Source organism: Streptomyces sp. NPDC127108 (genome assembly GCF_042677545.1).
GTDB lineage: Bacteria > Actinomycetota > Actinomycetes > Streptomycetales > Streptomycetaceae > Streptomyces.
On record NZ_JBHXTE010000032.1, the window covers coordinates 1 to 110339 of the forward strand.

Here is a 110339-nt window from a genome sequence, read left to right on the forward strand (position 1 = left end):
GCCGTGGGGTCCGGGCGGTCGGCCGTCGTGTCCGCGGCCCCGCCGGGCGGGCGTCAGACGTTGACGCCGAAGTCCGACGCGATGCCGCGCAGGCCGCTGGCGTAGCCCTGGCCGACGGCGCGGAACTTCCACTCGGCGCCGTGGCGGTAGAGCTCGCCGAAGACCATCGCGGTCTCCGTGGAGGCGTCCTCGGAGAGGTCGTAGCGGGCGATCTCCTGGTTGTCCGCCTGGTTCACCACGCGGATGAACGCGTTGCGGACCTGGCCGAAGCTCTGGCCGCGGTTCTCCGCGTCGTGGATCGACACCGGGAACACGATCTTCGTGATCTGCGCGGGCACCCCGGCGAGGTTGACCTTCACGGCCTCGTCGTCGCCCTCGCCCTCACCGGTGAGGTTGTCGCCCGTGTGCTCCACGGAGCCGTCGGGGCTCGTGAGGTTGTTGTAGAAGATGAAGTGCTGGTCGGAGACGACCTTTCCGGAGTCGTCGCAGAGCAGCGCGCTGGCGTCGAGGTCGTAGTCCGTGCCGGTGGTGGTCCGCACGTCCCAGCCCAGGCCGATCAGCACGGCCGTGAGGCCGGGCGCCTCCTTGCTCAGCGAGACATTGCCGCCCTTGGAGAGGGAAACTCCCACGTGTCCTCCTGTGGTCCGCTACCGAGATTCGCTCCCGGTCGTGGTCGGGACCGGGACTTAGAATCTACATGAGTGTAGAAGCGTCCGAAGGGGGTACAGCCCCTTCCGGCCGTTACGATGTGGCGCTCCCTATGAGACGTACGCGACATACGTGAGGTATGTGATCTGGGGGAGCGCGAGACTCGCGGAAGCACGGGCGGCGGCAGGCGCGGCGTACCGCGACGGAAGGCGAGGACACGGCATGGCACAGCACGCAGACGGGCCACAGGAGCCGCGTCCGCGCAGGCGCGGGCAGGGCGAGCTGGAGGCCCAGGTGCTCACGGCGCTGCACGGTGCGCACGGGCCGGTGAGCGCGGCCTGGGTACAGGAGCGCATCGGCGGCGACCTCGCGTACACGACGGTCATGACGATCCTCACGCGACTGCTCGCCAAGAAGGTGGTGACACGTGAACGCGCGGGCCGCTCCTTCGTGTGGCGTTCCACCGCCGACGAGGCCGGGCTCGCCGCGCTGCGCATGCGCAAGGTCCTCGACGGCGAGAGCGACCGGGAGGCGGTGCTCGCCAGCTTCGTCACCACCCTGTCCGCCGACGACGAGCGGCTGCTGCGCGACCTGCTCGGCGAGGCGGGCGGCGCCGCCACCCCGGAGGACTGACCGCTCGCATGGGGCTCTTCGTCTTCCTGCCGCTCGTGCTGCCGCTGACCGCCTGGCCGGTCGCCCGGCTCGCCGCCCAGCATCTGCACCCGCGCACCGCGACCCGCCTGCTGACCGCGCTGGCCGCCGTGATGGCGCTGTGCAGCACGCTCTGCCTGGCCCTGCTCATGGTCGTCGGCACCGCCCAACTCCCCGGCAACCCGCTGCCCGACGGCTGGTCGGACCCGGAGGTTCGCGCGGCCCTGCCCTACGACGAGGTCGCGGGCAGGGCCGCGATCCCGGCCCTGACGATCGTCTGCGCGGCGCTCGCGCGCACGCTGTGGCGGCACGCGACGGTACGGCGCCGGGGGTGGCGGGCGCTCGCGGGGCTGCCCGGAACGTCGGTGGCCGTGCTGCCGGACGCGACCGAGGCGTACGCCTACGCGCTGCCCGGGAAGGAGCGGCGGGCCGGGGGCCGTTCGTCGCGTGGGCGGAGTGCGCCGCACGGGCGCGTCGTCGTCAGCCGCGCGCTGCTCGACCGGCTCCAACCCGCCGAACGGCGCGCCCTGTTCGCCCACGAGCGGGCCCATCTCGCCGCCCGCCACCACCGGTTCCTGCTGGTGACGCAGTTGGCGGCGCGCGCCAACCCGTTCCTGCGGCCGCTGCGCACAGCCACCGCGTACACCGCCGAGCGGTGGGCCGACGAGGAGGCCGCGGCGGTCGTACGGGACCGGCGCGTGGTGGCGCGCGCCATCGGCAAGGCCGCGCTCGCGCGCCCGCGAACGCCGGGGCCCGCGTTCGCGGGGCTCGCGGCGGCGGGCCCGGTGCCGCGCCGCGTCGCCGCCCTGCTCGGCCCGGCGCCCGCGGCCCGCACCCGGCCCTCGCTGTTCACGGCGATGGGACTCGCGCTCTGGGGCGCGGCGTGCGGCACCGTCGTGTCGGCGATGTCCTCGGCGAACGCGGCGGTGACGATGGTGCTCGTCCTGCGGGCGGCCACGCCGCTGTGACGCGTCAGAGGTCGAACTCGTGCGGCGGCAGGTCGAGGGCGAAGCACGCCTCGCGCACCACGGCCTGCTCGTCCTTGTCGAAGTCGCCGTCGGCGCCGCCGATGACGATGCCGATCTGGATGACGGCACGCGCCTCGGCGGGCTTCTTCTTGGCCTTCGCGACCTCCTGCAACACGCTCACCTTGCCGAACGCGAAGTCGGCCGTCAGCTTGTCCACGTACGCGTCGAAGCGGCGCCGCAGGTCGTCCGCGGCGAAGTTCTGCAGCACCTCGTTGGTGGCGATCAGCTGCGCGACGCGCTGGCGCTCGGCGGCGTCCACGGTGCCGTCGGCGGCGGCGACCAGCGCGCACATCGCCATGCTGGAGTCGCGGAAGGCCCCGCTCGTGAGGTCGTTCTTCTTCGCCGTCAACTGCGCCTGCATCGTCGACGCGGATTCCTTCAAGCGGTCCCACAGGGCCATGGAAAAACTCCATCGGTTGGTGCCGGCAGTTGTCGCCAGCCAATTTCTACAGCACTGTAGAAGTTAGCATCCGAGGCACCCGTACCGAAAAGTGCCACTGGTCGGGTGAGTCGCATAAGTCACCTGTGTTTCATGGGTTCCGTAAGTTCCGCACGCAAGTTCCGTACGCACGGAAAGGCCGACCGATGACATCGACGCCCCGCGAGCGGCTCAGCAGCACGGCCCGCGAACTCCTGGACAGCGCAACGGCGGAGCTCGCCCCCAAGCACGCGAATCCGCTGGTCCCCCTCGTCGCGGACGGCGGCGCCGACCGGCGCGCGCTCGCCGCGCTCGCCCTGGAGCAGTGCCGGATCATCCCGGCCGACCGCCGGTCCTTCCTGCACCTGGCCGCCCGCTCCGCCGACGCGGGCCTGCCCGCGTGCGCGGCCTTCTTCGCGGCCCTCGCCGAGGGGGAGGACGTGGCCCTCGACCGGCTCGGCCCGCTGCTCACCGCCTGCGGGGTGGACGCGGAGCAGGCGGCGGCGTACGTCCCGACGGCGGGCTGCCAGGCCTATCCCGCGTACGTGGCCTGGCTCGCCCTGAACGCCGAACCGGCCGACGCCGTCCTCGCCCTGACCGCCAACTTCGCGGCGTGGGGCGGCTACTGCGGCGCGCTCGCGCGGGCGCTGCGCGAGCACTACGGCTTCGCCGACGAGGCCTGCGGCTTCTTCGACTTCTTCGCCGGACCCGCGCCGGACCTCGACCGCGCGACCCTCGCCGCGCTCCAGGAGGGCATCGACCTGGAGCGCCTCACGCCCACGACGGCGCTGCGGCAGGGGCGGCTGCTCCAGGACTACGAGGAGATGTTCTGGGGGACGCTGGCGGGGCTCGCCTGAGCGTGCCCCGGCGCGCGGCGGCGCGGGGCGGACGTACCGAGCCCTAGCCCGCCTGCTCCGCCCGCATCACGATGGCCGTCACGACGACCCCGTCTCGCACCAGCCACGTCCCGGAGAACCCCGTCAGGCGTGCGCCCGCGACCACCGGCCCCTCCACCAGGAGCTCGGCGGTGAACGTGCCGTCCGCGCGGATGTCCAGGTGTGCGTCCTCGAAGCCGAGCCAGCGCCCGGCGAGCGGGAACCACGCCTTGTAGACCGACTCCTTGGCGCTGAACAGCAGCCGGTCCCACGGCACTGCGGGCTCCGTGACGGCGAGCGCGGCCAGCGCGGCGCGCTCCTTCTCGTCGCTGACCAGCTCAAGGACACCCGGGTCCGACAACGGCTCGGCCGGTTCGGCGTCGACGCCGACCGAGGTGACGGCACCGGCGCGGGCGACGACCGCGGCGCGGTAGCCCAGGCAGTGCGTCATGCTGCCGACGACGCCGTCGGGCCACACCGGTGCGCCCTTGTCGCCGCGCAGGATGGGTCCGGGCGGCACGTCGATGCGGGCGAGCGCGGTGCGGGCGCAGTGCCGCGCGGTGGTGAACTCGCGCTGCCGCTTCGGCACGGCCTTCGCCACGTAGGCGACCTCTTCGGGGAACAGGACCGCGTCGGCCGGGTCCTCGCGGGTCTCGACCACGACGACGGGCTCCGCGGCCAGGAGGGCGCCCAATATGCCGGTCTCGTCGGACACTTCGCCGGTGGACTTCGAGGGTGACGTCACAGTCGATCACTGTACCGGCGGCCCGCGCGGCGTGGTCCTGGATTCCCGCGCCCGGTCCGGCGACCGGCGCGCGGGGCCCCGCGGGGCGAGCGCATAGGGTGGCCTGATGCAGGACGAGTACCGCACCGTGGCCCGCGAGGGCGTGCACGAGACCGAGATCAACCGCTCGCGCTTCCTGTGCGCGCTCGCACCCGCCGCCACCGAGCGGGAGGCCCAGGACTTCGTCGCCCGCGTCCGCAAGGAACACCCCACGGCCACGCACAACTGCTTCGCGTACGTCATCGGCGCCGACGCCTCCGTACAGAAGGCGAGCGACGACGGCGAACCGGGCGGCACCGCGGGCGTCCCCATGCTCCAGATGCTGCTGCGCCGCGACATGCGGTACGTCGTCGCCGTCGTGACCCGCTACTACGGAGGCGTCAAGCTCGGCGCGGGCGGTCTGATCCGCGCCTATGGCGGGGCCGTCGGCGAGGCGCTCGACGCGGTCGGCACGCTGACCCGCAGGCGCTTCAGGCTCGCCACCGTCACGGTCGACCACCAGCGCGCGGGCAAGATCCAGAACGATCTGCGGTCGGCGGGGCGCGAGGTGCGCGACGTGCGGTACGGGGACGCGGTGACCCTGGAGATCGGCCTTCCCGACGCCGACGTCGAGGCCTTCAAGGCGTGGCTCGCGGACGCCACGGCGGGCAGCGCGGCGTTCGAGCTCGGGGGCGAGGCGTACGGGGACGCCTGACGGCCGACGGGACCGACCCCAGGCGTGAACGTGTGCGAATAGGTAGAATTCGGGCATGGGGAAGCGGCCCGTGACGCCGACTGCGCCCGAACTCGTCCTCGAGACCGACACCGGCTCCACGGTGATGAGTCCGAGCCGGGACTATCACGTCGGCCGCGACCCGCTGAGCGACGTCGTCATCGACGACGCCCGCGTCTCCTGGCACCACGCGGTCCTGCACGCCGAGCTGGACCACTGGACGATCGCCGACGAGCACAGCACGAACGGCACCTACGCCGACGGGCGGCGCGTCCACGAGTGCGGCGTCGGACCCGGCAGCGTCCTGCGCTTCGGCAACGTCACCGACGGCCCGCGCGCGGTGCTCGTCGGCCGTGAGCCGCCCGCGCCGGCCTCGCCCGCCGCCCCCGAGCGCCCCTCCGCCGTCCGCACGCCCTCGGCCACCGGCACCTTCCGGCAGCCGACGACCGTGCGCCCCCTGCCCACCCGCACCGTCCGCATCGGCCGCGCCGCCGACAACGACCTGGTCATCGACGACCTGGTGGTCTCCCGCCGGCACGCGGAGCTGCGGTTCCTCGCCGACGGCACGTACGAGATCGTGGACCTCGGCAGCCACAACGGCACCTATCTCAACGGTCAGCCGGTCGCCCGCGCCCGGGTCATGCCCGGGGACATCGTCGGTGTCGGCCACCGCGCGTACTGCCTGGTCGGGGACCAGCTCCAGGAGTACGTCGACACCGGCGAGGTGTCGCTCGACGTGCAGGAGCTGACGGTCGCCGTCGACCGGGGCCGCAAGACGCTCCTCGACCGGATCTCCTTCCCCGTCGGCGAGAAGTGCCTGCTCGCCGTCGTCGGCCCCAGCGGCGCGGGGAAGTCCACCCTCCTCAACGCCCTCACCGGCCAGCGCCCCGCCGACGGCGGCACCGTCCTCTACGACGGCCGCGACCTCTACCGCGACTACGCCGAACTCCGCCGGCGCATCGGCCTCGTACCGCAGGACGACATCCTGCACACGCAGCTCACCGTGCGCAGAGCCCTCGGATACGCCGCCGAACTGCGCTTCCCGCAGGACACCGAGAAGGCCGAACGCCGGGCCAGGGTCGACGAGGTCATCCGCGAGCTCGGCCTGGAGCAGCGCGCCGACCAGCCCATCCACAGCCTCTCCGGCGGCCAGCGCAAGCGCGTGAGCGTCGCCCTCGAACTGCTCACGAAGCCGTCGCTGCTCTTCCTCGACGAGCCGACGTCCGGGCTCGACCCCGGCATGGACCGGTCGGTGATGCACATGCTGCGCGGCCTCGCCGACGACGGCCGGACCGTCATCGTCGTCACGCACAGCGTGCTCAGCCTCGACGTGTGCGACCGGCTCCTCGTGCTCGCGGCGGGCGGCAGGATCGCCTACTACGGCCCGCCGCAGGACGCGCTCCCGTTCTTCGGCTTCACGCAGTGGCCCGAGGCGTTCGAAGCCTTCGAGGGCGACCGCGACCGGGACTGGGCCGGGGGCTACCGTCAGTCGCCGTTCCATCAGCAGTACATCGTCAACTCCTCGGCGCAGCCCTACCTCCTGCCGCAGGGCGGCGCGGGCATCCCGGCGGGTGGCCCGGACCGGGACGCCGCCTTCGCGCCGCCGCCGAAGGCACAGAGCTGGGGGTCCCAACTGCGCACCCTGGTGCGGCGGTACGCGGCCGCCCTCGGCGCCGACCGGACGTTCCTCGCCATCATGGTCGCCCTGCCCTTCGTGATGGGTGCCATGGCCCGCGCCCTCGCCGGGAGCAGGCTGACCCAGGAGACGGCGATGAACGCGCTGCTCATCCTGTGCGTCGGCGGCGTCCTGACCGGCGCGGCCAACGCCGTGCGGGAACTGGTCAAGGAGCGCGTCATCTACCAGCGCGAACGGGCCGTGGGGCTCTCCAGATCGGCGTACCTGATGTCCAAGGTCGTCGTGCTCGGCACCGTCACCGTGCTGCAGGCCGTCGTGCTGACCCTGGTGGCCCTGCTCGGCGTCGACCTCAACGCGCCCGCCGGTGAGGGAGTGCTGCTTCCGCCCCTGGCCGAGATCACCGTGGCGGTGGCCCTGCTGGCCTTCACGGCCATGATGCTCGGCCTGCTCGTCTCGGCCCTGGTCCGCAAGGAAGAGGTGACGATGCCGCTGCTCGTGCTCCTCGCCATCGTCCAGGTGGTGTTCTGCGGCGCGCTCCTGAAGCTCCACGGGGTGCCCGGCGTCGAGCAGTTGGCGTGGCTGGTGCCCTCGCGGTGGGCGCTGGGCGCGATGGCGGGGACCATCGGGCTCGGCCGGATCGTCCCGGGCGAGCTGACGGCCGACCCGCTGTTCCGGCACTCCGCGGGAGTCTGGCTGCTGAATATGGGCGCCCTGTTGGCCCTCTCGGTCGTCTTCGGGTACGCGGTCGCCAGGCTGCTGCGGCGGCACGAACCCGCGATCATGCGGAAGTAGCGAGCGGCGAGCAGGAGTGGATGAGATGACCACCGCGGACTTCCGCCCCACCCACGTCGTCCCCCAGGACGGGCTGCCCGCCTGGGAGGCGCCGGACGCGAACCGGCCGACGACGCCGCTCGACGCGCTGCTGCCCGTGCAACTCGTCGACCGGCTCGGCGACTGGGGCCGGATCGTCTGCGCCAACGGCTGGTCGGCCTGGGTCGACGGCCGCCTCCTGGTCGCCGTGCCGCACGATCCACCGGCCGCGGGCCACCCGCTCGCCCGCACCGCGGACCCGCGCCCGCTCCTGGCCCGCTCCGAGGACGCGCTGACCCGCTACCGCCGCGCGGCGGAGGAACTGGCGGGCGGCACGGCGGACGGCGAGTCCTTCCGCGGCCGGACCCGCGGACTGCGCGTGGGCGTGGTCGTGGACGGCGAGTCGGTGTGGCTCTACGACGCCGAGCACGAGCGGTGGGTGTACTGCGACGGGGCCCGGCTCAGCACGTACGCGGCGGGGGAGGCGCCGAGCGTCCACGGCGACGGTCCGGCTCCGGGGCCGGAGCCGACGCAGGTGGTCGAGGCCGTGCCGGATCCCGGTCCGGCGCACGCTCCGTACGGCGGAGGGGCCGCCCCGGACCCGTACGGCGAAAGCGCGTCTCCGGAGCCGTACGGAGACAAGGCCGCCCCGGATCCGCACGGCCAAGGCGCCGACCCCGACCCGTACGGAGAAGACCCCACCCGTCGCATCCCGCCCGTCACGCTCGACCCCGACCCGCCCGCCCGGCCCGGTGACGCCTGATGGGGAGCGCGCCGCGCGAAGCGCCGTCGAGCGGCGGCCCGCACTCCGGGCGCCCCTCCGACCTGGTCGGGAGGCAGATCGCGGGCTACCGGGTCGAGAGCGAGATCGGGCGTGGCGGGATGGCCGTCGTCTACCGCGCCAAGGACCTGCGCCTCGACCGGACCGTCGCCCTGAAGCTGCTCGCCCCCGAGCTGGCGCGCAACGACACGTTCCGGCAGCGCTTCACGCACGAGTCGCGCGTGGCCGCCGCGATCGAGCACCCGCACATCGTGCCGGTCTTCGAGGCGGGCGAGACCGACGGCGTGCTCTACATCGCCATGCGCTACGTCCCCGGCCTCGACCTGCGCCACCTGCTCGACCGCTCCGGCCCGCTCCCCGTCGGGACGGCCCTGCGCATCGCCGCGCAGGTCGCGTCCGCGCTGGACGCGGCCCACGACCACGGACTCGTCCACCGGGACGTCAAACCCGGCAACATCCTGGTGGCCAAGGGCACGGACAGCGACCACCCTGAGCACGTCTACCTCACCGACTTCGGCCTGACGAAGAAGTCGCTCTCGCTCACCGGGTTCACGTCCGTGGGCCAGTTCGTGGGGACGCTCGACTACGTGGCGCCGGAGCAGATCTCGGGGCGCCCCGTGGACGGCAGGTGCGACGTCTACAGCCTCGCCTGCGTCGTCCACGAGAGCCTGGCCGGGGGGCCGCCCTTCCAGCGCGACGACGACATGGCGCTGCTCTGGGCCCATCAGTACGACCAGCCGCCCCGGCTGACCGAGAAGCGCCCCGGCAGCCCCGGCGCCCTCGACGGCGTCCTCGCGAAGGCGCTGGCCAAGCGCCCCGACGAGAGGTACGGCTCCTGCCTGGAGTTCGTGGCCGCGCTGCGCGCCGCGGTCACGGGCGGCACCCAGGGGCACCCGCCCACCCAGGTGGACCTCCAGGTCGTGGCGGCACCGGCTGATCCGGGGGCGCCGCCGGAGCCGCCGGACTGGGCCCGACCGGTCTTCCGGCGGCTGCCCGGCTAGGCCCCGTCGGCACCTGCCCGTATCTGGTCGGCCCGTCGGCCCGTCGGCCCGTCAGCGCTCGTCGGCGCTCTTCCGCCCCACCTCGCCGCGCCGGTGGACCGGCCGCGCGAGCAGGCCGCCGACGAACCCGGCGACGAGCCCCCAGGCCACGGCGATCACCAGCGCCGTCCCCAGGTGCGGCCGCAGCTTCACCAGACCGGACAGACCGCCGCCGAGGTCCCCGATGCCCAGGAGCGACAGTCCGGCGTGGGCGGAGATCTCGGCCAGCAGACAGACGGTGAGCACCGTGAGGGCCAGCGCCACCGCCATGTGCACGGCGTGCTGCCAGGCCCGCATCCGGGCGGGGGAACGAGCCGCCGTCAGGAACGCGGCCCCCAGCACCATGACCGCCGCGACGACCAGCAGCCACCACACCCCGTCGTCGTGTTCGGAGAGCGTCCGCAGGTTCAGCGTGGAGTCGGTCGGCTTCCGCAGGACCTGGTCGAGGACGCGCGGCATGGGCAACCCGAACGGCCCGTCCACCCTGCCCTCCCAGGACACTCCGAGCCCGAGGGTGAAGGCGAGCCAGAGGAGGTTGGGGAGCCCGAGCAGCAGCACCGCGAGGGTCTCGGCGGCGTGTCCCCGCGTCGCCGCCACGACCAGGCCGACGAGAAGGCCCAGGACGACGTACGCGAGCAGCAGGACCAGCATGGCGTGGGCCGCGGGACGCACCGACTCCTGGAACCGCACCAGGCGGGCGGGGAGCGGAGCCCCGCGCGAGACCAACAGCGCCATGGCGAACACGCCCGCAAGCCAGAGCAGGCCGAACACGAGGGTCGGCGGCACATCCGTCTCGAACCCGACCTTGGGCGAGGCGCCGAGGAGATCGCCGATGTCGGCCGCGGTCCCCTCCCCGAGCTTGATCGTGAACCGGTGGCTGGCCACCAGGGCGAGGCCCACGAGGAGCAGGACCCACAGCAGCGCGATCCGGGCGGCCCAGCCGACCAGCTCCTTGGTGTCGGCGACGGCCCGGTGCCGCAGCGGCCTGAGGAACCCGGCGGCGATCACCAGCGCGCCGACGAGGGTGACCGAGAGGGGCACCACGGAAAGACCCGCGTCCGTCTCGGCGAAACCACCGGCCCCGCCGGACAGCCCGACCGACCCGCCGACCGCCATGACGACGACCGCGGCGACGACGGCGGGGAACGCCCCACCGGGCAGGTCCCCGGCCCCGGCGGCCCACAGTCCGAGCGCGGCGACGACGGCCATGGCCACCAGCGCGGCGAGCACGGCGACGAAGGCGTGCGGCCAGCCGTGGGGGTCCCGTCGGCTCTGCGGCGCGCGCTGTGCGCCCGCCCGGCCGGGCGGTGTCTGGTGACTCACGTTGTCACGCTAAGCAGCCCCGCGTCGGCGCGCCCCTCGGGAGGGCCGACCGCGTCGGCTTGCGGCTCCCCACGAACCGGGACACACAATAGGCGCGTAATGGAATGGAACGTGCGGATCGGTTGAAATCATGGCCAAGACCGTGCGTCGCAGGCCCTCTACGTCGACCTGTACGCAGTGCCGTACGTGGTCCCGTACCAGCCCTTACGCAGCCCCCTACACAGGGAAGAAGCCTTCGTGAGCGTCGAACCGCCCTCGTCAGGTCGCCCCACAGGACCCCCCTCCGGCCCGCTCTCGGGCCCCTCGCAGCCGGGCGCCACCCAGCAGAGCGGCACCCCGGGCGCGGGCCCGCCCGGTTCGACGCCGCCGCCCGGCGGAGACCGGCCGTCGGGTCCGCCGAGCGGCCAGGGGCCGGGCGACGGCGGCAGCGGGGGATCCGGCGAGCGGCCCGAGGGGCCCGGCGGAAGCCCGGAGCCGGACCGGCCCTGGTGGAAGTCGGCGCCGCGTGTGGCGATGATCGGCCTCGCCGTCGTGGCCGCCGTGGTGCTGACCGTCGTCCTCACCCGACCCGAAGGCACCAAGGAGTCCCGGGGCGAGGTCCTCCTCCAGGCCGCGGGGAAGTCGGGCCCCGACCCCTTCACCGAGTCGACGGCCAGGGACGACGACACCCCGCCGTCCCCGACGCCCGTGGCCAGTACCTCGGCGTCGGCCAACGTGACGCGCGGCGTCGACGGCGCCGCCCCCGGCCTCTACGGCGGGACGCGCAAGGTCGGAGCCTGCGACGTGGAGAAGCAGGTCGACGTCCTCGGGAAGCACCCGGCGAAGAACAAGGCGTTCGCCTCGGTCCTCGGCATCGACGCGGCAGCCGTCCCGGCGTACCTGCGGGCGCTCACACCCGCGCAGCTGCGCATGGACACGCGCGTCACCAACCACGGCTACCGCGACGGCGCCCCCACCGCCTACCAGGCGGTCCTCCAGGCCGGCACCGCCGTGCTCGTCGACGACCGGGGCGTGCCGCGCGTGCGCTGCGCCTGCGGAAACCCGCTGTTGCCCCCCGTCGCGCAGCAGGGCACGCCGAAGCGGACGGGCGACGCGTGGCCCGGGTACCGCTCGTCGGACGTCGTGTTCGTCGCACCCGCCGCCCACGTCGTGAACGTGTTCGTCATGTACGACCCGAAGAGCGGCAAGTGGTTCGAGCGGGACAAGGGCGACACGGGCGCCGGCGACAAGGAGACGCAGCCGCCGGCGGACCGGCCCTCCCCGTCCCCGTCCCTGTCCATGTCCTCCTCGGCCTCCTCGTCCCCGTCGCCCTCGTCCCCCTCGCCCTCCGCCTCCCCGTCCTCCGGTGAGCCGTCCTCGCCGACGCCCTCCGCGGAGGAGGAGCAGCCGCCCGAGTACCGGTCCCCGGAAACGCCGCCGTCGCCAGGGGCATATTGAGGTCCGTGATCGAGCAGGTGCCGGCAGGCGCTAGCGTGGTGGGTGCTGTCGGCGGGGCCCGTGCTGGGGCGGTCCTCGATCCGGGGCACAGGAGGGGAGAGCGAGCATGCGGTCCGGAGCGGCGTCTTGAGAATTCTGCACACGTCCGACTGGCATCTGGGCCGGGCGTTCCACCGCGTGAACATGCTCGGCGCCCAGGCCGAGTTCATCGGACACCTCGTCGCCACCGCGCGTGCGCGCGAGGTGGACGCCGTCGTCGTGTCGGGAGACGTGTACGACAGGGCGGTGCCGCCGCTCGCCGCCGTCGAGCTGTTCGACGATGCCCTGCACCGGCTCGCCGACCTCGGCGTACCCACGGTGATGATCTCCGGGAACCACGACTCCGCGCGCCGCCTCGGCGTCGGCGCCGGGCTCATCGGCCGCGCGGGCATCCACCTGCGGACGGACCCTGCGGGCTGCGGGCAGCCCGTGGTGCTCGCCGACACCCACGGGGACGTGGCGTTCTACGGCCTGCCCTACCTCGAACCGGCCCTGGTCAAGGACGAGTTCGGGGTCCGCAGGGCGGGCCACGAGGCGGTGCTCGGCGCCGCCATGGAGCGGGTGCGCGCCGATCTGGCCGCCCGGACCCCGGGCACCCGCTCCGTCGTCCTCGCGCACGCCTTCGTGACCGGTGGCGAGGCCAGCGACAGCGAGCGGGACATCACGGTCGGCGGCGTGGCCGCCGTGCCCTCCGGGGTCTTCGACGGCGTCGACTATGTGGCGCTCGGCCATCTGCACGGCAGCCAGGCCATCAGCGACCGCGTGCGCTACAGCGGCTCCCCGCTGCCGTACTCCTTCTCGGAGTCCGCCCACCGCAAGACCATGTGGCTCGTCGACCTCGGAGCGGCGGGGGAGATCGAGGCCGAGCGGATCGACTGCCCCGTGCCGAGGCCCCTCGCCCGGATCAGGGGAGACATCGGGACGCTGCTCGCCGCCCCGGAGCTGGCCCGCCACGAGGAGGCCTGGGTCGAGGCGACGCTCACCGACCCGGTGCGCCCCGACGACCCCATGGCCCGCCTCTGCGAGCGCTTCCCGCACACCCTCAGCCTCGCCTTCGACCCGGACCGCGCCCCCGAGGACCCCGACGTGTCCTACGCCCAGCGGCTCAAGGGCCGCGACGACCAGGAGATCGCGGAGGACTTCGTGGCCCATGTGCGGGGCGCGGGCCCCGACGAGCGCGAGCGGGACGTGCTGAGGGACGCCTTCGACGCCGTCCGCGCCGACGACGTGCTGCGCGAGGTGGCCCGATGAGGCTGCACCGGCTGCGGATCACCGCCTTCGGTCCTTTCGGCGCCACCCAGGACATCGACTTCGACGAACTGTCGGCCGCCGGTCTCTTCCTCCTTCACGGTCCGACGGGCGCCGGAAAGACCTCCGTCCTGGACGCCGTGTGCTACGCCCTGTACGGCTCCGTCCCAGGACCGCGCCAGGGCGGCGGCCAGGGCGCGACGCTGCGCAGCGACCACGCGAGCCCGGACACCCGCACCGAGGTGCGCCTCGAACTGACCGTCGCCGGACGCCGGTTGGAGATCACCCGGCAGCCGCCCTGGGAGCGCCCGAAGAAGCGCGGCACGGGCACGACGACGGACAAGGCGCAGAGCTGGCTGCGGGAGTACGGGGGCGGGGGCGACCCGGTATCCGGGGCGGGCGCCGACGGGATCGCCGCCGGAGTGGGCCCCGCCATCGAGCCGGGCCCCTCCACCGAGCCTGGCGGCTCCGCGGAACCGGTCGCCTCCGCCGGTTCCGGCGGCGCTGACGGCTGGAAGGACCTCAGCCGCTCCCACCAGGAGATCGGCGAGGAGATCAGCCAGCTGCTCGGCATGAGCAAGGAGCAGTTCTGCCAGGTCGTGCTGTTGCCGCAGGGCGACTTCTCCCGCTTCCTGCGCGCGGACGCCGAGGCCCGCGGCAAGCTCCTCGGCAGGCTCTTCGACACCCGCCGGTTCGCCGCCGTCGAGGCGCGGCTCGCCGAGCAGCGGCGTGCGGCGGAGGCCCGGGTGAGGGAGGGCGACGCGGAACTGCTCGCGGACGCGCACCGCATGCAGCAGGCGGCGGAGGCAGGGGGCGAGGGCGCCGAGCTGCCGCTGCCGGACGCCGCCCCCGGCGACCCGGGGCTCGCGGACGCCGTGCTCGCCTGGGCCGCCGTGGCCCGCGCGGGCGCCCGCGAGCGCTTCGACGTCGCCCGCAGCGCCCTCGCCCACGCCGAGTCCGCGCACGCGGCGGCGGCCACGGAGCTGGACGACGTCCGCGAACTGGCGCGCCTCCAACGGCGGTTCGCCGACGCCACGGAGCGCGCGGCCCGGCTCGACGCGCGCGCCGACGACCACCGGCAGCTCACCGCCCGCATGGAGCGGGCCCGCAAGGCCGAGACCGTCGCCCCGGCCCTCGCCCTGCGCGCCGAGGCCGACGAGGAGCACCACCGCGCCACGGCCGAGGAGGCACGCGCGCGTGCGCACCTCCCCGCCACGTACGCCGACGAGGGCGCCGCGGGCCTCGCGGGCGCCGCGCGCCGGGCCAGCGAGGAGCTCGGCGGCCTCGCCTCCGCCCGCCGCGCCGAGCCGCGCCTCGCCGAACTGACCGCCCAGCGAGCCGACCTGGACCAGCAGGAGCGGGCCGACGACGAACTCCTCGCCGAGGCGGGGGGCTGGCTCGCCGACTGGGACACCCGCCGGACCCGGCTGCGTGACGCGGTCGAGGACGCCCAGGACGCCACCGCCCGCACCGAGCACCTGGCGGGACAACTCCAGCCCGCGCAGGAGAAGCTCGACGCCGCCCGCAGCCGCGACCGCCTCGCCCAGGAGGCCGACGCGGCCCAGGAGCGCGCCCTCACCGCCCGCGAGCGCGCCGGATCGGCCCGCGAGCACTGGCTCGGCCTCAAGGAGCAGCGCCTCGCGGACATCGCCGCCGAGCTAGCCGCGCACCTGGAGCCCGGCGCCCCCTGCGCCGTCTGCGGCGGCACCGAACACCCCGCCCCCGCGCGGAAGTCCGCGGGCCACGTCGACCGCGCAGCCGAGGAGGCCGCCCTCGCCGCCCACCAGCGCGCGGACGAGGCGCGCGGCACGGCCGAGCGGGACCTCGCCGCCGTACGGGAGTCGCTCGCGGCCGCCACCGCGGCCGCCTCCGGCACGCCGGTCACCGAACTCACCGCGGCCGTCGAGGAGTTGCGGGGCGCGCACACCGAGGCCCGCGACCGCGCGTCGCGGCTGCACGCGGCCCGCGAGGAGCTTGCCCAGGCCGAGCGTGAGCACGAACGGCGCGTCACCGCACAGCAGGAGGCCGCCCGCCGCGTCGACTCACGTGCCGCGCTGCGGGACGCCATCGCCGCCGAACAGGAGGGCCTGGAGGAGGAGCTGGCCCGTGCGCGCGGCACCGCCGCGAGCGTCGCCCAGCGGGCCGCGCAACTGGAGCGCCAGGCCGCCCTCCTCACCGCCGCCGCCGATGCCGCCCGCGCCGCCGACGAGTCCGCCCAGCGCCTCAAGGACGCCGACGCCCGGCTCGCCGACGCCGCCTACCGCGGTGGGTTCGACACCCCGGCCGCCGCGTCGGCGGCCCTCCTCGACGACTCCGGCCACCGCGAGCTCCAGCACCGCATCGACGCCTGGCAGCACGAACAGGCCGCCGTCCGCGCGCTGCTCGCCGAGCCCGACACGGCCGCCGCGGCGCAGCGGGCCCCCGCGCGGGTCGCCGCCGCCGAGTCCGCAGCCGAGGCGGCCGCCGCCCGCGTCCGCACCGTCGCCTCCGCCTGCGACGTCGCCGCCCGCCGCCGCTCCGAGCTCGACCGGCTCTCCGCCCGCTCGGCCGCCGCCGCCCGGCGGCTCGCCCCGCTGCGCGAGACGCACGACCGTGTGGCGCGCCTCGCCACGCTGGCCGCGGGCACCTCCGCCGACAACGAACGCCGGATGCGCCTGGAGTCGTACGTCCTCGCGGCCCGCCTGGAGCAGGTCGCCGCCGCGGCGACGGCACGCCTGCACCGCATGTCGTCGGGCCGCTACACCCTCGTCCACTCCGACGACCGCACCGGCCGCGGCCGCTCGGGCCTCGGCCTGCACGTCGTCGACGCGTGGACGGGCCGCGAGCGCGACGCGTCCACCCTCTCCGGCGGCGAGACGTTCTTCGCCTCCCTCGCCCTCGCCCTCGGCCTCGCGGACGTCGTCACGGACGAGGCGGGCGGCGTGCGCCTGGACACCCTCTTCGTCGACGAGGGCTTCGGCTCCCTGGACGACCAGACGCTCGACGAGGTCCTCGACGTCCTGGACGCCCTGCGCGAGCGGGACCGCAGCGTGGGCATCGTCAGCCACGTCGCGGACCTGCGGCGCCGGGTGCACGCGCAGCTGGAGGTCGTGAAGGGCAGGGCGGGGTCGGTGGTGCGGCAGCGGAGCGAGGGCTGAGGGGCGGCCGTCTCCGCCAGGGGGTGCCCGCCGCGGCGCCTCACTGGCCCAGGGGCCGCCTGGTCAGCGGGGAGGAGTAGACGACGCTCGTCGTCACCGAGCCGAGGGCGCCGATCTTGCCGGAGACCTCCTCCAGGTGCCGCATCGAGCGCGCGGTGACCTTGATCACGAAGCAGTCGTCACCGGTGACGTGGTGCGCCTCGAGGATCTCCGGCGTCGCGTCGACCAGGTCGTGGAACGGCTTGTAGTTCCCGTTCGGGTACCGCAGGCGTACGAACGCGAGCACCGGCATGCCGAGCCGCTCCGGGTCGACCACGGCCGCGTAGCCCTGGATCACACCGGCCTCCTCGAGGCGCCGCACGCGCTCGGTGACCGCGCTCGGGGACATGGAGACGGCGCGCGCCAGCTCGGCGTAACTGGCCCGGCCCTGCCGTTGGAGGACGTCGAGGATGCGCCAGTCGGTGGCGTCCGTGGAATAAGCGGTCATGCCCGAGAGGAAACAGGGAAAACCCCGGCTGATCAAGAGGTTGACAGGGAATCGCCCCTTCAGGACCGTGGCCCTTGGCCATAGATTTTTGGCCATGACCCAGACGACTTCCGTACCCCTCACGCACGCCGCGACCAGCACGAACGGTGCGAACTCCGACGCGGCCAACGCCGTCCTGCGCGTCCCGCCGGCCGCCCCCGCCGCGGCCGCCGCCTACTTCGCCGCGAGCCTCGCCTTCCACGCGGACGTGTCCGACGTCGCCGCCGCGCTCGCCGCCGACGGCGACCCCGGCTTCGTCGTCCTCGACTCCCGCTCCACCGCCTCCTGGGACCAGGGCCACGTCCCCGGCGCCGTCCACCTGCCCACCGCGCTCATCCCGACCCAGGCCGAACAGATCCTGGACAAGTCGGTGCCGGTCGTCACGTACTGCTGGGGCCCCGGCTGCAACGGCGCGACCCGCGCCGCCCTCGCCCTGGCCCAGCTGGGCTTCCAGGTCAAGGAGATGCTCGGCGGCTTCGAGTACTGGGCCCGCGAGGGCTTCGCGTACGAGACCTGGGAGGGCCCCGAGCGGCGCGCCGCGGACCCGCTGACGGCTCCCGCCGACGGGGCGGACTGCGGCTGCTGAGCCGGGCGGGGCGCTGTCTCACATCGGCTGCACGAAGTCCGCCCGCCACTGGGGCGAAGGGTCGGACCCGACCGCGCTCCAGTACTCGCGGCCCGCCACGATCCGCCCGTCCCACACCGTCCAGAAGGAGGCCACGCGGTGTGTCCCCATGGTCTCGTGGGGCACCTCCACCTCGGAGACCACCGTGTCGCCGTCCGCGACGATCCGCAGCAGACGGATCGACCAGCCCTCCGCATACTCCGCGTTCACACGCAGGTAGTTGTCCCTGCCCACGATCCGCTCGGCGCTGACCGGCCACTCGACGACGACGTCCTCGGCCAGCAGCGCCCCCACCCCCGCCCAGTCCCGTGCCCGCATGCGGTCCCACAACGCCGTGACGATCTCCGTAGGTGTCATGGCGGGCATCGTGGCAGCAGCCACTGACAACGGGCGCTCGCCCCGCACCCGGCCGAGTTCGGCCACCTTGGGCCGATCCAGCCCGCCCTGTGGTTAATCGGGTGCGCCCGCGAGCCGCGAGCCCCCATCATGATCTGTCATGCCTCAGCTTCCCCAGCCCACCGCAGCCGAACTCCGCCGCGACCCGCTGCCGTTGCGCGGGCGCACCGCCCTCGTCACCGGCGCGAGCCGTCGCGGGGGCATCGGCTACGCCGTCGCCCGCCGACTCGCCGCGTACGGGGCGAGCGTCTATCTGCACCACCACGTGCCGCACGACGCCGAGATGCCCTGGGGCGCCGACCGGCCGGAGGACGTCGCCGCCTCCGTGCGCGAGGCGCGGGCCGACCCGGACGCCCTCGTCCTGCACGGTCCCGCCGACCTCGCCGACGCCGACGCGCCCGCCGCCCTCGTCGCCACGGCGGCCGAGGCGCTCGGCGGGCGCCTGGACATCCTCGTCGCCAACCACGCCCGCAGCGGCATGGACGGCACCCTCGAAGAGATCGACGCGTCCATGCTCGACGTGCACTGGGCGGTCGACACCCGCTCGGTGATCCTGCTCGTGCAGGCGTACGCGCGGCTGCGCGCCGGGCTCGCGCCGCGCACGCCCGGCGGCCGCGTCATGATGATGACGTCCGGCCAGGACAACGCGGGCGGCATGCCGGGCGAGATCGCGTACGGCCTGCAGAAGGGCGCGCTGGCCTCGACGACGCGGTCGCTCGCGACGACGCTCGCCGAACTCGCCGTCACGGTGAACACCGTCAACCCGGGCCCCGTGGACACGGACTACATGACGGGCGACGCCTACGACGACATCGCCGCCCTCTTCCCGGCGGGCCGCTGGGGCATGCCCGACGACCCGGCCCGTCTCATCGCGTGGCTCGCGACGGACGAGGCCGAGTGGATCACGGGGCAGGTCATCGACTCCGAGGGCGGCATCCGGCAGTGACGGCGGGCTCCGAGCCGGAGCCGGGCCCGGAGCCGGGGAGTGGGACGGGGCGGGAGCCGCGAAGGCACCGCCCCGCCCGCCTCACAGCGCCGAGAGCTCGTCCACCAGATCGTCGAGCCCGAGCGAGCCCTGCGACAGCGCCGCCATGTGCCACGCCTTCGCGTCGAACGCGTCCCCGTGCCGCCGCCGCGCGTTCTCGCGGCCGAGCAGCCAGGCGCGCTCACCGAGCTTGTAGCCGATGGCCTGGCCGGGGATCGTCAGATAGCGCGTCATCTCGCTCTCGACGAAGTCCGCGGGCCGGCTGCAGTGCGACCCGTAGAACTCCTGGGCCAGCTCGGGGGTCCAGCGCTCACCGGGGTGGAACGGGGAGTCCGCGGGGATCTCCAGCTCCAGGTGCATGCCGATGTCGACGATGACCCGCAGCGCGCGCATCATCTGCGCGTCCAGGTAGCCGAGGCGCCGCTCGGGGTCGGTGAGGAAGCCCAGCTCGTCCATCAGCCGCTCCGCGTACAGCGCCCAGCCCTCCGCGTTGGCGCTGACGATGCCCACGGTCGCCTGGTAGCGGGACAGGTCCTCGGCGACGTGCGCCCACTGCGCGAGCTGCAGATGGTGGCCGGGCACGCCCTCGTGGTACCAGGTGGACACCAAGTCGTACACGGGGAAGCGGGTCTCGCCCATGGTGGGCAGCCAGGTCCGGCCGGGGCGCGAGAAGTCCTCCGAGGGCCCGGTGTAGTACGGGGCGGCGGCGCCGCCGGGCGGGGCGATCCGCGACTCCACCTTCCGCACCCGCTCGGCGAGTTCGAAGTGCGTGCCGTCCAGCGCCTCGATCGCCTCGTCCATCAGGTCCTGCAGCCACTGCCGAACCTCGTCGACACCGTCGATGTGCGCGCCGTGCTCGTCGACGTGCGCGAGCGCCGCCCACGGCGTGGCCGCGCCCGGCAGGATCTTCTCGGCCTCGGTCCGCATCTCGCCGAGCAGCCGGTGGTACTCGGCCCAGCCGTACGCGTACGCCTCGTCCAGATCCAGGTCCGTGCCGTTGAAGTGGCGCGAGAGGCGGGCGTAGCGCTCGCGGCCCACGACCTCGGGAGCGCCCTCGATCGCGGGCGCGTACACGTCCCGCATCCAGTCGCGCAGCGCCACGACCGCGCCGGTCGCCGCCTTCGCCGCCGTGTCGAGCTCGGACCGCAGCGCCTGCGGTCCGTCCGCCGCGAACTCCTCGTACCAGCCGGGGCCGTCCTCGGTCCCCGCCCACTGCGTCAGCTGCTCGATGAACGTCGCCGTCGGCCGGGGCGCGGCGAAGAGCCCCCGCTCCAGGCCGAGTTCGAGGGAGGCCCGATACCCCTCGTACGCGCCGGGAACCGCCCGCAGCCGCTCGGCGATCGCCGCCCAGTCCTCGTCCGTGTCCATCGGCGTCACCGTGAAGATCTCCCGGACCGCGTGCGGCGCGGTGTGCAGGTTGCCGACGGCACGCAGGCCCTCGTCGGCCTCGTGCACGGCGAGCTCCGCCGTGAGCCGCTCGCGCAGCAGCCGCGCGCAGCGCCGCTCCACGTCGCTGTCGGCGCCCGGGCGTGCCTCCGCCTCGTCGAGCCGCGCCAGCGTCGTGCGCGCGAGCGCCGCGAGGGCGTCCAGGCCCGCGGGGGAGAGGTCGGGGAGTCTGCTGTTGCTCTCCTTGACGCCGAGAAAGGTGCCGGTGACGGGGTCCAGGGCGATGAGCTCGTCGACGTAGGTGTCGGCGACCTCGCGGGGCAGCGGCCCTGAGCCCGCGGCCGTGGGGGTGATGTTCGTGTCTGACATGCGGACATCCTGGTACGGGACAGGGCCGCACGTCACTGGCGCGTGGGCGCCGCACGGGGCGCGGCGGCGATCATCCGTCCTTTATTTGACCGATCGTTCCAGCCGGGGTTAGCGTCTGCCGTATGGCGAGGACCAAGGAATTCGATCCCGACGCCGCGCTCGGGGCCGCGCTCGACCTGTTCTGGAGCCGTGGCTACGAGGCGACGTCCATGGCGGACCTCGTGGAGCATCTCGGCATCGGTCGCGCCAGCATCTACGCGACCTTCGGCAACAAGCGCGAGCTGTATCTGAAGGCCATGGACCGCTATGCGGAACTGAACGATCCGATGCTGCTCGACGAGCTCTCCCGGCCCGGCCCCGCGCTGCCCGGAGTGCGCGCCCTGCTCGACCGGTTCGTGGCCGAGTCGTCCGCGCCTGACACCCGGCTCGCCGGCTGCTTCGTCACCAACACGGCGGCGGAGCTGGCCCCGCACGACCCCGCGGCCGACCGCAGGGTGGAGCTGAACTGGGAGCAGATCGAAACCCTGCTGCACGCGGCGCTCACTCGCGCGCGGGCCCAGGGGGAGATCCCCGAGGACCGCGATCCGCGCGCCCTCGCTCGCATGCTGCTCGTGCTCCTGCAGGGCATGCGGGTGGTCGGCAAGGTCTCCGGCGGCGAGGCCCGCGTGCGGGCGGCGGCACAACAGGCGCTGTCGCTGCTGGCGTAGGCGGTCACCGGCCCCGACTCTCCCCGCCCCGACGCGACTTGTCCCGACGTGACTTGTCCCGGGCGGCGGATTCCCACGCCTCAATAATGGAACGATCGGTCAATTATGACAGTCTCTTCGAGGAGGACGCACATGGCGCAGAACAAGGTCGCCGTACTCGGCACCGGGATCATCGGCGCACCCGTGGCGCGCCATCTGCGGGCGCACTTCGATGTACGCGTCTGGAACAGGACCCAGGCCAGGGCGGAGCCCCTCGCCGCGTACGAGGGCATCGAGGTGTGCGGCACCCCGGCCGAGGCGGTCGCGGGCGCCGATGTCGTGGTCACCGTCCTCAAGGACGGACCGGCCGTGCGCGAGGCCCTCGCGGCGGCCGCGCCCGCGCTGGCCGAGGGCGCGGTGTGGGTTCAGCTGAGCACGGTCGGCGCCGAGGAGATCGACGGCCTCGCACGGCTCGCGGACGAGCACGGGCTCGTGCTGTACGACGCGCCGGTGCAGGGCACCAGGCAGCCCGCGGAGAACGGTGCGCTGGTGGTCCTCGCCTCGGGGCCGCGAGTCGCCGGGGAGCCGCTGGAGCTCGCGCGGCTGGTGTTCGACGCGATCGGCGCGCGCACGGTCTGGGTCTCCGACGAGCCCGGCGCGGCCAGCCGCCTCAAGCTCGCCCTGAACAGCCTCGTGTTCGCCCTCACCCACGGCACCGCCGAAAGCCTCGCCCTGGCCGAGGCGTTGGGCGTGGACCCGGCGCTCGTCGTCGAAGCGGTCGCGGGCGGCCCCCTGGACAGCCCGTTCTTCCAGGCCAAGGCCGCGGCGATCCGCGCGGGCGACTACGCGGCCAGCTTCTCCGTGAGCAACTCCGTCAAGGACGCGGAACTCGTCGTGGCGGCGGCGGAGTCGGCCGGGGTGGCCGCCGATGTCGGCGCCGCGGGACTCGCCCGGTTCCGGCGCGCGGCCGACGCCGGACACGGCGACAAGGACATGGCCGCCTCGTACCTCGTGGCCCGGACCGGCGGCGTGGGGCGGGACCTGGGCGCGGGGGCCTGAAGGGCGCCGTACGGCGGACGCCCGCACCTGATCGCGCGAGGCGGGGTGCGGGCGTCTTGTCGCTCCTGGATTCCGGTGGCGGCCGCGGACGCTACTGGTGGCTGTCGTACGGCAGTTGCGAGCGCACCGGCGTGGCGTCGAGGCGGGCGGTGATGACGAGCGTGCCCTCCTCGATCTGGAAGTCCAGCGGGAGGTTCAGGCCGCGCATCGCCGCGACCATCCCGGTATTGGACGACTGCGTGACCGCGTACACGCTCTCGCAGCCCGCCTCGATCGCCATCGAGACCAGGCGGCCGAGCAGTTCGCCGCCGATGCCGCGACGCTGCCAGTCGTCCTCGACGAGCAGCGCGATCTCCGTCTCGTCGCCGTCCCACAGCAGATGGCCGAGGCCGACGACGCGGCCGGACGCGCTGCGTGCGGCGAGCGTGCGGCCGAAGCGCGGGCTCAGGAGGTGGTTGAGATAGCGGTCGGCGTCGTTGACCGGGCCGTGGTAGCGCATGCCGAGGGTGCGCTTCGAGCAGCGCTCGTGCATGTCCTTGGCGGCCCGGAGGTCGCCCGTGTCGGCGCGGCTCACCGTGATGTCGCTGCCCTCGGGGAGGGTCAGGACGTCCTGGCCGCGCGGGATGCGCGGGCCGAGCCGGGTGTCCAGCTCCACGAGCGCCCGCGCGCGGGCGAACTCCGTGGGGGTGAACGGGAGATAGGGGCGCTCGACCGTGATCACTCCGCCTTCGGGGGCCCGGAGCCGCAGCACGGTCCCGTCGAGCGCGCCCTCGACGGGCGCCGCTTCCTCCAGCGCGCGCTCCGTCTGCCCCGGCTTCGCGGGCAGGGAGCGGATGGTGCACCGGCCCAGCAACTGGCGCAGCGCGAGCGGCAGTTCCGCCGCGTCCAGGGCCGTGCGCGTGGCCAGGCCCAGGATCCGGGTCGGCGCGTCCACCAGGTCGTGGGCGTCGGCCCGCTCGATCCAGGTGCTCGATCCGCCCGCGCGGGAGACCGTGCGGGTGAGGTCGGCCGCGGGCAGCGCCGCGGGGGCCCGCAGCAGGAACTCGTCGACCGTGCCGTCGGCCAGCGGGTGGGTCTGCAGGCTCAGGATGTCGACGCTGTCCCGCGCGAGGGCCGTGCACAGCACGGCGAGGGAGCCGGGGGCGTCGCGCACGGTCGTGCGCATGCGCCACAGCGTCGTCGGTTCGGGCCGCGGACCGGCCGTCGCGTCGGTGGTCGTGGTGTCGGTGGTGTCCCCGGTCCGGTCCTGGGCCGGGAGCGGCGGGGTGCCCGTATCGGGGCCGCCGTCCGCGCCTGGCGGCGCGTGCGTGTGGCGCCGTGCCCACCATGTGTGGAACCCGGCCGTGGCCACCAGGATCACGGCCGAGACGAGGAGCAGTTCGGGCCCGTCCGGGCCGTGCCCCACGAGATTGGCCACCGCGTCCGCCACGGCCACGGCCGTGAACAGCGCGGCGAGTTCGACGACATCCCGGCGCCAGTGGTGCACCGGCCTGCCGTGCCTCTTGCGCGTCACATCAGACATGTCAGCACTCATGCAGTCACTCTGGCCGAAGGGTGTTGCGTGATCACGAACGGTTTGTGACTGATGGGTTAAGAGCGGTTCTGTCCGTTTCATTACTTTTTGCTCACCCCGGTTGTCCGTTGCTGTCCCCCGTATGCCCGCAACGGTCCACGCGGGTGCGGACCGGACGTGGGCCGGCCCGCACCCGCGCGGGTCGTCACTGGCCCACGCGTCCCGGCTGCAGCACCTTGGTGAAGAGCACGCCTCCGCCCTGCTGCCGCAGTCGCACCGTCAACTCGCCACTGTCGCCGTCGATGTCCACCTCTCCGTAGTAGGGCGGTGTCTCCGCCGGCGATGTGTTGGCACGGTCCGGCGCCTTGACGAACGTCTGGTCCGGGCCGAAGGTTCCATCGAGTTTCACAGCCGGGAAACCGCCCGCGGCGAGCGGCCCGGACACGAATTCCCAGAACGGCGCGAAGTCCTTGAAGGCGGCGCGCGAGGGGTCGTAGTGCTGCGCCGAGGTGTAGTGCACGTCGGCCGTCAGCCACACCGTGCCCGTGATCCGGCGGTGCTTGATGTGCCGAAGGAGTTCGGCGATCTGCAGCTCACGGCCGAGCGGCGCGCCCGGGTCGCCCTGCGCGACGGCCTCGAAGTTCGTCTGGCCGTCCCCGACCACCAGGCCCAGCGGCATGTCGGAGGCGATGACCTTCCACACCGCGCGCGAGCGGGACAGCTCCCGCTTCAGCCAGGCGAGCTGTTCGGCGCCCAGGATGCCGGTGGCGTCCTCGGGCTGCCGGTTCGGCGAGTTGGCGTTGCGGTACGTGCGCATGTCGAGCACGAACACGTCCAGGAGCGGGCCGTGCCTGAGCACCCGGTACACCCGTCCCTCGCGGGCCCCGGGGCGCTGCGTGGAGATCGGGTAGTACTCGCTGAACGCCCGCAGCGAACGCCCCGCGAGGACGTCCACGTCCTTCTCCGTGTAGCGCGCGTCCTCCAGGATCTGCCCCGGGTACCAGTTGTTGCGCACCTCGTGGTCGTCCCACTGCACGATGGACGGCACCTGGGCATTGAACCGGCGCAGGTGCTCGTCGAGCAGGTTGTACCGGAAGTTGCCGCGGAACTCCGCGAGGGTCTCGGCGACCTTCGACTTCTCCGGAGTGGTGATGTTCTTCCACACCCGGCCGTCGGGCAGCTTGACGCTCGCCTGGATGGGGCCGTCGGCATAGATGTTGTCGCCGCTGCACAGGAAGAAGTCGGGGTTGCGGCCGCGCATCTCCTCGTACACCCGCCAGCCGCCGAGCTCCGGGTTGATGCCCCAGCCCTGGCCCGCGATGTCCCCCGACCACAGGAAGCGCACGTCGTCCCGGCGTCTGAGCGAGGTCGTGCGGAACGTGCCGGTCACCGGTTTTCCGGTACGGCGCGGGTCGTCGGGGTCGGCCAGGAGCACGCGGTAGTGGATCTGCTCGCCGGAGGGCAGCCCGCGCAGCCGCGTGGTGCCGGTGAAGTCGGTGCGGGGGCCGAGCAGCGGGCCGTGCCAGCGGGTCGGCCGCCGGAACGACTCCGTGGCGGACGTCTCCACGATCATGCGGGCGGGCCGGTCGGAGCGCACCCACACGAGCCCCGAGTGTGCGCCCACGTCACCGGCCTGCACCCCCCAGTCGGCGCTCGGACGCCCGCGCAGGGCCAGCGCCGGGGCCGCGCCGGACAGCGAGGGCACGGCGAGCGCCGCGGGCACGACGAGCGAACCGCGCAGCAGGCTGCGGCGGCGCGGGGACGGGCTCGACGGACGGTGTGACATGAAGACGCCTCCAGGGACGGCGAATCGGTCGGATGTGCAGTGCCACGTGTACTGCTGCGCCACGGCGCCCACGCGAACCACAAGTGAACAACCGCCCACGGGGGCAGGGGAACAGCCGCGCCGACTCCGCAGACGGTGCTCTACGTGGACGACGATGTCCTGGACGGCCGCCGCCCGGTGCTCAGCACGCGCGCGTGGTCCGGCTCCCGAGGTCCCTGAGCCTCCGGAGGCCGACGGCCCGCGTTCGCCCTGTGGAGGTTCAGCGGCTGGTGTCGAGGATGACGCGCGCCACCCGTGCCGGGTCGTCGTGCATCGGGACGTGCCCGCACCCGGGCAGCCGTACGAGCCGGGCCCCCGGGATGGCGTGCTTGGCGCGGACCCCCTGACGGCGCAGCAGCAGCCGGTCGCGGGTGCCCCAGGCGACGGTGACCGGCAGGTCCGGCACGTCGTCACGGAAGCGCACGTCCCGCCCTGCGGCCAGCGTCTCGTGGAAGCCGGTGGCGTTGCGCAGCGCCAGGGTCTCCGCGACCACCGCCTCCGGCGAACGGTGGCCGGGGTGGGCGTAGATGGTGCTGGTGAGCGCGGTCCTGCCGACCGCGCTCCGCGAGAGCCGCTCGACCATCGGCAGGGGCATGCCGCGCGCGATCCGGTGCATCGCGCGCAGCGTCGTGAAGGCGTACCGGCGCTCCGCCTCGCTCCAGAACCCGGCGGGGGAGAGCGCGGTGACGGACCGTACGAGCTTCTCCCGGCCGAGTTCGAGCGCGAGCAGCCCGCCCAGGGAGTTGCCCGCCACATGCGGCCGTTCGACGCCCAGGGCCCCGCACAGGGCGTGCAGCGCGGGCACCACCGTCGACAGGTCGTACGCGAGCCCGTCCGGCAGCGCCGGGGAGGCGCCGAAGCCGGGCAGGTCCACGGCGATCACGTCGCGCTCGGCCGCGAGAATCCCGATGACGGGGTCCCAGGCCTGCCGGTGGTGGCCTATGCCGTGCAGCAGGAGCAGCGGTGCCCCGGTGCCCGAGCGCTGGTAGGCGACCGTCACCGAGCGCGGCCCGCGGGGCGACTCGACACCGAACGACACCTCTGCGGCCTCTGCGGCCCCTGCCATCCGTGCGGCCATGACTGCTCCTGACTTAGACGCCTTGTCAGCAACAATTACCGTCCAGTAGCGACGACTTCAAGAGCGCGGCGCCACCGACTTGCCGCCGCGCCCGGACGCGGCCCGCCGGAGGCTCGGTGTGATCCTCGTCGGCTTGCCCGACGGAGGTGGACACGAGCAGATCCGTCGGCTGGGATGGAGCCGTGGCTACCGACATCGCGACCGACGTCTTCGAAGAGCACCGGCCCGTCCTCATGGGCGTCGCCTACCGCATGCTCGGGCGGGTGGCCGACGCCGAGGACGTCGTCCAGGACGCCTGGCTGCGCTGGTCCGCCGGCGAGCGCGAGGACGTGCGCGAACCGCGTGCCTATCTGGTGCGGATCACCACCCGCCTCGCCATCGACCGGCTGCGCCACGCGCAGTCGCGCCGCGAGTCGTACGTCGGCCCCTGGCTGCCCGAGCCGCTCGTCACCGACTTCGGGCCGACCGTGCCCGACACCGCGGAGAAGGCCGTGCTCGCCGACTCCGTGTCGCTCGCCGTGCTCGTCGTCCTGGAGTCCCTGTCGCCGCTGGAACGCGCGGTGTTCGTGCTGCGCGAGGCCTTCGGGTTCCCGTACGCGGAGATCGCCGAGACGCTCGACCGCAGCGAGGCCGCCGTCCGTCAGCTCGCCGGGCGCGCCCGCAAGCACGTGGAGGAGGGGCGCCCCCGCTTCGAGGTCGACCCGGCCGAGCGCCGCGACCTCACCGAGCGCTTCCTCGCCGCCGCCGTGGACGGCGACCTGGACGGGCTGATGTCCGTGCTCGCGCCGGACGCCGACCTGGTGGGCGACAGCGGCGGCAAGGTCAGGGCGCCCCTGCGGGTCGTGGAGTCCGCCGACAAGGTGGGCCGCTTCATCGTGGGCGCGGCACGCAAGGGCCTCGCGGAGCACGCCGACTTCGAGATCCGCCACCTGGAGGTCAACGGCGTCGAGTCCGTCCTCTTCTTCGCCGACGGCAAGCCCGACAGCGTCATCCAGCTGGAGATCTCCGACGGACGTATCCAGCGCGTGTACATCGTGCGGAATCCGGACAAGCTCGGGGGGCTCGGCATCTAGCGCCCCCGACCCGCGCGAAACGGCCCCCGCCCGGCATACGGGCGGGGGCCGTGCCATGTGCGCGCCCGGTGGCGACGCATCGGATTGCGTCACGCCCGTCCGTCAGGTGTCGACCACGCGCGAACAGCACGTGAATGCTCTGTGGCACCACTTCACTGCGGGCTGTAACGGACTCAGGATTGGTCTTGACCAAGGGTGAGCGCGGCTCTATCGTCGCTGAGATAGTGCAGGAACCTTTAATAAACAAGGCGCGAAAAAGCCGCCTGCGCACGGCGATTGCGGAGGACAGGGTGGGGACCACGCAGCTGGAATCGGTGCCGGAGCCGAAGTACTGGCACCTCAAGACCGTGCTCAGCGAAGCACTGGACTCCGAGTTCGCCGTGGGCGAGATCCTGCCCAACGAGCGCGACCTCGCCGCCCGGTTCGGCGTCGCCCGCGCGACGCTCCGCCAGGCACTGGAGCAGCTCGAGCTGGAAGGACGCCTGCAGCGCCGCCGCGGCGTCGGCACGACCGTCGCACCGCCCCGCATGGGCGTCGCCGTCGGCTCCGCCCAGGGCACCTGGCCCGGCGCGGCCGGGGACGCCTGGCAGCCCGCGGACAGCGATCTCGCACCGGCGCCCGCCGACGTGGCCCGCGCCCTGGACATCGACCCGGACGAGCCGGTGCACACGGTGCGCCGCACCCGCGTCTCGCACGGCCAGCCCGTGGCCGCCGAGCTGCTGTACGTCCCTGCGGGGTCGGTCCCCGACCTCTCCGCGATCGACGCGCCCGCGGGTGCGGCCCGCGCGCGTGCCGTGCTGCGCGAGCTCGGCCGCCTCGCGCTGGAGGGCCAGGACCGCTCCGTCGAGCTCGGCTCCGCCCGCGCGGACGACGCCAAGGCCCTGGACCGCCTGCCCGGCGCCCCGGTCCTGGTCGTCACCACGCGCTTCCTCGTCGGCGGGCGCACGGCGGCGCTCTCCATGGCGACGTACCGCGCGGACACCTGCCGCCTCACCTTCGGCGACCAGGGCGCGGTCGAGATCCACCACGGGCCGGAGCGGCAGGCTTCCTGACCGCCGGGAAGAGCCGGGAAGCAGCGGGAACCGAAGCAGCGGGAATCTTCGAAGGCGGGGCCTTCCTCTCGATCCGTCGAGAGGAAGGCCCCGCCTTCTCGCACTGCCTGACACCTGTCGGCGGCTCCTGAGGCGACCACCGTGCCCTACTGCCGCGCGGTCACCGTGCCCTCCACCGCGAACAGCTCCTCCTCCACGTGGTCGAGCGCGAGCCGCAGCGCGCCCGTGGCCACCGCCGCCTCGCCGAGCATCGACAGCGTCACCCGTGGCGGCCTGAGGCAGTAGCGGGCCAGCTCCTGGTGGAGCGGCTCCAGGACGCCGTCCAGGCCCGCGGCCCAGCCGCCCACGACGACCAGCTCCGGGTCGAGCGCGAGCACCAGCGCGGCCACGTCGTGCACCAGGCGGCGGATGAAGCGGTCGACCGCGGCCAGCGCCCGCTCGTCGCCCTCGCGCGCGTGCGCGAAGACCTCCGCGACCGCCTGCTCGTCCAGCGGGTGCAGTGGCTCGTCCGTGGTCGAGAGCAGCGTCTCCGGCGTCACCTCGCGGCCCAGCAGGTGCAGCGCGCCGATCTCGCCCGCCGCCCCGCCGTACCCCCGGTGCAGCCGCCCGCCGATCAGCGAACCGGCGCCGGGGCTCAGCCCGGCCAGGACGAACACCACGTCGTCCGACTCCGTCGCCGCGCCCTTCCAGTGCTCGGCGACCGCCGCGGCGTTCGCGTCGTTCTCCACCAGGACCGGGCACTTGAAGGAGCGTCGCAGCCGCTCGCCCAACGGCAGGCCCGTCCAGCCCGGCAGCGCCGTGCTGAGCCGCACCGAACCGTCGGCCTCCACGATCCCCGGGCTGCCGACGCCCACGGCGCGCAGCGAGCCGCGCGAGACGCCCGCGCGGCGCAGCAGATCGGCGACGGAGCCACGCACCCGCTCCAGGCGCTCGTCGGCGGACGCTGTCTCCGACACGTCCTTCGCCGCCGTCCCGAGGATCTTGCCGTCGAGGTCGGACAGCACGGCGGCGACGCGGTGCGGACCGATCTCAAGACCGAGCAGATGTCCCGCCTCCGCCCGGAACCGGAATTTCCGCGCCGGTCGGCCCTGCCGCCGCGCACCCCCCTCGTCCGCGTCCGTCTCCACGACGAGCCCGGCCTCGCTGAGCCCCTCGACCACGCCCTCGACGGTGGGCCGGGAAAGCCCCGTCACCCGGGTGATCTCGGTGAGTGTCGCGAAGTCAGCCGCACGCAGCGCGTGCAGCACGACCGCGGAGTTGATCCGCCGTAGCAGAGAAGGATCTCCGCCGGTCAGCCGCCCCAACGTCCGTCCTTCCATCCCATGCGCATGATGGGCGAAGAGTACTCGGAAGCCACCGATCGGGGCGAGTGCCGATCTGGCCGCCCGGAAGGGGGGCCGGTTCAGCCGGGCGCGACGAAACCGGATTCGTACGCCGTGATCACGGCCTGGGTCCGGTCGCGTGCCCCGAGCTTCGCGAGCAGCGAGCTCACATGCGACTTCACGGTCTCGGTGCCGACGACGAGGCGCGCCGCGATCTCCGCGTTCGACAGACCACGCGCCATCAGCCTCAGCACCTCCTCCTCGCGCCCCGTCAGCGCGGCCCGCTCCAGGGCCGCCCGGGCGTCCGGATTGCCCCGCTGGCGGCCGTGGGAGCCCGCGAGCTCCCGCACCGCCGCCGGGAACAGCAGCGACTCGCCCTCGGCGACGAGGCGCACCGCGTGCACGATCTCCGCGGGCCTCGCACGCTTCAGGAGGAAGCCGTCGGCACCCGCGCGCAGCGCCTCGTACACGTACTCGTCGTTCTCGAAGGTCGTGATGACGACGATCTTGGGCGGGTCGGTGACCGTGCGCAGGACCGCGCGGGTGGCCTCGATGCCGTCGAGCAGCGGCATGCGCACGTCCATGGCCACCACGTCCGGCCGCAGCTCCCGCACCAGGGGGATCACGGCGGCGCCGTCCGCCGCCTCCCCGACGACCTCGATGTCGGGCTGTGCCTCCAGGACGGCACGCAGACCCGCGCGGACGAGGGGCTCGTCGTCGACGAGCAGGACGGTGACCGGCATCCGGTCAGCGTAGATCACGCGATTTTCGGGGCGACGCCGCGTCGATCTTTTCGGTACGCCGCCACCTCGTGCCTTTCGGTACGCCGCCGCGTACCGGAGCGGGCCGCTACGCCAGGGGCAGTTCGACGCGGACCCGCCAGTCGCCCTCGTGCGGTCCCGTGTGCGCCCTGCCGCCGAGCAGCGTCGCCCGCTCCCTGATCCCGCGCAGGCCGCTGCCGCCGCGCCCCGTGGGCGTCCCGTGCCCCGACAGGGCGTTGCGCACGTCGAGCGTGAGCAGACTGTCGTCGGCCGTGACCCGGACGCGTACCGGAACAGGGCCCGCGTGCCGCAGGACGTTGGTCAGGGACTCCTGGAGCATGCGGTAGCCCTCGCGCGACACCGGCCCCGGCAGCCGGTCCACCGGGCCCGTCACCTCGGCCTCGACCTTCACGCCCGACGTGCGCGCGGAGTCCAGGAGCCGGTCGGCGTCCACGAGCGTCGGCCGCTCGCGCCCGGGCCGCCCGTCCTCCCGCAGCACCCGGAGCACCCGTTCCAGGTCCTCCAGGGCGTGCCTGCCGGTGTCCTCGATGGCCTCCAGGGCGCGCTCGGTGAACGCCGGGTCGGCGGTCGCCCGCGCGGCGCCCGCCTGGACCACCGCGACGGTCAGCGCGTGCCCGATGGAGTCGTGCAGTTCGCGGGCGATGCGGTTGCGTTCCAGGAGCTGCTCGGTGCGCTCCTCCAGGGCGGCGAGTCGCTGGGCGGGGGAGGGCCCGAGGAGGCGCCCGGCGACAGCGGTCATGAAGTGCCCCACCGCCACCACGAAGCCGAGGAGGATCAGGAGCGGCACGGGGACGAGCAGCGCGTCCGTCCACCAGGGGCCGTCGGCCAGCACGGGGAAGTACAGCGCCGGATCCGCCGTGCGCTCCTGCGCCGTCGCGCCGATCAACGCCAGTGTCTGCCCCATGAGGAACCACGTCACGAAGGCCGTCGCGGATCCGGCCTCGATCCGCAGCACCAGCCAGAGCGCCGTGCGGTACCGCTCGTTCCAGGAGGCCGACGGCATGACGGAGACACCGGGGCCGGTGGGCTCCGTGTCGTGCGGACCGGCCGCCCCGCGCGCGTGGGCGCCGGGGAACAGCATCAGGCGCGCCTGCAGCCCCTCGGCCCGGCGCATCGCCGGCACCAGACCGGCCGCGATCCCCAGCGGGACCGGCAGCACGAAGAACCCCACGAACACGTCGAGGACCCGCGCGTCCGACATCCCGTAGACCGACGCGCACGTCAGCCCGGCGACACAGCCGACGAGGACGTGCAGCCAGCGGGTGTACGTAACCGCGCGGTAGAGCGGTCGCAGGAAGCGGGGCATGCCGTCATCGTGCCAGCACCCGCGCGGGGCACGGCTCCCCCGTGCGGGGGAGACGATCTCCCCGGGCGGGGGAGGCCACAGGCCCGCCCGCGCCGCGACGCTGTCCCCATGACCAGCATCGACGTCCAACAGCTCACCAAGGAGTACGGCACCACCCGCGCGGTGGACGACGTGACGTTCAGCGTCCGCCCCGGCCAGGTCACCGGCTTCCTCGGCCCCAACGGCGCCGGAAAGTCCACCACGTTGCGCCTCGTGCTCGGCCTCGACCGGCCCACGTCCGGCACCGCGACCGTCGGGGGGCGCCCGTACGCGGCGTACGACGAACCGCTCCGCCAGGTCGGCGCCCTGCTCGACGCGCAGGCCGCCCACGGGTCCCGCACCGCCCGCAGCCACCTGCTCGCGCTCGCCGTGAGCAACGGGATCGCCCCGGCGCGCGTGGCCGAGGTCCTGGAGGAGACGGGCCTGTCCGCCGTCGCGGGGCGCCGCGTGAAGACGTACTCCCTGGGCATGCGGCAGCGCCTCGGGATCGCCGCCGCGCTGCTCGGGGACCCCGCCGTCGTGCTCTTGGACGAGCCGTCCAACGGGCTCGACCCCGAAGGGATCATCTGGATCCGTGAGTTGATGCGCGGTCTGGCCCGGGAGGGCCGCACCGTCCTGGTGTCCAGCCACCTCATGAACGAGACCGCGACGTTCGCCGACCACCTGGTGGTCCTCGGCCGCGGCAGGCTGCTCGCGGACACCCCGATGCGGGAGTTCATCGAGGCGCACAGCCGGCCCCGGGTCCGGGCGCGCACCACCGACCCGGCCCGGTTGCGCGCGGCGCTCGCCCGCGCGGGGCACGAGCTGACCGCGACGGACGACGGCCGCTGGACGGTCGACGGCGTCCGGGCCGAGGAGATCGGCAGGCTCGCCGCCGACGCGGGCGTGCCGATCCTCGAACTCGCCGACGAGGAGGCCTCCCTGGAGGAGGCGTACCTCGCGCTCACCGCCGCCGAGACGGAGTTCTCCGCGTCCGCTGCGTCTTCCTCGGCGCCCACCCCCCTCCAGGAGGCCTGACCGTGTCCACGTCCGCCGTGCTGCACTCCGAATGGATCAAGATCAAGTCGCTGCGGGGGAGCGTCGGTTCGCTCATCGCGGTGTTCGTGGCGACCGTCGCCATCACCGTCCTCGTCTTCGCCACCGTCGGCGGCGCGGAGGCCGACAACGCCGACGCCGAACCCCTCTTCGACGCCTTCTACGCGTTCAACTTCGGGCAGGTCGCCGCCATCAGCTTCGGCGCCACGGCCGTCAGCTCCGAATACGTCAACGGCGCGCTGAGGGTCTCGCTGGCAGCCGTGCCGCGCCGCGGGCTCTTCTACGGCGCGAAGACCGCCGTCCTGGGCGCGGCGGCCCTCCTCGTGGGGCTCGTCACCAGCTTCACCACGTTCCTCGGCGGCCAGGCCTTCCTGGGGGACGACGCCATTGGCCTCGGTCACCCCGGGGCGGTGCGCGCATGCGTCGGGGGCGGCGTCTACCTCGCGTTGATGGCGCTGTTCGCGGCGGGCCTCGCGGCGGTGCTGCGCAGCGGCGTCGCGGTGCTCAGCGTGCTGATCCCGTTCACCCTGATCGTCCCGTTCGTGCTCGGGGACATGGCGGGCGGCGCGGCCCAGTTCCTGCCCGACCGGGCCGGGCAGCAGATCCTGCACGAGGCCCCGGACGGGATGCTCGGGCCCTGGCCGGGGCTCGGGGTGACGGCGCTGTGGGCGGCGGCGTCGCTGGCCGCCGGGTGGTGGGCGGTGCGGAGGCGGGACGCGTGACGCGACGAGTCGCGGGCGCGTGACGTGATGAGACGGGACGCGTGACGAGGCGCGGACGCGTGACGACGCGCGACGAAACCGGACGCGTGGAGACACGCGACGCGGGCGCGGGCCGCTGAGGCCCCGTCAGGCCTCCGACGCCTGACGGACGCCCCATTGTCAGCGGCAGCGGCTTTACTGGAAGCCATGAGCAGCGCAGACCACCTCGCCGCGATCGACCTGCTGCGTGCCCGGGACTTCCCCGCGGCGCCCGGCAGGTCGGAGCACGGCTACGGCGGACCCGGCTTCCACGTCGCGGAGCTGTCGACGTACGACCAGCTGTGGGACGACGACGGCACGGCGCACGAGGAGACGGAGGCGCGCTGCGAGGCCGAGTGCGACGCCCTGCGGGCGCTCCTCACCGAGCGCTGGGGCGCGCCGCGGGCCTTCGGCCTGACCGGCGTCCTCGTCCGCCTGATGGCCGAGAAGGCCGACGGCGCGGGCGCGTCGGTCCCCGACCCGTGGGCCACGCTCAGCGAGTCCGTCCCCGACCTCCACCTGTGGCGGTCCGACGGGCACTGGATAGCCCTGGGGGTCGCCCGCTGGGGCGAGCGCCTCGCGGTCCAGCTCCTCGCCGTGATCACGGAGGTCGACCCGCCGTAGCACGCGGCACGGGGTGGGGGCCGTCCGGGCACGCGGCCGCCTCCGTTCAGGAACCGAGCCCCAACTCCCCGTACGCACCCGGCCCGAAGAACCGCTCCACGTCCGCCTCGGTGACCGACGCGAGGTCGGCGGGTGCCCACCTCGGGGCACGGTCCTTGTCGACGACCTGGGCCCGCACGCCTTCGGGGAAGTCCGGCGCCGTCAGACAGGTACACGACACGCGGTACTCCTGGGCGAGCGCCTCCTCCAGGGACCCGAGAGCACGCGCCCGGCGCAGCGCGGCCAGCGTGACCTTCAGCGCGGTGGGGGAGCGCGACAGCAGGATCTCGGCGGTCTCCTTCGCCGCCCGCTCGCCGCAGGCCTGGAGACGGTCGACGATCTCCTCCACCGTGTCGGCGGCGTAGCAGGAGTCGATCCACGCGCGGCGCCCGGCGAGTTCGCCCTCCGGGGCGGCCGTCGCGTACGCCCGCACGGCGTCCGTCACGTCCGTGTCCGCGAGCGCCGCCGTGAAGTCCGCGAGCCGCTCCGACGGCACGTAGTGGTCGGCGAGGCCGCACAGCAGCGCGTCGCCCGCGCCCACCGACGTGCCGGTCAGCGCCAGATGCGTACCGAGCTCGCCCGGCGCCCGCGTCAGCAGGTACGTGGCGCCGACGTCGAGGACGAAGCCGATGATCGTCTCGGGCATGGCGACCTGGGACCGCTCGGTGACGACGCGCACGTCGCCATGGGCCGAGACCCCGACGCCGCCGCCCATGACATAGCCGTCCATCACGGCCACATACGGCTTGCGGTAGCGCGCGATCCGGGCGTTGAGCAGGTACTCGTCGTGCCAGAACGCCGCCGACGCCGCGCCGCCGCCCGCGAGGATGTCGTCGCGCACCGCCCGGATGTCGCCGCCCGCGCACAGGCCGCGTTCACCGGCGCCGGTCACGACCACCGTGCGGACGCCGTCGTCGTGTTCCCACGCGGTGAGCGCCTCGTCGATGAGGCGGACCATCGGGTGGTCGAGGGCGTTCAGGGCGCGGGGCCGGTTCAGGACGATACGGCCCGCGCGGCCCTCGACCCGCGTGAGGACCGGCGGTGCGTCGTGACTCACTGAGCTCCCTCGCCCTTGTCGTCCTCGTTATCGTGCTTGTCGCGCTTGTCCCCCTGGAACGCGTCCAGGATCCGCTCCGCCGCCAGGGTCGCCGTGAGCGTCCCCTCGCGCACCCGCGCCTCCAGGTCCGGCGCGAGCCGCCGCACATCGGGGTGGGCGTGCAGTCGGCCGAGGAGCTCGTCGCGGACCATCGTCCACGTCCAGTCGACCTGCTGGTCACGGCGTTTCGCGGCGAGGCGGCCGGTGGAGTCCAGGAGCGCGCGATGCTGTTCGAGCCGGTCCCAGAGCGTGTCGAGGCCCTTGGACTCGCGGGCGCTGCAACTCAGGACGGGCGGCGTCCAGGCGGCGTCGGAGGGGTGCATGAGCCGCAGGGCGCCCGCCAGTTCGCGTGCCGCCGAGCGCGCGTCCCGCTCGTGCGGCCCGTCCGCCTTGTTGACCGCGATCACGTCCGCCAGCTCCAGGACGCCCTTCTTGATGCCCTGCAGCTGGTCGCCGGTGCGGGCGAGGGTGAGCAGCAGGAACGTGTCGACCATGTTCGCCACGGCCGTCTCGGACTGGCCGACGCCGACGGTCTCCACGAGCACCACGTCGTACCCGGCCGCCTCCATCACCACGACGGACTCCCGGGTCGCCTTCGCGACGCCGCCGAGCGTCCCCGCCGTGGGCGAGGGCCGCACGAACGCCATCGGGTCCACCGCCAGGCGTTCCATCCGGGTCTTGTCGCCCAGGATGGAGCCGCCCGTCCGCGACGACGACGGGTCGACGGCGAGCACCGCGACGCGATGGCCCAGCGACGTCAGCATCGTGCCGAGCGCGTCGATGAACGTCGACTTGCCGACCCCCGGGACGCCGCTGATGCCGATGCGCCGCGCCCGCCCCGAGTGCGGCAGCAACTGCGTCAGCAACTGCTGTGCGAGCACGCGGTGTTCGGCCCTGGTGGACTCCACGAGCGTGATCGCCCGCGCGATGTGCGCGCGCTTGCCGTCGAGTACGCCCTTCACATAAGTGTCGAGATCGATCCTCGGTGCCATGGACTCAGCGGCTCACTGCTCGCCACTGCCGGAAGCGGCCTCGCCGGGCAGTTCGTGGCCGAGCCCGACGGCGAGCCGCCGCACCAGGTCGTACGCCGCGTCCGGGATGACCGTGCCAGGCGGGAACACCGCCGCCGCGCCCGCCTCGTGCAGCGCCTCGACGTCCTGCGGGGGAATCACGCCGCCCACGACGATCATGATGTCCTCGCGGCCCTCGGCGGCCAGCTCCGCGCGCAGCGCCGGGACCAGCGTCAGGTGACCCGCGGCCAGCGAGGAGACGCCCACGATGTGCACGTCCGCCTCGACGGCCTGCCGCGCCACCTCGGCGGGCGTCTGGAACAGCGGGCCGACGTCGACGTCGAAGCCCAGGTCGGCGAAGGCGGTCGCGATGACTTTCTGGCCGCGGTCGTGGCCGTCCTGGCCCATCTTGGCGACCAGGATGCGCGGGCGGCGGCCCTCGGCCTCCTCGAAGGACTTCACCAGCGCGCGAGTGCGCTCCACGGACGGCGACGGGCCTGCTTCGGTGCGGTACACACCGGAGATCGTACGGATCTGGCCCGCGTGCCGCCCGTACGCCTTCTCCAGGGCGTCGGAGATCTCACCGACCGTCGCCTTCGCGCGGGCCGCGTCGACCGCGAGCGCGAGAAGGTTGCCCTCCAGGCCGGGGCCCGAGCCGCGCTCGGCCGACGCGGTCAGCTTGCGCAGCGCGTCCTGGCAGACGGCCTCGTCGCGCTCCTCGCGCAGCCGCCGCAGCTTCTCGATCTGCTGGGCGCGCACCGAGGAGTTGTCGACCTTCAGAACCTCGATCTGCTCGTCGCTGTCCACGCGGTACTTGTTCACGCCGATCACCGGCTGCCGCCCGGAGTCGATGCGGGCCTGCGTGCGCGCGGCGGCCTCCTCGACGCGCAGCTTCGGGATGCCCGCGTCGATGGCCTGCGCCATGCCGCCCGCGGCCTCGACCTCCTGGATGTGCTGCCAGGTGCGGCGCGCCAGGTCGTACGTCAGCTTCTCCACGTACGCGCTGCCGCCCCAGGGGTCGATGACCCGGCAGGTGCCCGACTCCTGCTGGAGCAGCAGCTGGGTGTTGCGGGCGATGCGCGCCGAGAAGTCCGTGGGCAGGGCCAGGGCCTCGTCGAGGGCGTTGGTGTGCAGGGACTGCGTGTGGCCCTGCGTCGCCGCCATCGCCTCCACGCAGGTGCGCGTCACGTTGTTGAAGACGTCCTGGGCGGTCAGCGACCAGCCCGAGGTCTGCGAATGGGTGCGCAGCGACAGGGACTTGGCGTTCTTCGGGTCGAACTGCTTGACCAGCTTCGCCCACAGCAGGCGCGCCGCGCGGAGCTTGGCGACCTCCATGAAGAAGTTCATGCCGATCGCCCAGAAGAACGACAGGCGCGGCGCGAACGCGTCCACGTCCAGGCCCGCCTCCCGGCCCGCCCGCAGGTACTCGACGCCGTCGGCGAGCGTGTACGCCAGCTCCAGATCGGCCGTCGCACCGGCCTCCTGGATGTGGTAGCCGGAGATCGAGATGGAGTTGTAGCGCGGCATCTTCTGCGAGGTGAACGAGAAGATGTCGGAGATGATCCGCATCGAGGGCTTCGGCGGATAGATGTAGGTGTTGCGGACCATGAACTCCTTGAGGATGTCGTTCTGAATGGTCCCCGCCAGCTTCTCCGGCGGTACGCCCTGCTCCTCGGCGGCGACGATGTACAGCGCGAGCACGGGAAGGACCGCGCCGTTCATCGTCATCGACACGGTCATCCTGTCCAGCGGGATCCCGTCGAACAGCTGCCGCATGTCGTAGATCGAGTCGATGGCCACGCCCGCCATGCCGACGTCACCGGTCACCCGCGGGTGGTCGCTGTCGTAGCCGCGGTGGGTCGGCAGGTCGAACGCGACGGACAGGCCCTTCTGGCCCGCCGCCAGGTTGCGGCGGTAGAAGGCGTTGGACTCCTGCGCGGTGGAGAACCCCGCGTACTGCCGGATCGTCCAGGGCTGGTTGACGTACATCGTCGGGTAGGGACCGCGCAGATACGGCGCGACGCCCGGGTAGGTGCCCAGGAAGTCCAGGCCCTCCAGGTCGGCGCCCGTGTACAGCGGCTGGACCGCGATGCCCTCCGGGGTCTCCCACAGCAGGTCGTCCGCGTCCTTGCCGGTGGCCGACTCGACCGCGGCCCGCCACTGCTCGGCGCAGCCCCGCGGGGCCGCGTCCGGCTCCAGGCCGATGCCGGAGAAGTCGGGGATCGTCATGGCGCCACTTCCATGAGGTCGAGGGTGGAGGTGAGCACGGCCACGGCGTCGCAGCCGGCGAAGACATAGGCGTCGACATCCCCGAACTCACCGGGCCGTCCCGCGAGGAATACCCGCTCCGCGCCCGCCGACTTCAGCGCGGCGGCGACCGCGGCCGCCTCGTCCGCGTACAGGGCGTCGCTGGAGCACAGGCAGGCGACGCGCGCGCCGCTGGCCCGGAAGGCGTCGGCGGCGCTTCCTTCGTCCACGGAGACCGGGTCGTGCACGGCCTCGATGCCGCCCGCCTGGAACAGGTTCGAGGCGAACGTGGCACGGGCCGTGTGCGCCGCGGCCGGGCCGAGCGCGGCCAGGAACACCTTCGGGCGGGCGCCGGTCTCGGCGAGGTGGGCGTCGGAGCGGGCGCGCAGGGTCTCGTACGCTTCGTCGCGCCGCACCCGCGGCAGGCCGCCCGTCGGCCCTGCGGGCGCGCTCTCGCGTTCCACGGGCTTCTCGGCGAGGTTCGGGAACTCGCTGACGCCCGTGATGGGTTCGCGGCGCTTGGCGAGCTTCTTGCCGCGCTCCGCCCAGGTCGCCGCCAGCCGGTCGCCGATCATGCCGGAGCGCAGGGCCGCCGCCTGGCCGCCCGCACGCTCGATCTCCTGGAAGAAGTCCCAGGCGGCGTGCGCCAGTTCGTCGGTGAGCCGCTCCACGTAGTACGAGCCGCCCGCCGGGTCGATGACCCGGGCCAGGTGCGACTCCTCCAGGAGGATCGTCGAGGTGTTGCGGGCGATGCGGCGCGCGAACGCGTCCGGCAGGCCCAGCGAGTGGTCGAACGGCAGCACCGTGACCGCGTCCGCGCCGCCCGCTCCCGCGCTCAGGCAGGCCACGGTCGTGCGCAGCATGTTCACCCACGGGTCACGGCGCGCCATCATCACCGGCGAGGTCACCGCGTGCTGACGCTGCGCACCCGCGTCGACGTCGCCGCTCGCCTCCGCCACCCGCGCCCAGAGGCGCCGGGCCGCGCGGAGCTTGGCGATGGTCAGGAACTGGTCGGCCGTGGCCGCGTACCGGAACTCCAGCTGCGCGCACGCCTCCCGCAGGGTGAGGCCCGCGCCGGTGAGCAGCCGCAGATAGGCCACGCCCGTCGCCAGGGACGCGCCCAGCTCCTGCGCGGCCGATCCGCCCGCCTCGTGGTACGGCAGCGCGTCCACCGTGAGCGCGCGCAGGCCGCCGTACTCACGGCCGCACAGCCGCGCGAGATCGACGGCCGCCTCCGTCCCCAACTCCGTGCCCGTGCGCGCCTCGTAGGCCAGCGGGTCCGCGCCGAGGTTGCCGCGCGCCGCGTCCTTGGCGACGCCCGCGGCCTCGATCAGGCGCAGCAACTCACCGGCGGCGGGCTCGACATCGGCTCCGGCGTCGAGCACGACGGGGGCCAGGTCCAGATAGACGCCGTCGAGGGCCCGCTCCAGGCCGGAGACGGGCAGCGAATCGGGGCCGAGGGTGAGCCACAGCGACGTCACGCCGTTCTCGAGGTCGGCGAGGACCGATTCGTTCGTGCGGACCGGGTCGCCTGTCGAGTGCCGCTGCCGTACGTCCCAGCCGGTCGCGGCACCGCCCGCGGCGCGCCCGCCGCGTACGAACGGGGCGAAACCCGGATGGCCGACGTCGGCCACGGCGTCACGGGGGGTGTACAGGGGGCGGGTGCTGAGCCCGTCCTCGAGCGCGGTGGACAGCGCTTCCTCCGCCGCCGCTCCCGATACGTCCTTACCCGACTTCCGCAGTACGCCCTCCACCAGGCGCTGCCACTGCTCATGGGTCGCATCAGGGAACTCGGCGGCCAGGGAAAGCCCGTCGTCAGGCAGGACCGTCATGTTCCGATGCTAGGGCTCAATCAGGGCCCGATGCCCGGGCACCGCTGTGACCTTGCACTCTCCCCGTCGGTCTTGAACTCGGACGGCCCGCAAGTTATTACCAGCGGGTAATATATAGGGGTTTCCTAGGGGTCGTATCGGTCCGCCGCACGCCCTCAAGCAGGGGTTTTCGTCGGCATTCGCGGTGTGGCCTGGGGCGGGACCGACCCCTGTACGACGGTTTCGCGGACATCGGCGCCGATGCCGCGCGGGGCGCCGCCGGTGACGTAATGCGTGTACTCGCGATGCAAGCGGAATCCGGCGGTCCAGGCGAGCAGGCGACTGGGTCGGTTGTCGCGGGCGCAGGACCAGCTCGCGGTGCGGCCGCGGGCCGAAATGTCCGCGGTGAGGGCGGCGACGCAGGCGTGCGCGAGGCCCTTGCGGCGGTGCTCGGGCGCGGTGGCCACGGCGACGTCCTCGTACGCGTCGCCCGCGAAGTAGGAGCACGCCACGGCCACGACCCGGTCGCCGCGGTCGAACGCGGCGACGGCGTGCCCGGATGCGGCGAGTGCCGCGGGGCCGCCCCAACTGGCGTGGATCCAGTCGGAGTCCGGCCAGAGGGCCGCGAGCGCGAGGGTGTCGTCGCCCGTCACCCGGCGCACCCGCACCCCGCGCGGCGGCCGTGGCGCGGCGACGTGCTCCCGGTGGACGTAGACCATGCGCTCGTCGGGCACGAGGCGGTCGAAGGCGGCACCGAGCACGGGCAGGAACCGCGCCGAGGCCACCACATGGCCGGCGGTGAACTGGGCGAGGCCGTCCGGGGAGACGGCACGCGGGTCGCCGCCGAGCAGGACGTGACCGGCGCAGGACACCGCGAGGGCGCGCGGCGCGTCGGCGCGGTCGGCCCACCACTGGCCGGTGCCGTGCGTGCGGACGTGCTCGGGCAGCGCGGCCGTTCCGGGGGCCCCGGCGGTGAACCAGCTGGTGAGGGCGGGAAGTCGGTGCTGCGGGAGCGGGATCACGGGGCTGTCCTCCGGGAACGCTGGTGAGGGTGGGACGGCTGGGGTGGTGCCAGGTGACCGAGCGGTGCTGCCACGGAGATCAGCGGTGCGGCCCTCCGGATCGGGAGGACCGCACCGCTGACCGGGTGGCGGCAGATTAGCCCTGGCCCGCCTTGCTGCCGTGGTTGGACTTCTTCTTGCGACGGGCCCTCTTCTTGCGTGCGCGCTTGGACATCTGGGTGTTCGACCCCTTCAAGAGTTGTGGCCGACCAGCAGGGCGGCGAGCTTGTTGAGACGCTTGACGGTGCGGTCCTCCTGGGCGGCCGCGGCGGGCTCGACCCGCTCGGCGCGGTCGTAGTACGCGCCGTTGACGATCTCGGTGGCCGGGTCGCACAGGCGCACCACGTGCGCGGCGCCCTCGGCGGCCGACGTGCCCTCGTTGGCGTACAGCGACATGAGCGCGGTGTCGCACACGCCGGGGTGCACGGACACGGCGGTCACGCGCGGGTCGGCGGCGAAGACGGTGAGCGCGAGCTGCGACTGGGCGTAGGCGGCCAGGCGGGAGTAGCGGCGGGCGCGGTTCGGGTCGCTCCACTGGATGGACGCGGTGCGGTGCAGCGACGAGGAGACGTTGACGACGCGGCCGCCGGGGTCACTCGTCAGGGACGGCTCGAGGAGGCCCGTCAGGAGGAAGTGGGCGAGGAAGTTCACCTGGAAGGCGATCTCGTTGCCGTCGGCGGTGATGGTGTGGCGCTCCGGCGCGGCCATGCCCGCGTTGTTCACCAGGACGTCCAGATGCGGGTGTTCGGCGACGACGCGCTCCGCGAGCCGCTCGACTTCCTCCAGATGGGTGAAGTCGGCCGCGAGGGCACGCAGCTTCGAGGCGTCGACACCGGCCATGGCGATGAGCTTGTCGACGGCGGCCTGGGCCTCGTCGGCGGTACGGCCGTGCACGAGCACGGTGACGCCGCGCTCGGCGAGGAGACGCGCGGTCTCGTAGCCGATGCCGGAGGTGGCTCCGGTGACGAGCGCGGTGCGCCCGGACAGAGAGGCAGAAGACATGTCTGATCCCGTGGTGGAGGCATGCCGCAGAAGCCCTCGACGAGGGCCCGGCATGCGATACGAAGAGGCCGTGCGCGCTCGTCAGGAGCGCCGGTCACGGCGGAGGAGGGTGCGGTGCGGCGTCAGCGCACCGTGCTGTGAACAGGGCGCGAGACCGGCACCGCCGTATGAGGCGGCCGGTCGTCATGGCGCACGAAGCAGTTCACGTCGACCATCTAACTGGCCCGTGAGCTGGGCTTCAAGCGCTGCCCACGGGCTTTGACGGGGCCCTGATACGGGCCCCGCGGGGGACGTCCGGGGAGGGGCGGCGGGAGGCCCTCCCCGGACGTCCGGGAATCGGTCCCAGGGAACTGTCAGTCCCAGAGAACGGGCGGTCCCAGGGAATGGTCGGTCCCAGGGATCGGGCGGTCTCAGGGAACGGGCGTCAGCTGAGGCCCGGGACCGTCGACACCAGCAGGTCGATCAACTTGATGCCGAGGAAGGGCAGGACGAGGCCGCCGAGTCCGTACACCGCCAGGTTGCGCCGCAGCAGGTCGTGCGCGGACGCGGGTGTGTAGCGGACGCCGCGCAGGGCGAGCGGGATCAGCGCCACGATGATGAGGGCGTTGAAGATGATCGCCGAGGTGATCGCGGACTTCGGGCTGTGCAGCCCCATGATGTTCAGGGACTCCAGGCCCGGATAGGCCCCCGCGAACATCGCCGGGATGATCGCGAAGTACTTCGCGACGTCGTTGGTGATCGAGAAGGTGGTCAGGGCGCCGCGGGTGATCAGCAACTGCTTGCCGATCTCCACGATCTCGATGAGCTTGGTCGGGTTGGAGTCCAGGTCCACCATGTTCCCGGCCTCCTTGGCGGCCGAGGTACCGGTGTTCATGGCCACGCCGACGTCGGCCTGCGCGAGCGCCGGGGCGTCGTTGGTGCCGTCACCCGTCATCGCGACCAGCTTTCCGCCCTCCTGCTCCTTCTTGATCAGGGCGAGCTTGTCCTCGGGCGTGGCCTCCGCGAGGAAGTCGTCCACGCCCGCCTCCCGGGCGATGGCGCGTGCCGTGAGCGCGTTGTCGCCGGTGATCATGACGGTGCGGATGCCCATGCGGCGCAGCTCGGCGAACCGCTCCCTGATGCCGTTCTTCACCACGTCCCTGAGCTGGACCACACCGAGGACCCGTGGCCCGTCCCAGTCGTGCACGGTGACGAGCAGCGGCGTGCCACCGGCCGCGGCGACGGAGTCGGCGAACATCCGGGCCTGCGGCGGGACCTGACCGCCGCGCAGCTCCACCCAGGTGATGACCTGACTGGCCGCGCCCTTGCGGATGGTGCAGGCGGCGCCGTTGTCCCACCGCAGGTCGATGCCGCTCATCCGGGTCTGCGCGGTGAACTCCACGAACTGCGCGTTGGCCAGCTCGCCCTGCGCGGGCGCGCGCAGCCCGTACTTGTTCTTGGCGTGCACGACGATGGAGCGGCCCTCGGGCGTGTCGTCGGCCAGCGACGACAGCTGGGCGGCGTCCGCCAGGTGCAGTTCGTCGACGCCGGGCAGCGGCATGAAGGCGTCGGCCTCGCGGTTGCCGAGGGTGATGGTGCCGGTCTTGTCGAGGAGCAGCGTGTTCACGTCGCCCGCGGCCTCGACCGCGCGGCCCGACATGGCGAGCACGTTGCGCTGTACGAGCCGGTCCATGCCCGCGATGCCGATGGCGGACAGGAGCGCGCCGATCGTCGTCGGGATCAGCGTCACGAGGAGCGCGACGAGCACGGTCGTGGGCTGCGCCGCGTCCGCGTACGAAGCCATCGACTGCAGACTCACGACGACCAGCACGAAGACGATGGTGAGCGCCGCGAGCAGGATGTTGAGGGCTATCTCGTTCGGCGTCTTCTGCCGTGCCGCGCCCTCGACGAGGGAGATCATCCGGTCCAGGAAGGAGTGCCCGGAGCGCGAGGTGACCCGCACGACGATCCGGTCGGACAGCACCGTCGTACCGCCCGTGACACCGCTGCGGTCGCCGCCCGACTCCCGGATCACCGGCGCCGACTCACCCGTGACCGCGGACTCGTCTACCGCCGCGACCCCGTCGACCACATCGCCGTCCGCCGGGATCAGCTCGCCCGCCTCGACCAGGACGAAGTCGAAGGGCCGCAGCTCGGTCGCCGCCACCGCCTCCGTCTCCGCGTCCCGCAGATCCGTGCCCACCCGCCAGTTGTGCCGCAGCCGCAGGGCGACCGTGTCCGTGCGCGCCTTGCGCAGCGCGAGCGCCTGCGCCTTGCCCCGGCCCTCCGCCACCGCCTCCGCGAGGTTCGCGAAGACGAGCGTCAGCCACAGCCAGACGCTGATGATCCACGAGAACACCGACGGGTCGAACACCGCGGTCCCCGTCGTGATCACCGCGCCGCAGCCCACCACGAACAGCACGGGGTTCTTGACCAGCGCGCGCGGGCGCAGCTTGTGCAGCGCGTCGGGGAACGACTTCAGGACCTGCACGGGATCGACGAGGCCGCCGGGGCGGACGCGCCGACGGCCGTGACGGTTCTCGGGACTTCGCCCGGACGACTGGCTCTCGGGTACCTGGGGAGCCTGCTGCGGGGCGGCGGGAAGCATCGGCGAAGGTGACTTTCTGGTGGGGGAGCGGCCACGGAGCGCGGCCGTGCGGAGAGGAAGCTAGCGGCCCCGACCTCGCCAAATCACCTTCGCAGCAGGGAATTTACGACCCCCTGACAGGGCGTCTTGAACATCCGTCAAGCATGCGTCAAGAAGGCCTGGTGGCGCATAAAGGGGGCGTCAACAAAACCGGGAAGCGCCACGGAGGACCCAAGACTGATCACCACGGGGGAACGGACGAACGAGTCCGTGATGTGAGGCCGTGGGGCGCGTGACGATCACCGCCGGCAGTACGCACAGTCCAGTTGCGGGGGCCCGGGCTGTGCCCGCCACACATCAGGATCCGGTCGTCCGTCCAGAGGGACGTCCCGACCCGCGGCTCAGAGGGGGGCCGCGGGCCGGGCGTCCGCATGCGCCTGATTCGCCTGTACGACGACTTCGCCGCCACGCCGGGCCTTTCCGGGCCCAAGCCGCCCTGGGCGCCCTGTGGTTGAGCCGACCGGGCTGCGACTGGCAACCACCGTCCACCGGAATGATCAGCTCCTGCGGTGCGCGGCGACCCTGTGAACGAACCGTGGCCAAAACGTAAGAGAGGCGTCAACGGTGTCCCGGCCGCCGTATGGGAGGCGTCAAGAAAGACGGCGAACCCGCTGGTGGGCGCTTTGCTTCAGAGGACCGCACAATCTGTGGGCTCGGCCCGCACGCACTTTCAGGAGGCGGCACACCGATGACCCGGGTGCTGGTGGTCGAGGACGACCCGCAGCTCGTACGGGCTCTGGAGATCAACCTCAAGGCACGCAAGTACGAGGTGGACGCGGCGGTCGACGGGGGCACGGCCCAGCGTCTCGCGGCGGCGCGCCCGCCGGACGTGGTCCTCCTTGATCTCGGGCTGCCCGACATGGACGGCATCGACGTGGTGCGGTGGCTGCGGGGCTTCAGCCGCGCTCCCATCCTCGTCGTGTCCGCCCGCCAGGCCTCCGACGAGAAGGTCGCGGCGCTCGACGCGGGCGCCGACGACTACATCACCAAACCGTTCAGCATGGACGAACTCCTCGCCCGGCTGCGGGCCGCCGCCCGCAGAACCCGCACCGTGGAGCGCGGCGAGGCCTCCGCCCTCGTCGAGACCGAGGGCTTCACCCTCGACCTGCTCGCCAAGAAGGCCTTACGCGACGGCCGCGCCGTGCGTCTCACCCCCACCGAGTGGCACCTCCTGGAGGTCCTGGTCCGCCACCGCGGCCGCCTGGTCAGCCAGCAGCAGCTGCTCGGCGAGGTGTGGGGCCCCTCTCACAGCACGCGGACCAACTACCTGCGGGTCTACATGGCGCAACTGCGCCGCAAGCTGGAGCCGGATCCGGCGCACCCTCGGCATCTGATCACCGCGCCGGGGATGGGGTATCGGTTCGAGGGGTAGGGCCGGGTGTCGGGTGTGCGGGGAGGGCTGGGCGCCGGGTGTGGGATGGGCGGGCGTCAGGTGCGGGAGGGTTGGGCGTCGGGTGCGCGAGGACGGTCGCCCCGTGCGATGGCTCGCCGCCCGGCGTGCGGGGGCTGGTTGCCCTGGGGGGCGAGGGCCGGTCGCCGTGCGTGCGGGGGCTGGTCGCCGCGCCTGCGGGGTGCGGTCGGCGCTCCTGCCGGCGGTCCCGCTGAGGTCAGGGCTGCGCGGCTCCGTCGACCGTCGTCCCGCTGTCCCGCAGGTCCACCACCACTGCCGCGTGGTCGGACGGCCAGACGCCGTCGACCGGGCCGTGGCCCGCGCGCCGCACCTCGCGCACCGCGCCGAGGCCGCCGGGGCCCGGTGGCCCGACGTGGACGTAGTCGATCCGGACGCTCGGGTCGTACGAGGGCGCCACATACGGGTTCGTCGCGTCCCAGGTGGCGGCCGCCGCGCCCGGCTCGGCGTACTCCCAGGCGTCCAGGAGCGACTGCCCCGGCACCGCGGGCGCCGTGCGATACCCGCCCAGGAGCCGGATCTCGTCCGAGTCCGGCCAGGCGTTGAAGTCACCCGTGACGACGGGCGGGAACGCGGTGCCGCCCCGGTGCTCGGCCACGAACCCGGCGAGCCTCGCGACCTGCGCACACCGCGTCGCCGACTGGCTCGGCGCCGACGTCAGATGCGTGGTGAAGAACGGTACTTCCCGGCCCGGCGCCGCCAGCCGCGCGTACAACGCGAGACGGCCGTCGTCCTCCTCCCCGTCCGGCGGCGGCAGTTGTGCGACGGCCCGGTCCAGGACGGGCCACCGGCTGAGGACCGCGTTGCCGATGGCCACCTCCGGATCGCCGATCCGCCGCTGCCACCGCCCGGGTGCCCGCGACGCCTCCCACGTCCAGTGCAGACCCAGCTCGTCCGCGAGCCACCCGGCGAGGTTCTCGCCACCCCGCTCCCAGACCTCCTGCAGGCCGACGACGTCCGGCCGCAGCTCGCGCAGCACCGCGAGGATCGCCTTCTGCCGCCGCTCCCAGGGCCCGTATCGCCACCAAACGTTCCACGTCACTATGCGCACGTACGTCCCCACTCGTCCGGGTTCCTGGGCCGGGTCACGCGTCAGCAGAGTGTCAGCGTGCGCGGAATCACCGTCAACGGCTCGTCATTTCCGGTCGGTTGACACCCCGTGCCGGGCATACCGTCACTGTGTGCCCGGTGCCCGCCACCGGATCCACGGCGACCGCCCAACCCTACGAGGGCCTGCCGAGGCTCCTCAAGGAGGAATCCCATGACGCAGCAACTGGTGTGCGGAGAAGACCCCGAGCCTTGCGAACGCGGCCCGGCCGGACCGCTGTTCGTTCCCGTCCGGCCGGGACCCGCGGGCTGTGTCGCCCGCCTGTTCCGCACCCCTGTCGGCGGCCGCACAGCCGTCGCCTTCACGACACCGCAACGCCTCACCGACGAACTCGGCGCCCGGCAGCCCTGGATCCGGCTCTCCGTACCCGCCCTGCGCGCGCTCACCGAACCGCTCGGCGTCCCTCGGGTCACCGTCGACCCCTGCCTGACGCCCGGCCCGGCAGCCGCGAACCACCCCTCGACCACCGGCCGCACCCAGGACCCTTCGGCTCCCCGCCGCACCCCCGCCTCGTCCGCCCCACGGCTCACACCCGCCGCGCCCCGGCCCGTCGCCGCCTCCGCGGACACCGCCCCGCGTGTCTCCCACTGGCGCGACTGGGACCCGCAGGCCGTCGGCGCGCTGCGCGTCACCGGAGCGGCGGCGCTCGTCGGCGCACTGACCGCCTGGATCGGCTGAACCAGCGTTCCCACGGGCCGAGGGCAGCGCTCCCGGCGCCCCCGCACCCGAGGGCAGTGCTCCTGCACTCGACGGCGGCGCACCCGCACCCGACGGCGGTGCACCCCGCCCGAGGACACTGCTCCCGTGTCCGACGGCAACGCACCCCGCCCGACGGCAGCGCACCCGCACCCGAGGACCCGGTTCCCTCACCTGAGAACCGGGTTCCCGCACCCCGGACGACACGGTCTCCGCAGCCCGAGACCAGGACGACGTGAAGACGACGAGGCGAAAAGAGAAGCCAGCCATGACCCTTGCGGACATCCCCGCGACACCCGGCCACCCTCCGGTCGCCGTCGACCCCCCGCCCATGGACGCGGCCGACGACCTGACCGTGTGGCCGCTCTCCACCACGTGGCTCGCGCACGGAGACCTGGCCGTCGGCGGCGTACCGCTCACCGACATCGCCGACCGCTTCGGCACCCCCGCCTACCTCCTCGACGAGGCCGACGTACGCGAGCGCTGCCGCACCTATCTGCACGCCTTCCCCGACACCGACGTCCTGTACGCGGCCAAGGCCTTCCTGTGCCGCGCCATGGCGCACTGGGTCGCAGAGGAGGGCCTCGGCCTCGACGTCTGCTCCGCCGGCGAACTCGAACTGGCCGTCACCACCGGCTTCCCCGCCGCACGCATCGTCCTGCACGGCAACGCCAAGAGCCCCGAGGACCTGCGCGCCGCCCTGCGCCTCGGCGTCGGACGCATCGTCATCGACAGCGCCTCGGAGATCGCCCGTCTCGCCGCGGCCGTACCCCCGGGAAGCCGCCAGAAGGTCCTGGTCCGCGTCGTCCCCGGCATCGCCGCAGGCGGCCACAGCAAGATCCAGACGGGCACGGACGACCAGAAGTTCGGCCTGTCCATCACCGACGGCTCCGCCCAGCACGCCATCGCCCGCATCCTGGACCAGCCCGGCCTCGAACTGGTCGGCCTGCACTGCCACTTGGGCTCCCAGATCACCTCCGACAAGCCGTTCCTGTGCGCCGTACGCCGCCTCGTCGGGCTCATGGCCCGCATCAAGGACCACCACGGCATCACCCTCCCCGAACTGGACCTCGGCGGCGGCCACGGCATCGCCTACCGCCCCGGCGAGGACGCCCTCGACATCACCACCCTCGCCCGCAAGGTGCGCGCCGAACTCGCCGAGAGCTGCGCCGCCGCCGGCCTCGCCTTACCCCGCCTGGCCGTCGAGCCCGGGCGCGCCATCGCGGGCCCCGCAGGCGTCGCCCTCTACCGCGTCCTGTCGGTCAAGCGCACCAGCGACCGCACCTTCGTCGCCGTCGACGGCGGCATGAGCGACAACCCACGCCCCGCGCTGTACGGCGTGCGCTATCTGCCGCGCCTCATCGGCCGCCGCTCCTCCGCAGCGTCCGCACCCGTGACCGTCGTCGGCCGACACTGCGAGGCGGGTGACGTGCTCGCCGCCGACATCCAACTCCCCTCCGACACCCGGCCCGGCGACCTCCTCGCCGTCCCCGTCGCGGGCGCCTACCACCTGTCGATGGCCTCCGGCTACAACCTCGTCGGCCGGCCCCCGGTGGTCGCCGTCGCCGACGGCCACGCCCGACTTCTCGTACGCCGCGAGTCCCTGGACGACTTCCGCAGCCGCGACGTCGGCCTCTAACCGCGATCCTGAGCTCTCAAGGCCGGACGGCGGCGCGGCCGGGCACCCGCCCCGTCGGCGTCACGAGCCGAGAAAGCGCAGGATCGCCAGCACACGGCGGCTGTAGCCGGTGGCTTCGGTCAGCTCCAACTTGTCGAAGATGGCGTTCACATACTTCTCGACTGCGCTCTGCGAGACGTGCAACTGATTCGCGATGGCCGCGTTCGTATGCCCCTGCGCCATCTTGGCGATGACCTCCCGCTCCCGGTCGGTCAGCCGCTGCAACGGGTCCACCTTGCTGCTGAACGTCAGCAACTGGCGTACGACCTCCGGGTCGAAGGCCGTCCGGCCCGCGCCCACACGGTCGAGCGCGTCCAGGAACTCGTCGACCTGCACGACCCGGTCCTTGAGCAGATATCCGACTCCCTCCGTGGCCGTGGTCAACAGGTCGGTGGCGTACCGCCGTTCGACATACTGCGACAGCACCAGGACACCCGTGTCCGGCCAGTTCTTCCGGATCTCCAACGCGGCCCGCAACCCTTCGTCGGTGTGCGTCGGCGGCATCCGCACGTCCACCACGGCGGCGTCCGGCGGGTCGGCGGCAATCGCCTCGAGCAGAGCCTGTGCGTCCCCCACGGACGCCGTCACCTCATGTCCCTCCTCGGCGAGCAGCCGGGCCAGACCCTCCCGCAGCAGCGTCGAGTCGTCGGCGAGTATTACGCGCATGGCAGCTCCGCTGTGATGACGGTGGGACCTCCGGCCGGGCTGGCCACCGACAACGTACCGTCGAGCGCCGCGATCCTCCGGCTCAGGCCGAGCAGCCCACTCCCCGACGCATCGGCCCCGCCCCTGCCGTCGTCCTCGACCCGCAGTCGCAGCAGCTCACCCGCACGGTCGGCCCGCACGGTGACCTGTCCGGCACCGGAGTGCTTGACCGCGTTCGTCACGGCTTCGGCGGCGACGAAGTAGGCGACCGCCTGCGCCGTCGGCGGCGGGGTGTCCCGCAGCTCGCAGGAGAGCCGGACGGGTATCGCGGCACGCTCGGCGACCGTTTCGAGCGCGGCGGCCAGTCCGCCCTCGTCGAGCGCCGCCGGATACACCCGCCACGCCACGTCCCTGAGCTCCACCAGCGCCTGCTGCGACTCCTCGTGGGCCTGCCGGAGCAGCTCCGAGGACTTCTCCGGGTCCGGGGTGCGGCGGGCCCGGCCGAGCAGCATGCCCAGCGCGACCAGGCGCTGCTGGACGCCGTCGTGCAGGTCCCGCTCGATGCGTCTGCGCTCGTCGTGGACGGCCTCCACGACGCCTGCCCGGCTCTTGGCCAGCTCGCCGATGCGGCGCTCCAGGGTCTGGCGGTCACTGGGGCCGAGGAAGTGGCGCATGAGGTGCTCGTCCATCAGCGCCACCGCGTGCACCCCTTGTATGCACAGGAAGAGCAGGAAGAGACCGCCGAACGTGGCGGGCGCGATGGCCAGCGGCCACTGGTCGATGTCGACCAGGAACCAGCCCCACACCAGCAGTGACGCATAGCCGGCGCCGATCGCCGCGGCCAGCAGCACCACACCGCCCAGCAGCCCCACCGTCCAGCGCGTGGCCACATAGGACAACGCGGGCATGCCGGTCAGCGGCGCGGCCAGGTCCGCGGTGCCGGTGTCGTACCAGCGGGCCATCCGACGGCGCTGCACCTCGGCCCACCAGCGGGCGGCCGCGAGTATCTGTGTCTCGCCGCGGCGGTCGTCGGCGGACCGCCCGAGCGTGACGAGCAGCCACAGCCCGGACGCGAGCGTCATGGCCAACTCGGCGACGGCGCTGAGGGATCCGAGCAGGACCCCGGCGGCGACGCGTAGTCGGCGGGCGAGAAAGTTTCGCATGATCAATGACGCTAGCCGAGCGATGCGCGCAGCGGACTGCGGAAAACCGCAAAGCTGTCTGCGGCAGTCCGCAGAGAGGGTCTGCGGCGGTCCGCAGCGCAACTGTGCGGCGGCCCCCATACCGCCGTGGCCTGCGGGTTTCGTACCGTCGAAGACATGATCCTCACCGCTTCGCACTCACTCGGCGCCGCGTATGAATCCACCGCGGCGGCCTCGGCCATGGCTTCATCCGTGACCGCGAGCGCCACCTCGGCCGCGTCCGAGCCCGCTCGATCCGTCCGCTCCGCCATATACGCGGCCGCGCCCGCAGACGCCCCCGCGGGCGGTATAGCGGGCTGGGCCGCCGACCTCATGGACTCCCTCGGCGCGATCGGCGCCGGAGTGGCGATCGCGTTGGAGAACCTGTTCCCGCCGCTGCCCAGCGAGGTCATCCTGCCGCTCGCCGGGTTCGCGGCGAGCCAGGGAAAGTTCAGCCTGCTCGCGGCGCTGCTGTGGACCACGGTCGGCTCGGTCGTCGGGGCGCTCGCGCTGTACTGGGTGGGCGGGCTGCTCGGCCGCGACCGCACCGTCGCCATCGCCGCGCGCCTTCCGCTGGTGAAGACGGCGGACATAGAGAAAACGGAGGCGTGGTTCGAACGGCATGGAACCAAGGCCGTGTTCTTCGGCCGCATGATCCCGATCTTCCGCAGCATGATCTCGATACCGGCAGGCATAGAACGGATGCCGCTGCCCCTGTTCCTGGGCCTGACCACCGTCGGCAGCCTGCTGTGGAACAGCGTGTTCGTCCTGCTGGGCTACGTCCTCGGCTCCCGCTGGCACGAGGTCACGGATGCCGTCGGCCTGTACTCGAAGGGGGTCCTCGGTGTGGTCGCCCTGGCCGTGGTCGCGTTCGTGGTGGTCCGCATACGCAAGGGCCGTGGCGCGCACCGGGCGAGGAGTTAGGACCTGCCCGGCCCCAACCCCACCCGGCGCGCGAGCCACGGCCCGCGCGGGAATGCCTCAGAGAATCGAGCCCGGCGTATAGGCCGCGGCCTCGGGGTGCTCCTTGAGGACCGCCTCGATCTGGGCGATGACCGCGGCGACCTGGTCGCTGGCGGCGCCCGTGAACGAGAGCTTGTCGGCCATCAGCTCGTCCAGCTGGGCGCGGTCCAGCGGGATGCGGGAGTCCGCGGCGAGCTTGTCCAGGAGTTCGTTGCGCTCGACGCCCTGCTCACGCATGGCGAGCGCGGAGGCGACGGCGTTCTCCTTGATGGCCTCGTGGGCCTCCTCGCGGCCGACACCGGCCCGCACCGACGCCATGAGCACCTTGGTCGTGGCGAGGAACGGCAGGTAGCGGTCCAGTTCACGGGCGACGACGGCGGGGAACGCACCGAACTCGTCGAGGACCGTCAGGAAGGTCTCCAGGAGGCCGTCCAGCGCGAAGAACGCGTCGGGCAGGGCCACGCGGCGTACGACGGAGCAGGAGACGTCGCCCTCGTTCCACTGGTCGCCGGCCAGCTCGGCGGTCATGGAGGCGTAGCCGCGCAGGATGACGGTGAGGCCGTTGACGCGCTCGCAGGAGCGGGTGTTCATCTTGTGCGGCATCGCGGACGAGCCGACCTGGCCGGGCTTGAAGCCCTCGGTGACCAGTTCGTGCCCGGCCATCAGACGGATGGTCTTGGCCAGCGAGGACGGGGCGGCGGCGAGCTGTACGAGCGCCGTCACCACTTCATAGTCGAGGGAGCGGGGGTAGACCTGGCCGACAGAGGTGAAGGCGCGGTCGAAGCCGAGGTGGGTGGCGATGCGGCCCTCGAGCTCGGTGAGCTTCTCGGCGTCGCCGCCGAGCAGGTCGAGCATGTCCTGGGCGGTGCCGACGGGGCCCTTGATGCCGCGCAGCGGGTAGCGGCCGAGGAGGTCGTCCAGGCGGCGGTAGGCGACGAGCAGCTCGTCGGCGGCGGTGGCGAAGCGCTTGCCGAGGGTGGTGGCCTGGGCGGCGACGTTGTGGGAGCGGCCGGCCATGACCAGCTCGGCGTACTCACCGGAGAGGCGGCCGAGGCGGGCGAGGACGGCGACCGTGCGGGAGCGGACCAGCTCGAGGGAGAGCCGGACCTGCAACTGCTCCACGTTCTCGGTGAGGTCGCGGGAGGTCATGCCCTTGTGGACGTGCTCGTGACCGGCGAGGGCGTTGAACTCCTCGATGCGGGCCTTCACATCGTGGCGCGTGATCTTCTCGCGCTCGGCGATGGAGGCCAGGTCGACCTGGTCGAGTACGCGCTCGTAGTCCTCGATCGCGGCGTCCGGCACATCGATGCCGAGGTCCTTCTGCGCGCGCAGGACGGCGAGCCAGAGGCGGCGCTCCAGCTTCACCTTCTGCTCGGGCGACCAGAGCAGGGCGAGCTCGGTGGAGGCGTAACGCCCGGCGAGGACGTTCGGGATACGGGGCTTTGCAGGCGCAGCAGTCACAGTCGGCCATTCTACTGGCGGTTTCTGCAGGCCAGCGCCATGGCTGTCGTCGTCGGAAGCTACAAGGGGCCGGGTGGGGAGGAGGTCGGATCGGAGGTGTGGGCCTGGAGCGGGGGTCGGTGAAGGGTTGACGAGATGGGTGTGTGAGTGGTCTATTACTCACATGGGTACGACGAAGGCGCGGCAACTGTCCACGGCGGAGGCGCGCAGAGGCGAGGTTCTGGCCACCGCGGCGAAGGTGTTCGCGGGGCGCGGGTACTACGGGACGTCCACGACGGAGGTCGCCAAGGGTGCCGGGATCTCGCAGTCGTATCTGTACCGGCTGTTCCCGGACAAGCAGGCGCTGTTCGTGGCCGTGGTCGAGGATGTCTCGCGGCTGATCCGTGAGCGGCTCGGCGAGTCGGTCGCGAAGGTGGGGAGCGCGGATCCGGCGGAGGTGCTGTATGCGATGGGGGATGAGTACGCCCGCCTGATCGCGGACCGCGAGGACCTGCTGAAAGTGCTGATGCACGCCAACTGTGCGGCCGGTGAGCCGGAGATCAGGGAGGCGGTGCAGGGGATGTACGCACGGCTCGTGGAGTATGTGCGGTCCGCCTCCGGGGCGCGGGATGACGAGGTGCAGGAGTTCTTCGCCAGGGGATTCCTGTGCAATGTGGCGGTCTCGATCGGTGCGCTCGAAGTGGACGCGCCGTGGACGAGGACGCTTCTGGCGGGCATCAGGCATTACTGAACGGTCGTAGCGCCGCCGCGGTGTCGCCGCGGAGGTCGTGGCGACACGAGAGGTCACGCATGCGTGGCCTTTCTTTCGAGGCAAAGTGTGAGTGATTGACCACTCTTTCTTCGGGTTGGAAACGGGCCAAGGACTTGGGGGTGTGATCGTGAGGGGACAGTGGCGGACAGGAGGGGTGGGGCGGGTGCCGCGTCCGGGCCGGGCGCCGGGGGTGGAGCAGGGCCCCGCTCTGGTGGCGCTGGCGACGGCTCAGTTCGTCGTCGTGCTCAGTACGTCCATCGTGAATGTGGCGCTGCCCGCCGTGTCAGGAGGACTCGGGCTGTCGGCCGGGGCGTTGGCGTGGGTGGTCAACGCCTACGTACTCGCCTTCGGCGCGCTGTTGCTGCCCGGTGGCCGGTGCGCGGATCTCTTCGGGCGGCGGCGGATGTTCGTGGCGGGGACGACGGTGTTCGCGCTCGCCTCGCTCGCCGCCGGTCTCGCTCCGAACGCCGCCGCGCTGATCGCCGCCCGCGCCGTCCAGGGCGTCGGTGCCGCGCTCCTCGCGCCCGCCGCGCTCGCGCTGGTCCTGCTGATCTTCCCGCCGGGCCCGAAGCCCGAGGGCGGCGCGGGCCTGACGCGCGGCGCTGCCCTGGGCGTGTGGGGTGCGGTGTCCGGGGCGGGCGGCGCGGCCGGGGTGATCCTCGGTGGCGTGCTCACCGAGTGGTACGGCTGGCGGGCGGTGTTCCTCGTCGTCGTACCGATCGCCGTCACCTCGCTCGGGGCGACCCTCCTGCTGGTCCCCGCCGACCGGCCGGCGGGTGGCGGCCTCGACCTGGTCGGCGCCCTCACCTCGACCGCGGGCCTGACGGCGCTCGTCTACGCGCTCACCGCCGAGCAGCCGCTCGCCGCCGCGGCGGGCCTCGCGCTCCTGGCCCTGTTCGCGGACCGCCAGCGCCGGGCCACGACCCCGCTCGTACCGCCGCGCCTGCTGCGCACCGGACGGGTGGCGGCGGCCAACCTGGCCATGACGCTGCTCGGCGCGGTGTGGGTCGGACTCTTCTACTTCTTGCCGCTGTACCAGCAACAAGTGCTCGGATACAGCGCGTTGGCGGCGGGCCTCACACAGCTTCCGCTCGCACTCACCGTCGTCGCCGCGTCCACCCTCGCGCCCCGCCTGCCCGGCCGCGCGGGCCTCGCCGCCGCGCTCACCGCCCTCACGCTCGGCCTCGGCCTGCTCGCCCTGGCCCGGACCGACGGCACCTTCGCCCTCGACCTGCTCGGACCCTCGGTCCTGGTCGGCGCGGGGCTCGGCGTCGCGTTCGTCCGGCTCACCACGCTGGCCACCGACGGGGTACCGGCCGCCGACTCCGGCCTCGCGGGCGGCCTCGTCAACACCACCCGGCAGATCGGCGGCGCTCTCGGCCTCGCCCTGCTGACCGCCCTCGCACCCACGGCGGGGGACTACCGCACCGCGTTCGCCACCACGGCCCTCATCGCCGTGCTCACGACGGCCGCGACACTCACCACGCTCACCAGCCCCGACCACCGCACAAGGAGGCACCCGTCATGACCAAGAAGCCCTACCTCACCGGCCACTACACGCCCGTCACCGACGAGACCACCGCCCACGGCCTGACCGTGCACGGCACCCTCCCGCCCGAGCTGAACGGCCGCTACTTCCGCAACGGCCACAACCCCAAGCCCGGCGTCACCCCGACCCACTGGTTCAAGGGCAGCGGAATGATCCACGGCGTCCGGCTGCGCGAGGGCCGCGCCGAGTGGTACCGCAACCGCTGGGTGCACACCCCGGCCCTGGACGGCGTGCCCTACCTGGGCGCCGACGGCACCCCGAACCTCCGCGCCAGCGACGCCGCCACCCACGTCATCGAGCACGCGGGCCGCATCCTCGCCCTCCAGGAGGCCAACCTCCCCTACGAGATGACGCCCGAGCTCGACACCGTCGGCGCCCACGACTTCGGCGGCCGCCTGAAGACGGCGATGACCGCGCACCCGAAGACCGACCCCGCAACTGGTGAGCTGCACTTCTTCGGGTACGGGCCGTTCCCGCCGCACCTGACGTACTACGTGGCCGACGCCAAGGGCGACATCGTGCGCAGCGAGGTCGTCGAGGGCGCGGGACCGTCCCTGGTGCACGACTTCGGCATCACCGAGCGGTACGTGGTGTGGCTGGACCTGCCCGTCGTCTTCAACGCCGAGGAGCACTCCGGCATCCCGTACCGCTGGAGCGACACGTACACGCCGCGGATCGGCGTGATGCCGCGCACCGGGCCCGCGACGGTGCGCTGGTTCGAGGTGGAGCCCGGTGTGCTCCTGCACGTCGCCAACGCGTACGAGGACGAACGCGGCCGTGTCGTACTGACCGGGCCGCGCTACGACCGCGGAGCCTGGGAGCAGACTTGGAAGTTCTGGATCGGGGCGCCCGGCCACGCGCCGCAGCCCATGGTCGGCGCGACGGGCCACCGCTGGATACTCGACCCGGCCACGGGCGTCGGCACCGAGGACCCCGTGGACGACCTCATCACCGAATTCCCCACCGTCAACGAGGACTTGACGGGCCGGTTCCACCGCTACAGCTACGCCGTGGCCTTCCCGGGACCGGACCTCGACGAGTACGCGATCGTCAAACACGACCACACCGCGGGCAGTCGCGACCTTGTCCCCATGGGACAGGGGCGAATGCCCGGCGAGGCCGTCTTCGTACCGGCCGACGGTGCCACCGGGGAGGACGAGGGCTATCTGCTCACCGTGGTCAGCGACCTCGTCAAGGACGCCTCGCAGCTGCTCGTCATCGACGCCTCCGCCCCGGGCACCGGGCCGCTCGCCGTCGTCGAGCTGCCGCGCCGGGTGCCGAGCGGAATCCACGGCTCCTGGATCGCGGACGCGGATGCCGATGCCGATGCCGACGCCCAGGCCCTTTCCGCCACCGGCGGTGCGGCATGATCAGCACCCGCCACGAGATCACCGTCGCCGCGCCCGTCGAGGTCGTCTGGCGGCTGCACACCGACATCGCCGCCTGGCCCCTGTGGCACAGCGGAGTCGAACGGGCCGAGACGTCGGGCGAGTTGGAGGTCGGCATGTCCTTCAGGTGGCTCACGCACGGCCTGGACATCACGTCCACGGTCACGGCGATCGAGGAGTACCGCTCCCTCACCTGGGGCGGCCCCACCTCCGGCATCGACGGCATGCACCGCTGGACCTTCGCGCCGACGCCCGACGGCGGGACGTCGGTGGTCACCGAGGAGTACTGGACCGGTGCCCCGGTCGACGCCGACCCCGACGGGATGCTGGCGCTGCTTGCCCAGTCCCTGGTCGACTGGCTGGCGGAGCTGAAGGAGGCCGTGGAGACGGTGGTGGCACGGGAGGAGACAGAGGGAGGGCCGAGCGGGGAGTAGGGGAGGCGGACGCCCGGGTGCCGCTGCCCGTCGCGTCCGTCGGCCTCCGCCCGCGACCTGGCCGCGTCCGGCTCCACCAGCCGTGCGCGGTCAGGCCGCGTCCGGCTCCACGCGTCGCCACGTCTGTACGGGGCCCGGGGCCGCCGCGTCGTCTGGTGTCACCCAGAACGCGCGTCCCGTCACCGGGTCCACCTGGGCGCCCGAGCGGCCGTCGCCGGACGAGCGGCCGGTGAGGCGGCGGCCGATCCACGGGCCGAGGTACTGCCGGGCGAAGCGGACGTCGCCGACGCGGCGGGTCATCCAGGCCGCGGGGACGGCGGGCGGCAGCGGGCTGTCCCAGTCGTCCTCCGGCCCGTGGCCGAGCGTCTGCCACACCGCCTCGGCGACCCGGCGGTGCCCCTCGTCCGTCAGGTGCAGCCGGTCCACGTCCCACAGCCGCTGGTCGGCGAGCGTCCGGGACCCGTACAGGTCGACCACGACGGCCCCGTGCCGTGCCGCGAGGTCGTCGACGTGGGCGAACAGCTCCTCCATGCGCGGGCGGAACCGTTCAAGGACCGCGCCCTGGCGTCCGGGGCTGCGCATCAGGACCAGCTGCTTGCACGCCGGGGCGAGGGTCTCCACGGCCTGCTCCAGGAGGCCGCGCACCCGCCTCATGTCGCACTTGGGCCGCAGCGTGTCGTTGAGGCCGCCGACCAGGGTGATCACGTCGGCGCCGAGCGTGGCCGCCATGGGCGCCTGGTCCGCGGCGATCTGCCCGATGAGCTTGCCGCGCACGGCGAGGTTGGCGTACCGGAAGCCCGGAGTGCGGGCCGCGAGCCGCTCGGCCAGCACATCGGCCCAGCCGCGGTAGCTGCCGTCGGGCAGCAGGTCGGACATGCCCTCGGTGAAGGAGTCGCCGACGGCGACGAGGCTCGTGTAGCGCGGATTGATCTGCATGGCGATGTGATGGTATCCCGGGGCCGACGCGCCCGCGCGGGCCCATCTGATCAGGAGATCCCTTCCCGCCAGTGGGCCTTCCCGCCGGTGAGCCTGCCCGTCAGCGGGCCCGCCCCGCCGCCGTGAAGCGCCCCGCCTGCTCACCCCGCAGCCGCCCCGCGGGCACCCGCCGCCCGTACGCCACGAGCAGCAGGTCCTGCGCGTCGCCGGCCAGCCGTGCCCCCGACCCCAAGGACCAGTCGGTGTCGTCGGCCCGCAGCTCCAGGCCGGTGAGGTCGGCGCCGAAGAACTTCGCGGACTTCGGTGTGACGTGGTCGAGGAGGATGCGGAGGCGGTCCTCCGGTACGCGGCGGGTGAGGCCGAGCGGCACGGTGATGTCGAGGCCGTGGACGACGTCGTGGCCGAGCGCGCTCGCGTAGCCGCCGACCGGCGGGGTCCACGGGTGGTCCGCGTGGTCCCGCAGGAACCCCGCGAGGTCGCGCGCGGAGAACGCCGCCGCGTCCGCGCGGGCCCGCCGGTCCGTCATGCGGTGCAGGCTTCCGCCCGCCCTGAGCAGCTCCCACAGGACGCGGGGGAGGGAATGGCGGAAGCCGAGCGACATATGGGCGGCGACTTCGCGCACCCGCCAGCCCGCGCACAGCGACGGCGCGTCCCACTGCTCGGGTGTCAGACCGTCGAGCAGGTCGGCCAGCTCCCGGCGTTCGGCGGCGATGGCGGTGCGGATGCCGCGGGTCGAGGTGTCCGGTGTGGTCGGTGAGTTCCCCTGTGAGTTCCCCATGAAGCCAAGATCGGCTCGTCGCCGCCATAAGTCCAAGAGCCAGTACGTCTCGTGGCTAGCATTCCGGGTTATGGAACTGCGTCAGCTCCGGTACTTCCTCACGGTCGTGGAGGAGGCCAACTTCACGCGTGCGGCGGCCGCGCTGCACGTGGCGCAGCCGGGGGTGAGCGCCCAGATCCGGCAGCTGGAGCGGGAGTTGGGGCAGCGGCTCCTCGACCGCTCGGGCCGGTCGGTGACCGTGACGGAGGCGGGTGCGGCCGTCCTGCCGTACGCGCGGGCGGCGTTGGCCGCCGTCGACGGGATACGGCAGACCGCCGACGAGTTCACCGGGCTGCTGCGGGGGCGCGTCACCATTGGCCTCGTGTCGGGCGCCGCCACGCACGAGTACGACGTCGCGTCGGTCCTCGCCGACTTCCACGACGCGCATCCGCACGTCGAGATGGCCCTCACCGAGGACACCTCGGACCGGATGCTGGCGGCCGTGCGCGAGGGGCGGCTCGACATCGCCCTGGCCGGTCTCGCCGACGAAACGCCGCCGCAGGGCGTCAGTTGGGAGGTCGTGATCGACGAACCCCTGGCGGCGCTGGTGGCGCCCGACGACCCGCTCGTGGCACGGGCCGGGCCGCCGCCCGACGGCGAGGGAGACGGGCGGGGCGAGGGCGACGGCAGCGGCGAGGTGGGCGCACTCGACGGGGTCGTCCCGCTGACGGCCCTCGCCGACCGCCCCTTGATCAGCCTGCCGCGCGGCACGGGGCTGCGGGCCGTGCTCGAACGAGCCTGTACGCGGGCGGGGTTCACGCCGCAGGTCGCGTTCGAGGCGGCCGCGCCGCAATTGCTGGTCCAGCTCGCGGCACGTGGCCTCGGCGTGGCCGTCTTCCCCGCGCCGGGCGCGCGGATCGCCGCGGCGGGGGGCCTGCGCGTGATCGGTTTCGAGGAGCCCTGTCCGCGCGGGCGGATCGGCCTCGCCTGGCGCACGGACGGCCCTGCGGGGCCCGCGGCCCGCGCGTTCCTGACGCGCTTGCGCGCCGCACTGCCCGTACTCGCGGAGACGCCCCCGGTACCCCCGGACGCGATCTGACTGCGCCCGGGTCCGACGACCCCCGCACTCCGGACCTGGGCCACCCCCACACCCAGGACCCGGGCCACCCCCACACCCCGGACCCAAGCCGCCCCCCCCGCACCCCCCACCACCCCCGAAGAAGCCCCCACCCCGCTCTCGACGCCGCTCCCCAACCAGCGGGAACATAGCGGTAGTTGAGGACTCACCAAACGGCTCCTCACTACCGGAGAGGGGTCCGTCATGTGGACCGCTGCCTTCTGGAAAGCCACCGCCGAGCGCGCGGTCCGCACCTTCGCGCAGGCCCTCGCCGCCGTTCTCGTCGCGGGGGCGACGAACCTCCTGGACGTGGCGTGGGGCGCCGCGCTCGGCACGGCCGGGATGGCCGCGCTGCTCGCCGTCCTGACCGCGGTCGGCTCCGCGAAGATCGGCCCGCCCGGACCCGGCCTCACCGAGGTCCCGGACGGCCGGGGACATCAGCCCGCCCACTGACCCGTCCGCGAACAGGCCGTTCCGGACAGCCGTACGACATCCGGCGCGGGACGAGCCGACTCATGGCACGCAGGCCCCAGGGCTCACGCGGGCTGACCGAACAACTCCCGCAGTACGTCCTCCATCGTGACCATCCCGGCCAGCCTGCCGTCCTCGCCGAGCACGGCCGCCACATGGGTGCGGCTGCCCCGCATGGCCGTCAGGACATCGTCGAGCGACGTGGTCTCCCGCACCCGGGCGATGGACCTCATGTCGCTCACCCGGAACGGCAGGTCGCGCGGGGACAGGTCGAGCGCGTCCTTCACATGGAGGTAGCCGACGATGCGGCGCCCCTCGTCGACGACGGGGAAACGCGAGAAACCGGTCCGCGAGGACAGCTGTTCCAACTGCTCGGGCGTGACGCCCACGCGCGCGTAGACGACGCGCTCCAGCGGAAGCACCACGTCCCGCACCGGACGGCGGCCCAGTTCGAGGGCGTCGTGCAGACGCTCCTGCGCGCGGTCGTCGATCAGCCCCGCGTCGCTGGAGTCCTGCACCAGGCGGGCCAGCTCGGCGTCCGAGAACGTCGCCGCGACCTCGTCCTTCGTCTCGACCCGCAGCAGCTTCAGGATCGCGTTGGCGAACGCGTTGATGGTGAACACCACCGGACGCACGGCCCGGGCGCACGCCACCAGCGGCGGCCCGAGCACCAGGGCGCTGCGCACCGGCTCGGCGAGCGCGATGTTCTTGGGGATCATCTCGCCGAGCAGCATGTGCAGATACGTCGCCACGGCCAGGGCGATGACGAACGAGATCGGGTGGACCAGGCCGTGCGGCACGCCCACCGCGTCGAACAGCGGCTCCAGGAGATGCGCGATCGCGGGCTCGGCGACGACACCGAGCACCAGGGTGCACAGCGTGATGCCGAGCTGCGCCGCCGCCATCAGCGCGGACACGTGCTTGAGGCCCCACATCACGCTCTTGGCGCGCCTGTCGCCCTCCTCGGCACGTGGCTCGATCTGGCTGCGGCGCACGGAGATCAGGGCGAATTCGGCGCCCACGAAGAAGGCGTTGACGACGAGCGTCGCCAGGCCGATCAGCAACTGGATGACGGTCATCGGTCGTCCTCCTCCGGTTCGTCGTCGGCGGGTTCGGCGGGCGCGTGCAGCAGGACCCGGGCGGCACGGCGGCCCGTGGCGTCCACGACGTCCAGGTGCCAGCCGGCGACCTCGACGCCGTCGCCCACGGCGGGGATGCGGCCCAGTTCGGTGGCGATCAGACCGGCGAGCGTCTCGTACGGGCCCTCCGGCACGCGCAGGCCCACGCGGGCGAGCTGGTCGGTGCGGGCCGCGCCGTCGGCCGAGTACAGCACCCGGCCGTCCTCGTCGGTCCCGGCCGGCGCCAGGTCGGGCGTCTCGTGCGGGTCGTGCTCGTCGTGCACCTCGCCGACGACTTCCTCGACGATGTCCTCCAGGGTCGCGACCCCGGCCGTGCCGCCGTACTCGTCGATGACCACGGCCATGGTGCGCCGGCCCGAGAGCCGGTCGAGGAGCCGGTCCACGGTCAGCGACTCCGGTACGAGCAGCGGCTCGCGCATCAGCTCGCTCACGGGGCGGCGCGCCCTCAGCTCGGCGGGCACGGCCAGGACGTTCTTGATGTGGACGACACCGACGACCGAGTCCAGGTTGCCGCGGTAGACCGGGAACCGGGACAGTCCGGTCGCGCGGGTGGCGTTGGCGACGTCCTCGCAGGTGGCGGCGACGTCCAGGGCGACGACCTGGACGCGCGGCGTCATCACGTTCTCCGCCGTGAGGTCGGCCAGGTTCAGCGTGCGCATGAACCGCTCGGCGGTCTCCGCCTCCAGGGCGCCCTCCTTCGCGGAGTGCCTGGCCAGGGCGAGCAGTTCCTTCGGGCCGCGCGCGGAGGCCAGCTCCTCGGTGGGTTCGAGACCGAAGCGGCGCACCGCGCGGTTCGCGGTGTTGTTCAGGTGCCGGATGAAGGGGCGGAACGCGGCGCTGAACACGCGCTGGGGCGTCGCCACCCGCTTGGCGATGGGCAGCGGCGAGGAGATCGCCCAGTTCTTCGGCACCAGCTCGCCGACGACCATCAGGAAGACGGTCGACAGGGCGGTGCCGAGGATGAGGGCGACGGTCGAGGACGCCGAGTCGGGGACGCCGACGGCGTTCAGCGGGCCCTCGATGAGGTCGCCGATCGCCGGTTTCGCGAGCATGCCGACCACCAGGCCGGTCACGGTGATGCCGAGCTGCGCGCCCGAGAGCTGGAAGGTGAGGTTCTTGACGGCCTTGAGGGCGCTGGCCGCGCCGCGCTCGCCGCGTTCGACGGCGCGCTCCAGGTCGCCGCGCTCGACGGTCGTGAGCGAGAACTCCGCCGCCACGAAGATTCCGCAGGCGAGCGAGAGCAGCACCGCCACGAGGAGCAGGAGCACTTCAGTCATCGGGTCACCTCCGTCCCATGATCGGCCAGGGAGGTGGTGAATGCGCGATGTGGGGTACTAGGAGGCTCGCCCATGGGCGGACGCTCACACCTTTCCGTAGGGATTTCGAGTGGTGAGCCCATGTTAAAGGATCGGCAAAACTCTGCGCTTCGCATCACTCGCTGTTATCGTGCCGTGCCGCAGAGGCGGCTGGCGCGGTCACTCCGCGAGCGGCTTGACCCAGCGGCTCCACTGCGGCTGCGGAGCATATCCGGCCGCGTGCCAGGCGTGGTGCGCCAGCTCGTTGCGGTTCAGGACCATGGCGTCCGCCCGCCGCCCGCCGAGCGCGACGAACCGCTCCTCGGCCGCGCGCAGCAGCGCCGAGCCGATCCCCGCCCGGCGGGCGTCGGGGTGCACGGCGAGCCGGTACAGGGACGCCCGCCAGCCGTCGAACCCGGCGATCACCGTGCCCACGAGATCCCCGTCCCGCTCGGCGAGCAGCAGCGCCCCGGGGTCCCGGGCGACCAGACGCTCCACGCCCGAGCGGTCGTCGCTGATGCTGGTGCCTTCCGCGGCCACCTTCCAGAAGGCGAGCACGGCGTCCAGGTCGTCGGGCGTCGCGGCCCGTATCCGTAGATCGGTCATGACGGCATCCCATCACCGGGCCGGGCGTCGGCGCGCGGAAATTTCACGATGCGGGATGCGGGATGGAGGATGAGGGATCCGGGGCTGCGGTCGGCGGCGCCACCTGCGGGTACGCCCGCGTCACTCGCCCCGCAGCTCCTCGATGACAGCTCCGAACGTCTCGTAGTACGGCTCGAGGACCGTGATGTACGAGAAGCCGTACCGCTCCCGCTGGGCACGCAGCTGGTCGGCGATCTGGCGGACCGTGCCGATGAGCAGGATCGGCACTTCGAGGGCGGCTTCGAGGGACAGATGGGGGATGTACTCGGCGACCTCGTGGCCCTTGGCGCGCCGGTCGTCGGTGATGTCCACCAGCTGGACCAGCAGGTTCAGCTCGGCGGGCGCTGATCGCGCGGCCGCGTGCCGCCGGTAGGAGGCGACCCGCTCGTCCATCTCCTCGGCCGTCAGATGGAGCATCTTGCCGCCCGTGTGACCCGGCACCGACCGTGCCCCGGTGAACGCGGCGATGTCCGCGTGCTCCGCCGTCAGCTTCAGCATCTTCTCGCCGTTGCCGCCGATGAGGAGCGGCGGGCGGGGCGTCTGGCGCGGCTTGGGCACGAACTCGGCCTCGGCGAAGTGCCGGTCGAGCGTCTCGACGGTGTGCCGCAGGTGGGCCACGCGCTCGCCGGGCGACCCCCACGGCAGTCCGGCCGCGTCGTGCTCGGCCCGCACATAGCCGGTGCCGAGGCCCAGTTCGAGGCGGCCGTCCGTGAGCAGGTCCGTGGTGGCCACCTCGCGGGCGAGCAGGGTCGGGTTCCAGAACCCGGCGTTGAGGACGAAGGTGCCCACCCGGGGCCGCTCGGTGGCTTCCGCGGCGGCGACGACGGCCGGGAACGGCGCGGCCATGCCCAGGTGGTCGGGCACGAGGATCACGTCGTAGCCGAGCTGTTCCGCCGTGCGGCACTTGGTCCGCCACTCCTCGCGCGGGCTCGGTTCGACCATGTTGACGCCGAAGCGGAAGGGCCGGTGGGGCATGAACTCTCCTTGCTGGTACGGGAGTGAGCGGGCAGGGACGCGACCGATTCCACCACCCGCCCGCTCCCGCGGGCCACCGCATTCCGGCCTGGCGCGAGCCGACACGCGCGAGGCCCCTGCACCGGCCCGCGCGTGACGGCCCCTCACTCGTGCGCGATCGCCTCGAGGACATTCATCCGCGACGCCCGCAGCGCGGGCAGCAGCGCCGCCACGATCCCGACCACCACCGACCCGATCACGACCGCCACCAGCGTCGACCACGGCACCGCGAACGCCTTGAGCCCCTGCAGCTCCAGGACCTGATGCATCGAGACGCCCCACACCAGGCCGAGCGCGAGACCGAGCACCGCGCCGAACACCGCGATCACCACCGACTCGAGGCGGATCATGCGCCGCAGCTGCCGTCGGGCCAGGCCGATCGCGCGCAGCAGCCCGATCTCACGGGTGCGCTCGACGACCGACAGGGCAAGGGTGTTGACCACGCCGAGCACGGCGATGACGATCGCGAGGCCGAGGAGGGCGTACACGAGATAGAGCATCACGGCGATCTGTTCGCGGATCAGCTTCTTGTAGTCCGCCTGGTCGCGCACCTGCACCTGCGGGTACGGGTCGAGCGCGGTGTCGAGCCGGTCCCGCAGCGCCTCCGCGTCCGTGCCGGGCGCGGTGTTGACGTAGACGGCGGAGTCCTGGCCGTCCGGCACGTACTTCTCCAGCGTGCCGAGCCCCATGAAGAGCCCGCCCTGCATACCGGGGCCCTCGGGACCCTCGTTGTCGGTGAGCGCGGCCACCGTCAGCTCCACCTTGCGCTCGCCGGGGAACTCCACGGGCAGCACCGAACCGACGCGCACGTCATGGTCCTTGGCGTAGCCCCGGTCCATCGCGAGCCGGTCGGGGGCCAGGGCCCGCGCCGAACTCCCTTGCGCGTACGTGGTCTTCACGACCTCGTCGAGCTGCTTGCCGAAGCCGGCGGCCGTCGTCTCCACGGTCTTGCCGTCCGGCATCCGCAGCTTCAGGGGAGTGAAGCGGCTGCGGACGACGGTCCCGGCGCCGTCGGTCGCCTCCACCTTCTTCGTGACCTCCGTCGGGAACGGCATGAACGCGCTGTTCTGCACGACGAAGTCCGCGCCGAGGGTCTTGTCGATCTGGTCGTCGAACGACTTGGTCATGGAGGAGCTGGCCACGGAGAGGCCGCCGACCAGGGCGAGTCCGACCATGAGCGCGGCCGCGGTGGCGCCGGTGCGGCGGGGGTTGCGCAGGGCGTTGCGCTGGCTCATCCGGCCCACGGAGCCATAGACGGCGGGGAAGGCGCCGCCGAGCACCCGGATCACCGGCCGCACCAGGAGCGGACCCGCGATGACCGTGGCGAGGAGGCTGAGGACCACCCCGAGCCCGAGCAGCGAGGCCGACGTGGCGGTGTCCGAGGAGGTCGCGCACCCCACGAGCGCCGCCGCGCCGCCCGCCGCCACGACCGAGCCCACGATGGCCCGCACCCGCAACGGCCGTCCCACGCCCGCGATCTCGGCGTCGGCCAGCGCGGCCATCGGGGAGACCTGCGCGGCCCGGCGCGCCGGGAGGTACGCCGCGAGGAAGGTGACGCCCACCCCGACGACGTACGACGCGACGGGCGTCGGCCAGGCGATCACCATGTCCGTGGACTTCAGGTTCATGCCGAACAGGCCCATCAGCTCGATGAGTCCGGCGGCGAGCCCGATCCCGGCGGCGAGCCCGAGGGTGGAGCCGACCACGCCGAGCAGCACCGCCTCGATGAGCACGGAGCGGCGCACCTGCCTGCGGTCGGCGCCGAGCGCGCGAAGGAGACCCAGCTCACGGGTGCGCTGCGCGATGAGCATGGAGAAGGTGTTGACGATCAGGAAGATGCCGACCAGGACGGCGACCCCGGCGAAGCCGAGCATCACGTACTTGATGACGTCCAGGAATCCGCCCAGCTCGGAGGCGGCGGACTCGGCCTGTTCGTCGGCGGTCTCCAGGTCGTAGCGGCCGCCCAGGTCGGCGGCGACGCGGCGCTTGAGCTCGGTGTCGCTGACGCCCGTCGCGGCGTCGACGGAGATGCTGGTCGCGGCGTTCTTGTCGCCGAGCAGCTTGGCCTGCGCGGTCGGGGTGTCCAGGAAGACGAGCGCGGCACCGGGGTTGGTGGTCGTGAACGTGACGATGCCGACGACCTTCGTCTCGAACGAGCCGGGCGCGGCGAGGATCTTGAGGGTGTCCCCGATCTCCACGTCCTTCTTGTCGGCCGTGTCCGCGTCGATCATCGCTTCCCCGGCGGCGCGCGGCGCCCGGCCCGAGGTGATCTCCACGGGGGAGCGCTCGGTCTCGTACCAGTTGCCGGCGACGGTGGGCGCGCCGGTGGTGGGGCCGACGGGGTCGTTGTCGCGGTCGACGACCGTGATGTTATCCACGGTCGCGTCGACGTGCGTGGCCGCGACGCCGTCGACCTTCGCGACCCGCTCGGCGAGGTCGGCGGGCACCGTCGGGGTCCGTCCGGTCGGCACGCTCTCGTCGAGGTCGTCCTTGGGCCCGACGGAGAGGTCGGCGGACGTGGACGCGAAGAGCCGGTCGAAGGTGCGGGCGACCGTGTCCGAGAAGATGAGGCTGCCCGCGACGAACGCCACGGAGAGGATCACGGCGAGCGCGGACAGGGCGAGCCTGCCCTTGTGCGCGAGGAAGCTGCGGAGGGTGGCCTTCAGCACGGGTGCCGCCTCAGTCCTGGGGGGACGGGTCGTCTCGGGTGGGTTTCGCCAGGGGGTCGGCCGGGGGCGCGGGGGCGGCGGGGCCGGAGGGTCCGGCGGCGTCCGGCGTCCCCTCGGCGGTGTCCGTGGCCGCGCCCAGGACGTCGAACCGCTTCATCCGCTCCAGGACGCCCTCCGCCGTGGGCCGGGCCATCTCGTCCACGATCCGGCCGTCCGCGAGGAAGAGCACCAGGTCGGAGTGGCCCGCGGCGCTCGGGTCGTGCGTCACCATCACCACCGTCTGGCCCAGCGAGTCCACCGCCTCGCGCAGGAACCCGAGGACTTCGAGCCCGGCCCGCGAGTCGAGGTTGCCGGTCGGCTCGTCGGCGAAGATCAACTCGGGGCGGGAGGCCAGCGCCCGCGCGCACGCCACGCGCTGCTGCTGGCCGCCGGAGAGCTGTGCGGGCCGGTGCCGAAGACGGTCGCGCAGGCCGAGCGTGTCGATGACGTGTTCAAGCCACTCGGGGTCGGGGCGCTGGCCCGCGATGTCCATGGGCAGGGTGATGTTCTCGCGCGCGTTCAGTGTCGGGATGAGGTTGAACGACTGGAACATGAAGCCGATCCGGTCCCGCCTCAGCCGCGTCAGCTCCCGGTCCTTGAGCCCGGTGATCTCGGTGTCGCCGAGCCACACCTGGCCCGCCGAGACCGAGTCGAGCCCGGCCAGCGTGTGCATCAGCGTCGACTTGCCGGAACCGGACGGCCCCATCACGGCGGTGAACCGCTGCCGCGCGATGTCCACGTCGACCGCGTCCAGGGCGAGCACGGCGGTCTCACCCGAGCCGTACGCCTTCGTGAGTCCGCGGGCGCGGGCCGCGACGCCGGAGGGCTCGGCGCGCTCCGTGTGCGGTGTCGAAGCAGGTGTGGACAAGGCCGCCTCCCCGGTTGTGGCCGTCCCAACTCGCGTATGCCAGCAGAGAGTAAAGGGTCGGAGCGGGCGGCTGGTATCCCTCGCAGGTCGATGAGTGAGGCGTATGTAAGGGGCACCTGGTCGCCCGGCCCGGCACCTCTTGCCGGTGCTAGCGGATCGGCGCTAGCTTGTGGACATGGCGAAGACTCAGCTGAACGTGCGGGTGGACGAGGACACCGCCCGGGCCGCGCGCGAACGCGCCATGGCCCGCGGCGTGAGCGTGAACCGCTATATCGAAGAGCTGGTCAAACAGGACGCGGGCGAGCTCGGCCACACGTTCGTGGAGGCCGCCGCCGACTTCATGAAGCAGTACGAGACCGTCTTCGCCGAGGAGTTCGGCGCGGAGCGCGAGGGCCGTCGCTGACCCTTGAACCTCAGAATCGACCTCGCCTGGCTCCTGATGGTCGCCGAGCACAAGACGCCCGGTGATCCACAAGTGACCGACTGGGGCGCCCTGGTGGCCGCCGTGGCCCGCCACCACGCGGAGATCTTCGGCGTTCCCGTCTACGAGGGCCCGCACGACCGCGCCGCCGCCCTGCTCCAGCTCCTGCTGCACCTGCCCGCCCTCGAACGCTCCAACGCCCTCTTCGCCTCGTCGGTCGCCTACGCCTACCTCGTCGCCAGCGGCGTGAAGGTCGTGACCTCGCCCGAGCAGGTGCGGGATCTGGCCCGTCTGATCAAGGAGGACGGAGCGAGCGTGCACGACATAGCGCGTGAGCTGCGGCAGTGGAGCCTGTGACCGCTTGGGGTCGGCCGCTGCGGTGACCGGGGCGTGGTCCGGCCCGGCGCGCGGTGCGACAGCGCGCTCCGAGTCGCGCAGGGTGAGTGTGCCGATGAGTTCTGGCCCGTACGCCGGTCAGCATGAGGCAACCGGTCGCGACCACCAGGAGGACCACGCCATGCCCGCCACCATCCAGCCGATGCTGATCACCCCCGACCTGGAGCGCCTCGTCGCCTTCTACACGGGACTCCTCGGCGCCGAGGAGACGGACCGCGTGCCGGACGAGGGCCCCGTTTTCTTCCTGAACCTGCGGGTCAAGGACTCCGACCTCGGCATCGTCGCCGACAAGAGCGTCGAGCCGGGCACCCCCCAGCGCTCGCTCCTGAGCGTGACCGTGGACGACGTCGACGAACTCCTCGCACGCGTCCAAGCCCTCGGCGGCACGGTGCTCGGCCCCGCCAACGACATGCCGTGGGGCCAACGCGTCGCCCACATCAAGGACCCCGACGGCAACGCGGTGAATCTCGCGCAGCCGATCTGAGGAGGACGGCGCTTGCGGTACGAGGAAGGCGGCGGCGTCGGTCAGCCCGCCGCCTCGTCCTCCGCGGGGCGGCGTGCCGAGCCCAGGAAGCAGTACGACGTGGGGAACCTCGGGCCGCGCGCGGGCACCACGATCCGGCGGTACGTCCCCACCTCGAACCCGGCCGCACGCAGCGCGCCCACCGGGTCCCTGCCGACGTGGCAGCCGCCGAACAGGCGCGGCCACACCGTGCGGTCCAGGACGCGCTGCGCCGTCGCCATCGCGCCGCCCGGAGCCCGGCCGTGCTCGAAGAACCTCAGCTCACCGCCAGGACGCAGCACCCGGCGCAGCTCCCCGAGCGCCCTCGGCAGGTCCCGCACGCTGCACAGCACCAGCGACGCGACGGCGAAGTCGAACGCCTCGCTCTTGACCGGCAGCGCCTCCGCGGCGCCCGGCACCACGTCCACGGGGACGTCCGCGCGCATCGCCGCCGACACGGCAAGGCGGCGCAGGACGCTCTCCGGCTCGATCGCGACCACCTCGGCGACGGTGGTCGGGTAGTGCGCGAAGTTCAGGCCGTTGCCCGCGCCCACCTCGATGCCCCGACCCTCGACGCCCCGCAGGAGTTCCTTGCGGTGCGGGGCGATGGCCGGTTCCGCGGAGACGCTGAGGCGGGCGTAGAAGCGGGCGAAGAGGGGGTGGTGGACCGCGTCTCGCGGGGCGGGACGGGCGGAGGGCGGGGGCATGGTGCCTCCAAGGGTGGGTGGGGGGTTCTTCCCCAATCCCGCCCCTTCCCGAAACTGGGGCCCGCGCCCCAGGCCCCCGGGCCCGGGACTCCCCGCACCGGCGCCGGGGCGGGCCCCGATCGCGCTGCGCGCTCGTCCTCAAGCGCCGGACGGGCTGATTTCTGCCGGGGCGGGCCCTGATCGTGCTGCGTGCTCGTCCTCAAGCGCCGGACGGGCTTGAGTCAGGTCCGGCTGTCGTGTGCGGGATCGGTTCGGCGTCACGCCGTGGGACGGAACCGATCCCGCACCCGGCCTACCCCTTGGACTCAGCGCCCGGACCCGCCCAGCTCCCGCCCAACCCGGATCCCAGCCAACCCCCGGCCGCCGCGCGGAACTCCGGGCCCGGCAGGGCGCCCGCCCCCTCGGGGATCGAGCCGAGCAGGGGTGCCCCCGACACGTCGGCCAGTTCGGCCAGGTTGCAGCGAGAGGCCAGGTCAGGGGCGGTGGGCCAGCTGCCGATGACGATGCCCTCGGGGGTGAGGCCCCGGGCTCGTAGGGCCTCGGTGGTGAGCGTGGCCATGTTGAGGGTGCCGAGGCCCGCGGCGGCCACGACCAGGACGGGGGCGGCGAGGAGCCGGGCCGCGTCCGCGAGGGTCGTCCCCGCCTCGTCGAAGCGGACGAGCAGCCCCCCGGCCCCCTCGATCAGGACCAGGTCGTGCGAGGCCGCGAGCTTCTCCGCGGCCTCGGCCACCTGGGCGGGCGAGACCGTCGGCAGCCCCGCTCGGCGCGCCGCCGTCGAGGGCGCGAGGGGCTCGGGGAAGCGCGCCAGCTCCACCGGGGTCACCCGGTCACCCGCGAGCCGAAGCACCTCGTCGACGTCACCCGGGTCCCCGGGGCCGACCCCGGTCTGGGCCGGCTTGAGGACGGCGACGCTGCGCCCGGCCGCGAGGGCCACCGCGGCCACGGCCGCCGTCGTCACGGTCTTGCCGATCTCCGTGCCCGTACCGGACACCACCAGGACGCTCACGCCGAGACCTCCCCGCTCGCCTGTGCCGCCGCGCACACCGCACGGCCGATCTGCGCCACGTCCGCGTCGCCCGTGACGAAGGGCGGCATCGTGTAGATGAGGTCGCGGAACGGCCGCACCCACACGCCCTCCCGCACCACGGCCCGCGTCGCCGCTTCCATGTCGACCTGGTGGTCGAGCTGTACGACACCGAGCGCGCCGAGGACCCGTACGTCACGGACGAAGGGCAGCTCGGCGGCCGGGGCGAGCGCCGCCCGCAGGCCCGTCTCGACGCGCTTGACGTCCGTCTGCCAGTCCTTGCCGAGCAGCAGGTCGATGGAGGCGTTGGCGACCGCCGCGGCGAGCGGATTGCCCATGAACGTCGGCCCGTGCGCGAGCACCGGCACCTCGCCCCGCGCGATGCCCGCCGCGACCCGCGCCGTGCACAGCGTCGCCGCCATCGTCAGATAGCCGCCGGTCATGGACTTGCCGAGGCACATCACATCCGGTGTGACGCCCGCGTGGTCCGCCGCGAACAGCGCGCCCGTGCGGCCGAAGCCCGTCGCGATCTCGTCGAAGACGAGCAGCACGTCGTGCGCGTCGCACGCCTCGCGCAGCGCGCGCAGATAGCGAGGGGAGTGGAAGCGCATGCCGCCCGCGCCCTGCACCACCGGCTCGACGATGACGCCCGCGAGCTCGTGGGCGTGCTGTCCGATCACGTCGTGCAGATGCTGCGCGTACGCCTCGTCGTAGGTGTCGAAGCCCGCCGGGGGCTGGTCCGCGAACACCTGCTGGGGGAGCACGCCCTGCCAGAGGCTGTGCATGCCGCCGTCGGGGTCGCACACGGCCATCGGCTGCCAGGTGTCGCCGTGGTAGCCGCCGCGCCAGGTCAGCATCCGGTGCTTCTCGGGCCTGCCGAGGGAGACCCAGTGCTGGAGGCACATCTTGACCGCGACCTCGACGGCCACCGAACCGGAGTCGGAGAGGAAGACGTGCTCGAGGCCGTCCGGCGTGAGGTCGACAAGTCGCTTCGCGAGCCGGACGGCGGGCTCGTGCGTGAGTCCGCCGAACATGACATGGCTCATGCTGTCCAACTGCTCGCGCACCGCGTCGTTGAGGACGGGGTGGTTGTAGCCGTGGATCGCCGACCACCACGACGACATGCCGTCAACCAGCTCGCCGACGCCCGCGACACGCAGCCGCACTCCGCTCGCGGACTCCACGACCAGCGGGTCGTGGCGGCCGGGCATCGGCCCGTAGGGGTGCCAGACGTGCGCGCGGTCGAGGTCGAGGATCTCCTTGACGTCCAGGCCGGACGCCGTGCCCGCGTCAGGCATTGGGCGCCACGTCCGTTCCGGCGCCGCGGCGGCGTACCGTCACCAGATCCGTGCGCGGCCCCGGCGCGGCGGGCGCCTCGGCGTTCGCGGCGGGCTTCGCGGCCCCGGCGGGAGCCTCGTCGGCGGTGTCGGCGGTGGCGGCGGTGTCCTGTGAGCCGCAGACCGAGCCGCACCCACCGCCCCTGCGGTGCTCCGGCAGCGTCACTTGGTCCGTGGTCTCCACCTCGAACCCGGCGTCCGCGATCATCTCCAGGTCGGCCTTGCCCGCCTGGCCCTCGCTGGTCAGGTAGTCGCCGAGGAAGATCGAGTTGGCGAGGTGCAGGGCGAGCGGCTGGAGCGTGCGCAGATGCAGCTCACGGCCGCCCGCGATGCGGACCTCGATGTCCGGGCAGACGAACCGGACCATGGCGAGGATGCGCAGGCAGCGCTGCGGGGTGAGGTTCCACTCCTTGGCGAGCGGGGTGCCCTCGAAGGGGATCAGGAAGTTCACCGGCACGGAGTCCGCGTCGAGCTCGCGCAGCGCGAACACCACGTCGACCAGGTCCTCGTCCGTCTCGCCCATGCCCGAGATCAGGCCCGAGCAGGCGGAGAGCCCGGCCGCGTGCGCCTTCTGCACCGTGTCGACACGGTCGGCGTAGGTGTGCGTCTTGGTGATGTCGCCGTACGTCGCCTCGGACGTATTGAGGTTGTGGTTGTAGGCGTCCGCGCCCGCGCCGCGCAGGCGCTCCGCCTGGCCGTCGGAGAGCAGTCCGAGGCAGGCGCAGACCTCGACGCCCTCGTTCTGCTCCTTGATCGTCTTGATGGTGTCGGAGACCCGGTCGACGTCCCGGTCCGTGGGCCCCCGCCCGCTCGCCACCAGGCAGACCCGCTTGGCGCCCCCGGCGAGCCCGGCCGCCGCGGCCTTGGAGGCCTCGTCCGGCTTCAGCCAGGTGTATTTGAGGATCCCGGTCTCCGCGCCGAGCCGCTGCGAGCAGTACGAGCAGTCCTCCGGGCACAGACCCGACTTGAGGTTGACCAGATAGTTGAGTTTCACCCGTCGGCCGAACCAGTGGCGCCGTACCTTTCCGGCCGCCGCCACCACGTCGAGCAGGTCCTCGTCGGAGGTCGCGAGCACCGCAAGCGCCTCGTCACGGCTCGGCAGTTCCCGCCGAAGCCCCTTGTCCACCAGCGTGTTGAGCAGATCCATGGCGCCGATCCTGACGCACGCCGGAGTTTCTGACCATGGAGATTCCGTACAACAGAAGCATCGGGAGGTGTGGGTATTGCCACACCATGGCCCGGTGGTGCGGCCGCTAGGGTCTGTGCACTGTCTACAAACACCCCCGGTCCGTACGTTCCGTCCGAGCACGGCACGTACGTCGACCCGTGACGCCCCGGAGGTCCCATGGCTGGCTCGCCGTTCGACTGGATCGACGAGCAGGCGCGGCTGCGTGCACAGGCGGGCCTGGTGCGCACGCTGCGCCCGCGCCCGGCCGAATCCCATCTGCTCGACCTCGCGGGAAACGACTATCTGGGACTGACCCGTCACCCGGAGGTCACCGCCGCGGCCGCGACCGCGGCCCGGCGCTGGGGCGCGGGCGCCACGGGCTCCCGCCTGGTGACGGGCACCACCGAACTGCACGCCGAACTGGAGCGTGAGCTGGCCGACTTCTGCGGCTTCGAGGCGGCCCTGGTGCTGTCCTCCGGCTACGCGGCGAACCTCGCCGCGGTCACCGCGCTCGCCCCGCACGGCTCGCTGATCGTGTCCGACGCGGGCAACCACGCCTCCCTGATCGACGGCTGCCGCCTCGCCCGGGGCACGACGCAGGTGGTGCCGCACGCCGACCCGGCCGCGGTGCGCAAGGCGCTCGGCACCCACGAGGGGCCCGCGGTCGTGGTGACCGACTCGGTGTTCTCCGTCGACGGGGACGCGACGCCGCTGTCCGAGCTCGCCGCCGTCTGCCGCGAGGCCGGGGCGGGCCTGCTCGTCGACGACGCGCACGGGCTCGGGGTGCTCGGGGACGGCGGCCGTGGCGCGCCGCACGCCGCCGGGCTCGCGGGGAGCGCCGACACCGTGGTCACGGTCACCCTGTCGAAGTCGCTCGGCAGCCAGGGCGGGGCCGTGCTCGGCCCGGCCAAGGTCATCGCACACCTGGTCAACGCGGCCCGGACCCTCATCTTCGACACCGGGCTCGCCCCGGCCGCCGCCGGTTCGGCGCTCGCCGCCCTGCGCCTGCTGCGCCGGGAGCCGGAACGGGCCGCCCGCGCGCGTGCGGTGGCCACGACGCTGCACGAACTCCTGACGCGGGAAGGGCTTTCGGCGGTACGTCCTGACGCCGCCGTCGTCTCCGTGCGCGCGCCGTCGCCGGAGGCCGCTGTGCGCTGGGCGGCGGACTGCCGCCGCGAGGGCCTGGCTGTGGGCTGTTTCCGCCCGCCGTCGGTTCCCGACGGCGTCTCACGGTTGCGGCTGACCGCACGGGCCGACCTGAGCGACGCACAGGTCGCCGAGGCCGTCGCCACGATCAGCCGCACCGCACCCTGACTCCTGAGATCTGGCACCTGAGACCTGGGTCCAGGGTCCGGCGCTCTCACCCGGGCTTCACCGAAGGGCGTCGATGAAGTCCTCCCAGGCGGCAGGGGAGAAGAGCACGGCTGGACCCGCCGCGTCCTTCGAGTCGCGCACGGCGAACAGACCGGCGAGCGGTCCCGAACCGAGCGGCGCTGTCTCCACGCAGTTGTTCATTCCATTGCTGCGGCTGCTGCGCCGCCACCGCGCGTCCCTGAGAGACGCGCTGGAGGGAACGGACCGAGGCAGTGCAGTCATGGTGCCTCCTTACGCGCCGTCACCTAACCCGGCGATGAAATCCATTGAATCCTGAACGGAAAGCGCCTGTCCCTGAAGGGAGTTGAAGGCGTCGGTGTACGCCCGAAGGTCTTCTTTCCGTTCGAGGTAGAGGCTACTCGTCAAGTGGTCGAGAACAACCACATCCAGATCAGAAATGTTCGGAAAGGAGAGAATAACGAAAGGCCCGATGAGCCCGACGTGCTCACCGGAGACGAACGGCAACACCTGGATGCGCACTTGAGGAAGCCGCGCCGCCTCCAGGAGCCGCCGCAACTGCCCGGCGAGGACCTCGGGACCGCCGATCTGGCGCCTGAGCACCGCCTCGTCGAGGATCACGCTCAGTCGCAGCGGCGGCTCGCTGCGCAGCACGTCCTGACGCGCTAGGCGCACCTGCACCAGGGCCCTCACCTGTTCCTCGGGCAGCCCGCCGAGCGCGGCACGTGTCACTGCGAGGGCGTAGTCAGGCGTCTGCAGCAGGCCGGGGACCACGGTGGTCTCCAGCGTGCGCACCCGGCAGGCCTGTGACTCCAGACTGATGAAGTCGCGGTACGCCGGGGGCAGCAGACCGCGGTAGGCGTGCCACCAATGGTGCCGCCCGTTCTCGTCCTCCCCGCCCGCGAGCACGACCAACAGCTCGCGCAGCTGCGGATCGTCGACCTCGTAAGCCTCAAGGAGCAGCCGCACGTCCGAGGCGCGCACCCCGGAGCGCCCGGTCTCGATGCGGCTCACCTTCGACTGGTGCCAGCCCACCCTGGCGGCGGCCTCGCCGCTGGTGAGTCCGGCCTGCCCGCGCAGCGCGCGCAACTCCGCACCGAGCTTGCGGCGCCGCACCGCGGGACCGTACTGCATGTCCGTCTCCTTCCGGACGTCCGCGCCAACCGTACGGGACAGCGGGAGACTGTAGAGGAAGCGCCAGTGTTGCGCCCAAATACGGTCTGCCGTCGCAGAGTTCACCGCTTCGAGCGACAGATATATGCACATCTCGGTGGATCGCCGCGCGTCACCGGCCCAGGAGTGGCACTCTGGCGCGAAGCACCAGTTCCGGGACTGTCCTCGAGTTCTTCCGCCACGAGTCGGAGTCCGGTCCCGGTGGGAAAGGGACAGTGTCGCCATGGCAGACCACCAGGAAGTATCAGTCACTCTGCCGAGCGATCCTGTCTCGGTCGCGGCCGCCCGCAGGTACGTGGCGGACACCTTGTCGGAGTGGGGCCTACCGGCCGACGCCGACGTCGCCGACACGGTGCGGCTCATCGTCTCCGAACTCGCCACGAACGCCGTCCAGCACACCCTCGGCCAGTCGCCGACGTTCACCGTGGACGTGCAGCTCGACCGCGACGAGCGGCTGCGCATCGGCGTCACGGACAGCCACCCGCGCTTCCCCCGCCGCCTGCCCGCCGCCGTCCAGCAGGACAACGGCCGGGGCATGGTCATCATCCGCTGGCTCACCGCCGAGTGCGGCGGCAGACTCTCGGTCTGCCCGACGGCGGAGGGCGGCAAGACGGTCTGGATCACCCTGCCGTGGTCGGTGCCGGTCCAGAGTTGACGCCGTGCCTCAGCCGGCCGAGCGGCCGAACGTCCCCCGCAGCAGCGCACGGAACGTGTCCGCGGCCGGGCTCGACTCGTCGGTGCGGTGGCAGACCCAGATGGTGCGCCGCAGGTCACCCGGTTCCAACGGCCGGACGCCGACCGGGGTCGCCGCCGTCCGGGCCACCATCTCCGGCACCACCGCGGCACCGAGACCCGCGCTGACCATCGCGCACACCAGCGCGTAGTCCGGCGTCTGAACGAGCACCGCGGGCGCCGCCCCCGCCCGCGCGAGCGCCGCCTCCACACCCTGCCGCGGCGGATGCGCCGGCGCCATGCTGATCAGGGGCTGACCGGAGAGCTCGGCGAGCGGAAGCCGCCCGGTGCCCGCCGTCAGCGCGTGCCCCGGCGCCGTCACGAGCACCAACTCCTCGACGAGGACCGGCTCCAGGGTCACGGACGCGGGCGGCGCGGGCAGCTCCGCGGGTTCGTACGTGTGCGTCAGGGCCACGTCGGCGTCGCCCGCCGCCACCGCGGCCACACCCAGCGGCGGTTCGTAGCCGGTGACCGTCAGCTCGACGTCCGGATGTGCCCGGCGGAACGCGGTGAGGGCGGGCGGCAGCAGATGGATGCCCGCCGTCGTGAACGTGGCGACCCGCAGGCGCCCGCCCGACAAGCCCACGAACTGCGCCAGCTCGTGCCGGGCCAGCTCCATCTCGTCCAGGACACGGCGGGCGCGCGCCAGGAGCAACTCGCCCGCGCCGGTGAGCCGCGCGCCCCGGTGGTGCCGCACGAGCAGTGCCGCCCCCGCCTCCCGCTCCAGCTTGGCGAGCTGCTGGGAGAGCGCGGGCACCGTGTAGCCGAGCCGTTCGGCTGCGCGGGTGATGGAACCGGCTTCGGAGACCGCCACGAGCGCCGCGAGCCGCGTCGGGTCGTACATGCCGTGCCTCTTCCTGTGGCCGTGGCCCGCGTCCTGCCGCGGTCCCGCCGTGGTACGCAGCCGCCGTCGTCCCGGCCTTCCGGGACCGCCGCCGGATCCTACCGGCAGCCCAGCCTAAACAGATGCTTAAGGCAGACGCAGAAGATCCTATATACCTGCTGAAGGCCGCCGCGCGGCAGAGTGGCCGTCATGGACGCTCAACTGGTCGCCTTCACCGGCGTCGCCGCAGGCATGGTCGCCGTGCCCGGCGCCGACTTCACCGTCGTCGTACGCAACGCCCTCGCCTCCCGCCGCGCCGGAGTGCTCTGCGCGCTCGGCATCGCGGCGGGCCTCCTCGTGCACACGGCGCTCGCCGTCGCCGGGGTCGCGGCCGTCCTCGCGGCGGTGCCCGCGCTGTTCCGCACGCTGCAGGTGGTGGGCGGTGGCTATGTGCTGTATCTGGGGGTGCGGGCGCTGTGGTCGGCGGTGCGGTGGGAGGCGGCGGGCGGACGGCTGTCGGGGCCGCAAGGGCCGGAGGGATCTGGGGGATCTGCGGATACTGAGAGATCTGTGGGGGAGGAGGACGTGCGGGCGGCGACTGGTGGGCGTGGCGGCGGTCTGCGCGAGGGCTTCCTCACCAACGCCCTCAACCCCAAGGCGTCCCTGACGTTCCTGAGCGTGCTGCCTCAGTTCGTGCCCGAGGGGAGCCCCGCGATGCCGCGCACGTTGCTGCTCGCCACGATCGTCGTGGCCTTCGCGTTGCTGTGGTTCCCGGCTGTCGCGCTCCTGGTGGACCGGCTCGGCCGCTGGCTGCGGGAACCCCGGGCGGCCAGGGCGATCGAGGGCGGCACCGGGGTGGCGCTCACGGCGCTGGGCCTGGCGCTCCTCGCGGAACCGCTGTTCACGTAGCCCGGTCAGCCGGACCGTCTGGTCGCTGCCGTCGCGCGACCGCCCACGGCAGCAGCCCCCACAGGCCACCGCACACCAGCAGCGTGGCCGCGGCGGCGAAGCAGGCGCCGGTGCGGCTCGCCGCCACGTCCACGACGAGCAGGACCGAACCGGTGAGCGCGAGGACCAGGACGGCGAGTCCGGCCCCGGCGAGCCGGGACGACACCTTGACGATGACCGGCTTCGCGCCGCGTTGGAACAGCCCCCGGTGCAACGCGGCGGGTGCGGTGAACAGCGCGGCCGCGAGGACGGCGAGCAGCAGCGTGGTCACGTAGGTGGCGCGCTGGAGGGAGTCGAGCGAGGGGAACCGGGGTGTGAAGGCGAGCGTGAGCAGAAACGCGAAGAGGAGCTGCACGCCGGTCTGGGTGACCCTCAGCTCCTGCAGGATTTCGACGAAGTTGCGGTCGGCGCGTTCCAGCCGGGTCTCGTTGCGGCCGTCGTCGCGGCCTCGGCTGTGGTCGTGCGCGGCGGTGCCCGCTGACGGGGGGCCGTCGCCTGGGGCGTTCTGGTGCATGCACTACGAGTATCCCGGGCCGACGCAAACCACTCCTCGCGTCGGCCCGGTGACGCCCGGACGGCGCTGCCTGCCCGAAGACAGCGCCGTCCGGGCGCCCAGGTCAGCGGACCCGGCCGTACCAGACGCTGTTCGTCCAGATCTTCTCCAGGCGGACCACCGTGCCCCGCTTCGGGGCGTGCCAGATCTTGTTCTTACCGGCGTAGATGCCGACGTGGTAGACGTTCCGACCGGAGTGGAAGAACACCAGGTCACCGCGGGTGCGGTTGCTCTTGGAGACATGGCGGGTCTTGTTGTACTGCTGCGCGGCGGTTCGCGGCAGCTTCTTGCCCACGCGCTTGTACGAGTAGAGCGTGAGTCCCGAGCAGTCGAACCGGTGCGGCCCCACGGCTCCGTAGCCGTACGGAGAGCCCTTCTTGGAAGCCGCGATCTTGAGCGCCTTCGTCCCGTGTGTGGCGGCCTCGGCCTCGGAGACGAGCCCGGGGGCCACGATGGTGCCGCCCACGGCGGCGAGCGTGAGAGCCGATGCCGTTCCGGCCCTCGTCAGCAACGACGGAACACGATTCAGCGCAGTCATGCGCAACCCTTCGTCAGCCGCCTGTGAAGGATGACCTGTCGGGTTCGGGCAGGCGAAGATGCCCGGTCGCGTCGCGACTTCACCCCAAGGGCCGGCCGGTTTCCCGGACGGCCCGCCTTGCTGGGTCCTCCACTCCTGCCGATGCACAGATGTCGACCGGTCATCCGGGTGGCGGCAGGACTCGGCGTCCGCCCGGACCGCCCCGCCGCTTGTGGCGGGGGCTTGTCGTCGGAAGGGATCTTCACCCGAGAGTGGCGAAAAAACCGAGCCGAATCGGCCGTATGTGAGGCTCCTCACGACTGACCCGTTCAGGTGGACAGAGCCCGAAAGGGGCCTGGGTCACAGTCGGAGACGATTGCCCGAACAGCGATGGAACGTCCGGTTCCGGGCGCCGCGTAAGGGAGTTGTGCAACTTCAGGGGCACACGCGTGCGAGTGTTTCCTACGCTGAAAGAGCTACCGCCTCTGGTCGCATCCCGGTCCGGGCCGGAAGCGGCTCGACGCCCGTCCGCGCGTCCGCACCCCCAACGGGCGGACGGCGCGGGCGCGCTGCGGCCGTGGCGCTCGGACGGGCATCCGGTGCGACGGCGCACCTCGGGTGCGCGGCCGCGAAGGAGGCGCGGCGGTTCGGCGCAGGGGGGTGTGCGGGACCGGCCGAATCGGCCTCGACCGCCCCGTCAACTCCTAGCAGAAACGCTTGGCCGACTCGCCGATTATGGGTGTGGTCACCCCGTCTCCTCACCTCTTGTTGCCTCTTGGCGGATGGGGCCCCGCCCTCGGCGGCTCGGTCAGCCACCCGTCGGCGGTGCCTCCTCGTCGACCGCGGGCGGCGGCAGGGCCACGCGCGCGGCACGTTGCTCGCCGTCCAGCGTGCGCAACGCCCGGGCCAGCGTCGCCGTGTGGACCTCGGCCTCGCCCCGCTGGTGCATCAGCGTCAGGGCGTCCCGCAACTCCACCGCCCTGCTGACGAGGGCTTGTGCGGCGCGCAGGCCGCCGTACGTGTGCTCCGCGCGCGCCGGGTTGATACGGCCGACCAGGTCCACCACCGCGAGATAGGCGTCGATCAGCTCGCCCTCGGCACGGGTCAGGGCGGGCAGCGGCGGCAGTTCGGGCAGCACCCGGGCCTCACCCGGCGGTCGCGGTCGTGGCGCCACGGTTCGGCACGATGCGGTCCACCAGGCCGAACTCCACCGCGGCCGCGGCGTCCAGGACGGTGTCGCGCTCGACGGCCGCCGCGATCCGCTCGGCGTCGCGCCCCGTGTGCCGTACGAGCATCTCCTCGAGGAGCGCGCGGGTGCGCCGCAGTTCCTCGGCCTGGATGGCGAGGTCGGTCGGCTGGCCCCGCAACGCCTCGGCGAGCGCGGGCTGCTGGAGCAGCACCCGGGCGCCGGGCAGGATCGACCGCTTCCCCGGCGTGCCCGCGGCGAGCAGGACGGCGGCGGCGGACGCGGCCTGGCCGAGGCAGACGGTCTCCACGTCGCAACTCGTGTACCGCAGGGTGTCGTAGATCGCCGTGGCCGCGCTGAACGAGCCGCCGGGCGAGTTGATGTACAGCGAGATGTCCCGGTCCGGCGCGAGGTACTCCAGGTGCAGCAGCTGCGCCATGACGTCGTTCGCGGAGACGTCGTCGACGGGGGTGCCGAGGAAGACGATCCGCTCCTCCAGGAGCTTGGAGTACGGATCCAGCGTGCGCAGGCCCGAGCTGGTGCGCTCGGTGAACTCCGGCAGGACATGGCGGGCGAACGGCTGCTGCATGGACGTGCCTCCCCATCTGTGCGGCATGCGTGCGGACGCACGGGCATGCGTGCGGGCGCCGTCGCCGGGCGACGGCCTCTGTAAAAAATGTACAGGACGTACATGACGTTATGATGGGGGCACCTCCTAGTGGTCATCAAGAAGTGCCAGGCCAGAGGGCATTCCTGGGGTTCGCTATTGGCAGATCTGTCACAGATCCTCACGACCGACTAGTCGGTTAGGCGACAGCCTCGTCCCCGAAGCCGAGCAACGTCGTGAGGTGATCAGACGCGACACGAAGGTCATCAGGGCTCGGGTGGACGTACACCTTTTTCGTGAACGAAGCGCTCACGTGCCCGGCCCAGGCCGCCAGGACGACGTCTGGAACGCCGTTGACGGCGAGGAACGTCAGGCACGAGTGCCGGGCGTCGTAGAGGCGGACCTTGCGCAGGCTCAACTGCCCCATGAGGACGTAGGCGTGCTCGCGCAGGTACCGGGTAGTAAGCGGTTCGCCGAGATGATCCACGAACATGTAACCGGACGCCTTGTAGTAGGCGCCCAGTGACATCTGTTCGATCTCCTGAATGGCCTTGAACGAGAGCAGGGCCTGGCGCACGGGCTTGGGTAGGGGGAGGGCGCGCTCACCGGCCTCGGTCTTGGTGTCCTTCTCCAGCACCCGGGCGTTGCCGATCATCGTGCGGGTGTTTGCGATCTCCAGCGTTCCGGCGTCGAGGTCGACGTCCTGCCAGCGCAGTCCAGCCACCTCGGCGGGGCGCAGCCCCATCAGGCTGAGCATGAGCGGGGCGAAGATGCGGTCGTCGCGGATGCCGAGCAGGAAGTCCTTCACCTCGACCACGTTCCAGGGCGCCGGCCGCTTGTTGGCGCGACGGTGCTCCTTCCACGCCTTGCGCGGCAGCTGCACGTACTGCGCGACGTTCGCGTGCACGAGCTTACGGACGACCGCCCACCCGAGCGCCTCCTTGAAGCGGCCCAGGACGCCCTCGGTCGTACTGGGAGCCAGGCCGGTACCGGCCTTCCCGCCACGCCTACGGGCCGCCACCAGCAGCCAGGCGACCATGGAATCGACGTGGTCCTCTTCCAGTTCCTGCACGCGGATGTGGCCGAGGTACTCGTACACGTGGCAGAGGGCGTTCCTGTACCCCTGGATCGTGCTCTCCTCCAGGTCGCGCGCCTTCTTGGCGAGCCACATGTCGAGCACCTCAGACACCGTGAGCTTGTTGGGCGCCACGAACGTGCCCACCGCCCGCTGGTGACGGACGCGGGCGATCTCGTTGCTTACCTCTGTGGACGTGTCGCGGGTGATCGTGACCTGGTTGCGCCTGCCGTCGGCGTGGCGGCCGACGTCGACGACGGCGCGGTATCGGACCTTGCCGCTCTTCAGCGTGACCTTCTTGATCTGGTCAGCCATCGGGGCCTCTTCTCTACTGGAACTGGTGGGTGACTGGGGCTGTCCTGAACCCGTCAGCGCAGGGGCGTGACCATGGCGGCGTGCGTAACGCACGCCTTCGGGCAGATGGTCGGGGCGTCGTTGACGGAGCGCGCGAACTCGGCGCAGACCCACGCCATGGGTGGGCGGCCGGGACCGAGTTGCCGCTTGTAGCCGCTCGAGCCGGGAACCAGGCCCCGCTCGGCCTGCCAGTCCTGCGCTTCGTGCTGCCAGGCCCGCCAGACAGACACAGCCGCGCACCACACGTCTCCCGGATGATCCCTCAGCGACTGCAGCGCCGTCTGCCGGTAGTCCTCCGGGTCCAACTCCCGCAGACGCCCCGGGATCTCGTCGGCGGCCGGCGACGGACGGGCCAGGCGCCTCACGCGACCGACCCCCGGATGCCGTAGCTCTTACGGGCCGCCCCGCGGCGCTGCGGACGCTCGTCCGACTCGCCCTCTGGCAGGCGCAGGGAGGCCAGCAGACGGGCCAGCACGAGCGACTGCTGACGCTGCTCGACGACAACCGGGTTCGAGATCCGGTCCCCCTTCTGGTTCACCACCGTCAGCCCGCCGACCGCGACCTCAGCGGACAGCCGGTCGAGCAGGTCCGCGGTCCGGCACGCCTGCAGCAACAGCAGCTGCTCGTGCACATCCAGACCGAACACCGACGTGACCGACTCCCACAGGCGAGTGCCCGACGTGCCCAGTTCCTCGGGTGCTTCCTGCATCCCAACCTCCCGATGTGTGACGGCAACATGCCGTCTGACCTGTGGTTTTCCCGGTACCGGGAAGCTTTGACGCGCGGCCGGTGGCCCGCTCGGCGTGATCTCGCCATGGCGTTTCCGCAGGTCAGAGGGGTGCCTAACGATCTTTTTAGGGTCCCCGCTCCGCGAGGGGCTAACGTGCCCGATCCGAAGATCGCTGATCGTTGGGGGCGGCGCCCCACCCCTGTTGATCAGCGATCGTCCGGGCGCCCCGCCGCACGGGTGGCCGGGCGCCCGGTGACGGCCGCGGAGGAAAGGAGAACTCCCGCCGTCTCTCGCGTTCCGGCCCCGTGACAAGCGGTCCGCGAGCGGTCTGTGCACCACACGCCCATGCACCAGGGCATGTGGTGCCATGCCCTACGCCCCGTAGGCGCCTGCCCTGCTGTCGCGCAGGAAGCGGTCGAACGCCTCGGTGCCCGTCTCCTGCGCCCGTACCGGGCCGGTGCCGGGGGTGAGCGACTCGACGTCGACCGGGGTCGGCTCGGGCTCGGGTGCGAACCCTGCGGGCAGCGTGTACCGCACGATCTGCCGCTTCGCTGCCACGGCCTGGCGGATGGGGTCGGTGCTCATGCCGCGTCGCCTTCCGACTCGGGCCCGAGGTTGATGGCGCCGGCGGCTACCGCGTCGATGTCGCCCCAGCCGTTGAGCTCGGAGGGCTTGCTGAGGTTGCACAGGATGTTCTCCTGCAGTCGGGCCCGCTTGCCGTTGGCCTGGTGCAGCTGGTCGAGCTCGGCGACGAGCCCCTGCCGACGGTCGTCCTGCGTCTGGGCGTAGTCGTTGAAGAGGCCGGCCCAGTGGTCGCCGAGGTCGCTGTCGCCGCGGCGGTCGAAGGCGGTGGCGGCGATGGCTCGGCGCAGGTATTCGTCGCCGGTGAGGTGGGCCTGCTGGAACATCCTGCGGGCCTTGGCGGGGGTGTCGATGTCGGCGGCCCGGTCCATGGCGTCGCGCATGGCCATGACCTCGGCGGGGTTGGTGGCGCCGTGGACGCCGAAGACCTCACCCATGAGGTAGCCCTTGCGGTTGGTGTACGCCTGGTTGGCCTTCTCGCGGATGTCGCCGATCTGGTCGCGGTGCTGGACGTAGAGCGCGGCGAGGGCGCGCTGCTTGCCGACGTGGGACAGGTTGTCGTCGTCGCGGATCTTCTTGGACTTGGCGTTGTACTGCTCGACTAGCTTGGAGATGCGGGCGAACGAGGTGTCGTCGAGGGGCATGTCAGTCTCCTTCAGGGATGGGCCGGTTGGGGCATTGGCGGAGGTGGGTGTTGCCGCAGGCAGCGCGTGTCTTACACACGGCGTCCCCGCAGCCGAGGGGGCAGCGCAGGTACGTCCCTTTGCGCTGGAGCTTGGCGCAGGTCGCGCAGAAGATGCGGCGCAGCTTGGTGCGCTTGCGCGAGTCGAGGCCGGCCGCGCGTGCCTCGGCGAACGCAGCCCGGTCCTCCTGGGGTCGCTGCTTGGCCGCGGCGATCCGCTTCCGTATCTGCTCCTCCACGTGAGAGGTCACGGCGCCTCCTTCGGCGGGTCGTAAATCCATGGATGGACGTCGTACTTGGGCGAGGGCCGCTGCCCCCGCTGGCCTGGTTTGCGGGGTGGTGCCGGAATCTCGGCGACCCAGCCGAGTTCTTCGAGTTCGTCCATGGCGTCCTTGATGGCTTCGGCGTCGACAGCGCCAGCCGACCCGGTGGCCTTGCGGCCCTTGAACGATTCGCGGATCTTGCGCGCGGTGACGGTAAAGTCGTCGGCCAGAAGGTCGGGAAGCCGGTCGAGGATGTCGCGCAGGAGCTTCCGGCCGCTGTCCCCGTCGCGAGACATGAGCGCGAATGCCGCCCGTGCGTGGGCGACGAGGTAGGGCGACAGGCAGACTGCGCGGGTCATGGCGTCCTCGTCGATCTCCGAGGCTGCCGAGGATTCGTAGAGGGCGAGGCAGGCGGCGAGGCGGATGATCTGGCCACACAGCTTTCCGGCCCACTCGGTGATGTCGTGCAGCTGCCCGCCGTCGGCCTTGTCGTGCTCGGTCTGGTTGTAGAACTCGGCGAACACCTTGCGGGCGCGCGCGGTGAGCGTGAGCGTGCGCACGTTCTCGTTCGGCCAGACGTCGTCGACCAGGCGCACGATGCGCTGCGCGTAGTCGAGAGCGACACCGGAGGGCACTTCGGGAGTGTCGAACGAGCCGGGCGGCATGGGTGCGGGCAGGGCGTACAGGAATCGGTTCAGGAATCCGGAGGACTTGAACTCCGGGTTGTCCTTCTCCATGTGCTCGACGACCCCGGGCTGGATGATGAGCGTGAGCGTCAGGGCAGTGCGGGGCATCCAGGCGTGACCGCGGCCGACACGGTCGATCTCGTGGCCGGTGCCGCTGTACGCCTTGAGGACAAGGGTGATGTCGGCGCGGCCGTTGCCGTACAGGCCGGCGCAGGCCTTGAAGAATCCGGCCTCGGACTCGTGCAGGGCCATCCGGCCGCCGTTCTCGCCCATGACCTTGCCGAGTGCTTCGAGGGTGACGTCCCCGACGAAGGCCTTCGGCAGGCCGGGCTGGCCCTTGAGTTCGAGGAGGGTGTCGAGGACGGCGCGGGCGTCTTCCTTGGTGGCCTTGTTGCGGGAGACGTCGTTCTCGACGGTGGCGAGTTCCTTCTCGGTAATTCGGATCTCTTGCTCGTTCTGCTCAACCAGGGCGCGCTGCTCCTCGCGCAGCTGGCCGATGCGGTCGCGCATGGGTGCCGAGGCCGCGTCGAGCGCGGGTGTCTTGCGCGCGGATGAGTCGGCCAGGCCGAGGCAGTACAGACAGACGTTCTCTGCGTCCCAGCCGTCCTTCACCTTCACCTGGGCCCGTCCGCCGAGGGCGGCGGAGATGGTGCCGAGGGCGGAGAAGGCGAGCAGGTCGTCAGAGACGTTCAAGGATGCGCTCTGAGCGCGCACCCACGCGGCGAGGGAGTCGCCGAGGACGTCCGTGGGGAAGGCCGGAAGGGTCTGCCTCGGCACGGGCAGAGGCGGGTCCCAACACGGACCGCCCCCCTTATTTTCCGTTCCATCTATTCCAGCGGATGGGATGGTTGCCGCGTCCTCGGGCCCCCAGAGGGGTTCGCTGGAATTACTGGAATCGATTTGGGTGGGGGCGGTCCGTGTGGGCGGCACCAGATCGTCGAACGTGCCGCCCGCTCGGATGTGGTCCGTCATGTCCTTCGCGCGGTCGGACTCCAGGACGCGGACGGGGATCCCGGCGCGCTTCAGGGAGTCCTCGACGGCCGCGGCGTGCTTGCGTCCGGGCTCGTCTCGGTCGGCGACGACGACCACCTCGGAGGAACCACGCAGGGCGGCCGTGTAGTCGTCGTGCCACTTCCCGGCGCCCCCCACGTTGCAGGTGGCGATGACGTCCATCTGGGCGAGGGTGTCGACGTCCTTCTCGCCCTCGACTACGACGACGATTCCGCCGGCCTGCGCCTGCCGGATGACGTCGGGCAAGCGGTACAGGACGCGGCGGACGCCCTTTACTCCGGGCGTGCCGTCGGGCCGGAACTGGCGGAACGTCTTGCGCTCGCCGTTGTATCCGGGCTCCAGACGACGGACGAGGTACAGCACCTCGCCGTGCTCGTCGGGGTACAGGTACTCGGCGGCGACCTGCGGCCGTTCTTGCTGCTGCAGGGGCTCGTCGAACAGGTCGGCCATGGACAGGCCGAGGGCGCTCACCACGTCCTCGGTGGCGCATCCGGCGTGGCAGTTGATGAGCACGCCCTTGTTGCCGTTGGTGACGGACAGGGAGGGGGCCTTGTCCTCGTGAGCGATGCACTGCCAGGCGGTGCCGCGGCCCTTACTGCCGTGCTGTTGTAGCGCCTCGACGACGCGGCCGTAGGCGCTCACGCCTTCACCGTCATGGGCCGCAGTTGTACGACGTAGACGAGTCCGCAGGGTGCGGTCTTGAGGACGGAGCGAACGAGCGGGAGGGGTGCGCGGTGCAGGTGCGGGTGTCCACAGCCGGGACACTTTTCGACCTTCACCTGTCGGTGCCACTTACGGGACCGGGACCGGTACGTGTCCAGCCGACCCTGTACCCGGGGCGGCGCTCCCTGCGCTACGGTGACGGTGAGCCGACCGTCCGCAGTGAGGCTTTCACGATCCCCGGGAGTTAGGGCCTCTCGGGGATCGCTGCTGTTCGTGCTCATGCTGCTCCTTGCTTCTCCCCTGAGAGCAGGCGCACGAGGTCGGCAGTGATGACGACGGTGCGGTTGCTGCCGAGCGGGAGCGTCTGCACGGGGGATTCGCCGCGCTTGATGAGTTCGTGCAGATGGCTCTTGCTGCAGCCGATGGCGGTTGCTGCTTGGGCAACGCTGACGGTGGCTGGCCATTGCCGGATTTCGTTCAGGGTGGGCTGCGCGGCCTTCCGGGCGGTTGTGTCGGTCGCCAGGCGGATTTTCTTGGTCATGCGGCCACGTCTCCTGACTGCTCGGTGAGGAGGTCGTCGACCGAGCTGCCGAGGGCGTCGGCGAGGGCGGCGATGACGTGAACTGGTGGGGTAACGCGTCCGCGCTGGTACTCCTGGATGGAGTAGGCGGAGCGGCCGATGGTGATGGCGAGCCGTTCGATGGAGATGCCAGCGGCTTTCCGGGTCTCACGGAGGCGCTGGCCGGAGAAGTACCGAGCCATGGGTGAAGGTCTCCTGAAAACACGAACGCCGAGCACGACTGACCCATCCCGGGTCTAAGTCGTCTCGGCTCCCTGTGTCAGGTACTACGGCTGCATCGCGCTACGCCGCTTCACCGTTCGCCCTTGCCAGCATCCTGGCGCCATCGCGGCTCCCGTCCATGTCGGCCGGGGGATGCCCCTGGGGGCTAGAACTCGGTGTTCTCTTTGGCGCAATACCGTACTACATGGGGAGCCGATGCGTGTAGTGGCTCTCGGCGTGATGATGGGGCGGGTGTCGCGACAAGGGCTCGCCCGCGAAGTGTCAGGCTGGGTGTCACGGGCTGTTGTCAGGGCGCGTGACACCCGCTCCCGCCTAGGGGTTTGGGTGTCACGCGGCCGTGACGGTGTCAGGTGTCAGGCGGGTGTCAGGGCGGGGACGATGCGCCACCGGCCGGTGGTGTTGGTCGCCTCCAAGCGGCCCTCGATGGCCGCTTCCTTGAGTCGCGCGGACACCCACGGGCGGGACAGATCATGGCGGTCGCACCAGTCGAGGAAGTCCCGCGGGCCGACGACCATCTGCCCCGCGGCCTCGAACTCCTCCAGTGCGCGGGCGAACAGCTCGCGGGCCTCGGCGGGGGTGGGTTTACGGCCTGCCTCCTGACCGAACAGCGGGACGTCGTCGCCCGGCTGTACGTCGGGCAGCTCCGCCTCAGGGTCGACGTCCGCGTCCTCGGGGTCGACCAGCGGGCCCTCGTCGTCGACATCCTGCTCGTCGTGCGCGCGAGCCTGTGCCGCCGGCGGCACGGCTTCGCCGTCGGGGCCGGTGCGGCCGGTGTACGCGGTCCCGGCCACGGACTTGAGGGCGTGCGCGGTGACGGGATCGGCGGTCGCGCCGTGGCGCTGTGCCCACAGCGCGAGCCGCTGCATGGCGTCCACGGCACGCGGCGTGAAGCGCCAGGTGCGGCCCGGGCAGGCGTACCGGGCGTCGTCGATGCCGGACGAGACGACGTAGCAGTAGCCCGGCTTGCGGTTGCCCCAAGCTCCGGGGTGGGCGCCCGCGTCGATGACCCGCTCCGGAAGGCTGAACGACTCATCACGCTCGTCACAGCCCAGCGCGATCACGGACGACAGCGCGGCCCGCGTGGACGTCGACATCTGGTCGTAGGACGGGCGTTGCAGGGAGACGACCACGGCCATGCCCGCGGAGCGGGCTTCCTGGGTGATGCCGGTGAAGGCGTCGTCGCCGATGAACCGCAGAGTGTTCGCGGCTTCCTCCCACCAGGTCACCATGAACGGCATCCCCGGGCAGCCGCATGCACGGCCGTCGGGGCGGCAGGAGCGCTTCGGGTCGCGCTGCTCGCACGCGGCCTCAGGCACCCACTCGCGGTAGCCGTGGGCACCGAGCCAGCGCGTGCGGGCCGGGATCGCCGCCTGAACGGCGGTGACCATGATCTCGGTCGGGGCTCCGCCCTCCACTGCCCAGTCGTAGCCGGGCAGCAGCGGCCGGAAGTCCTGGAACGACTTGGGGTCGGACATGACCAGGACGACGTCGCTGCGGGACAGGATCTCGGTCTGAAGGTTCAGGGCGGCGTCACCCTTGCCGGACCCGGTGCCACCCGCGACCAGCACGTGGGTGGAGTTGCGGTTCACCTCCGGATCCGGGTCGCCGGGCAGCCAGAGTTGGAGCGGGGCGCCGTCGTCGTAGCGGCCGATGACCAGCGGGTCGGCGATCGACCCGCCGAGGTTGGAGGGGCCTTCCCATTCCTCGGCCTGGTTGAGCATGTCCTCGGGGACGATGACCAGGTCGCCTTCGCGGGCGGAGTCGGGGTCGGGGTGGTAGCGGACGGCTGACGTCGGCAGGTTCAGTGCTGAGGCGATCCGCGGCAGGGTCCTGGGGACGTCGTCGTTGGTCTGCTCCCCCGGGACCAGGCCGACCCTCGCCGTGACGCGGTTCGGTTCCGCCCGGGCCGCGTGGATCTGCGCCCGCGCCAGCCCGATCTTCTCCATCAGCCCGCCGTCCGCGCCGCCCGTACCGTCGCTGGTGTCGGAGGTGCGCATGAGGATCCGCACGTTCCATGACAAGGCCAGGGCCGGGCCGCCCATCAGGTACAGGTCGTCGACCGGTCCGGCGGTGGGTCCGGCCAGGCACGCGGCGGTCAGCCACGCCGAACCCAGCGCCGTGGTGATGGCCGAGTGCAGACGGCGCTGCCTGCTCGCCGCCTTGCCCATCACCCAGGCGCCGCCGGACACCGCGACCGAGGTGAGGGTCAGGCCCACGGCGGCGGCCGGGGAGGCATCCCACCGCATGTTGCCCAAGCACCCGGCTACGCCGACCCCGGCCACGCTGAGCCACGGGGGAAGGTGCGGCTTGGCCTGGTGCAAGAGGTAGTTGCCGACCCCGCCCGCCCCCGAGCCGCTGTCTCGCGTCATTACTGGCACCCCCGAGTTTCCGCTGCCCATGGGCGGCATCGCTGCCACGATCCGCTCTACGTCCCGGCCGTCTTGGTCCGTCAGCCTCCACCGCCGGGCGCTCACTGCTGTGCCCAGTTCATCGTCGGGGCCTTGGGCTTGCGGGCCCGGTGCCGCACCCGATTGATCTCCTCCTGGTATTCCTGTTGGAAGGTGGAGTAGCAGGCTGCGGCGTTCTTCGCCGCGTCACGCAGCGCGTTCGCGGACTTCTTCATCTTGCGGGAGACCTTGGCCGCGCGGATCCGCGAGCCGAAGGCCCGGCCCTCGGGGTCAGGCACGGCGGTGAGGACGCTGTGCATGATCTCGGAGGCCATGGCGACCTCCATCGACATCATCACCCCGGCCGCGCGCAGGGTGTTGCAGTAGTCGCGCACCTGCGCGGGCGAGTTGAACTCGGGTGGCGGCAGAAGGGACTGCCCGCCCCCACGCATCGCGGCCCGGGAGGGCCGGTTGACGTTGATGTTGATGTTCGGCATGAAGCTGCCGCCCATCGCGCCGACGAAACCGCCAGCGGCGGCCCCGGCGTTGGCGAACTTGTTTCCCTTGGCGCCCGGGGAGGCGCCGTTACGGGTCGGGGTAGCCATCAGTCGGTCTTCTCCTTCGAGGTGGTGCTCCGGAGGGCGGCCCGCGCGCCGTAAGCGGCGAGCACGCCGAGGAACCAGAGGACTTCAAGGGGCCCGGCCAGCGGGCCGAAGATGATCGCGAGCGCGGCCCACAGGCCGACGACCGCGGCGAGGGAGGCCGCCGCCCACTTGAGCGCCGTCCGCTGCCAGTGCGACGGCGCCAGCCGCTGACGGACGCTGGCCGGGAGCGTGAGCCAGAGCAGGGGCAGCAGGGCAACCACCACGATCACCCCGCCCGTCCACGGGGCGACGACGTGCAGGACGGCGGTCAGCACCAGGACCAAGACGGCGAGGCCGGCGGGCAGGAACGCGAGACGGTGGCGCCACAGCAGACGTCCTGCGGCGTTCAGGACCCGGGTCCTCGGGGAGCGGTCCGGCAGCACGACGACGAACGCCTCCTGGCGCCGGCCACGTTGGCGCGGGATGCGGATAGTGCGAGCGTTCGCGGCAGCCTTCACGCCGCGTGTACGGGTACGGCTTGACACAGCGGAACTCCTTCAGGGCTGAGCTACTGGTTGTTAGTGATGCCGGTGCGTCCGAACCACTTCTGGTGGACGTGGGTGTGCTGCTCGTTGCGGACGTAGGCGCCGCTACGGCCGCCAATGACGGCACGGGCCCCCGCGACGGCCAGGAAGAACAGCAGGGCACCCATGCCGGACAGGCCGGAGACGAACTGGCTTGCCCCGGCCAGGAACTGGCCCCCGCCCCACAGCGCGATCCCGGAGCCAACCCCGGCGCCGACCCAGCGCTGCGCGACCGGGTCGAACAGCGGCTGCGGACGCAGGTCGCGCGGCTCGGTCGCGAGGACCGGGGGCGGGGCGTGGTGCTTGGGCATGGGGACCATGCGGCCGTAGGCGTCCGGAACCCACACGACCGAGCCGCGTTCGGCGTACAGCTCGACCTTGCCGGTGAGCGGCTGCTCGCCGACGACGTCGGCGTAACGGCGGTACTGCTCAGGCAAGTTGGACGGATTCACGACGTCGTCCCCTCAAGTGCCGGGACGAGACTTCCGCCGCGCTGCTCGCGGAGCCGGGCGGACACCCAGCCCACGGACCAACCGGTCTCGTCGGCGAGCTCCCGCACGGTCTTCTCGCCGTCGAGAAACGACCCGACGTAGGTCCGTGCGTCGCCTTCCGGCATCTTCACGGCGTGGTCGCTGTTCACGGGCACGGCCGTGAGCGCGGGCCGTTCACCGTTGTTCACGGCGGACTGTTCACGGCGCGCGGCCAGGCGTTCACGGGCTTCGCGCTGCTCCCGCTCCTGCTGTTCACGAACAGCGGCTTTGTGGGCTTCGCGCTCGGCCTGTTCACGCTCGGCCCGGTCCCGTTCCTGCTGTTCACGCTTGAGCCGCTCGGCCTGTTCACGGTCGATGCGCTGCCGCTCTTCCCGGCGGGCCTGCTCGGCTGCTTCCCGCTCTTCCCTGCGCTGCAGCGTTTCTCGGTCGGCGCGCTCCCGCTCCAGCTGGGCGGCGTGCTCGCGTTCCTCTCGGCGCTCCTCCCGCTCCCGCTGCGCGCGCTCCTGTTCAAGCCGTTCCGCGTGTTCACGGGCTTCTCGGTCTGCCTGTTCACGGCGTTCCCGCTCGTGTTCACGCTCGGCCCGCTCCTGTTCACGGCGAGCCTGTGCCGCTGCCCGTGAACGCTCTTCCTCCGCGCGCCGTGAACGCTCGAGCCGTTCGAGCTGAACAGTGATCTTGCGCCTGTACGACAGGCTCGCCTCTGCGGTGACGATCAGCAGAAGTGGCGCGACCGCGTGAACAGCGACGCCCACCGGGTCGTTCGAGAGCGCGGAGTCCCCGACGTTCAGCAGCAGCGTGAACAGTCCCGTCATCCAGCGCAGGACGGCCGGCCATCCACCGGTCGTGCCTCCGAGTCGGGAGACTGCTGCGTCCAGCCGGATGACGATGATTACGGCCACGTCTACGACGAGGGGGAGGATCGGGGCCGTCCAGTCCCAGTCGTCCGGGGTGACCCGCTGCACGAGCGGGGTGACCGTGAGGACGGAGTACAGGACGGCTCCGGCTGTGATCGTCCACGTGCCGCGGCTCAACGTCCGCTCGACGCCGTGCAGCTGCTCCGGGGGCATCTCGGCAAGGGGAGTCATTCGCCCACCTCCGGGGCGGCGGCGCGCACGACGCGGTGCGCGCACAGGCAGACGGCTTCACGGTCCCCGGCACGGTTGGCGACCAGGAGAGCGGCCAGCAGTTCAGGCACGGGGGGAAGGGGGCGGCCGGACCGGCACGCCGCACGGATCGCGGCGTGCTCGGTCGGGCGCGGCACGTACACGTAGGGCTTCACGCCGCGCCCCCTTTGCCCTCGCGCGGGGGGTCGGAGTAGAAGCGCGTCGTACCAACGTCCCGGCCCCGGAAAAGACGGCGAGGGGCGGTGGGGTTGCGCGCATTCCACAGCTCGGCGCAGACCTTGTGTACGGGCTCGCTCTGGGTAGAGCGCATCGGCGTGCGACGTCCGCACAGGGTGCATGCCTGGTCGCCGCTGTGGTCGAAGTGCTCCGACAAGTGCCAGTCGAGGACGACCAGGGAGGGCACGGTCACGGCTTGGCCCCCCAGACGCGGTACCCCTCGGCCGGGTGCTCGTTGAGGCGGGCCCGCAGGTAGTCGGCGGACCAGCCGGGGTCCTCGCCACGCTGCAGCACGCCTTCCAGCGCGATCCACGCGTGCATGACGCGCTTGAGCAGGATGCGGTCATGGACTTCGCCGTCACCGACCCGGGCGGGCTTGGGGATGTCGAGGGCTTCCAGGACGGCCTCGAGGAGGACGCGTTCAGCGCTCACGGCTTGCCCCCGCCCCCGTCTCGCCCTCGACGACGACGAGGAACGCGTCCTCCCGCATCGACATCACGACGCGGGCCGGGATGCCCTCGGCCTGACGGGCCGCAGCGAACTCGTCGGCCGGCCACGAGCCGTGGGGGCCACCCGCCGGGGAGCGGTACAGGACGGTGCGCGGTCGGCGAACCAGCGTCGCCTTGTCGTGCGCGAGCCGGTCAGCGTCCGACAGGCCCGGCTGCGTCGGTGCGGGACGAACCTCGGATCGCATCGTCTCCATCACGACTCGCCTCCGTCCTGCAGGAGCTGGAGGCGCTCGATGAGCTGGTGCAGGGGGCCGACGGCGTAGGCGACGAGGGAGTCCGCCAAGTCGGCGAGCGCGAACGAGTCGTACTCGTGCAGCTCGTCGAACTCGACGGCCACCCGCACCGCACGGTCCGTCGGCGAGAACGGGCGCTGCGTCAGGTTCGCCACCGCCAGGCGGACCTCTCCGTGGCAGTGCGTCCCGACGATCAGGGGGTATTCCTCGCCCTCGTGGGAGATGTCCTCCCGGTACGCCTCTGCCGGGTGATCCCCCAGGCACCAGAACGGCTCATCGATCGTCACGGGGCCGTGGTCGCCGGTGTCCACCGTGACCGTGCCGTCCTCGTTCCGGGGCGTCTCGTGGCGCTCGTCGGCGAGGAACGCGGCCACCTGCGGAAAGTGCCGGTCGACGAAGGCGCGGGCCGCATCCTCCTCGGAGACCGGGCCGGGCGGGTACGCGCGGTCGACGGCCGCGGCGAGCGCGTCCATGACGGCCTGCTGCTCCGGCGGGAACACCCGCTGCCGGTCCCGCTCCATCTGCTGGTCGAGCTCGAAGAAGCCCTGCACGGACAGCCACGCCTCGACCTCGTGCCGCACCTCCGCGACACTCAGCGACTCCGGCACGCGCCCCGCGGCGATCTCCGCCCAGACAATCCCCAGGGCCGTCACCAGCTGCTCGCGGGACATCAGGTAGTCGACCCGCACGATCACGTCCGGGGTGTGCTCCTCGTCGCCATGCGGATCCGTCGGCCCGTACACGGGCAAGCGGCCGATCACGACTCGCCCCCGGCGCGGACCCGGCGCAGCGCCTCGTCCATGTCCGGGTCGCAGTCGGCCGCGACGGTCTGGTTGTGCAGGGCCGCGGCGCGGGCCAGCTGGCGCAGGCGCGAGAAGAAGGCGATGCCCTCATCGGCCAGCGTCTCGGCCATCTCCGGCGTGAGGTACGTGAGGTCGTCGGCCTCCAGCAGGATGTGCGCGCCGCGCACACGCGGGTCGCTGGACGCGGGATCCGATTGCACGACGGCCGAGAGGTAGAGCCCGAGCCGCCCCATGTTGAGGAACGACCGGGCGGTGCAGTCCACCGAGTCGGAGGAGTGCAGGAGGTCCTCGACGTGCCGAACGGGCTCGTCGATGTGGTCCAGGGTGCAGAAGCTGGTCGGGCAGTCGATGTACACGATCGCGCTGGTGTCGGGCGTGGCACCGATCATCGCCGGGACCAGTTCGTGCCCCGGAGTGGACGAGGGCAGACGGGATGCGGAGACGGCGCGGGCGCCAGCCTCAGTCACCGTGAACGGGACCGGCTGGTCGTCGGAGAGCTGCGGGGTGTGGTCGATGATCGTCACAGCGACACCGCCAGCTCTGCGGCGGGGATGCCGCGGTCGGCGAGGTACGCCGCGAAGGCGGCACGGGAGACACGGATCGTGCCCCGGCCCGTACCGACGCGGTACGAGGGAAGGCTCCCGCTCTTGATCTCGGCGTAGACGGTGGACGCGTCCACCCGGAGAGCGGCGGCGATGTCCTTCACGCGGAGCGGCTCGATGCGCTCCGGGGCCTGCGTCTGGGCAGGCGGGATAGGCTGAACGTGCATCTTGAGACTCCATCTCTCTGATGCCGGAGCCCCGGCAGGCGCGGTGTTGCACCACCGCGATCACCCCGCCGGGGCTCTCGTCTTGATCCCCCATAGGCGCGGGGGTGGCGTACATCTAGACTGTTCTAGAGTCCTCCGAGAGTCAAGGACTATTCTAAAGTACTCAAGAATTGGAGGGTCTGGATGTCCCCGAATCAGCGGCCGATGGCTCCGTATCGGCGCATCGCCGCCCAGATCATGGAGCGGATCGACCGGGGAGAACTTCGGCCCGGCGACCATGTCCCGTCTGTCAGCAAGATCAGGGACGCAGAAGGCGTTAGCACAGCAACAGCCGCTCGCGTCGCCGCAGTTCTGCGCGCCGAGGGTTACGCCGAATCCGTACCAGGTGTCGGCACGATCGTGATTGAACGTAAAGGGCTCATCGCGGGCGCCGACCGCTTGGGGCGCCTTCGGGCAGGCGGTGACGGCCTCGACAACGACACCGTCGAATTCCTCGGAGCGGGACTTGAGTCGGCGTCGCAGGAGGTTGCCGACGCTCTCGGACTCGACGAGGGGGCTCAGGTGGTCAGGCGTCGACGCCGCTACCTCGACACCCTCGGCGTCAAGACGGTCTCAACCACGTGGATCGAAGGGAGCATCGCCGAGCGGGCTCCAGAACTTCTGCGTCCCGAGAAGCTGCCGAAGATGACGTTCGGAGCCATCGAAGACGCAACGGGTCGACGCGCATCGAGGCAGCGCGACACCATCGCCATCCGTGAGGTGCCGGCCGACGTGGCCGAGCACCTGGGCGTCGAGCCGGGCACGAAGACCCTCGTCGTGGTGAACCACTACTGGGACCAGTACGGCGAGCCCAGCGAGTACGCCGTCGACTACCACGGGCCGGGGCGCGAGCTCCAGCGGGAGTACGACCGCGACTGAGTGGCCCGCTCGACCGGTCGCAGAACGCAGAAAGGCCCCGCACCCATGGACTGGGAGCGGGGCCTTTGTCGTGTCCGGACGTCTCACGGATATCTCACAGAGTCCGTGTGATGCGACGGTCTAGAAGCCTCTGACCTGGTCTTTCGTTGGTTTCTGCGGACTCTCCGGACTCTCTGGACGCCCAGTAAGCTAGGGGCATGGCCTACGAGATTCCGGTGACGCAAGCCCGCGCAGAGCTCGCCGACCTGATCAACCGCGTTGTCTACGGCAACGAGCGCGTGGTCGTCACGCGTCACGGCAAGCCGCTCGTGGCCCTTGTCTCCGCCGATGACCTGCGTCGACTCGACGAGCTCGAAGAGGCCGACGCGATCGGTGCCGTCGCCGAGGAGGCGATGATCAGCTCCGTCTCCTCGCTCGGCTCGTCGACGTCCGCCGCGGGTGGCGAGCGGCAGCGCTTCGGCATCGCGGCGGAGCACCGCGGGCCGAACGTGACCTAGTCCCGCGCCGAAGAGGGCGTCCATCCATAAGGGGCGTACACCCCTCGCGCACGTACATCCGCAAGGGGCGTACGCCCGCAAGGCATGGCAAAGGCCGTGTGCCCCCGTCCGCTACGGCGGGGGCACACGGCTGTCGGGTGGGGTGCGGCGTCAGCCGACCGGGGCGGCCTCGCGCACCCGGGGCGACGCCGTCACCGGGGGAGCGGTCCGGTCGCGCCGGGCCCCGACGAGTACGGCCCCGAGGCCCAGGAGCGCCCAGACGGCGAGGGTGATCGCGGGGCCCGTGGCCGCCGCCCCGTCGAAGAACGCGGTCGAGCGCAGGAGCGAGCCACCCGCTCCCGGCGGCAGCAACTGGCCGATCAGGCCGACCGGTTCGGGCAGCAGCTGCGGCGCCGACGTGACCCCCGAGAACGGATTGCCGAGCAGCACCATCAGGAGCGCGCCCACGCCGATGCCCGCAGGCCCGAGCAGCGCCGCGAGACCGGCCACGGCCCCGGCGACGGCCAGCGTCGACAGGCCGAGCACCCCGGCCTCCGCCCACCAGTTGCCCGTCAGGATGCCGAGCCAGCTGTCGGCGAGCGCGGCCGCGACGAGGCCGACGAGCGCCGCGGCGAGGACCAGCGTGCCCACCGCCCGCAGTCCGCGCAGCCCCCGCAGTGTCACCAGCGAGCCTGCCGCGACTCCCGCGATGGCCAGCGGCAGCACGCTCGACCCCAGGGCGGCCCCGCGCGGATCGGAGTCCGGGGCGGGCACCACGTCGACCGTCGTGACCCGCGCGCCGTCCGGGGCGCCCGCCGTCGCCGCCTGCTGGAGGAGTTGGGCGACGACCGGGCTCGCGGCCGAGGCCGTCAGGAGCTTGGGGCCCTGGCCGGTGGCGACGACCGCCCCGTACACGGTCCGGTCCTCAATGGCGGCGCGGGCCGCCGCCTCGTCCGCGTACCGATGGAGCTCGAACGCACCCTCCCGCTGCTGAAGTTGCTTCTGCAACGAGGCTGTGGCGTGGGCGGGGCCCGCCACGCCGAGCGGCAGGTCGCGCGGGGCGTTCCTGGCCGCGGGCCAGGCGAAGGCCCACAGCGCAAGGGTCACGATGAAGGGAACCAGCAGGGCGACCGTCAGCATGCGGCGGGCCTGCTGGGGCGCGGCAGGGGACGGCGTGGGCATGGAGTTCTCCAGAGCGAAGAGGATTGAGGGGCGGGATCTAAAAAGAAGGATCGTTCGTTTTGGCTGTGCTCCCACTGTGGGGCGGGGCGTGTCGGTTGTCAAGAATGAATGTTCGTTTTACTTTGGGGTCATGGCTCGCGTATCCCAGGAACACCTCGACGCCCGTCGCCGCCAGATCCTCGACGGGGCCGCGCTCTGCTTCGCCCGGAACGGCTTCCACGCCACGTCGATGCAGGACGTGCTGAAGGAGGTGGGCCTGTCGGCGGGCGCCGTCTACCGCTACTTCAGCGGCAAGGACGAGTTGATCCACGCCATCGTCTCCGAGGTGCTGCGGGAGATCAGGGAAGTCTTCGAGTCCGCGGCCCGGCAGACACCGCCCCCGCCGCCGGACATCCTGGTCGGCCGCGCGCTCGGCCAGGTCCTCGACCTCAAGCCGGGGCTCGTCGAGCACGACCGGCCGTACTTCCCGCGACTCCTCGTGCAGGTCTGGACGGAGACGCTGCGCGACGAAGAGCTGCGCGCCCTCATCCAGGGCGGGTACGACGCGGTGCGGGCGGCCTGGGTCCGGATCGTCGAGGGCTATCAGGCCGCGGGCATGATGCGCGCCGACGTGCCGGCGGACCGCGTCGCGCGCACGATGATCGCCATGGCGCAGGGATTCGCGGCCCAGGTCGCCCTGTTCGACGGGGTGCCGGTGGACGCGCTGGCGGACGGGGTGCGTGGCCTGATGAGTATGGGTGAGCCCAGCTGACGGTCATGGCCGGGTCAAGGGCTGGTTAACCTCGCTGAAACTCCGTCCAACTAGCCTGCCGTGCCACGCCACCTGGGGATCTCGTACGCCAAGGTGTACCTCGGCGCGCCATTCGCTGCGCGCTACATCTTTTCCCGTCGCGGTGGCCGCGGCAGCCGGACCCCGCACGGTTCGGAGCAAGGACGATGAGGTGGGGACGTGCGACTGACACCGCACGAGCAGGAGAGACTGCTCATCCATGTGGCTGCCGACGTGGCCGAGAAGCGCCGGGCGCGCGGCCTCAGGCTCAACCATCCCGAGGCGATCGCGCTCATCACGTCGCACATCCTCGAAGGCGCCCGCGACGGCCGCAGTGTCGCCGATCTGATGACGTCGGGCCGCAAGGTGTTGACGCGCGACGACGTCATGGAGGGCATCCCCGAGATGATCCACGACGTGCAGGTCGAGGCGACGTTCCCGGACGGCACGAAGCTCGTCACCGTCCACGACCCGATCGTCTGACGGGGGTACGGGACGTATGCAATCCGCAGACAGCACAAGCGCGAGCTTCGGCGCGGACATCGAGGGCCCCGGCCTCGTCCCCGGCGAGATCCTCTTCGCGGACGGACCCATCGCCTTCAACGAGGGCCGCCCCACCACCCGCCTCACCGTCCTCAACGCCGCCGACCGCCCCGTACAGGTCGGCTCGCACTACCACTTCGCCGAGGCCAACCCCGGCCTGGAGTTCGACCGTTCCGCCGCGTACGGCCGACGCCTGAACATCGCCGCGGGCACCGCCGTGCGCTTCGAGCCGGGCATCCCCGTCGACGTCACGCTGGTTCCCCTCGCGGGCGCGCGCGTCGTGCCGGGCCTGCGCGGCGAGACCGGAGGTGCCCTCGATGGCTGAGCTGTCGCGCGCCGCGTACGCCGACCTGTTCGGCCCGACGACCGGCGACCGGATCCGGCTCGCCGACACCGGGCTGCTCGTGGAGATCGAGGAGGACCGCTCCGGCGGCCCCGGACGCTCCGGCGACGAGGCGGTGTTCGGCGGCGGCAAGGTCATTCGCGAGTCCATGGGCCAGTCCCGTACGACCCGCGCCGAAGGAGCCCCCGACACCGTCGTCACCGGCGCCGTGATCATCGACCACTGGGGTGTGATCAAGGCCGACGTGGGCATCCGCGACGGCCGGATCACCGGCATCGGCAAGGCCGGGAACCCGGACACGATGGACGGCGTGCACCCCGATCTCGTCATCGGGCCCGAGACCGAGATCCTGGCCGGCAACGGCAGGATCCTCACCGCGGGCGGCATCGACACGCACATCCACTTCATCTCGCCCACCATCGTCGACGAGGCCCTGGCCTCCGGCGTCACCACGCTCATCGGCGGCGGCACCGGCCCCGCCGAGGGCAGCAAGGCCACCACCATCACCCCCGGCTCCTGGCACCTGGCCCGGATGTTCGCCGCCCTGGAGAACGCCCCCGTCAACATCGGCTTCCTGGGCAAGGGCAACACCACGTCCGCCGAGTCGATGCACGCCCAACTCCGCGCGGGCGCCGTCAGCTTCAAGATCCACGAGGACTGGGGCGCGACGCCCGCGGTGATCGACGCCTGCCTGAACGTGTGCGAGGACACGGGTGCCCAACTCGCCGTCCACACGGACACGCTCAACGAGGCGGGCTTCGTGGACGCCACCTTCGCGGCCGTCGCCGGACGCACGCTGCACGCCTTCCACGTGGAGGGCGCGGGCGGCGGCCACGCGCCGGACATGATCACGGCGGTCTCGCTGCCCAACATGCTGCCGAGCTCCACCAACCCGACGCGGCCGCACACCGTCAACACCGTCGAGGAGCACCTCGACATGCTGATGGTCTGCCACCACCTCAACCCGGCCGTGCCGGAGGACCTGGCCTTCGCCGAGTCCCGCATCCGCCCGACCACCATCGGCGCGGAGGACATCCTCCACGACCTCGGCGCCATCTCCATCATGTCCTCCGACTCCCAGGCCATGGGCCGCGTCGGCGAGGTCGTCCTGCGCACCTGGCAGACGGCACACGTGATGAAGCGGCGGCGCGGACCGCTCCCCGGGGACACCCGGGCCGACAACCACCGGGCCCGGCGGTACGTCGCCAAGTACACGATCAACGCGGCCATCGCGCAGGGCATCGAGCGGGAGGTCGGCTCGGTCGAAAGCGGCAAGCTGGCCGATCTGGTCCTGTGGGAACCGGCGTTCTTCGGCGTCAAGCCCGAAGTGGTCCTGAAGGGCGGGCAGATCGCGTACGCGCAGATGGGCGACGCCAACGCCTCCATCCCGACCCCGCAGCCGGTCCTTCCGCGCCCGATGTTCGGCGGCCACGGCAGGGCGCCCGCCCGCAACTCCCTCACCTTCGTCACGCAGTCCGCACTGGACGACGACCTGCCCGAACGCCTCGCCCTGGAGCGGCAGTTCGTGCCGATCGCCTCCACCAGGGGCCGGACGAAGGCCGACATGCGCGAGAACGACGCCCTGCCGCGGGTCGAAGTCGCCCCCGACAGCTTCGCCGTACGCATCGACGGCGAACTCGTCGAACCCGCACCCGCCGCCGAACTGCCGCTGGCCCAGCGGTACTTCCTCTTCTGAGGCGGTGACCGGACATGTCACGGGCCGCACTCCTGGTCCTGGCCGACGGCCGCTTCCCCGCCGGGGGCCACGCGCACTCCGGCGGGGCCGAGGCGGCCGTGAAGGCGGGGCGGATCACCGGGGCGGGATCCTTGGAGGACTTCTGCCGGGGCCGCCTGCACACCACCGGCGCGGTGTCGGCCGCCCTCGCCGCCGCGGCGGCCCTCGGCATCGACATCCAGACCCTGGACGAGGCGGCGGACGCCCGCACCCCGTCCGCGGCGCTGCGCACCACCGCCCGCAGACTCGGTCGGCAACTGCTGCGCGCCGCCCGGGTCGCCTGGCCCGCCCCCGAACTCGACGCCCTCGCCCGCGCCTTCCCCAAGGGCGCCCACCAGCCGGTCGTCCTAGGCGTGACCGCCCGGGCGGCCGGCCTCGACGGACGGGACGCCGCGTACTGCTCCGCGTACGAGAGCGTCAGCGGCCCCGCCACCGCCGTCGTCAGGCTCCTGAGCCTCGACCCGTTCGACGCCACGGCCGTGCTGGCCCGGCTCGCACCGGAGGTGGACGCCGTGGCGACATCGGCGGAGGGGGCTGCTCGGCGGGCGGTGCGGGAGGGGGCGGACGTACTGCCTGCCGCGTCGGCGCCGTTGCTGGAGGTGGGGGCGGAGGGGCATGCGGGGTGGGGGGTGCGGTTGTTCGCGTCGTAGCCGCACCACACCTCGGCCCCTTCTCAGCCCGTCCGGCGTTTGAGGACGAGGCGCGGAGCGCCGATCCGGCGGGGGCCCGTCCCACCCGAAGGGGACACGCACGAGAGCTGGGGTCCAGGGGGCGCAGCGCCCCTGGCTACGGGAACGGGCGGGACCGGGGAGCCCCGCGCAGCGCCACCCCCTCCACCCACACTCACCCCTACACCCACCGACTCACCCAAGGAGCGAAGCGACATGCACCTCGACCACACCCACGACGAATCCAAGGCGATCAGCGCGGACGCGCACCGCCCCGACGGCACCCGCCGAGCCCTCCGCATCGGCCTCGGCGGACCCGTGGGCTCAGGCAAGACGGCCACAGTCGCAGCCCTCTGCCACACCCTCCGCGACGAACTCTCCCTCGCCGTCGTGACGAACGACATCTACACGCGAGAGGACGCGGAGTTTCTCCTCCGGGAAGCAGTCCTTCCCCCGGAACGCATCACAGCCGTGGAGACGGGCGCCTGCCCCCACACCGCGATCCGCGACGACATCTCCGCGAACCTGGAGGCGGTGGAGGACCTGGAGGACGAGGTCGGCCCCCTGGACCTGATCCTGGTGGAGTCCGGCGGCGACAACTTGACCGCGACGTTCTCGCGAGGCCTGGTGGACGCCCAGATCTTCGTGATCGACGTGGCGGGAGGCGACGACATCCCGCGCAAGGGCGGCCCCGGCGTGACGACGGCCGACCTGCTCGTGGTGAACAAGACGGACCTGGCCCCGCACGTGGGCTCGGACCTGGCCCGCATGGCGGCCGACGCGAAGGCGCAGCGCGCGGAACTGCCGGTGGTGTTCCAGTCGCTGCGGTCCGAGGAGCACGTGGCCGAGGTCGCACGCTGGGTACGCGAGCAGCACGCGCAGTGGACGGCAGCGCCAACCAAGTGACCCACCCACCGCTCCTCCGCGACGACACCGAGCTCAAGCCGTCGAGCCCCGCCGGGGTGAGGGCAAGCGCCCGCATCACCGCGCGCAGGGACGCCCACGGCCGCACGGTCCTGCCCCTGCTCCACGGCGAGGCCCCCCTGGCGCTGCGCCGCACCCGCGCCACGGGGCCCGAGGCCCACGTCACGCTGGTAGGGGCGATGAGCGGCCCCTTGGGCGGCGACCGGCTCACGGTGGAGGCGGAGGTCGAGGAGGGCGCGAGCCTGAACGTCGGATCGGCCGCGGCGACGATCGCCCTGCCGGGGCAGGACGGCGCCCCGGCGCACTACGACGTGCGCCTCACGGTCGCCGACGGGGCGGAACTGCGCTGGCTGCCGGAACAGCTGATCTCGGTGAAGGGCAGCGAACTGCGCGTCACGACCCGCGCGGACATCGCCGCGGGCGGTCGCCTGATCCTGCGCGAGGAACAAGTACTGGGCCGCACGGCCGAGACCCCGGGCCTCCTCCGCACCAGACTCACCGTGCACCACGCCGGCCGCCCCCTCCTCGACCAGGAACTGTCCTGCGGCCCCGGAGCCCCGGGGGGCTGGGACGGCCCGGCAGTCCTGGCGGGCCACCGCGCAGTGGGCCAACTGATCGTCGTAGACCCAGATTTCACCCACACCCCACCACTCCCCACCCCCCTGGGCGACTCAGCAGCCCTGACCCCCCTGGCAGGCCCAGGCACCCTGGTCACAGCCCTGGCCCCCGACGCCCTGCAACTGCGCCGGATCCTCGACGATGCCCTGACCCGCCTGACTACTGTGGCCAGGTGAGGACGCAGGGCGACGGCGCAGGGCGCGGGCGCAGGACGAGGGAGAGACCCGGATGAAGACCACCGGGACGTCTGCAGGGGCACGATGGACAGCCGGACAATGGCAGCGCGAGCACTCGCAGAGCTTGGGGGAGTGGCGTCGATCCGACGCCAGTCTCACGATGCCGCATCTCACCACGCTGTGCCGAGCCGTGAATGAAACGTCGAGGCAGCTGTCGAGCAGCCCGCAGTCTCTCGGAGCCAAGCTGCCCCCGACCCGAAATTGCTGCAACGACCTGCGCTTCCGGGACTTGGACGAGGCCGCCGCGTACACGGTGCAGCACGTCACCGACCGATACGGCAGGGTGACCCAGGTCCTGGAGCGCTTGTTCGCCGCCGGGCATCTCCCCCTCCGCCTCCGCCAGATGTCGGTCCTCGAGATCGGAGCGGGCCCCGCTCCAGGCCTGTACGCCGCCCGAGACTTCTACGCGGATGTGGGCCTGTGGGCCGAGACAACGGACCACCAGGTCCCATTCCGGCCCGTGACGCGCACGCATGGATTGGACAGGGGCGAGGCGTGGGGGCACTTCTTGCACTCGCTCTCAGAGCGCCTGATCACCCTGAGGTCAGAAATCCCCACCTCTCCCGGAGCGTTGCCTTTTCGCACCGAGTACAGCAATCTTGATGACTTCTCAGTCGCCCGTGAGCACGTGAGAGCACTCGACCACGCGGCAGAACTCATCTCCATGGAGTTCGAACGCGTCGGCGAACCCATCACGGACGGAACCGCTCGACGATTCGCCGAAGAAGACGGCGTAGCCAGGCCCAGCGCGTACGACCTGGTGATCGCGAGCAACTTCCTGACAGCGGAGGACAGCGTCGGAAGGTTCGAGAGAGAGCTTCGGCGACTGGCGTCCAGCCTCACTCCCGGTGGACTGCTCATCGTGATGGGCGCAGCTTCTGGAAACAAGTACAGCCGCATCTGGGCGGCGCTACGGACCCTGATGCGCGGCACCGGACTCACCGAGATCAAGGGCTTCGAAGAGCCCATCACCGCGAACTCGAATCCGGAGTGGGCGAAGGCGATCCGCCGCCAGCGCCAGGAGATCCTGGACGAACTCCGTGACATCGACGCCCTCCCGACAGAAGTCACCGGACTTCGAGAGACGGACGGATTCCCACCATTCCGGGCACTCATCTGGAAGAACCAACGGGCGGTGGGCCGCTGAGCCCAAGGAGACGAGCTGCTGTGCCTAGGACCGTACAGCCGCGATGAGCGTCCCGACGCCCGCGAGCAGCGAACCGAAGCCGACCATGAGCGTCGCCAGCATCCTCGCCTTCCGGCCTTGCCCGTCACTGCTCTCGCACTCGGCAGGGTCAGCGGAATGCTCCATGTCGTACCTCCTGGATGAGCCCGCCCGGGCACGCGTCCATGAGCCCCGTCCGGCTCTGGCGAGAGATTGCCGACGGGGCTTTTCTGCTGCTTGGGACGCTATGGCGTGCCGACGGTGGGCAGCAACACAATCCGCAGGACTCAGAAGATGTGTCGGCAATGAAACGCTCCGCTGCCAAGGGCGCACGAGGACAACCGCCCCACCAGCCGCCCTTCGGCGGCGGGCAGCAGGGCACTACGACCCTGTGCGTAAGCCCTCGTGCCGACTGGGACGACGGGACCGCGAGACACCCGTGCACCCATGCCGAAGGCCTGTCCCGCCCAAGGACCGGCCCCCCGTCCTGCCCTGGCCGCTCACCGGTACAAACCAATCCGTTTATCGGATTGCTAACTTGATCCACATCGTGGTCACTTGACTCTCTCTGCACCTACTGCGGGCGCAGGGCCGCCGCGTTCGCGAAAGTCCGCATGCGTACGCGGCAAGACGCCTAGGCTGGCCCCCAGTTTGGCTCCCTGTGGCGCCCGGACTTGGGTGGTGACGTAGGACCGGTCGCGGAAGTGTTCGTCCGGGAGGTTAGCGAAGATGGCGAAGCGTAGACGGGCTCAGCCTCGAGACTCACGGGGCAGATACGCGCGCGTACCAGGTCCACCCATCTGGTTCGTCCCCAGTTTCGTCATCCTGGTCCTTGTCGTCATCAATCTGCGCTGATGGCTGGAGCCTGGGATGGTGTGCCGCGCGAAATGGGTCCCGTGAGGCAACGGTGCCTCAGCTTGGGAAGCTTGGGCTTTTTGGCAGCTGCTGCTGAGCTGACCTGCGGCGGGGCAGTGACGGGGTCCTGCCCCTACCTGTGGCCAATCCCCGCTGTTCCCTGGTATTCCCCGTAGGATCTGGCACGCGAATGGCACGACCCGTTCGCCTCGAAGAACGCTTGGGCAGAAGCTTGGTCTTGGGTCTGGACCTCAGCCGAGGACAGCCAGCCACGACGGCGGGTGCGCCGACCGACCAGGCGTGCGTGTGTCTCGCTGCACCCCCACCGGTCATAGCCATGCTGCCGATTTCGTTGACCAGGGCAAGTTGCGACGGCAGACGCGCGGCAGTGTGGCTTTCCGCGATGACCTCTTGGTCCCGAATCAACTTAGGTCGGGGCTCCGCCTTGCGCCGGGCCCACCTTCCAACTGCACTGTCGGTTCGCAGACATCGGCGCTTGCTCACGGTCTGGAGGTACGCTGCATCGGCGTTCGAGCGCCTTGGCTTGGTCAACAGTTTGTGCATCCCGAACTTTGACACAGCGTCTGTCCGCGAAACACGCCCTCGCGCAGGATCGCTGCTCTAGCCTCGTAGGAAACCATCCACAGCAGCGAGGGGGAACCATGGCGGATCCGATCACGAGCAGCGTTGTTTCTGCAGCAGGTTCAGCGGCTGGGCGCGTCATGGGACCGATGCTCCTTGGAGGGGCGCGCTCACGCTTGGAACGGCGCGCCATTAAGAAGCGTGCTTCTCACGCCGAATTCCATGGTGCGGATGAGGTCGATGCGGCCTTGGTCGACATCTCTGCTGCCGATCGAGAAAAGATTCTAAGCTTCACACAGTCGGCCGAGTTTGAAAATATGTGCTTTGAAGTCGCAATCGCAGGTTGCATGCCCGGGGACCCTGATAATCACCTCACTGTACTAAAGGAGACATTTGAGATCTCGCTCCGGAGATATGCAGGAATGGAAGACGCAAATATTCGGCTAGTTGCGGGTGCCCTCTTTGCGGAAATCGTTGCGATCTCATGGAGGGAGGTAAAACGCCACCAAGCAGAAAGCGGGATCGGTAAGCGGGCTTTTACGCCTGAAATTATCTCCTCGTATGTCGCGTCAGCATCTAGAAACGCTGAGCTTCATCGCAGACTTACGAACCTAGCAGCCGTTGACCACTTTTCAGGTCAGCTGTCTCGGCAGTGCACAAAAATACACGGTCGGATTAGGCCAGCGCAGACTGAGTCAGGAGCACGTGTCCCCTTTGAAAGTCTCTACGTTGAGCCTAAATTGACCACTGGAGACAAGCGGCATGGGCGAGAAGATTCTTTTAATGTGAGAGAACTGCTCAAGCAAGTTACTAGACTCGTAGTTCTTGGAGACCCTGGAGGAGGAAAAACTACGCTGGCACTCAAGCTTGCGCTGGATGTTGCTCGCGGGTTGGGGACGGTGCCGGCGCTGCAGACACCTTTGCGAGTGGTGCTGCGCGACTACGCTGGTCATTACAAAGCAAAGCAAGAGTCCATTATTGAATTCTTGGAAAAGCAGTCTAAAGCGGATTATTCTACGCCAGCCCCCGAGGGGGCAATCGAGTATCTCCTGTTGAATGGTAGAGCAGTAGTAATCTTCGATGGCCTGGATGAGCTAACGGATACGAGCCTGCGAACAGCCGTCGTTGATATGGTGGAAGCCTTTTCCCACGCTTATCCCACAACGCCCATCCTGGTTACCTCTCGCCGAGTGGGTTATGAGATGGCTCCGCTGGATGAGACGCTATTCACCGTGTCACACCTCTCTCCTTTCGATAGC

111 protein-coding genes and 1 riboswitch (1 of these 112 running past the window's edge) are annotated in these 110339 nt (G+C 72.0%); of the genes, 46 read left to right on the plus strand and 65 right to left on the minus strand.

Annotation, left to right across the window (positions count from 1 at the left end; translation table 11 throughout):
- Positions 1–53: 53 nt before the first annotated feature.
- Positions 54–629 carry a TerD family protein gene (locus ACFVHO_RS25385; protein ID WP_385718861.1) on the minus strand — a complete coding sequence of 192 codons (576 nt, stop codon included), beginning with the start codon at positions 627–629 and terminating at the stop codon, positions 54–56.
- 241 nt (positions 630–870) lie between these two features.
- Between ACFVHO_RS25385 and ACFVHO_RS25390 the strand changes: the two genes are divergently transcribed.
- Complete coding sequence (locus ACFVHO_RS25390; RefSeq protein ID WP_385718863.1) at positions 871–1281, plus strand: BlaI/MecI/CopY family transcriptional regulator; 411 nt, start codon at positions 871–873, stop codon at positions 1279–1281.
- Positions 1282–1289: 8 nt separating this feature from the next.
- The gene (locus ACFVHO_RS25395; RefSeq protein ID WP_385718866.1) at positions 1290–2267 is read left to right on the plus strand and encodes a M48 family metalloprotease; all 978 of its coding nucleotides are present in this window, start codon (positions 1290–1292) and stop codon (positions 2265–2267) included.
- A gap of 4 nt (positions 2268–2271) precedes the next feature.
- Here the strand turns inward: ACFVHO_RS25395 and ACFVHO_RS25400 are convergent, their stop codons facing one another.
- Entirely contained in the window at positions 2272–2727 is a 456-nt protein-coding gene (locus tag ACFVHO_RS25400) for a tellurite resistance TerB family protein (RefSeq protein ID WP_164326594.1), read from the minus strand.
- A 185-nt stretch (positions 2728–2912) separates the two neighbouring features.
- Here ACFVHO_RS25400 and ACFVHO_RS25405 point away from each other — a divergent pair, with 185 nt between their 5' ends.
- On the plus strand, positions 2913–3602 hold the full coding sequence (locus ACFVHO_RS25405; RefSeq protein WP_385718869.1) for a transcriptional regulator: 690 nt from the start codon (positions 2913–2915) through the stop codon (positions 3600–3602).
- A gap of 43 nt (positions 3603–3645) precedes the next feature.
- Here the strand turns inward: ACFVHO_RS25405 and ACFVHO_RS25410 are convergent, their stop codons facing one another.
- On the minus strand, positions 3646–4314 hold the full coding sequence (locus tag ACFVHO_RS25410) for a 4'-phosphopantetheinyl transferase (protein ID WP_385719180.1): 669 nt from the start codon (positions 4312–4314) through the stop codon (positions 3646–3648).
- 157 nt (positions 4315–4471) lie between these two features.
- On the opposite strand from ACFVHO_RS25410, the gene ACFVHO_RS25415 reads away from it, so the two are divergent.
- From ACFVHO_RS25415 to ACFVHO_RS25430, 4 genes are read left to right on the plus strand one after another with little or no spacing between them, the layout of a single operon-like run.
- Positions 4472–5098, plus strand: a complete 627-nt coding sequence (locus tag ACFVHO_RS25415; RefSeq protein WP_385718873.1) for a YigZ family protein — start codon at positions 4472–4474, stop codon at positions 5096–5098.
- A gap of 55 nt (positions 5099–5153) precedes the next feature.
- Positions 5154–7544 carry an FHA domain-containing protein gene (locus ACFVHO_RS25420; protein WP_385718875.1) on the plus strand — a complete coding sequence of 797 codons (2391 nt, stop codon included), beginning with the start codon at positions 5154–5156 and terminating at the stop codon, positions 7542–7544.
- A 25-nt stretch (positions 7545–7569) separates the two neighbouring features.
- On the plus strand, positions 7570–8325 hold the full coding sequence (locus ACFVHO_RS25425; protein WP_385718876.1) for a hypothetical protein: 756 nt from the start codon (positions 7570–7572) through the stop codon (positions 8323–8325).
- Positions 8325–9344 carry a serine/threonine-protein kinase gene (locus ACFVHO_RS25430; protein ID WP_385718879.1) on the plus strand — a complete coding sequence of 340 codons (1020 nt, stop codon included), beginning with the start codon at positions 8325–8327 and terminating at the stop codon, positions 9342–9344. The genes ACFVHO_RS25425 and ACFVHO_RS25430 overlap by 1 nt, the downstream gene beginning before the upstream one ends.
- Before the next feature lie 51 nt (positions 9345–9395).
- Here the strand turns inward: ACFVHO_RS25430 and ACFVHO_RS25435 are convergent, their stop codons facing one another.
- Positions 9396–10706 (minus strand): streptophobe family protein, encoded by a 1311-nt coding sequence (locus tag ACFVHO_RS25435; RefSeq protein ID WP_385718882.1) that lies wholly within the window; start codon positions 10704–10706, stop codon positions 9396–9398.
- Between the two features lie 237 nt (positions 10707–10943).
- Here ACFVHO_RS25435 and ACFVHO_RS25440 point away from each other — a divergent pair, with 237 nt between their 5' ends.
- The 3 genes from ACFVHO_RS25440 to ACFVHO_RS25450 all read left to right on the plus strand — a co-directional run bounded on the left by ACFVHO_RS25440 (position 10944) and on the right by ACFVHO_RS25450 (position 16567).
- Entirely contained in the window at positions 10944–12143 is a 1200-nt protein-coding gene (locus tag ACFVHO_RS25440; RefSeq protein WP_385718885.1) for a DUF6777 domain-containing protein, read from the plus strand.
- 126 nt (positions 12144–12269) lie between these two features.
- Positions 12270–13433 carry an exonuclease SbcCD subunit D gene (locus ACFVHO_RS25445; RefSeq protein WP_385718888.1) on the plus strand — a complete coding sequence of 388 codons (1164 nt, stop codon included), beginning with the start codon at positions 12270–12272 and terminating at the stop codon, positions 13431–13433.
- Entirely contained in the window at positions 13430–16567 is a 3138-nt protein-coding gene (locus tag ACFVHO_RS25450) for an AAA family ATPase (protein WP_385718891.1), read from the plus strand. Before ACFVHO_RS25445 ends, ACFVHO_RS25450 begins: the two co-directional genes overlap by 4 nt.
- A gap of 40 nt (positions 16568–16607) precedes the next feature.
- Here the strand turns inward: ACFVHO_RS25450 and ACFVHO_RS25455 are convergent, their stop codons facing one another.
- Positions 16608–17054 (minus strand): Lrp/AsnC family transcriptional regulator, encoded by a 447-nt coding sequence (locus ACFVHO_RS25455; RefSeq protein WP_385718894.1) that lies wholly within the window; start codon positions 17052–17054, stop codon positions 16608–16610.
- Between the two features lie 94 nt (positions 17055–17148).
- On the opposite strand from ACFVHO_RS25455, the gene ACFVHO_RS25460 reads away from it, so the two are divergent.
- Complete coding sequence (locus ACFVHO_RS25460; protein ID WP_385718896.1) at positions 17149–17679, plus strand: rhodanese-like domain-containing protein; 531 nt, start codon at positions 17149–17151, stop codon at positions 17677–17679.
- 18 nt (positions 17680–17697) lie between these two features.
- On the opposite strand, the gene ACFVHO_RS25465 is transcribed toward ACFVHO_RS25460, so the two are convergent.
- On the minus strand, positions 17698–18075 hold the full coding sequence (locus tag ACFVHO_RS25465) for a nuclear transport factor 2 family protein (protein WP_385718899.1): 378 nt from the start codon (positions 18073–18075) through the stop codon (positions 17698–17700).
- A 139-nt stretch (positions 18076–18214) separates the two neighbouring features.
- On the opposite strand from ACFVHO_RS25465, the gene ACFVHO_RS25470 reads away from it, so the two are divergent.
- Entirely contained in the window at positions 18215–19060 is an 846-nt protein-coding gene (locus tag ACFVHO_RS25470) for an SDR family oxidoreductase (protein ID WP_385718902.1), read from the plus strand.
- Positions 19061–19141: 81 nt separating this feature from the next.
- Here the strand turns inward: ACFVHO_RS25470 and ACFVHO_RS25475 are convergent, their stop codons facing one another.
- Entirely contained in the window at positions 19142–20854 is a 1713-nt protein-coding gene (locus tag ACFVHO_RS25475) for a DUF885 domain-containing protein (RefSeq protein ID WP_385718905.1), read from the minus strand.
- A gap of 122 nt (positions 20855–20976) precedes the next feature.
- On the opposite strand from ACFVHO_RS25475, the gene ACFVHO_RS25480 reads away from it, so the two are divergent.
- Both ACFVHO_RS25480 and ACFVHO_RS25485 read left to right on the plus strand, forming a co-directional pair.
- Positions 20977–21561, plus strand: a complete 585-nt coding sequence (locus ACFVHO_RS25480; protein WP_385718908.1) for a TetR/AcrR family transcriptional regulator — start codon at positions 20977–20979, stop codon at positions 21559–21561.
- A gap of 132 nt (positions 21562–21693) precedes the next feature.
- Positions 21694–22599, plus strand: coding sequence for an NAD(P)-dependent oxidoreductase (locus tag ACFVHO_RS25485; protein ID WP_385718911.1), 906 nt, complete (start codon positions 21694–21696; stop codon positions 22597–22599).
- Between the two features lie 91 nt (positions 22600–22690).
- Here the strand turns inward: ACFVHO_RS25485 and ACFVHO_RS25490 are convergent, their stop codons facing one another.
- The 3 genes from ACFVHO_RS25490 to ACFVHO_RS25500 form a co-directional block, all read right to left on the minus strand.
- Complete coding sequence (locus tag ACFVHO_RS25490; RefSeq protein WP_385718914.1) at positions 22691–24121, minus strand: GNAT family N-acetyltransferase; 1431 nt, start codon at positions 24119–24121, stop codon at positions 22691–22693.
- 196 nt (positions 24122–24317) lie between these two features.
- Positions 24318–25898, minus strand: coding sequence for an alkaline phosphatase D family protein (locus tag ACFVHO_RS25495; protein WP_385718917.1), 1581 nt, complete (start codon positions 25896–25898; stop codon positions 24318–24320).
- Between the two features lie 259 nt (positions 25899–26157).
- Positions 26158–27015 carry an alpha/beta fold hydrolase gene (locus tag ACFVHO_RS25500; protein WP_385718920.1) on the minus strand — a complete coding sequence of 286 codons (858 nt, stop codon included), beginning with the start codon at positions 27013–27015 and terminating at the stop codon, positions 26158–26160.
- Positions 27016–27197: 182 nt separating this feature from the next.
- On the opposite strand from ACFVHO_RS25500, the gene ACFVHO_RS25505 reads away from it, so the two are divergent.
- On the plus strand, positions 27198–28088 hold the full coding sequence (locus ACFVHO_RS25505) for an RNA polymerase sigma-70 factor (RefSeq protein ID WP_385718923.1): 891 nt from the start codon (positions 27198–27200) through the stop codon (positions 28086–28088).
- Between the two features lie 290 nt (positions 28089–28378).
- Positions 28379–29140, plus strand: a complete 762-nt coding sequence (locus tag ACFVHO_RS25510) for a GntR family transcriptional regulator (protein WP_385718925.1) — start codon at positions 28379–28381, stop codon at positions 29138–29140.
- Between the two features lie 146 nt (positions 29141–29286).
- Here the strand turns inward: ACFVHO_RS25510 and ACFVHO_RS25515 are convergent, their stop codons facing one another.
- From ACFVHO_RS25515 to ACFVHO_RS25525, 3 genes are all read right to left on the minus strand, one after another.
- Positions 29287–30444 (minus strand): ROK family transcriptional regulator, encoded by a 1158-nt coding sequence (locus tag ACFVHO_RS25515; RefSeq protein WP_289956303.1) that lies wholly within the window; start codon positions 30442–30444, stop codon positions 29287–29289.
- 98 nt (positions 30445–30542) lie between these two features.
- Positions 30543–31205 (minus strand): response regulator, encoded by a 663-nt coding sequence (locus tag ACFVHO_RS25520; protein ID WP_385718928.1) that lies wholly within the window; start codon positions 31203–31205, stop codon positions 30543–30545.
- 106 nt (positions 31206–31311) lie between these two features.
- Positions 31312–32550: a sensor histidine kinase gene (locus ACFVHO_RS25525; protein ID WP_385718931.1), complete on the minus strand. Its 1239-nt coding sequence runs from the start codon at positions 32548–32550 to the stop codon at positions 31312–31314.
- 108 nt (positions 32551–32658) lie between these two features.
- On the opposite strand from ACFVHO_RS25525, the gene ACFVHO_RS25530 reads away from it, so the two are divergent.
- The 3 genes from ACFVHO_RS25530 to ACFVHO_RS25540 all read left to right on the plus strand — a co-directional run bounded on the left by ACFVHO_RS25530 (position 32659) and on the right by ACFVHO_RS25540 (position 34988).
- Positions 32659–33606: an ABC transporter ATP-binding protein gene (locus ACFVHO_RS25530; protein ID WP_385718934.1), complete on the plus strand. Its 948-nt coding sequence runs from the start codon at positions 32659–32661 to the stop codon at positions 33604–33606.
- Positions 33603–34346 carry an ABC transporter permease gene (locus ACFVHO_RS25535; protein WP_385719183.1) on the plus strand — a complete coding sequence of 248 codons (744 nt, stop codon included), beginning with the start codon at positions 33603–33605 and terminating at the stop codon, positions 34344–34346. Before ACFVHO_RS25530 ends, ACFVHO_RS25535 begins: the two co-directional genes overlap by 4 nt.
- Positions 34347–34532: 186 nt before the next feature.
- Complete coding sequence (locus tag ACFVHO_RS25540) at positions 34533–34988, plus strand: hypothetical protein (RefSeq protein WP_385718937.1); 456 nt, start codon at positions 34533–34535, stop codon at positions 34986–34988.
- Positions 34989–35034: 46 nt separating this feature from the next.
- Here the strand turns inward: ACFVHO_RS25540 and ACFVHO_RS25545 are convergent, their stop codons facing one another.
- The 7 genes from ACFVHO_RS25545 to kdpB all read right to left on the minus strand — a co-directional run bounded on the left by ACFVHO_RS25545 (position 35035) and on the right by kdpB (position 45841).
- On the minus strand, positions 35035–36084 hold the full coding sequence (locus ACFVHO_RS25545; protein WP_385718940.1) for an enoyl-CoA hydratase/isomerase family protein: 1050 nt from the start codon (positions 36082–36084) through the stop codon (positions 35035–35037).
- Positions 36081–37115 (minus strand): methylmalonyl Co-A mutase-associated GTPase MeaB, encoded by a 1035-nt coding sequence (meaB, locus tag ACFVHO_RS25550; RefSeq protein ID WP_385718943.1) that lies wholly within the window; start codon positions 37113–37115, stop codon positions 36081–36083. Before meaB ends, ACFVHO_RS25545 begins: the two co-directional genes overlap by 4 nt.
- Positions 37116–37127: 12 nt before the next feature.
- Positions 37128–39362 (minus strand): methylmalonyl-CoA mutase, encoded by a 2235-nt coding sequence (gene scpA / locus ACFVHO_RS25555; protein ID WP_385718946.1) that lies wholly within the window; start codon positions 39360–39362, stop codon positions 37128–37130.
- Entirely contained in the window at positions 39359–41212 is a 1854-nt protein-coding gene (mutA, locus tag ACFVHO_RS25560) for a methylmalonyl-CoA mutase small subunit (RefSeq protein WP_385718949.1), read from the minus strand. Before mutA ends, scpA begins: the two co-directional genes overlap by 4 nt.
- Positions 41213–41367: 155 nt before the next feature.
- Positions 41368–42213 (minus strand): GNAT family N-acetyltransferase, encoded by an 846-nt coding sequence (locus ACFVHO_RS25565; RefSeq protein ID WP_385718952.1) that lies wholly within the window; start codon positions 42211–42213, stop codon positions 41368–41370.
- Between the two features lie 231 nt (positions 42214–42444).
- A complete protein-coding gene (locus ACFVHO_RS25570) occupies positions 42445–43254 on the minus strand; it encodes an SDR family NAD(P)-dependent oxidoreductase (protein WP_385718955.1) in 810 nt (269 codons plus the stop codon).
- A 424-nt stretch (positions 43255–43678) separates the two neighbouring features.
- Positions 43679–45841, minus strand: coding sequence for a potassium-transporting ATPase subunit KdpB (kdpB, locus tag ACFVHO_RS25575; protein ID WP_385718958.1), 2163 nt, complete (start codon positions 45839–45841; stop codon positions 43679–43681).
- 727 nt (positions 45842–46568) lie between these two features.
- Between kdpB and ACFVHO_RS25580 the strand changes: the two genes are divergently transcribed.
- Positions 46569–47252 (plus strand): response regulator, encoded by a 684-nt coding sequence (locus ACFVHO_RS25580; RefSeq protein WP_385718961.1) that lies wholly within the window; start codon positions 46569–46571, stop codon positions 47250–47252.
- Between the two features lie 235 nt (positions 47253–47487).
- On the opposite strand, the gene ACFVHO_RS25585 is transcribed toward ACFVHO_RS25580, so the two are convergent.
- Entirely contained in the window at positions 47488–48339 is an 852-nt protein-coding gene (locus ACFVHO_RS25585) for an endonuclease/exonuclease/phosphatase family protein (protein ID WP_385718964.1), read from the minus strand.
- A 210-nt stretch (positions 48340–48549) separates the two neighbouring features.
- Here ACFVHO_RS25585 and ACFVHO_RS25590 point away from each other — a divergent pair, with 210 nt between their 5' ends.
- Positions 48550–49074 carry an SAV_915 family protein gene (locus ACFVHO_RS25590; RefSeq protein WP_385718967.1) on the plus strand — a complete coding sequence of 175 codons (525 nt, stop codon included), beginning with the start codon at positions 48550–48552 and terminating at the stop codon, positions 49072–49074.
- 286 nt (positions 49075–49360) lie between these two features.
- Positions 49361–50731: a diaminopimelate decarboxylase gene (gene lysA / locus ACFVHO_RS25595; RefSeq protein ID WP_385718969.1), complete on the plus strand. Its 1371-nt coding sequence runs from the start codon at positions 49361–49363 to the stop codon at positions 50729–50731.
- Positions 50732–50791: 60 nt separating this feature from the next.
- Here the strand turns inward: lysA and ACFVHO_RS25600 are convergent, their stop codons facing one another.
- Together ACFVHO_RS25600 and ACFVHO_RS25605 are read right to left on the minus strand one after the other, a co-directional pair.
- Complete coding sequence (locus tag ACFVHO_RS25600) at positions 50792–51436, minus strand: response regulator (RefSeq protein ID WP_385718972.1); 645 nt, start codon at positions 51434–51436, stop codon at positions 50792–50794.
- A complete protein-coding gene (locus ACFVHO_RS25605) occupies positions 51427–52578 on the minus strand; it encodes a sensor histidine kinase (protein WP_385718975.1) in 1152 nt (383 codons plus the stop codon). Before ACFVHO_RS25605 ends, ACFVHO_RS25600 begins: the two co-directional genes overlap by 10 nt.
- 156 nt (positions 52579–52734) lie before the next feature.
- On the opposite strand from ACFVHO_RS25605, the gene ACFVHO_RS25610 reads away from it, so the two are divergent.
- Complete coding sequence (locus tag ACFVHO_RS25610; RefSeq protein ID WP_385718978.1) at positions 52735–53520, plus strand: DedA family protein; 786 nt, start codon at positions 52735–52737, stop codon at positions 53518–53520.
- Between the two features lie 57 nt (positions 53521–53577).
- Here the strand turns inward: ACFVHO_RS25610 and purB are convergent, their stop codons facing one another.
- Positions 53578–55020 (minus strand): adenylosuccinate lyase, encoded by a 1443-nt coding sequence (gene purB / locus ACFVHO_RS25615; RefSeq protein WP_385718981.1) that lies wholly within the window; start codon positions 55018–55020, stop codon positions 53578–53580.
- A gap of 163 nt (positions 55021–55183) precedes the next feature.
- Between purB and ACFVHO_RS25620 the strand changes: the two genes are divergently transcribed.
- The 4 genes from ACFVHO_RS25620 to ACFVHO_RS25635 all read left to right on the plus strand — a co-directional run bounded on the left by ACFVHO_RS25620 (position 55184) and on the right by ACFVHO_RS25635 (position 59142).
- Positions 55184–55750, plus strand: coding sequence for a TetR/AcrR family transcriptional regulator (locus tag ACFVHO_RS25620; protein ID WP_385718984.1), 567 nt, complete (start codon positions 55184–55186; stop codon positions 55748–55750).
- Between the two features lie 184 nt (positions 55751–55934).
- On the plus strand, positions 55935–57299 hold the full coding sequence (locus tag ACFVHO_RS25625; protein ID WP_385718987.1) for an MFS transporter: 1365 nt from the start codon (positions 55935–55937) through the stop codon (positions 57297–57299).
- Positions 57296–58690, plus strand: coding sequence for a carotenoid oxygenase family protein (locus tag ACFVHO_RS25630; protein ID WP_385718990.1), 1395 nt, complete (start codon positions 57296–57298; stop codon positions 58688–58690). Before ACFVHO_RS25625 ends, ACFVHO_RS25630 begins: the two co-directional genes overlap by 4 nt.
- Complete coding sequence (locus tag ACFVHO_RS25635) at positions 58687–59142, plus strand: SRPBCC family protein (RefSeq protein WP_385718993.1); 456 nt, start codon at positions 58687–58689, stop codon at positions 59140–59142. Before ACFVHO_RS25630 ends, ACFVHO_RS25635 begins: the two co-directional genes overlap by 4 nt.
- A 90-nt stretch (positions 59143–59232) precedes the next feature.
- Here the strand turns inward: ACFVHO_RS25635 and ACFVHO_RS25640 are convergent, their stop codons facing one another.
- Both ACFVHO_RS25640 and ACFVHO_RS25645 read right to left on the minus strand, forming a co-directional pair.
- Positions 59233–60078, minus strand: coding sequence for an SGNH/GDSL hydrolase family protein (locus ACFVHO_RS25640; protein ID WP_385718995.1), 846 nt, complete (start codon positions 60076–60078; stop codon positions 59233–59235).
- Between the two features lie 100 nt (positions 60079–60178).
- Positions 60179–60856 (minus strand): maleylpyruvate isomerase family mycothiol-dependent enzyme, encoded by a 678-nt coding sequence (locus ACFVHO_RS25645; protein WP_385718998.1) that lies wholly within the window; start codon positions 60854–60856, stop codon positions 60179–60181.
- 70 nt (positions 60857–60926) lie between these two features.
- On the opposite strand from ACFVHO_RS25645, the gene ACFVHO_RS25650 reads away from it, so the two are divergent.
- Together ACFVHO_RS25650 and ACFVHO_RS25655 are read left to right on the plus strand one after the other, a co-directional pair.
- Positions 60927–61934, plus strand: coding sequence for a LysR family transcriptional regulator (locus ACFVHO_RS25650; protein ID WP_385719001.1), 1008 nt, complete (start codon positions 60927–60929; stop codon positions 61932–61934).
- Positions 61935–62156: 222 nt separating this feature from the next.
- On the plus strand, positions 62157–62405 hold the full coding sequence (locus ACFVHO_RS25655; RefSeq protein WP_385719004.1) for a holin: 249 nt from the start codon (positions 62157–62159) through the stop codon (positions 62403–62405).
- 83 nt (positions 62406–62488) lie between these two features.
- Here ACFVHO_RS25655 and ACFVHO_RS25660 read toward each other — a convergent pair whose 3' ends face one another.
- From ACFVHO_RS25660 to ACFVHO_RS25685, 6 genes are all read right to left on the minus strand, one after another.
- Positions 62489–63502: a hemolysin family protein gene (locus ACFVHO_RS25660; RefSeq protein WP_385719006.1), complete on the minus strand. Its 1014-nt coding sequence runs from the start codon at positions 63500–63502 to the stop codon at positions 62489–62491.
- Entirely contained in the window at positions 63499–64839 is a 1341-nt protein-coding gene (locus ACFVHO_RS25665; protein ID WP_385719009.1) for a hemolysin family protein, read from the minus strand. Before ACFVHO_RS25665 ends, ACFVHO_RS25660 begins: the two co-directional genes overlap by 4 nt.
- A gap of 198 nt (positions 64840–65037) precedes the next feature.
- Positions 65038–65463 (minus strand): GNAT family N-acetyltransferase, encoded by a 426-nt coding sequence (locus tag ACFVHO_RS25670; RefSeq protein ID WP_385719012.1) that lies wholly within the window; start codon positions 65461–65463, stop codon positions 65038–65040.
- 120 nt (positions 65464–65583) lie between these two features.
- Complete coding sequence (locus tag ACFVHO_RS25675; RefSeq protein ID WP_385719015.1) at positions 65584–66477, minus strand: LLM class F420-dependent oxidoreductase; 894 nt, start codon at positions 66475–66477, stop codon at positions 65584–65586.
- 143 nt (positions 66478–66620) lie between these two features.
- On the minus strand, positions 66621–69185 hold the full coding sequence (locus tag ACFVHO_RS25680; RefSeq protein ID WP_385719018.1) for an ABC transporter permease: 2565 nt from the start codon (positions 69183–69185) through the stop codon (positions 66621–66623).
- Positions 69186–69195: 10 nt separating this feature from the next.
- Positions 69196–70092, minus strand: a complete 897-nt coding sequence (locus ACFVHO_RS25685; RefSeq protein ID WP_385719021.1) for an ABC transporter ATP-binding protein — start codon at positions 70090–70092, stop codon at positions 69196–69198.
- Between the two features lie 175 nt (positions 70093–70267).
- Between ACFVHO_RS25685 and ACFVHO_RS25690 the strand changes: the two genes are divergently transcribed.
- From ACFVHO_RS25690 to ACFVHO_RS25700, 3 genes are all read left to right on the plus strand, one after another.
- Positions 70268–70495 carry a toxin-antitoxin system HicB family antitoxin gene (locus tag ACFVHO_RS25690; RefSeq protein WP_030358728.1) on the plus strand — a complete coding sequence of 76 codons (228 nt, stop codon included), beginning with the start codon at positions 70268–70270 and terminating at the stop codon, positions 70493–70495.
- Between the two features lie 36 nt (positions 70496–70531).
- Complete coding sequence (locus ACFVHO_RS25695; protein ID WP_063750494.1) at positions 70532–70870, plus strand: hypothetical protein; 339 nt, start codon at positions 70532–70534, stop codon at positions 70868–70870.
- A 160-nt stretch (positions 70871–71030) separates the two neighbouring features.
- The gene (locus ACFVHO_RS25700; protein WP_385719023.1) at positions 71031–71393 is read left to right on the plus strand and encodes a VOC family protein; all 363 of its coding nucleotides are present in this window, start codon (positions 71031–71033) and stop codon (positions 71391–71393) included.
- Between the two features lie 41 nt (positions 71394–71434).
- On the opposite strand, the gene ACFVHO_RS25705 is transcribed toward ACFVHO_RS25700, so the two are convergent.
- The 4 genes from ACFVHO_RS25705 to bioB all read right to left on the minus strand — a co-directional run bounded on the left by ACFVHO_RS25705 (position 71435) and on the right by bioB (position 75626).
- Complete coding sequence (locus tag ACFVHO_RS25705; protein WP_385719026.1) at positions 71435–72118, minus strand: class I SAM-dependent methyltransferase; 684 nt, start codon at positions 72116–72118, stop codon at positions 71435–71437.
- 292 nt (positions 72119–72410) lie between these two features.
- Positions 72411–73124 (minus strand): dethiobiotin synthase, encoded by a 714-nt coding sequence (bioD, locus tag ACFVHO_RS25710; RefSeq protein ID WP_385719029.1) that lies wholly within the window; start codon positions 73122–73124, stop codon positions 72411–72413.
- Positions 73121–74440, minus strand: a complete 1320-nt coding sequence (locus tag ACFVHO_RS25715; protein WP_385719032.1) for an adenosylmethionine--8-amino-7-oxononanoate transaminase — start codon at positions 74438–74440, stop codon at positions 73121–73123. The genes bioD and ACFVHO_RS25715 overlap by 4 nt, the downstream gene beginning before the upstream one ends.
- Positions 74433–75626 (minus strand): biotin synthase BioB, encoded by a 1194-nt coding sequence (bioB, locus tag ACFVHO_RS25720; protein WP_385719034.1) that lies wholly within the window; start codon positions 75624–75626, stop codon positions 74433–74435. Before bioB ends, ACFVHO_RS25715 begins: the two co-directional genes overlap by 8 nt.
- 198 nt (positions 75627–75824) lie before the next feature.
- On the opposite strand from bioB, the gene ACFVHO_RS25725 reads away from it, so the two are divergent.
- Complete coding sequence (locus ACFVHO_RS25725) at positions 75825–76961, plus strand: 8-amino-7-oxononanoate synthase (protein WP_385719037.1); 1137 nt, start codon at positions 75825–75827, stop codon at positions 76959–76961.
- A 57-nt stretch (positions 76962–77018) separates the two neighbouring features.
- On the opposite strand, the gene ACFVHO_RS25730 is transcribed toward ACFVHO_RS25725, so the two are convergent.
- The gene (locus ACFVHO_RS25730; RefSeq protein WP_385719039.1) at positions 77019–77243 is read right to left on the minus strand and encodes a DUF397 domain-containing protein; all 225 of its coding nucleotides are present in this window, start codon (positions 77241–77243) and stop codon (positions 77019–77021) included.
- Between the two features lie 9 nt (positions 77244–77252).
- Complete coding sequence (locus tag ACFVHO_RS25735) at positions 77253–78113, minus strand: helix-turn-helix domain-containing protein (RefSeq protein ID WP_385719042.1); 861 nt, start codon at positions 78111–78113, stop codon at positions 77253–77255.
- Positions 78114–78375: 262 nt separating this feature from the next.
- Here ACFVHO_RS25735 and ACFVHO_RS25740 point away from each other — a divergent pair, with 262 nt between their 5' ends.
- Positions 78376–78807 (plus strand): ATP-binding protein, encoded by a 432-nt coding sequence (locus ACFVHO_RS25740; RefSeq protein WP_190114833.1) that lies wholly within the window; start codon positions 78376–78378, stop codon positions 78805–78807.
- A gap of 9 nt (positions 78808–78816) precedes the next feature.
- On the opposite strand, the gene ACFVHO_RS25745 is transcribed toward ACFVHO_RS25740, so the two are convergent.
- Entirely contained in the window at positions 78817–79728 is a 912-nt protein-coding gene (locus ACFVHO_RS25745) for a LysR family transcriptional regulator (RefSeq protein WP_385719045.1), read from the minus strand.
- 189 nt (positions 79729–79917) lie between these two features.
- Between ACFVHO_RS25745 and ACFVHO_RS25750 the strand changes: the two genes are divergently transcribed.
- Positions 79918–80616, plus strand: a complete 699-nt coding sequence (locus ACFVHO_RS25750; RefSeq protein WP_385719048.1) for a LysE family translocator — start codon at positions 79918–79920, stop codon at positions 80614–80616.
- On the opposite strand, the gene ACFVHO_RS25755 is transcribed toward ACFVHO_RS25750, so the two are convergent.
- The 24 genes from ACFVHO_RS25755 to ACFVHO_RS25870 form a co-directional block, all read right to left on the minus strand.
- On the minus strand, positions 80609–81169 hold the full coding sequence (locus ACFVHO_RS25755) for a DUF6328 family protein (protein ID WP_385719050.1): 561 nt from the start codon (positions 81167–81169) through the stop codon (positions 80609–80611). The two genes, ACFVHO_RS25750 and ACFVHO_RS25755, sit on opposite strands and share 8 nt — an antisense overlap.
- A 103-nt stretch (positions 81170–81272) precedes the next feature.
- Positions 81273–81746 carry a C40 family peptidase gene (locus tag ACFVHO_RS25760; protein WP_385719052.1) on the minus strand — a complete coding sequence of 158 codons (474 nt, stop codon included), beginning with the start codon at positions 81744–81746 and terminating at the stop codon, positions 81273–81275.
- Between the two features lie 3 nt (positions 81747–81749).
- Positions 81750–81914, minus strand: a riboswitch (cyclic di-AMP (ydaO/yuaA leader).
- Between the two features lie 619 nt (positions 81915–82533).
- Complete coding sequence (locus tag ACFVHO_RS25765) at positions 82534–82863, minus strand: hypothetical protein (RefSeq protein WP_385719186.1); 330 nt, start codon at positions 82861–82863, stop codon at positions 82534–82536.
- Positions 82864–82870: 7 nt separating this feature from the next.
- On the minus strand, positions 82871–83500 hold the full coding sequence (locus ACFVHO_RS25770) for an ATP-dependent Clp protease proteolytic subunit (protein WP_385719055.1): 630 nt from the start codon (positions 83498–83500) through the stop codon (positions 82871–82873).
- A 217-nt stretch (positions 83501–83717) separates the two neighbouring features.
- Positions 83718–84908, minus strand: coding sequence for a tyrosine-type recombinase/integrase (locus ACFVHO_RS25775; RefSeq protein ID WP_385719058.1), 1191 nt, complete (start codon positions 84906–84908; stop codon positions 83718–83720).
- Positions 84909–84961: 53 nt separating this feature from the next.
- Positions 84962–85312 (minus strand): hypothetical protein, encoded by a 351-nt coding sequence (locus tag ACFVHO_RS25780; protein WP_385719060.1) that lies wholly within the window; start codon positions 85310–85312, stop codon positions 84962–84964.
- The gene (locus tag ACFVHO_RS25785) at positions 85309–85656 is read right to left on the minus strand and encodes a hypothetical protein (RefSeq protein ID WP_385719062.1); all 348 of its coding nucleotides are present in this window, start codon (positions 85654–85656) and stop codon (positions 85309–85311) included. The genes ACFVHO_RS25780 and ACFVHO_RS25785 overlap by 4 nt, the downstream gene beginning before the upstream one ends.
- Positions 85657–86049: 393 nt before the next feature.
- Positions 86050–86262 carry a hypothetical protein gene (locus ACFVHO_RS25790; protein WP_385719064.1) on the minus strand — a complete coding sequence of 71 codons (213 nt, stop codon included), beginning with the start codon at positions 86260–86262 and terminating at the stop codon, positions 86050–86052.
- Positions 86259–86903 (minus strand): hypothetical protein, encoded by a 645-nt coding sequence (locus ACFVHO_RS25795; RefSeq protein WP_385719067.1) that lies wholly within the window; start codon positions 86901–86903, stop codon positions 86259–86261. Before ACFVHO_RS25795 ends, ACFVHO_RS25790 begins: the two co-directional genes overlap by 4 nt.
- A gap of 1 nt (position 86904) precedes the next feature.
- Positions 86905–87192, minus strand: coding sequence for a hypothetical protein (locus ACFVHO_RS25800; RefSeq protein WP_385719070.1), 288 nt, complete (start codon positions 87190–87192; stop codon positions 86905–86907).
- Entirely contained in the window at positions 87189–89543 is a 2355-nt protein-coding gene (locus ACFVHO_RS25805) for a DUF3987 domain-containing protein (RefSeq protein ID WP_385719073.1), read from the minus strand. The genes ACFVHO_RS25800 and ACFVHO_RS25805 overlap by 4 nt, the downstream gene beginning before the upstream one ends.
- Positions 89544–89841: 298 nt before the next feature.
- Positions 89842–90105 (minus strand): DNA-binding protein, encoded by a 264-nt coding sequence (locus tag ACFVHO_RS25810; RefSeq protein WP_385719076.1) that lies wholly within the window; start codon positions 90103–90105, stop codon positions 89842–89844.
- Positions 90102–90326 (minus strand): helix-turn-helix domain-containing protein, encoded by a 225-nt coding sequence (locus tag ACFVHO_RS25815; protein ID WP_385719079.1) that lies wholly within the window; start codon positions 90324–90326, stop codon positions 90102–90104. Before ACFVHO_RS25815 ends, ACFVHO_RS25810 begins: the two co-directional genes overlap by 4 nt.
- Positions 90327–90719: 393 nt before the next feature.
- Complete coding sequence (traB, locus tag ACFVHO_RS25820; RefSeq protein ID WP_385719081.1) at positions 90720–92735, minus strand: plasmid transfer protein TraB; 2016 nt, start codon at positions 92733–92735, stop codon at positions 90720–90722.
- A 101-nt stretch (positions 92736–92836) separates the two neighbouring features.
- Entirely contained in the window at positions 92837–93358 is a 522-nt protein-coding gene (gene traA, locus ACFVHO_RS25825; RefSeq protein ID WP_385719084.1) for a plasmid transfer protein TraA, read from the minus strand.
- Positions 93358–93882: a hypothetical protein gene (locus tag ACFVHO_RS25830; RefSeq protein ID WP_385719086.1), complete on the minus strand. Its 525-nt coding sequence runs from the start codon at positions 93880–93882 to the stop codon at positions 93358–93360. Before ACFVHO_RS25830 ends, traA begins: the two co-directional genes overlap by 1 nt.
- A gap of 23 nt (positions 93883–93905) precedes the next feature.
- Positions 93906–94373: a hypothetical protein gene (locus tag ACFVHO_RS25835; protein ID WP_385719089.1), complete on the minus strand. Its 468-nt coding sequence runs from the start codon at positions 94371–94373 to the stop codon at positions 93906–93908.
- Positions 94370–95374 carry a DUF2637 domain-containing protein gene (locus ACFVHO_RS25840; RefSeq protein WP_385719092.1) on the minus strand — a complete coding sequence of 335 codons (1005 nt, stop codon included), beginning with the start codon at positions 95372–95374 and terminating at the stop codon, positions 94370–94372. The genes ACFVHO_RS25835 and ACFVHO_RS25840 overlap by 4 nt, the downstream gene beginning before the upstream one ends.
- A 119-nt stretch (positions 95375–95493) precedes the next feature.
- Positions 95494–95691 (minus strand): hypothetical protein, encoded by a 198-nt coding sequence (locus tag ACFVHO_RS25845; RefSeq protein ID WP_385719095.1) that lies wholly within the window; start codon positions 95689–95691, stop codon positions 95494–95496.
- Positions 95692–95941: 250 nt separating this feature from the next.
- Positions 95942–96184 (minus strand): hypothetical protein, encoded by a 243-nt coding sequence (locus ACFVHO_RS25850; RefSeq protein ID WP_385719098.1) that lies wholly within the window; start codon positions 96182–96184, stop codon positions 95942–95944.
- A complete protein-coding gene (locus ACFVHO_RS25855) occupies positions 96174–96455 on the minus strand; it encodes a hypothetical protein (RefSeq protein ID WP_385719101.1) in 282 nt (93 codons plus the stop codon). The genes ACFVHO_RS25850 and ACFVHO_RS25855 overlap by 11 nt, the downstream gene beginning before the upstream one ends.
- On the minus strand, positions 96455–97255 hold the full coding sequence (locus tag ACFVHO_RS25860; protein WP_385719104.1) for a DUF6907 domain-containing protein: 801 nt from the start codon (positions 97253–97255) through the stop codon (positions 96455–96457). Before ACFVHO_RS25860 ends, ACFVHO_RS25855 begins: the two co-directional genes overlap by 1 nt.
- The gene (locus tag ACFVHO_RS25865; protein WP_385719106.1) at positions 97252–97821 is read right to left on the minus strand and encodes a DUF6907 domain-containing protein; all 570 of its coding nucleotides are present in this window, start codon (positions 97819–97821) and stop codon (positions 97252–97254) included. The genes ACFVHO_RS25860 and ACFVHO_RS25865 overlap by 4 nt, the downstream gene beginning before the upstream one ends.
- The gene (locus tag ACFVHO_RS25870) at positions 97818–98066 is read right to left on the minus strand and encodes a helix-turn-helix domain-containing protein (RefSeq protein ID WP_385719109.1); all 249 of its coding nucleotides are present in this window, start codon (positions 98064–98066) and stop codon (positions 97818–97820) included. Before ACFVHO_RS25870 ends, ACFVHO_RS25865 begins: the two co-directional genes overlap by 4 nt.
- A 183-nt stretch (positions 98067–98249) precedes the next feature.
- On the opposite strand from ACFVHO_RS25870, the gene ACFVHO_RS25875 reads away from it, so the two are divergent.
- Both ACFVHO_RS25875 and ACFVHO_RS25880 read left to right on the plus strand, forming a co-directional pair.
- A complete protein-coding gene (locus tag ACFVHO_RS25875; protein WP_385719112.1) occupies positions 98250–98984 on the plus strand; it encodes a GntR family transcriptional regulator in 735 nt (244 codons plus the stop codon).
- Between the two features lie 197 nt (positions 98985–99181).
- Positions 99182–99481 (plus strand): type II toxin-antitoxin system Phd/YefM family antitoxin, encoded by a 300-nt coding sequence (locus ACFVHO_RS25880; RefSeq protein ID WP_385719116.1) that lies wholly within the window; start codon positions 99182–99184, stop codon positions 99479–99481.
- Positions 99482–99631: 150 nt separating this feature from the next.
- Here ACFVHO_RS25880 and ACFVHO_RS25885 read toward each other — a convergent pair whose 3' ends face one another.
- Positions 99632–100642: an ABC transporter permease gene (locus ACFVHO_RS25885; protein ID WP_385719119.1), complete on the minus strand. Its 1011-nt coding sequence runs from the start codon at positions 100640–100642 to the stop codon at positions 99632–99634.
- Positions 100643–100772: 130 nt separating this feature from the next.
- Here ACFVHO_RS25885 and ACFVHO_RS25890 point away from each other — a divergent pair, with 130 nt between their 5' ends.
- The 8 genes from ACFVHO_RS25890 (at position 100773) to ACFVHO_RS25925 (ending at position 107625) form a co-directional block, all read left to right on the plus strand.
- The gene (locus tag ACFVHO_RS25890; protein WP_385719122.1) at positions 100773–101393 is read left to right on the plus strand and encodes a TetR/AcrR family transcriptional regulator; all 621 of its coding nucleotides are present in this window, start codon (positions 100773–100775) and stop codon (positions 101391–101393) included.
- Positions 101394–101591: 198 nt separating this feature from the next.
- Positions 101592–101894 carry an urease subunit gamma gene (locus tag ACFVHO_RS25895; protein ID WP_385719125.1) on the plus strand — a complete coding sequence of 101 codons (303 nt, stop codon included), beginning with the start codon at positions 101592–101594 and terminating at the stop codon, positions 101892–101894.
- A gap of 16 nt (positions 101895–101910) precedes the next feature.
- Positions 101911–102279: an urease subunit beta gene (locus tag ACFVHO_RS25900; protein WP_385719128.1), complete on the plus strand. Its 369-nt coding sequence runs from the start codon at positions 101911–101913 to the stop codon at positions 102277–102279.
- Entirely contained in the window at positions 102272–103993 is a 1722-nt protein-coding gene (locus ACFVHO_RS25905; protein ID WP_385719130.1) for an urease subunit alpha, read from the plus strand. The genes ACFVHO_RS25900 and ACFVHO_RS25905 overlap by 8 nt, the downstream gene beginning before the upstream one ends.
- Before the next feature lie 14 nt (positions 103994–104007).
- Positions 104008–104682, plus strand: coding sequence for an urease accessory protein UreF (locus tag ACFVHO_RS25910; protein ID WP_385719133.1), 675 nt, complete (start codon positions 104008–104010; stop codon positions 104680–104682).
- 234 nt (positions 104683–104916) lie between these two features.
- Positions 104917–105606, plus strand: a complete 690-nt coding sequence (gene ureG, locus ACFVHO_RS25915; RefSeq protein WP_385719136.1) for an urease accessory protein UreG — start codon at positions 104917–104919, stop codon at positions 105604–105606.
- A complete protein-coding gene (locus ACFVHO_RS25920) occupies positions 105603–106418 on the plus strand; it encodes an urease accessory protein UreD (protein ID WP_385719139.1) in 816 nt (271 codons plus the stop codon). Before ureG ends, ACFVHO_RS25920 begins: the two co-directional genes overlap by 4 nt.
- A 289-nt stretch (positions 106419–106707) precedes the next feature.
- A complete protein-coding gene (locus tag ACFVHO_RS25925; protein ID WP_385719141.1) occupies positions 106708–107625 on the plus strand; it encodes a hypothetical protein in 918 nt (305 codons plus the stop codon).
- 24 nt (positions 107626–107649) lie between these two features.
- On the opposite strand, the gene ACFVHO_RS25930 is transcribed toward ACFVHO_RS25925, so the two are convergent.
- Positions 107650–107790, minus strand: coding sequence for a hypothetical protein (locus ACFVHO_RS25930; protein WP_385719143.1), 141 nt, complete (start codon positions 107788–107790; stop codon positions 107650–107652).
- A 1370-nt stretch (positions 107791–109160) separates the two neighbouring features.
- On the opposite strand from ACFVHO_RS25930, the gene ACFVHO_RS25935 reads away from it, so the two are divergent.
- Positions 109161–110339, plus strand: partial view of an NACHT domain-containing protein gene (locus tag ACFVHO_RS25935; protein WP_385719145.1) — the start only. 1680 nt of this gene lie beyond the right edge of the window; only the first 1179 of its 2859 coding nucleotides appear in the window; the start codon lies at positions 109161–109163; its stop codon lies off the right edge, out of view.

Excerpts from the sequence above, each read along its gene's own strand:
- ACFVHO_RS25390 (WP_385718863.1), top strand. The coding sequence starts at position 871 with ATGGCACAGCACGCAGACGGGCCACAGGAGCCGCGTCCGCGCAGGCGC.
- ACFVHO_RS25395 (WP_385718866.1), top strand. The coding sequence starts at position 1,290 with ATGGGGCTCTTCGTCTTCCTGCCGCTCGTGCTGCCGCTGACCGCCTGG.
- ACFVHO_RS25400 (WP_164326594.1), bottom strand. The coding sequence starts at position 2,727 with ATGGCCCTGTGGGACCGCTTGAAGGAATCCGCGTCGACGATGCAGGCG.
- ACFVHO_RS25405 (WP_385718869.1), top strand. The coding sequence starts at position 2,913 with ATGACATCGACGCCCCGCGAGCGGCTCAGCAGCACGGCCCGCGAACTC.
- ACFVHO_RS25415 (WP_385718873.1), top strand. The coding sequence starts at position 4,472 with ATGCAGGACGAGTACCGCACCGTGGCCCGCGAGGGCGTGCACGAGACC.
- ACFVHO_RS25420 (WP_385718875.1), top strand. The coding sequence starts at position 5,154 with ATGGGGAAGCGGCCCGTGACGCCGACTGCGCCCGAACTCGTCCTCGAG.
- ACFVHO_RS25425 (WP_385718876.1), top strand. The coding sequence starts at position 7,570 with ATGACCACCGCGGACTTCCGCCCCACCCACGTCGTCCCCCAGGACGGG.
- ACFVHO_RS25430 (WP_385718879.1), top strand. The coding sequence starts at position 8,325 with ATGGGGAGCGCGCCGCGCGAAGCGCCGTCGAGCGGCGGCCCGCACTCC.
- ACFVHO_RS25450 (WP_385718891.1), top strand. The coding sequence starts at position 13,430 with ATGAGGCTGCACCGGCTGCGGATCACCGCCTTCGGTCCTTTCGGCGCC.
- ACFVHO_RS25455 (WP_385718894.1), bottom strand. The coding sequence starts at position 17,054 with ATGACCGCTTATTCCACGGACGCCACCGACTGGCGCATCCTCGACGTC.
- ACFVHO_RS25460 (WP_385718896.1), top strand. The coding sequence starts at position 17,149 with ATGACCCAGACGACTTCCGTACCCCTCACGCACGCCGCGACCAGCACG.
- ACFVHO_RS25465 (WP_385718899.1), bottom strand. The coding sequence starts at position 18,075 with ATGACACCTACGGAGATCGTCACGGCGTTGTGGGACCGCATGCGGGCA.
- ACFVHO_RS25470 (WP_385718902.1), top strand. The coding sequence starts at position 18,215 with ATGCCTCAGCTTCCCCAGCCCACCGCAGCCGAACTCCGCCGCGACCCG.
- ACFVHO_RS25475 (WP_385718905.1), bottom strand. The coding sequence starts at position 20,854 with ATGTCAGACACGAACATCACCCCCACGGCCGCGGGCTCAGGGCCGCTG.
- ACFVHO_RS25480 (WP_385718908.1), top strand. The coding sequence starts at position 20,977 with ATGGCGAGGACCAAGGAATTCGATCCCGACGCCGCGCTCGGGGCCGCG.
- ACFVHO_RS25485 (WP_385718911.1), top strand. The coding sequence starts at position 21,694 with ATGGCGCAGAACAAGGTCGCCGTACTCGGCACCGGGATCATCGGCGCA.
- ACFVHO_RS25490 (WP_385718914.1), bottom strand. The coding sequence starts at position 24,121 with ATGTCTGATGTGACGCGCAAGAGGCACGGCAGGCCGGTGCACCACTGG.
- ACFVHO_RS25495 (WP_385718917.1), bottom strand. The coding sequence starts at position 25,898 with ATGTCACACCGTCCGTCGAGCCCGTCCCCGCGCCGCCGCAGCCTGCTG.
- ACFVHO_RS25500 (WP_385718920.1), bottom strand. The coding sequence starts at position 27,015 with ATGGCCGCACGGATGGCAGGGGCCGCAGAGGCCGCAGAGGTGTCGTTC.
- ACFVHO_RS25520 (WP_385718928.1), bottom strand. The coding sequence starts at position 31,205 with ATGCCGGTCACCGTCCTGCTCGTCGACGACGAGCCCCTCGTCCGCGCG.
- ACFVHO_RS25525 (WP_385718931.1), bottom strand. The coding sequence starts at position 32,550 with ATGCCCCGCTTCCTGCGACCGCTCTACCGCGCGGTTACGTACACCCGC.
- ACFVHO_RS25530 (WP_385718934.1), top strand. The coding sequence starts at position 32,659 with ATGACCAGCATCGACGTCCAACAGCTCACCAAGGAGTACGGCACCACC.
- ACFVHO_RS25540 (WP_385718937.1), top strand. The coding sequence starts at position 34,533 with ATGAGCAGCGCAGACCACCTCGCCGCGATCGACCTGCTGCGTGCCCGG.
- meaB (WP_385718943.1), bottom strand. The coding sequence starts at position 37,115 with ATGGCACCGAGGATCGATCTCGACACTTATGTGAAGGGCGTACTCGAC.
- scpA (WP_385718946.1), bottom strand. The coding sequence starts at position 39,362 with ATGACGATCCCCGACTTCTCCGGCATCGGCCTGGAGCCGGACGCGGCC.
- mutA (WP_385718949.1), bottom strand. The coding sequence starts at position 41,212 with ATGACGGTCCTGCCTGACGACGGGCTTTCCCTGGCCGCCGAGTTCCCT.
- ACFVHO_RS25570 (WP_385718955.1), bottom strand. The coding sequence starts at position 43,254 with ATGTCTTCTGCCTCTCTGTCCGGGCGCACCGCGCTCGTCACCGGAGCC.
- kdpB (WP_385718958.1), bottom strand. The coding sequence starts at position 45,841 with ATGCTTCCCGCCGCCCCGCAGCAGGCTCCCCAGGTACCCGAGAGCCAG.
- ACFVHO_RS25580 (WP_385718961.1), top strand. The coding sequence starts at position 46,569 with ATGACCCGGGTGCTGGTGGTCGAGGACGACCCGCAGCTCGTACGGGCT.
- ACFVHO_RS25590 (WP_385718967.1), top strand. The coding sequence starts at position 48,550 with ATGACGCAGCAACTGGTGTGCGGAGAAGACCCCGAGCCTTGCGAACGC.
- lysA (WP_385718969.1), top strand. The coding sequence starts at position 49,361 with ATGACCCTTGCGGACATCCCCGCGACACCCGGCCACCCTCCGGTCGCC.
- ACFVHO_RS25600 (WP_385718972.1), bottom strand. The coding sequence starts at position 51,436 with ATGCGCGTAATACTCGCCGACGACTCGACGCTGCTGCGGGAGGGTCTG.
- ACFVHO_RS25605 (WP_385718975.1), bottom strand. The coding sequence starts at position 52,578 with ATGCGAAACTTTCTCGCCCGCCGACTACGCGTCGCCGCCGGGGTCCTG.
- ACFVHO_RS25610 (WP_385718978.1), top strand. The coding sequence starts at position 52,735 with ATGATCCTCACCGCTTCGCACTCACTCGGCGCCGCGTATGAATCCACC.
- ACFVHO_RS25620 (WP_385718984.1), top strand. The coding sequence starts at position 55,184 with ATGGGTACGACGAAGGCGCGGCAACTGTCCACGGCGGAGGCGCGCAGA.
- ACFVHO_RS25630 (WP_385718990.1), top strand. The coding sequence starts at position 57,296 with ATGACCAAGAAGCCCTACCTCACCGGCCACTACACGCCCGTCACCGAC.
- ACFVHO_RS25635 (WP_385718993.1), top strand. The coding sequence starts at position 58,687 with ATGATCAGCACCCGCCACGAGATCACCGTCGCCGCGCCCGTCGAGGTC.
- ACFVHO_RS25640 (WP_385718995.1), bottom strand. The coding sequence starts at position 60,078 with ATGCAGATCAATCCGCGCTACACGAGCCTCGTCGCCGTCGGCGACTCC.
- ACFVHO_RS25645 (WP_385718998.1), bottom strand. The coding sequence starts at position 60,856 with ATGGGGAACTCACAGGGGAACTCACCGACCACACCGGACACCTCGACC.
- ACFVHO_RS25650 (WP_385719001.1), top strand. The coding sequence starts at position 60,927 with ATGGAACTGCGTCAGCTCCGGTACTTCCTCACGGTCGTGGAGGAGGCC.
- ACFVHO_RS25655 (WP_385719004.1), top strand. The coding sequence starts at position 62,157 with ATGTGGACCGCTGCCTTCTGGAAAGCCACCGCCGAGCGCGCGGTCCGC.
- ACFVHO_RS25660 (WP_385719006.1), bottom strand. The coding sequence starts at position 63,502 with ATGACCGTCATCCAGTTGCTGATCGGCCTGGCGACGCTCGTCGTCAAC.
- ACFVHO_RS25665 (WP_385719009.1), bottom strand. The coding sequence starts at position 64,839 with ATGACTGAAGTGCTCCTGCTCCTCGTGGCGGTGCTGCTCTCGCTCGCC.
- ACFVHO_RS25670 (WP_385719012.1), bottom strand. The coding sequence starts at position 65,463 with ATGACCGATCTACGGATACGGGCCGCGACGCCCGACGACCTGGACGCC.
- ACFVHO_RS25675 (WP_385719015.1), bottom strand. The coding sequence starts at position 66,477 with ATGCCCCACCGGCCCTTCCGCTTCGGCGTCAACATGGTCGAACCGAGC.
- ACFVHO_RS25690 (WP_030358728.1), top strand. The coding sequence starts at position 70,268 with ATGGCGAAGACTCAGCTGAACGTGCGGGTGGACGAGGACACCGCCCGG.
- ACFVHO_RS25695 (WP_063750494.1), top strand. The coding sequence starts at position 70,532 with ATGGTCGCCGAGCACAAGACGCCCGGTGATCCACAAGTGACCGACTGG.
- ACFVHO_RS25700 (WP_385719023.1), top strand. The coding sequence starts at position 71,031 with ATGCCCGCCACCATCCAGCCGATGCTGATCACCCCCGACCTGGAGCGC.
- ACFVHO_RS25705 (WP_385719026.1), bottom strand. The coding sequence starts at position 72,118 with ATGCCCCCGCCCTCCGCCCGTCCCGCCCCGCGAGACGCGGTCCACCAC.
- ACFVHO_RS25715 (WP_385719032.1), bottom strand. The coding sequence starts at position 74,440 with ATGCCTGACGCGGGCACGGCGTCCGGCCTGGACGTCAAGGAGATCCTC.
- bioB (WP_385719034.1), bottom strand. The coding sequence starts at position 75,626 with ATGGATCTGCTCAACACGCTGGTGGACAAGGGGCTTCGGCGGGAACTG.
- ACFVHO_RS25725 (WP_385719037.1), top strand. The coding sequence starts at position 75,825 with ATGGCTGGCTCGCCGTTCGACTGGATCGACGAGCAGGCGCGGCTGCGT.
- ACFVHO_RS25730 (WP_385719039.1), bottom strand. The coding sequence starts at position 77,243 with ATGACTGCACTGCCTCGGTCCGTTCCCTCCAGCGCGTCTCTCAGGGAC.
- ACFVHO_RS25735 (WP_385719042.1), bottom strand. The coding sequence starts at position 78,113 with ATGCAGTACGGTCCCGCGGTGCGGCGCCGCAAGCTCGGTGCGGAGTTG.
- ACFVHO_RS25740 (WP_190114833.1), top strand. The coding sequence starts at position 78,376 with ATGGCAGACCACCAGGAAGTATCAGTCACTCTGCCGAGCGATCCTGTC.
- ACFVHO_RS25745 (WP_385719045.1), bottom strand. The coding sequence starts at position 79,728 with ATGTACGACCCGACGCGGCTCGCGGCGCTCGTGGCGGTCTCCGAAGCC.
- ACFVHO_RS25750 (WP_385719048.1), top strand. The coding sequence starts at position 79,918 with ATGGACGCTCAACTGGTCGCCTTCACCGGCGTCGCCGCAGGCATGGTC.
- ACFVHO_RS25755 (WP_385719050.1), bottom strand. The coding sequence starts at position 81,169 with ATGCACCAGAACGCCCCAGGCGACGGCCCCCCGTCAGCGGGCACCGCC.
- ACFVHO_RS25760 (WP_385719052.1), bottom strand. The coding sequence starts at position 81,746 with ATGACTGCGCTGAATCGTGTTCCGTCGTTGCTGACGAGGGCCGGAACG.
- ACFVHO_RS25770 (WP_385719055.1), bottom strand. The coding sequence starts at position 83,500 with ATGCAGCAGCCGTTCGCCCGCCATGTCCTGCCGGAGTTCACCGAGCGC.
- ACFVHO_RS25775 (WP_385719058.1), bottom strand. The coding sequence starts at position 84,908 with ATGGCTGACCAGATCAAGAAGGTCACGCTGAAGAGCGGCAAGGTCCGA.
- ACFVHO_RS25785 (WP_385719062.1), bottom strand. The coding sequence starts at position 85,656 with ATGCAGGAAGCACCCGAGGAACTGGGCACGTCGGGCACTCGCCTGTGG.
- ACFVHO_RS25790 (WP_385719064.1), bottom strand. The coding sequence starts at position 86,262 with ATGAGCACCGACCCCATCCGCCAGGCCGTGGCAGCGAAGCGGCAGATC.
- ACFVHO_RS25795 (WP_385719067.1), bottom strand. The coding sequence starts at position 86,903 with ATGCCCCTCGACGACACCTCGTTCGCCCGCATCTCCAAGCTAGTCGAG.
- ACFVHO_RS25810 (WP_385719076.1), bottom strand. The coding sequence starts at position 90,105 with ATGACCAAGAAAATCCGCCTGGCGACCGACACAACCGCCCGGAAGGCC.
- ACFVHO_RS25815 (WP_385719079.1), bottom strand. The coding sequence starts at position 90,326 with ATGGCTCGGTACTTCTCCGGCCAGCGCCTCCGTGAGACCCGGAAAGCC.
- traB (WP_385719081.1), bottom strand. The coding sequence starts at position 92,735 with ATGACGCGAGACAGCGGCTCGGGGGCGGGCGGGGTCGGCAACTACCTC.
- traA (WP_385719084.1), bottom strand. The coding sequence starts at position 93,358 with ATGGCTACCCCGACCCGTAACGGCGCCTCCCCGGGCGCCAAGGGAAAC.
- ACFVHO_RS25855 (WP_385719101.1), bottom strand. The coding sequence starts at position 96,455 with ATGGAGACGATGCGATCCGAGGTTCGTCCCGCACCGACGCAGCCGGGC.
- ACFVHO_RS25870 (WP_385719109.1), bottom strand. The coding sequence starts at position 98,066 with ATGCACGTTCAGCCTATCCCGCCTGCCCAGACGCAGGCCCCGGAGCGC.
- ACFVHO_RS25875 (WP_385719112.1), top strand. The coding sequence starts at position 98,250 with ATGTCCCCGAATCAGCGGCCGATGGCTCCGTATCGGCGCATCGCCGCC.
- ACFVHO_RS25880 (WP_385719116.1), top strand. The coding sequence starts at position 99,182 with ATGGCCTACGAGATTCCGGTGACGCAAGCCCGCGCAGAGCTCGCCGAC.
- ACFVHO_RS25885 (WP_385719119.1), bottom strand. The coding sequence starts at position 100,642 with ATGCCCACGCCGTCCCCTGCCGCGCCCCAGCAGGCCCGCCGCATGCTG.
- ACFVHO_RS25890 (WP_385719122.1), top strand. The coding sequence starts at position 100,773 with ATGGCTCGCGTATCCCAGGAACACCTCGACGCCCGTCGCCGCCAGATC.
- ACFVHO_RS25900 (WP_385719128.1), top strand. The coding sequence starts at position 101,911 with ATGCAATCCGCAGACAGCACAAGCGCGAGCTTCGGCGCGGACATCGAG.
- ACFVHO_RS25905 (WP_385719130.1), top strand. The coding sequence starts at position 102,272 with ATGGCTGAGCTGTCGCGCGCCGCGTACGCCGACCTGTTCGGCCCGACG.
- ACFVHO_RS25910 (WP_385719133.1), top strand. The coding sequence starts at position 104,008 with ATGTCACGGGCCGCACTCCTGGTCCTGGCCGACGGCCGCTTCCCCGCC.
- ureG (WP_385719136.1), top strand. The coding sequence starts at position 104,917 with ATGCACCTCGACCACACCCACGACGAATCCAAGGCGATCAGCGCGGAC.
- ACFVHO_RS25930 (WP_385719143.1), bottom strand. The coding sequence starts at position 107,790 with ATGGAGCATTCCGCTGACCCTGCCGAGTGCGAGAGCAGTGACGGGCAA.